General features: G+C 41.1%; 86 protein-coding genes and 1 pseudogene (2 of these 87 only partly in view). 60 read left to right on the top strand and 27 right to left on the bottom strand.

Annotation, left to right across the window (positions count from 1 at the left end):
- The 3 genes from BV375_RS17275 to BV375_RS17265 form a co-directional block, all read left to right on the top strand.
- On the top strand, nt 1-353 hold the final stretch of the coding sequence (locus BV375_RS17275; RefSeq protein ID WP_086762565.1) for an FAD-binding domain-containing protein. It extends 487 nt beyond the left edge of the window; the window shows 353 of its 840 coding nt (coding positions 488-840); its start codon lies off the left edge, out of view; its stop codon occupies nt 351-353.
- Between the two features lie 181 nt (nt 354-534).
- The gene (locus tag BV375_RS17270) at nt 535-2,046 is read left to right on the top strand and encodes an ABC transporter permease subunit (RefSeq protein ID WP_086762591.1); all 1,512 of its coding nucleotides are present in this window, start codon (nt 535-537) and stop codon (nt 2,044-2,046) included.
- A gap of 336 nt (nt 2,047-2,382) precedes the next feature.
- Nucleotides 2,383-8,511, top strand: coding sequence for an ATP-binding sensor histidine kinase (locus tag BV375_RS17265; protein ID WP_086762564.1), 6,129 nt, complete (start codon nt 2,383-2,385; stop codon nt 8,509-8,511).
- A gap of 312 nt (nt 8,512-8,823) precedes the next feature.
- Here the strand turns inward: BV375_RS17265 and BV375_RS17260 are convergent, their stop codons facing one another.
- A complete protein-coding gene (locus BV375_RS17260) occupies nt 8,824-12,387 on the bottom strand; it encodes an NB-ARC domain-containing protein (RefSeq protein ID WP_243713967.1) in 3,564 nt (1,187 codons plus the stop codon).
- A gap of 1,311 nt (nt 12,388-13,698) precedes the next feature.
- Here BV375_RS17260 and BV375_RS17250 point away from each other — a divergent pair.
- The 4 genes from BV375_RS17250 (at nt 13,699) to BV375_RS17235 (ending at nt 23,840) form a co-directional block, all read left to right on the top strand.
- A complete protein-coding gene (locus BV375_RS17250) occupies nt 13,699-20,082 on the top strand; it encodes an AAA family ATPase (RefSeq protein ID WP_086762560.1) in 6,384 nt (2,127 codons plus the stop codon).
- Nucleotides 20,083-20,278: 196 nt separating this feature from the next.
- A complete protein-coding gene (locus BV375_RS17245; RefSeq protein WP_243713966.1) occupies nt 20,279-21,205 on the top strand; it encodes a M48 family metallopeptidase in 927 nt (308 codons plus the stop codon).
- 173 nt (nt 21,206-21,378) lie between these two features.
- The gene (locus tag BV375_RS17240) at nt 21,379-22,533 is read left to right on the top strand and encodes a CapA family protein (protein ID WP_086762557.1); all 1,155 of its coding nucleotides are present in this window, start codon (nt 21,379-21,381) and stop codon (nt 22,531-22,533) included.
- 161 nt (nt 22,534-22,694) lie between these two features.
- Nucleotides 22,695-23,840 carry an STM4014 family protein gene (locus BV375_RS17235; RefSeq protein ID WP_086762555.1) on the top strand — a complete coding sequence of 382 codons (1,146 nt, stop codon included), beginning with the start codon at nt 22,695-22,697 and terminating at the stop codon, nt 23,838-23,840.
- Nucleotides 23,841-24,004: 164 nt separating this feature from the next.
- Here the strand turns inward: BV375_RS17235 and galT are convergent, their stop codons facing one another.
- Nucleotides 24,005-25,105 (bottom strand): galactose-1-phosphate uridylyltransferase, encoded by a 1,101-nt coding sequence (gene galT, locus BV375_RS17230; protein ID WP_086762553.1) that lies wholly within the window; start codon nt 25,103-25,105, stop codon nt 24,005-24,007.
- Nucleotides 25,084-26,967 carry a glycoside hydrolase family 2 TIM barrel-domain containing protein gene (locus tag BV375_RS17225; protein WP_086762588.1) on the bottom strand — a complete coding sequence of 628 codons (1,884 nt, stop codon included), beginning with the start codon at nt 26,965-26,967 and terminating at the stop codon, nt 25,084-25,086. The genes galT and BV375_RS17225 overlap by 22 nt, the downstream gene beginning before the upstream one ends.
- An 822-nt stretch (nt 26,968-27,789) precedes the next feature.
- Here BV375_RS17225 and BV375_RS36930 point away from each other — a divergent pair.
- The 12 genes from BV375_RS36930 to BV375_RS17175 all read left to right on the top strand — a co-directional run bounded on the left by BV375_RS36930 (nt 27,790) and on the right by BV375_RS17175 (nt 40,839).
- Nucleotides 27,790-27,960 (top strand): hypothetical protein, encoded by a 171-nt coding sequence (locus tag BV375_RS36930; RefSeq protein ID WP_166507465.1) that lies wholly within the window; start codon nt 27,790-27,792, stop codon nt 27,958-27,960.
- Nucleotides 27,961-28,357: 397 nt separating this feature from the next.
- Complete coding sequence (gene ligA, locus BV375_RS17220) at nt 28,358-30,394, top strand: NAD-dependent DNA ligase LigA (RefSeq protein ID WP_086762551.1); 2,037 nt, start codon at nt 28,358-28,360, stop codon at nt 30,392-30,394.
- Between the two features lie 310 nt (nt 30,395-30,704).
- Nucleotides 30,705-30,971, top strand: coding sequence for a type II toxin-antitoxin system ParD family antitoxin (locus BV375_RS17215; protein ID WP_086762549.1), 267 nt, complete (start codon nt 30,705-30,707; stop codon nt 30,969-30,971).
- Nucleotides 30,968-31,273 (top strand): type II toxin-antitoxin system RelE/ParE family toxin, encoded by a 306-nt coding sequence (locus BV375_RS17210; RefSeq protein WP_086762547.1) that lies wholly within the window; start codon nt 30,968-30,970, stop codon nt 31,271-31,273. The genes BV375_RS17215 and BV375_RS17210 overlap by 4 nt, the downstream gene beginning before the upstream one ends.
- A gap of 389 nt (nt 31,274-31,662) precedes the next feature.
- Entirely contained in the window at nt 31,663-32,799 is a 1,137-nt protein-coding gene (locus tag BV375_RS17205) for a HAMP domain-containing sensor histidine kinase (protein WP_086762546.1), read from the top strand.
- Complete coding sequence (locus BV375_RS17200) at nt 32,792-33,469, top strand: response regulator transcription factor (protein WP_086762544.1); 678 nt, start codon at nt 32,792-32,794, stop codon at nt 33,467-33,469. Before BV375_RS17205 ends, BV375_RS17200 begins: the two co-directional genes overlap by 8 nt.
- A gap of 144 nt (nt 33,470-33,613) precedes the next feature.
- On the top strand, nt 33,614-35,746 hold the full coding sequence (locus tag BV375_RS17195; RefSeq protein WP_086762542.1) for a substrate-binding domain-containing protein: 2,133 nt from the start codon (nt 33,614-33,616) through the stop codon (nt 35,744-35,746).
- Nucleotides 35,724-36,389: an FHA domain-containing protein gene (locus BV375_RS17190; RefSeq protein WP_086762541.1), complete on the top strand. Its 666-nt coding sequence runs from the start codon at nt 35,724-35,726 to the stop codon at nt 36,387-36,389. Before BV375_RS17195 ends, BV375_RS17190 begins: the two co-directional genes overlap by 23 nt.
- Nucleotides 36,390-37,056: 667 nt before the next feature.
- Nucleotides 37,057-37,179: a hypothetical protein gene (locus BV375_RS38725; RefSeq protein WP_279432932.1), complete on the top strand. Its 123-nt coding sequence runs from the start codon at nt 37,057-37,059 to the stop codon at nt 37,177-37,179.
- A gap of 402 nt (nt 37,180-37,581) precedes the next feature.
- Nucleotides 37,582-38,061, top strand: a complete 480-nt coding sequence (locus BV375_RS17185; RefSeq protein WP_086762540.1) for a hypothetical protein — start codon at nt 37,582-37,584, stop codon at nt 38,059-38,061.
- A 59-nt stretch (nt 38,062-38,120) separates the two neighbouring features.
- On the top strand, nt 38,121-39,674 hold the full coding sequence (locus BV375_RS17180; RefSeq protein WP_086762539.1) for a GMC family oxidoreductase N-terminal domain-containing protein: 1,554 nt from the start codon (nt 38,121-38,123) through the stop codon (nt 39,672-39,674).
- Nucleotides 39,675-40,083: 409 nt separating this feature from the next.
- Nucleotides 40,084-40,839, top strand: coding sequence for an alpha/beta hydrolase (locus BV375_RS17175; RefSeq protein WP_086762538.1), 756 nt, complete (start codon nt 40,084-40,086; stop codon nt 40,837-40,839).
- A gap of 170 nt (nt 40,840-41,009) precedes the next feature.
- On the opposite strand, the gene BV375_RS17170 is transcribed toward BV375_RS17175, so the two are convergent.
- Complete coding sequence (locus BV375_RS17170; protein WP_086762537.1) at nt 41,010-41,648, bottom strand: nucleotidyltransferase family protein; 639 nt, start codon at nt 41,646-41,648, stop codon at nt 41,010-41,012.
- Nucleotides 41,649-41,787: 139 nt separating this feature from the next.
- Nucleotides 41,788-42,501, bottom strand: coding sequence for an SDR family oxidoreductase (locus BV375_RS17165; protein ID WP_086762536.1), 714 nt, complete (start codon nt 42,499-42,501; stop codon nt 41,788-41,790).
- A 396-nt stretch (nt 42,502-42,897) separates the two neighbouring features.
- Between BV375_RS17165 and BV375_RS17160 the strand changes: the two genes are divergently transcribed.
- Both BV375_RS17160 and BV375_RS17155 read left to right on the top strand, forming a co-directional pair.
- Nucleotides 42,898-44,283 carry a cytochrome P450 gene (locus BV375_RS17160; RefSeq protein ID WP_086762535.1) on the top strand — a complete coding sequence of 462 codons (1,386 nt, stop codon included), beginning with the start codon at nt 42,898-42,900 and terminating at the stop codon, nt 44,281-44,283.
- A gap of 109 nt (nt 44,284-44,392) precedes the next feature.
- Entirely contained in the window at nt 44,393-45,403 is a 1,011-nt protein-coding gene (locus BV375_RS17155) for an NADP-dependent oxidoreductase (protein WP_086762534.1), read from the top strand.
- A gap of 59 nt (nt 45,404-45,462) precedes the next feature.
- Here the strand turns inward: BV375_RS17155 and BV375_RS17150 are convergent, their stop codons facing one another.
- From BV375_RS17150 to BV375_RS38170, 3 genes are all read right to left on the bottom strand, one after another.
- A complete protein-coding gene (locus tag BV375_RS17150; RefSeq protein ID WP_086762533.1) occupies nt 45,463-46,434 on the bottom strand; it encodes a D-glycerate dehydrogenase in 972 nt (323 codons plus the stop codon).
- 125 nt (nt 46,435-46,559) lie between these two features.
- Entirely contained in the window at nt 46,560-47,756 is a 1,197-nt protein-coding gene (locus tag BV375_RS17145; RefSeq protein WP_086762532.1) for a hypothetical protein, read from the bottom strand.
- The gene (locus BV375_RS38170; protein WP_243713964.1) at nt 47,669-53,518 is read right to left on the bottom strand and encodes a HEAT repeat domain-containing protein; all 5,850 of its coding nucleotides are present in this window, start codon (nt 53,516-53,518) and stop codon (nt 47,669-47,671) included. The genes BV375_RS17145 and BV375_RS38170 overlap by 88 nt, the downstream gene beginning before the upstream one ends.
- A gap of 44 nt (nt 53,519-53,562) precedes the next feature.
- On the opposite strand from BV375_RS38170, the gene BV375_RS38720 reads away from it, so the two are divergent.
- The 5 genes from BV375_RS38720 to BV375_RS17120 all read left to right on the top strand — a co-directional run bounded on the left by BV375_RS38720 (nt 53,563) and on the right by BV375_RS17120 (nt 58,379).
- Nucleotides 53,563-53,691 (top strand): hypothetical protein, encoded by a 129-nt coding sequence (locus BV375_RS38720; RefSeq protein ID WP_279432930.1) that lies wholly within the window; start codon nt 53,563-53,565, stop codon nt 53,689-53,691.
- A 112-nt stretch (nt 53,692-53,803) separates the two neighbouring features.
- Nucleotides 53,804-55,624 (top strand): ABC transporter ATP-binding protein, encoded by a 1,821-nt coding sequence (locus BV375_RS17135; RefSeq protein ID WP_086762528.1) that lies wholly within the window; start codon nt 53,804-53,806, stop codon nt 55,622-55,624.
- Between the two features lie 39 nt (nt 55,625-55,663).
- Nucleotides 55,664-55,864, top strand: a complete 201-nt coding sequence (locus BV375_RS36025; RefSeq protein WP_143842108.1) for a hypothetical protein — start codon at nt 55,664-55,666, stop codon at nt 55,862-55,864.
- Nucleotides 55,865-55,930: 66 nt separating this feature from the next.
- The gene (locus BV375_RS17125; RefSeq protein WP_086762524.1) at nt 55,931-57,502 is read left to right on the top strand and encodes a metallophosphoesterase; all 1,572 of its coding nucleotides are present in this window, start codon (nt 55,931-55,933) and stop codon (nt 57,500-57,502) included.
- 184 nt (nt 57,503-57,686) lie between these two features.
- A complete protein-coding gene (locus BV375_RS17120; protein WP_086762522.1) occupies nt 57,687-58,379 on the top strand; it encodes a hypothetical protein in 693 nt (230 codons plus the stop codon).
- A 242-nt stretch (nt 58,380-58,621) separates the two neighbouring features.
- Here the strand turns inward: BV375_RS17120 and BV375_RS17115 are convergent, their stop codons facing one another.
- Nucleotides 58,622-58,918, bottom strand: a complete 297-nt coding sequence (locus BV375_RS17115; protein ID WP_086762520.1) for a hypothetical protein — start codon at nt 58,916-58,918, stop codon at nt 58,622-58,624.
- Nucleotides 58,919-59,531: 613 nt separating this feature from the next.
- On the opposite strand from BV375_RS17115, the gene BV375_RS17110 reads away from it, so the two are divergent.
- Together BV375_RS17110 and BV375_RS17105 are read left to right on the top strand one after the other, a co-directional pair.
- Entirely contained in the window at nt 59,532-61,313 is a 1,782-nt protein-coding gene (locus BV375_RS17110) for a M61 family metallopeptidase (protein ID WP_086762518.1), read from the top strand.
- 381 nt (nt 61,314-61,694) lie between these two features.
- Nucleotides 61,695-62,828, top strand: coding sequence for an ATP-binding protein (locus BV375_RS17105; protein WP_086762516.1), 1,134 nt, complete (start codon nt 61,695-61,697; stop codon nt 62,826-62,828).
- Nucleotides 62,829-62,983: 155 nt separating this feature from the next.
- Here BV375_RS17105 and BV375_RS17100 read toward each other — a convergent pair whose 3' ends face one another.
- The gene (locus BV375_RS17100) at nt 62,984-64,429 is read right to left on the bottom strand and encodes an ATP-binding protein (protein WP_086762514.1); all 1,446 of its coding nucleotides are present in this window, start codon (nt 64,427-64,429) and stop codon (nt 62,984-62,986) included.
- A gap of 446 nt (nt 64,430-64,875) precedes the next feature.
- Between BV375_RS17100 and BV375_RS17095 the strand changes: the two genes are divergently transcribed.
- From BV375_RS17095 to cls, 6 genes are all read left to right on the top strand, one after another.
- Nucleotides 64,876-65,406 (top strand): GNAT family N-acetyltransferase, encoded by a 531-nt coding sequence (locus BV375_RS17095; RefSeq protein ID WP_086762512.1) that lies wholly within the window; start codon nt 64,876-64,878, stop codon nt 65,404-65,406.
- 158 nt (nt 65,407-65,564) lie between these two features.
- On the top strand, nt 65,565-66,605 hold the full coding sequence (gene speB, locus BV375_RS17090; protein ID WP_086762510.1) for an agmatinase SpeB: 1,041 nt from the start codon (nt 65,565-65,567) through the stop codon (nt 66,603-66,605).
- Nucleotides 66,606-66,650: 45 nt separating this feature from the next.
- Nucleotides 66,651-66,821: a hypothetical protein gene (locus tag BV375_RS36925; protein WP_166507464.1), complete on the top strand. Its 171-nt coding sequence runs from the start codon at nt 66,651-66,653 to the stop codon at nt 66,819-66,821.
- Nucleotides 66,822-66,991: 170 nt separating this feature from the next.
- Complete coding sequence (locus BV375_RS17085) at nt 66,992-68,083, top strand: glycosyltransferase family 4 protein (protein ID WP_086762508.1); 1,092 nt, start codon at nt 66,992-66,994, stop codon at nt 68,081-68,083.
- A gap of 350 nt (nt 68,084-68,433) precedes the next feature.
- The gene (locus BV375_RS17080; RefSeq protein ID WP_086762506.1) at nt 68,434-69,261 is read left to right on the top strand and encodes an endonuclease/exonuclease/phosphatase family protein; all 828 of its coding nucleotides are present in this window, start codon (nt 68,434-68,436) and stop codon (nt 69,259-69,261) included.
- A 20-nt stretch (nt 69,262-69,281) separates the two neighbouring features.
- Nucleotides 69,282-70,724, top strand: a complete 1,443-nt coding sequence (gene cls, locus BV375_RS17075; protein ID WP_086762504.1) for a cardiolipin synthase — start codon at nt 69,282-69,284, stop codon at nt 70,722-70,724.
- A 193-nt stretch (nt 70,725-70,917) separates the two neighbouring features.
- On the opposite strand, the gene BV375_RS17070 is transcribed toward cls, so the two are convergent.
- Entirely contained in the window at nt 70,918-71,130 is a 213-nt protein-coding gene (locus BV375_RS17070; RefSeq protein WP_086762502.1) for a hypothetical protein, read from the bottom strand.
- Between the two features lie 16 nt (nt 71,131-71,146).
- Here BV375_RS17070 and BV375_RS17065 point away from each other — a divergent pair, with 16 nt between their 5' ends.
- The 5 genes from BV375_RS17065 (at nt 71,147) to BV375_RS17045 (ending at nt 78,994) form a co-directional block, all read left to right on the top strand.
- Nucleotides 71,147-73,252, top strand: coding sequence for a hypothetical protein (locus tag BV375_RS17065; protein WP_086762500.1), 2,106 nt, complete (start codon nt 71,147-71,149; stop codon nt 73,250-73,252).
- A 123-nt stretch (nt 73,253-73,375) separates the two neighbouring features.
- Complete coding sequence (locus BV375_RS17060; RefSeq protein WP_086762499.1) at nt 73,376-74,089, top strand: Crp/Fnr family transcriptional regulator; 714 nt, start codon at nt 73,376-73,378, stop codon at nt 74,087-74,089.
- Nucleotides 74,090-74,474: 385 nt separating this feature from the next.
- Complete coding sequence (locus BV375_RS17055; RefSeq protein ID WP_086762497.1) at nt 74,475-74,951, top strand: orange carotenoid protein N-terminal domain-containing protein; 477 nt, start codon at nt 74,475-74,477, stop codon at nt 74,949-74,951.
- A gap of 673 nt (nt 74,952-75,624) precedes the next feature.
- Nucleotides 75,625-77,274 (top strand): heme peroxidase family protein, encoded by a 1,650-nt coding sequence (locus tag BV375_RS17050; protein WP_208095869.1) that lies wholly within the window; start codon nt 75,625-75,627, stop codon nt 77,272-77,274.
- Nucleotides 77,275-77,956: 682 nt separating this feature from the next.
- Nucleotides 77,957-78,994, top strand: a complete 1,038-nt coding sequence (locus BV375_RS17045; protein ID WP_086762495.1) for an aldo/keto reductase — start codon at nt 77,957-77,959, stop codon at nt 78,992-78,994.
- Nucleotides 78,995-79,231: 237 nt separating this feature from the next.
- Here BV375_RS17045 and BV375_RS17040 read toward each other — a convergent pair whose 3' ends face one another.
- Nucleotides 79,232-79,627 (bottom strand): hypothetical protein, encoded by a 396-nt coding sequence (locus BV375_RS17040; protein ID WP_086762584.1) that lies wholly within the window; start codon nt 79,625-79,627, stop codon nt 79,232-79,234.
- A 597-nt stretch (nt 79,628-80,224) separates the two neighbouring features.
- Here BV375_RS17040 and BV375_RS17035 point away from each other — a divergent pair.
- The 3 genes from BV375_RS17035 (at nt 80,225) to BV375_RS17025 (ending at nt 83,134) form a co-directional block, all read left to right on the top strand.
- The gene (locus tag BV375_RS17035; protein ID WP_086762493.1) at nt 80,225-80,929 is read left to right on the top strand and encodes a nuclease-related domain-containing protein; all 705 of its coding nucleotides are present in this window, start codon (nt 80,225-80,227) and stop codon (nt 80,927-80,929) included.
- A 270-nt stretch (nt 80,930-81,199) separates the two neighbouring features.
- Nucleotides 81,200-81,937: a DUF4886 domain-containing protein gene (locus BV375_RS17030; RefSeq protein ID WP_143842106.1), complete on the top strand. Its 738-nt coding sequence runs from the start codon at nt 81,200-81,202 to the stop codon at nt 81,935-81,937.
- 339 nt (nt 81,938-82,276) lie between these two features.
- Nucleotides 82,277-83,134 carry a neutral zinc metallopeptidase gene (locus BV375_RS17025; protein ID WP_086762489.1) on the top strand — a complete coding sequence of 286 codons (858 nt, stop codon included), beginning with the start codon at nt 82,277-82,279 and terminating at the stop codon, nt 83,132-83,134.
- Nucleotides 83,135-83,623: 489 nt separating this feature from the next.
- Here BV375_RS17025 and BV375_RS17020 read toward each other — a convergent pair whose 3' ends face one another.
- The 4 genes from BV375_RS17020 to ndhL form a co-directional block, all read right to left on the bottom strand.
- Nucleotides 83,624-84,256, bottom strand: coding sequence for a heterocyst differentiation related protein (locus BV375_RS17020; protein WP_086762487.1), 633 nt, complete (start codon nt 84,254-84,256; stop codon nt 83,624-83,626).
- Between the two features lie 265 nt (nt 84,257-84,521).
- On the bottom strand, nt 84,522-85,322 hold the full coding sequence (gene trpA / locus BV375_RS17015) for a tryptophan synthase subunit alpha (RefSeq protein WP_086762485.1): 801 nt from the start codon (nt 85,320-85,322) through the stop codon (nt 84,522-84,524).
- Between the two features lie 72 nt (nt 85,323-85,394).
- On the bottom strand, nt 85,395-85,706 hold the full coding sequence (locus BV375_RS17010; protein ID WP_086762483.1) for a DUF3007 family protein: 312 nt from the start codon (nt 85,704-85,706) through the stop codon (nt 85,395-85,397).
- Nucleotides 85,707-85,730: 24 nt separating this feature from the next.
- A complete protein-coding gene (gene ndhL / locus BV375_RS17005) occupies nt 85,731-85,943 on the bottom strand; it encodes an NAD(P)H-quinone oxidoreductase subunit L (RefSeq protein ID WP_086762481.1) in 213 nt (70 codons plus the stop codon).
- A gap of 1,219 nt (nt 85,944-87,162) precedes the next feature.
- Between ndhL and BV375_RS16995 the strand changes: the two genes are divergently transcribed.
- Entirely contained in the window at nt 87,163-88,500 is a 1,338-nt protein-coding gene (locus tag BV375_RS16995; RefSeq protein WP_086762477.1) for a hypothetical protein, read from the top strand.
- Nucleotides 88,501-88,533: 33 nt separating this feature from the next.
- On the opposite strand, the gene BV375_RS16990 is transcribed toward BV375_RS16995, so the two are convergent.
- Nucleotides 88,534-89,448, bottom strand: a complete 915-nt coding sequence (locus BV375_RS16990; RefSeq protein WP_086762475.1) for a lysylphosphatidylglycerol synthase domain-containing protein — start codon at nt 89,446-89,448, stop codon at nt 88,534-88,536.
- 586 nt (nt 89,449-90,034) lie between these two features.
- On the opposite strand from BV375_RS16990, the gene BV375_RS16985 reads away from it, so the two are divergent.
- Together BV375_RS16985 and BV375_RS16980 are read left to right on the top strand one after the other, a co-directional pair.
- A complete protein-coding gene (locus BV375_RS16985) occupies nt 90,035-90,613 on the top strand; it encodes a DUF6658 family protein (RefSeq protein WP_086762473.1) in 579 nt (192 codons plus the stop codon).
- A 98-nt stretch (nt 90,614-90,711) separates the two neighbouring features.
- Entirely contained in the window at nt 90,712-91,305 is a 594-nt protein-coding gene (locus BV375_RS16980; protein WP_086762470.1) for a hypothetical protein, read from the top strand.
- Nucleotides 91,306-91,432: 127 nt separating this feature from the next.
- Here the strand turns inward: BV375_RS16980 and larC are convergent, their stop codons facing one another.
- Nucleotides 91,433-92,710: a nickel pincer cofactor biosynthesis protein LarC gene (larC, locus tag BV375_RS16975; protein ID WP_086762468.1), complete on the bottom strand. Its 1,278-nt coding sequence runs from the start codon at nt 92,708-92,710 to the stop codon at nt 91,433-91,435.
- 200 nt (nt 92,711-92,910) lie between these two features.
- On the opposite strand from larC, the gene BV375_RS16970 reads away from it, so the two are divergent.
- From BV375_RS16970 to BV375_RS16955, 4 genes are all read left to right on the top strand, one after another.
- Nucleotides 92,911-93,570 (top strand): L-threonylcarbamoyladenylate synthase, encoded by a 660-nt coding sequence (locus tag BV375_RS16970; RefSeq protein ID WP_086762466.1) that lies wholly within the window; start codon nt 92,911-92,913, stop codon nt 93,568-93,570.
- A gap of 367 nt (nt 93,571-93,937) precedes the next feature.
- Nucleotides 93,938-95,158, top strand: a complete 1,221-nt coding sequence (locus BV375_RS16965) for a HetZ-related protein (protein WP_086762464.1) — start codon at nt 93,938-93,940, stop codon at nt 95,156-95,158.
- Nucleotides 95,159-95,594: 436 nt separating this feature from the next.
- Nucleotides 95,595-96,236, top strand: a complete 642-nt coding sequence (locus BV375_RS16960; RefSeq protein WP_166507463.1) for a DUF4241 domain-containing protein — start codon at nt 95,595-95,597, stop codon at nt 96,234-96,236.
- Nucleotides 96,237-96,567: 331 nt separating this feature from the next.
- Nucleotides 96,568-97,044 carry a PD-(D/E)XK nuclease superfamily protein gene (locus BV375_RS16955; protein WP_208095866.1) on the top strand — a complete coding sequence of 159 codons (477 nt, stop codon included), beginning with the start codon at nt 96,568-96,570 and terminating at the stop codon, nt 97,042-97,044.
- Here the strand turns inward: BV375_RS16955 and BV375_RS16950 are convergent.
- Nucleotides 97,041-97,874, bottom strand: a complete 834-nt coding sequence (locus BV375_RS16950; RefSeq protein WP_086762460.1) for a DNA adenine methylase — start codon at nt 97,872-97,874, stop codon at nt 97,041-97,043. The two genes, BV375_RS16955 and BV375_RS16950, sit on opposite strands and share 4 nt — an antisense overlap.
- A 152-nt stretch (nt 97,875-98,026) precedes the next feature.
- Between BV375_RS16950 and BV375_RS16945 the strand changes: the two genes are divergently transcribed.
- The 3 genes from BV375_RS16945 (at nt 98,027) to BV375_RS16935 (ending at nt 99,955) form a co-directional block, all read left to right on the top strand.
- Entirely contained in the window at nt 98,027-98,233 is a 207-nt protein-coding gene (locus tag BV375_RS16945) for a DUF751 family protein (protein ID WP_086762458.1), read from the top strand.
- Nucleotides 98,234-98,340: 107 nt separating this feature from the next.
- Nucleotides 98,341-98,763, top strand: coding sequence for a 30S ribosome-binding factor RbfA (gene rbfA, locus BV375_RS16940; protein WP_086762456.1), 423 nt, complete (start codon nt 98,341-98,343; stop codon nt 98,761-98,763).
- Nucleotides 98,764-99,718: 955 nt separating this feature from the next.
- Nucleotides 99,719-99,955 (top strand): DUF4327 family protein, encoded by a 237-nt coding sequence (locus BV375_RS16935; protein ID WP_086762454.1) that lies wholly within the window; start codon nt 99,719-99,721, stop codon nt 99,953-99,955.
- Between the two features lie 554 nt (nt 99,956-100,509).
- Here the strand turns inward: BV375_RS16935 and BV375_RS16930 are convergent.
- Nucleotides 100,510-100,863: a hypothetical protein gene (locus BV375_RS16930; protein ID WP_086762452.1), complete on the bottom strand. Its 354-nt coding sequence runs from the start codon at nt 100,861-100,863 to the stop codon at nt 100,510-100,512.
- Nucleotides 100,864-101,330: 467 nt separating this feature from the next.
- On the opposite strand from BV375_RS16930, the gene BV375_RS16925 reads away from it, so the two are divergent.
- Nucleotides 101,331-102,530 carry an MFS transporter gene (locus BV375_RS16925; RefSeq protein ID WP_086762450.1) on the top strand — a complete coding sequence of 400 codons (1,200 nt, stop codon included), beginning with the start codon at nt 101,331-101,333 and terminating at the stop codon, nt 102,528-102,530.
- A 61-nt stretch (nt 102,531-102,591) separates the two neighbouring features.
- Nucleotides 102,592-103,410 carry a DUF4253 domain-containing protein gene (locus BV375_RS16920; protein ID WP_086762449.1) on the top strand — a complete coding sequence of 273 codons (819 nt, stop codon included), beginning with the start codon at nt 102,592-102,594 and terminating at the stop codon, nt 103,408-103,410.
- Between the two features lie 120 nt (nt 103,411-103,530).
- On the opposite strand, the gene BV375_RS16915 is transcribed toward BV375_RS16920, so the two are convergent.
- Nucleotides 103,531-104,154, bottom strand: coding sequence for a hypothetical protein (locus tag BV375_RS16915; protein ID WP_208099141.1), 624 nt, complete (start codon nt 104,152-104,154; stop codon nt 103,531-103,533).
- On the bottom strand, nt 104,154-104,786 hold the full coding sequence (locus tag BV375_RS16910; protein ID WP_086691718.1) for a ParA family protein: 633 nt from the start codon (nt 104,784-104,786) through the stop codon (nt 104,154-104,156). The genes BV375_RS16915 and BV375_RS16910 overlap by 1 nt, the downstream gene beginning before the upstream one ends.
- A 241-nt stretch (nt 104,787-105,027) precedes the next feature.
- Between BV375_RS16910 and BV375_RS16905 the strand changes: the two genes are divergently transcribed.
- Nucleotides 105,028-106,407 carry a cytochrome P450 gene (locus BV375_RS16905; protein ID WP_086762445.1) on the top strand — a complete coding sequence of 460 codons (1,380 nt, stop codon included), beginning with the start codon at nt 105,028-105,030 and terminating at the stop codon, nt 106,405-106,407.
- A gap of 68 nt (nt 106,408-106,475) precedes the next feature.
- On the opposite strand, the gene BV375_RS16900 is transcribed toward BV375_RS16905, so the two are convergent.
- From BV375_RS16900 to BV375_RS16890, 3 genes are all read right to left on the bottom strand, one after another.
- Entirely contained in the window at nt 106,476-107,093 is a 618-nt protein-coding gene (locus BV375_RS16900; RefSeq protein WP_086762443.1) for an acyltransferase, read from the bottom strand.
- A 175-nt stretch (nt 107,094-107,268) separates the two neighbouring features.
- Entirely contained in the window at nt 107,269-107,697 is a 429-nt protein-coding gene (locus BV375_RS16895) for a hypothetical protein (RefSeq protein WP_086762441.1), read from the bottom strand.
- 50 nt (nt 107,698-107,747) lie between these two features.
- The gene (locus BV375_RS16890) at nt 107,748-109,556 is read right to left on the bottom strand and encodes an ABC transporter ATP-binding protein (protein WP_086762440.1); all 1,809 of its coding nucleotides are present in this window, start codon (nt 109,554-109,556) and stop codon (nt 107,748-107,750) included.
- A 274-nt stretch (nt 109,557-109,830) separates the two neighbouring features.
- Here BV375_RS16890 and BV375_RS16885 point away from each other — a divergent pair, with 274 nt between their 5' ends.
- From BV375_RS16885 to BV375_RS16875, 3 genes are all read left to right on the top strand, one after another.
- On the top strand, nt 109,831-110,679 hold the full coding sequence (locus BV375_RS16885; protein WP_208099140.1) for a prohibitin family protein: 849 nt from the start codon (nt 109,831-109,833) through the stop codon (nt 110,677-110,679).
- 82 nt (nt 110,680-110,761) lie between these two features.
- A complete protein-coding gene (locus tag BV375_RS16880) occupies nt 110,762-111,178 on the top strand; it encodes a DUF1824 family protein (protein WP_086691706.1) in 417 nt (138 codons plus the stop codon).
- A gap of 71 nt (nt 111,179-111,249) precedes the next feature.
- Nucleotides 111,250-113,178: an ABC-F family ATP-binding cassette domain-containing protein gene (locus BV375_RS16875; protein WP_086762437.1), complete on the top strand. Its 1,929-nt coding sequence runs from the start codon at nt 111,250-111,252 to the stop codon at nt 113,176-113,178.
- 27 nt (nt 113,179-113,205) lie between these two features.
- Here the strand turns inward: BV375_RS16875 and BV375_RS16870 are convergent, their stop codons facing one another.
- Nucleotides 113,206-113,688: a GNAT family N-acetyltransferase gene (locus tag BV375_RS16870; protein ID WP_086762435.1), complete on the bottom strand. Its 483-nt coding sequence runs from the start codon at nt 113,686-113,688 to the stop codon at nt 113,206-113,208.
- Between the two features lie 75 nt (nt 113,689-113,763).
- Nucleotides 113,764-113,961, bottom strand: a pseudogene (locus BV375_RS16865) (DUF1778 domain-containing protein); the annotation flags it as partial.
- A gap of 179 nt (nt 113,962-114,140) precedes the next feature.
- On the opposite strand from BV375_RS16865, the gene BV375_RS16860 reads away from it, so the two are divergent.
- Together BV375_RS16860 and purT are read left to right on the top strand one after the other, a co-directional pair.
- Entirely contained in the window at nt 114,141-114,638 is a 498-nt protein-coding gene (locus BV375_RS16860; RefSeq protein ID WP_086762433.1) for a pentapeptide repeat-containing protein, read from the top strand.
- Nucleotides 114,639-114,660: 22 nt separating this feature from the next.
- A protein-coding gene (gene purT / locus BV375_RS16855) for a formate-dependent phosphoribosylglycinamide formyltransferase (RefSeq protein WP_086762431.1) crosses the window boundary here: on the top strand, nt 114,661-115,343 show its 5' portion. It continues 487 nt past the right edge of the window; 683 of the gene's 1,170 nt are visible here — the first part of the coding sequence; it begins with the start codon at nt 114,661-114,663; its stop codon lies beyond the right edge, outside the window.

Here is a 115,343-nt window from a genome sequence, read left to right as displayed (position 1 = left end):
ATCTACACAACCATGCGCGGATGTGGTTAGCAGCTTATATTGTTCATTGGCGGCGGATTCGCTGGCAAGCTGGAGCTAAGTGGTTTTTGCAACATCTTTTAGATGGCGATCCAGCTAGTAATAATATGTCATGGCAGTGGGTCGCTAGCACTTTTAGTCATAAACCCTATTATTTCAACCGCGAGAACTTAGAACGCTACACCAAAGGCGTTTATTGTCAGAAATGTCCCCTTTACGGTCATTGTGATTTTGAAGGTAGCTATGAAGAAATAGAACAACGATTGTTTCCCCAAGGTGAATTTACCAAACAAGTAAACAGTCAAAGTTGGCAACGTGGGAAAAAGCGGCGGTAGGTCATTGGTCATTTGTGATGAGTTATTCTCTTGTTTTTCTCCCCTCCCCTCTTTTTCTTTGTTTCCTCATCGCCAGTCCCTATTTCCACCCATCTGTGCCAAGTTAAGGTAAATTCTTTTGAATAATGCGATCGTGAATCCTCTTAATTACCAATCAGTCTCTCGAAAACCTACCCCTGTTTTGTCTGTTGGTAAAACGTATCCTCCCTATAAAGGTTGGCTACGCTTGTGTATAATTGTTTGCTTAAGCTTTCTATTATTGGCTGGCTGTAGCGTGAATCCTAGTGTGGGAAAAACTTTGCGGATTGCTAATGAACCAGCATTTCCACCTTTTGAGTTTCTGGGAACTGACGGTAAGTCACAAGGTTTTTCCCTGGATTTGATGAATGCGATCGCGGCAGCAGCTAACTTTAAAGTAGATTTTATTAGTGTGCCTTTTGATGGCATTATCCCTGCCTTGCAAGCCAAAACGATAGATGCAGCGATTAGTTCGATTACGATTACTGAGGAGAGATCAAAAACCGTTTCCTTTTCTCGCCCTTATTTTAAAGCAGGGTTGGCGATCGCAATTCGCACCGATAACCAAGATATTACTAATTTTGATAGTCTCAAAAATAAAAGAATTGCGGTACAAATTGGCACAACTGGAGCAAAAAAAGCTCAGGATATTCCCGGTGCAAAAATCCGCAGTTTTGATTCTGCACCTCTGGCTTTGCAAGAATTAGCTAATAGGAATGTGGATGCAGTAATTAACGATGCCCCAGTTACTATATACGCGATTAATACAGGTAATCTCAAGGGGCTGAAAGTAGTAGAGCAATTGCTGACAGAGGAGTATTACGGTATAGCTACACCGAAAAACTCGGAAAATCTAGCACTAATTAACAATGGGCTTGATAAAGTCTTACAAAATGGCACGTATGCCCAAATTTACCGCAAATGGTTTAAAGCAGACCCACCAAGCTTACCTACAAAATCACCGTTTGAGAAAGAAGCTGGCAGTGCAACTAGCATATTTAGCTCATTTGGCGTGATTTGGCGGTCTTTCCCCACACTCTTACAAGGTGCATTGGTAACATTGCAACTCACAGTATTTTCTGTAGTGCTAGGTTTAGTTGGTGGTTCCTTAATTGGTATTGTTCGCCTTTCCCGGATTCCATCTGTGCGTTGGGTAGCGCGGGCCTATGTAGATTTTTTCCGAGGCACACCTTTACTCGTGCAGATTTTTATGATTTACTTTGGCATACCTGCGATCGCGCAAGAACTGGGTTTTACTTTCTCCTTTGATCGCCTAGTTGCTGGAGTAGTTGCTTTAAGTTTGAATAGCGCCGCCTACATTGCCGAAATCGTCCGTGCGGGAATCCAATCAATTGAACCAGGACAAGCAGAAGCTTCACAGTCCCTCGGATTAAGTGCTGTACAAACCATGCGTTATGTAATTTTTCCCCAAGCCTTTCGGCGGATGATTCCACCTTTGGGCAATGAATTTATCAGTTTGTTAAAAGATACAAGTTTAGTTGCAGTAATTGGGTTTGAAGAATTATTCCGCAAAGGACAATTGATTGTTGCTGATAACTATCGTGCTTTTGAAATTTACGCGGCTGTAGCTGTGGTTTACTTATGCTTAACATTGCTTTCTTCCCAAGCATTTAGTCGCTTAGAAGCTTGGATGAATCCCGTTAAGCGTTCTTAATACTCACAATAAACCATTCACAGGTACATTGCGATCGCTGCATCTGCTGCTCTCGCCACAAACAATGTTGGTTGGAGCATCTTATTTGAAACAAAAAATATTTTTAATCAAAAATTGATTGAGAAATTATACCAAATCAAATAATGTTTGCGACACATCAATAAATATTCTAGAGGTCACGGCAGTGCCGTGCCCCTACAATCTGTCGCATTCTTTTTTCAAATTGGTATTAATTTTGAATTAAAAAATAAATTTTAATGTTAAAGAAAATTTACTGACGGGAATCATTAATTATTGGGGTCTGTGAGAAGAATTGTTGAGATGAGGTCAGTATAAATGAGAAGGGGGATAGATTTGGCGCTTGTAATGCAAGGATACCAAATTATTGAACAACTGTACTCTACAGTTTATCGGGGCATTCGTGATGTAGATAGGCAGCCTGTAATCATCAAATATCTGAACCGCGATTACCCAACCTTTAGCGAACTGTTACAGTTCCGTAACCAATATGAGATCGCCAAAAATCTTAATTTACCTGGAGTCGTTCAACCCTACAGTTTAGAACGGCATTGCAATAGTTATGCACTAGTGATGGAAGATTTTGGAGGCGTTTCACTTAGCAAATATACTCAAGGACAGCTAATAAAAGTAGATGAATTTTTGGCGATCGCCCTTCAGCTAGCTAACATTCTCAATGGACTTTATCAGCATCGAGTGATCCACAAAGATATTAAGCCAGCAAATATAATCATTCATCCATATACAAAACAAGTTAAACTAATTGACTTCAGTATTGCTTCTTTGTTGCCGAGAGAAACCCAAGAAATTAAAAATCCACAAGTTTTGGAAGGTACTCTCGCTTACCTTTCTCCAGAACAAACTGGACGCATGAACCGAGGTATTGATTATCGCAGTGATTTCTATTCGTTAGGGGTGACTTTTTTTGAATTACTCACAGGTCAACTTCCCTTCAAAACCAACGATCCAATGGAACTGATTCACTGTCATATTGCTAAACAACCATTACCACCATTATTAGAAGGCATGAGGCACAGAGAAGTCCGAACCGAGGCTTCCTCCGATCGGAACTTCAAAGAGGCAGGAGGCAGGTGGGAAGAAATTCCGCAGGTGATTTCAAATATAGTAATGAAGTTGATGGCGAAAAATGCGGAAGACCGCTATCAAAGTGCTTTAGGACTGAAGCACGATCTAGAAGTTTGCTTAGTTCAATACCAACAAAAGGGAAAAATAGAATTTTTTGAATTAGGACAGCGTGATGTGTGCGATCGCTTCCTTATCCCCGAAAAACTTTATGGTCGTGCAACTGAAGTTGCAAATATTCTACAAACCTTTGACCGCATCAGTAATGGTAGTACAGAAATCATGCTGGTGGCGGGTTTCTCCGGCATCGGCAAAACCGCAGTTGTTAACGAAATCCACAAGCCAATTGTGCGGCAACGAGGTTACTTCATCAAAGGTAAATTCGACCAGTATCAGTGCAACATTCCTTTTTCTGCGTTTGTTTTGGCATTACGAGACTTGATGGGGCAACTGCTGACTCAAACAGATGCTGAACTTAAGCAATGGCAGACAAAAATTCTCTCTGCTTTGGGTGAAAACGGGCAGGTGATTATTGAAGTAATTCCTGAACTCGAACAGATTATTGGCAAACAGCCTCCTGCTGTAGAATTTTCTGGGAGTGCAGCGCAAAATCGCTTCAATTTGCTGTTCCAAAAGTTTATTCAGGTACTCGCTACCCCAGAACATCCCCTGGTGATTTTTCTGGATGATTTGCAATGGGCAGACTCTGCATCACTACAGCTGATACAAACTCTGATGAGTGAGACAGAAACTGGCTATCTGTTGCTGATTGGTGCCTACCGAGATAATGAAGTCTCCCCTGCTCATCCACTGATGCTGGCACTAAACGACATTGGCAACACTGGAGCCATAATTAACACTATTACCCTAACTCCCCTCAAATTATCCGACCTCAACCATTTAATTGCCGATACCTTCAGTTGTCCACTAGCACTAGCAGCGCCCTTGGCTGAATTGGTATATCGAAAAACTAAAGGCAATCCCTTTTTCGCTACGCAATTTCTCAAGGCATTGTATGAAGAGGGATACATTACCTTTAATATCGAGCGGGGTTATTGGCAAGGGGATATTGTTCAAATTCAAGCACTGACACTCACCGATGATGTTGTCGAGTTTATGGCGCGTCAGCTGCAAAAGTTACCCAGCGCCGCCCAATCGGTTTTGCAACTAGCTGCCTGCATTGGTAACTCTTTTGACCTGGCAACTCTTGCCATTGTTTATGAAAAATCTTTAGCTGAGACTGCTGTAGATTTGTGGAAAGCGCTGCAAGAGGGATTGATTTTACCAACCAGTGAGGTTTATAAGTTTTTCCAGGAGGAGTCAGGAGCTAGGAACCAAGATTCAGAAGAATTTTTTGGCTTAAATTCTAACTCCTGTTCTTACAAATTTTTGCATGATCGCGTCCAACAGGCTGCCTATACTTTAATCCCAGACGAGCAAAAACAAGCGACTCACTTGAAAATTGGGCAATTACTACTGAATAATACAACCGTTGCCCAACAAGACGAGAAACTGTTTGAGATTGTCAGCCAATTAAATATTGGTAAAAATCTCATCAGTGAGGAAACACAGCAGATTGAACTCGCCCAACTCAATCTCAAAGCCGGACGCAAAGCAAGAGCTTCTACTGCCTACACAGCCGCATCTGAGCATTTCCTTACTGGCATCGACTTGTTACCACAACAGCGCTGGCAAACACACTACGCGCTCACCTTGGCACTTTACGAAGCCGCTACCGAAGTTGCTTATTTAAGCGGCAATCTGGAGCAAATGACACAATTGGCGGCAGTCATTTTAGAACAGGCTAGCTCTTTGTTGGATAAGGTGAAAGTCTATGAAATCAAAATTCAAGCGGCTCAAGCCCAACATCAATTTCTCGAAGCAGTGCAGATTGCCCTAGAAATTTTGGAATATTTAGGAATTAGTTTTCCCAAGCAACCTAGGGAATTAGATATTGGCCAAGCATGTGCTACGACAAACTCTATCTTGGCAGGCAGACAACCATTAGATTTAATTACTCTACCCCAAATGCAGGAGCCGGAAAAGTTAGCTGCTATTAGAATTCTTACTGGTGTTTCTTCTTCTGCTTATGTTGCTGCGCCAACTCTTTTACCATTTATTATCCTTGAACAGGTAAATTTATCAGTTCAGTATGGCAATATTTCATACTCAGCTAATGGTTATGCCTACTATGGATTAATGCTATGTGGGGTGATGGGAGAAATTGATCGTGGCTATCAGTTTGGACAGTTGGCACATTTGTTGCTCGAACAACTCAATGCCAAAGAAATGGTCGCTAGAGCTTATGTGGGAGTTCAATGTAGTGTCTGGCATTGGAAAGAACCACTTAGGGACACTTTACCGTTTCTCAGAGAAGGCTATCAAAGTGGGCTGGAAACAGGAGATTTAGAATCGGCAGCTATTTGTGCATTTGTTTATGTTATGCATTCATGGTTTGTCGGCAAAGAATTGGGCGATTTAAGCCGTGAGAGTGCTGCCTTTCGCGTGCAACTAACTCAACTCAAACAAGAAGGACTTCTCAGCCATTTAACTATTTTTCAGCAAGCGATTTTGAATTTGCTCGGCGATTCACCGCAAGCATGGCAACTAATTGGGGATGCCTTCGATCAAGAACAAATGCTGCCCAAGATTGAGCAAGCAGGTGATCAGACGGCGCTGTGCTATTTCTATGTCAGCAAACTTTTACTCTGCTATTGGTTTGGTCAGTTTCAATTAGCACTGGAAGCGGCGATCGCGATCGAAAAATACTTGGGTGGTGCTACAGGATTATTTCTAGTGCCAGTTTTTCACACTTATGATTCTCTCGGACATTTAGCTATCTATTCTCAAGTTTCTGAGGCAGAACAACAAAACATTCACCAACGAGTAATCGCCAACCAAGAAAAGATGAAAAACTGGGCTGGCCATGTCCCAGTAAATCACTTGCACAAATATTATTTAGTGGAAGCAGAACGGCAACGGATTCTCGGCAACAAAGCTGAGGCGATTGAGTATTATGACCTTGCCATTACCTTAGCTGAGGAAAATCAGTATCATAACGAAGAAGCTTTAGCTAACGAACTCGCAGCTCGATTTTACTTGGCATGGGGCAAAGAAAAACTAGCTCAGGATTATTTGCTTAATGCCTATTATGCCTATGCTCGTTGGGGAGCAAAAGCCAAGGTTAAGGATTTAGAACGAAATTATCCGCGTTTGTTAGCTCCCGTGCTGCAACAAGACCGGATCAAGTTGATGCCTAATCTCACAATTAGTGCAGTTGATAAAGTCACTTTATCTCAGGTAATTCCTAATAATTCCACGACTTCTGCCACCACTAGTGTGTCAGCTATACTCGATTTGGCAACACTTTTTAAAGCTTCCCAGACCCTTTCTAGTGAAATTCATCTCGATCAGTTGCTGGTTACATTGCTGAATGTATTGATTGAAAATGCTGGCGCAGATAAATGTGCATTGCTACTACTCGAAGAAGAAAAGTTGCTAATTGAGGCAATTACTACAGTTGGGCAGTCATCAACAATTATGCGATCGCTGCCTCTGGAAGATTCGCAGGATTTGCCTATATCATTGATCAACAGCGTTAAACGCAGCCTACAACCCTCGATTGTAATTAATGCAACTATCTCTCCTTCATTGATGGCTGATGCTTACATCATTCGCCAACAACCCAAGAGTTTGTTTTGTACGCCGATTAATTATCAAGGCAAACTGTTGGGAATTTTGTATTTGGAGAATAGCTTGACGGCTGGGGTATTTACAAGCGATCGCGTCGAAATCATCAATTTGCTCTGTACCCAAGCAGCGATCGCCTTAGAAAATGCCCGTCTCTATCAGCAAGCTCAGACTTATGCTCAACAATTGGAGCGATCGCTTGCCCAACAGAAAACTTTGTTTAATGCTGTTACTCAAATCCGAGAGTCTTTAGATTTAGATGCTATTTTTAGTGCTGTCACCCAAAATATTCGTCGCATTCTGAATGCAGATCGAGTCGGTATCTATCAGTTTCATCTCGACTCGGGGTACGAATACGGTGAATTTATTGCCGAAGATGTATTATCTGCATTTCCTTCTGCCTTAGCTGTTAAAATTCAGGATCATTGCTTTGGTGAAAATTACGCAACCCTTTATAAGCAGGGACGCTTCTGTGCAATAGCTGATATCCAAATAGCTGATGTGCTGGAATGCCATCGGGCAATTTTGGCGCAATTTCAGATCAGAGCATCACTAGTTGTGCCAATTATGCAAGATGACGAACTTTGGGGTTTACTTTGTATTCACCAATGCGACCAACCCCGTAATTGGCAAACTTCTGAGATTCAATTTGCTCGGCAAATTGCGGTACAAATAGGGGTTGCACTCAAGCAGACAGAGTTGCTAATTAAAACTCGCCAGCAAGCAACCCAACTAGAACAAACCCTTCAGCATCTGCAAGAAACCCAACTTCAATTAGTACAAAATGAGAAGATGTCAGCACTGGGGAATCTGGTTGCAGGGATTGCTCATGAAATTAACAATCCCGTCAGCTTTATTGCTGGTAACCTTGATCCTGCTCAAAATTATGTCCAAGACTTGTTTGGGCTAATTGACATATATCAAGAAAAATTACCAAATCCAGATACGGTTCTTAAGGTTAAAATCAAAGAAATTGATCTGGAGTATTTACGGGAAGATTTACCTAAATTAATCAACTCGATGAAATTAGGAGTCGATCGCATCCGTGAAATTAGTACTAGTCTCCGCACTTTTTCCAGAGCCGATCGCGATTGCAAAGTTGCTTTCAATCTCCACGAAGGCATTGATAGCACCATCTTAATTCTCAAACACCGCTTAAAACCTAATCAAAATCGTCCAGCGATTGAGGTAGTGAAGGACTACGGCAATTTACCCCCAATTGAATGTTTTCCAGGACAGCTAAATCAGGTATTTATGAACCTACTGGCAAATGCGATCGATGCATTAGAGGAGTCGAACACCGGACGCAGTTTTGCAAACATCCAAGTAAATCCCAATCAAATTACAATTCAAACTCGTCTAGCTGAAGATGAACAGCATGTTTTGATTCAGATTACAGACAATGGTCTAGGTATGACAGAGGAAGTCAAGCAAAAAATCTTTGATTATCTGTTCACCACTAAGCCAGTAGGCAAAGGAACAGGATTAGGATTGGCGATCGCTCGCCAAATTGTCGTTGAGCGACATGGGGGAACCCTCAAGGTGGACTCTGTTCTAGGACAAGGAACAAAATTTACGATAGTACTTCCTATTATGGTTAAATTGACTGCTGTTTTACCACAAATAGAACATGGAACTTCAAACAATCCCATCCCTGAATCCCCTCCCCGCTAGGGATTCAGGAGTGATACCATTTCACAAAAAATATGATGTGGATGTAGGTTGGGTTTCGTTCCGAATGTCACGAAGATAAGCTGGGGGAGCTGAGGAGGCTGGGGAAGTAAAGAGTAATTTTTAGTAACTCTTAATACTATAAAACCCAAGAATACACTTGTTTTTTTGTCTCCCCCCGCTCCCCCAGCTTGCCTCAACAAGTAACTAAACTTAGTGCCATTCGGTTTCGTTCCTCAACCCAACACTTCAAAGTCTTGTAATTGTTGGGTTTCACTGAGTTCAAACGCCACTTCACTCAAGTCGGTACGCGATTTATTCAACTGCTCCGAGAATTTTCAAAATCTCTTTCTGGACTGTACCTAAACCTGTAACGCCTTGAATTTTCATACCTTCATAAGGACGGGGCGATCGCAAAATCTGCAAACATTCTCCTGTGGCAATATCCCAAAGCCGAATTGTCTCATCTTGAGAGCCACTGGCAAGAATTTTTCCGTTAGGATGAAAGGCGATCGCCCAGATCCAATTACTGTGCCCTGCCAGTGTTTTCAAACATTCTCCTGTCTGGCTATCCCAGAGCTTAATAGTTTGATCGCGGCTAGCACTAGCAAGAAGATCGCCGTTAGGACTAAACTTGACATCGGTGACAGTGGATGTGTGTCCCTGCAATGTTTGCCAACAATTTCCTGTGGTAATATCCCAAAATTGAATCCTGTATTCTAGATCTCCAGTAACTACGACTTGACTGTTGGGACTGAAGGCAATTGGCCCAACAAACGAGTAGCGTCCTGCCAATACCTGAAGGATTTGCCCTGTTGTAACATCCCATAAATTAATACTATCTTCACTAATACTGGCTAAAAATTTGCCATTAGCGCTCCAATCAACTGAAAATACCCAGCCTGTATGACCTTCTAAAGTTTTGAGACATTTTCCAGTTGCCCCATCCCAGATTTTGATACTTTTGTCTGCACTACCACTAGCTAGAGTTTGACCATCGGGACTATAGGTTAGAGAAAAAATCATCCCAGTATGTTCTTCTAAGATTTTTAGACACTGCCTGTTACTGAGATTCCAAAACCGAATTGTACCATCTAGGCTACCACTTACTAAGGTTTGCGCATCAATGCTGTAAGCTAAGCCCATAACGTCGCGAGTATGGCCATAAAAGCTTGTTAGAGAATTATCATTAGCAAGATCCCAGACTCTAACAGTGTAGCCTGTGTTACCAGCTAAGTATTGACCATCTGGACTAAAAGCAACTGAGCCAATAAAACTTGGGTATCCTTGTAAAGTCTGGATACATCGTCCTGTAGAAACTTGCCATAACTTAATACTTTGGTCGTCACCACCACTGGCGAGAGTTTTTCCATTAGGGCTGAAGCTAATTGACCATATACGAGCGTTATGTCCTGAGAGAGTTTTAATGCACTTTCCTGTATTCACATCCCATAAACTAATCACAGAGGCTTCACCTGCGATCGCTAAAGTTTGACTATCAGGACTAAACGCAATTGACCAAGCTAATTCGATGTGCAGTCCTTGTAAAGTCTTCCAGCATTTACCCGTGCTGACATCCCAAAGTTTTACGGTTTTGTCTTCACTTCCACTGGCAAGAATTTTGCCATTAGGACTAAAGCTAACTGACCAAATTGCTTGATTGTGTCCATCCATACTATACAGACATTCACCTGTATTCACATCCCAGAGTTTTACTGTTGTATCTTCACCACCACTGGCGAGAATTTGCCCATCAGGACTAAAGGCCACTGGACCAATCATTTTTACCTGTCTTTGCAGTGTTCTTACGCACTGACCACTGCAAATATCCCAAAGTTTGATTGTTTGGTCTGTTCTACCACAAGCTAATAGGGTGTTATCTGGACTAAAACTCGATAACCAACTGTGTATTGTATGGTTTTGTATAGTATGCAGACATTGCCCTGTTTTGAGATCCCAAAGTTTAATCATGCCATTTTCACAGCAACTTGCTAGAGTTTTGCCATCTTTGCTGAATTTAGCTTGCCAAACCCAGCCAGTATGCCCCTCAAAACTTCCCAGTTGTTGACTATCTTCTAGATTCCACAAGTTGACTCTGCCATTGACATCACCAGTAGCCAGCAACTTACCATCAGGGCTGAATTCTACCGCAACGATTTTGACTAGAGCCTCATTAAAAGCTGATTTTTTTAAATCGGTGTTGCTCAAGTTGACTCTATGCAAACTCACATCTTTGAGGTAAGCCTGCCAGATAGTTAAACCAGAAAAATCCCATCCTGTAAAATCAACTTTTAGTTGTCGTAGTAAGTTAATTGTATTACCACCAGCGTATCCTGGTTTTGTGGAAAATTTTTCCCGTAGTATAGCAATAATTTCTATTAGCCGCCTCTCAGTTGCTGCTGGGTTTTTCAAGCTAGTTTTTAACCGACTCAATATCGGTTCCAAAATCACCCGTTTCTGACTTTCACTGACATAATCTTTAGCCGTAGCTTCTATCAAAGCGTAGGCATTGAATAATTCAATTTTCCCAGTGACGATTTCACTGCAAACTTGTTGAATCAGTTTGTCAGTCATGTATTCCATGACTACAGGTTGTTGGGTATAGCTGCCTGATTGCTGTTCAATGAGCGATCGCCCTTGCAAAGATAACAGCACTTCTAGTAATTCTCGTCTAGAGATGGGTGGTACAATATCTTCTTCTAATTCTGTAAGCTTTACCCATTGTCGTTTGATTGCTAGCCAATACATCACTTGCTTTTCGTTGGCAGATAGACGATTAAACTGTTGCTCTAATATCTGCCCAATATCACCAAAAACCACAGGAGCCTGCTGGAGAAATTGTCCAACATTTCCATCAAATAAGCGCTGAATTGTGGTTGCAACAATTTTTAAAGCTAGGGGATTACCTGTATAGCATTGAATTAATTTTTTACATTCAGCCGCTGAAGTCACTAGTCCTTTGGTTGCCAAAATTTGCTGTGCTTCTGTTTGTAACAAACCAGTCAGTTGTAGCGATCGCACTGGTAAGCTTTCCCCTTCTCTTGCTGCGAAACCAATTGGTTTTTCCCGGCTAGTAAATACTAAACAACTTTGATGGCGTTCATCTCCTACCCGTCGAAAAATTTGCCCGTATCCTTCATATCCAGAACGATAGCAACCGGATCTTTTGCCACTTTCTAAAATCGATTCAACATTATCTAGCACTATCAAACAACGTTGGGAGGACAGATAGTTCATCAAGCAAGAAATTTGACTATCTATAGCATCTGGTAAATTTACTTCCTGCTGATCAGAAACAAATAAAATTATTCCCTTTAGTAGCTCAACTATAGGTGGCGCATTTCGCAGACTGCGCCAAATTACGTAATCAAAATTGTCCTGTAGTTGTTCTGCTAATTTCACAGACAAAGCTGTTTTACCAATTCCTCCCATACCTAGCAGCGCTACCAAACGACATTTTTCCTTAACAATCCATTCTTGTAGCTTTGCTTGTTCTGCCGTGCGACCATAAAAGATAGATACATCTATTGCTTCTCCCCAATCTTGGTGTGGTTGTGTCTTCGGAGTTTCGCTTATTACTGGAGTCAGTATTTGTGACTCTGCTTGGGGGAGACTAGAATAACGCCGTCTCAACACAGATTTAATATTACTTTTATTGATATTTTCTCCTAAGGCCTTTGAGAGAGTCTGCCATAATCGATACCCCACATCTCGGATATAATCATCGTCATAGCCAGAGCTTTCAGCAATCTGTGCATAAGTATATCCTTCCCAAGACTGACGCAGCACTAGCTCTTGAATGTTACTTAAATGCTTTTGCTGTAACACTTGATCTAAAACCAGCATTGCTTGCTCAAACGTCAAATCTATTGCTCCCACAGGCTGTAAGAAAAAGTTTATTGCCGTATTAAATTTGAAATTTGGTTTATAAAGCTGATTTTAAGCTTTATTTTTCAAAATCAACCATTTTTAAACTTTATCCGATTTTTTATGATTTTTTCTCACTTTCTTAGATTAGAATTGAAAATATTCGTATAATTTGTGTTTTTCATAACAAAATATAAATCTTTACTCAACAGTTTTTTAAATTTGAATTGCTGTCTATTGATTTCTAAAAATACTGGTTTATCTTTATAAAAGTAAATTATTAACAACTTATCGATAATTTTAAGATATCTTTTATTGAAATTGATTGTAAATTACAAATATTTTTCCTAATATTTACACGAAAAAATAAATAGCTTTTACATAACAATTGTTCTAATAATTTTAAATATAATTTGCTACCATTATTTCTATCTTTTGAATTTGGTAATTACTCATTTTGCTTAATTATTACTGAATCACCTTTCTTTTTAGCTCTTGTTAACACTTGAGTTTGCTTTTCTAGTAAGGGGATGGGTAGAAACATATTTTGTAATTTTCGGACAATAAATGTAATAACTATTAAGCATTGAAGCAAAGGTTCTAAAAGATTAACTGTTTTTATAGTCAGCAGTCCTCTACTAAAAGAAATAAAGAAATTTACCATAAAATGTGATAAATATACATAATAATTGTTAATTATTGTCAAGGAGTTGTTTATGTGTATTAAGCCCAAGTTTTGGCTATAGCCATTTGGGATGCATGAGTTCACCTTTGTTAAAACCTTTATGTTCAGAATATCTAGAAAAAGTGAGGAAATTATGAGGATTGTTTAAATTTTTATTCACAAAAACCGCTAAAGTTGCAGTTTAGTCAATGCACATAATTCTCAATTTGTACAGTACGTAAGTCCGATAATTAGGTTCAACTCAAATTCTGCAAACCAGTTGATAATTATGTTCCAGAAAGCTGGCAAGCGGATCGATGATGCGATCGCCATATTGTATAGTGGAATTTAAGCGGGTGAAATCCAGTAACAGCTGTATGCAAATTAATTGCAAATATCTTTCATTGTCACAATATTTATTGCCGACGAAGGGAGAGCGGTATCGACTAGCTCGCGTGAACGTGCAGCAACAGAAAGTAAATACTCTTTAATTTTTGCTCAAGAGTTTTCAATAAAGTTGAAATTTGGAGAATTATTTACGCTCATCTATTTATTAGTCTAATCATATTCCAGTTAGAAAAAACTAACTAATGGGAATACTTATATTGTATTGTTAAAGCCATTAAGAAAAAGCCATTGTGCAGATGAGGTAACTAGGTATGATCGCAGGGCTGGACTTAGGATGGGAAATTTTAGGATACCAAATTGTTGAACAACTGCACGTTAGTACTAAAACTATTGTTTACCGAGGCATCCGAGAGATTGACCAGCAACCTGTAATCATCAAATATCTAAAATCTAATTACCCAACCTTTAATGAATTGTTGCAGTTTCGTAATCAGTACGCGATCGCCAAAAATCTTGACTTCCCTGGTGTAGTTCGACATTACAGCCTAGAACCTTATGGCAATAGCTATGTGCTGGTGATGGAAGACTTTGGTGGGATTTCGTTGCGGGATTACATCAAAACCCAGCCCCTAGAACTAACTGAATTTCTGGCGATCGCGCTGCAAATAATCGATATTCTCCACGAACTACATCAGCGCCAGGTGATTCACAAAGATATCAAACCAGATAATATCGTCATCAATCCCCAAACAAAAGAAGTTAAACTGATTGACTTTAGCATAGCTTCTCTGCTGCCCAGAGAAACCCAAGAGATTAAAAGTCCCAATGTTCTAGAAGGCACCCTCACTTATATTTCTCCAGAGCAAACTGGACGGATGAACCGAGGAATTGACTATCGCAGTGATTTCTATTCCTTGGGGATCGCTTTTTTTGAACTGCTTACAGGTCAGCCTCCCTTTCAATCCCATGACCCAATGGAGCTGATCCACTGTCATATTGCCAAACAACCAGCGCCTTTAGAGCAATTCAAAATTCGTTTTGAACAGTTGACCACAGCGGTAAATCCCGCAAGCGACTGGCTCAACTTGTCACAAAATTTAAATTTCAAAATAGAGGCAATTCCCAAACCAGTTTCAGACATCATAATGAAATTGATGGCGAAAAATGCGGAAGACCGCTATCAGAGTGCATTAGGACTGAAGCATGATTTAGAACTTTGTTGGACTCAATGGCAAAAAACAGGAAAGATTGAACCTTTTGAGATCGGACAGCGGGATGTGTGCGATCGCTTCTTGATCCCAGAAAAACTCTATGGTCGCCAAGCAGAAGTACAAACTTTGCTAAATGCATTTGAGCGAGTAGCCAGCAATACTAATTCTCGCAGCGAAGTGATGCTAGTTGCAGGCTTCTCTGGTATCGGCAAAACTGCTGTAGTTAATGAAGTCCACAAGCCGATTGTCCGGCAACGAGGTTACTTCATCAAAGGCAAGTTTGACCAGTTTCAGCGCAACATTCCTTTTTCGGCATTTGTGCAAGCATTACGCGACTTGATGGGACAACTGCTAACAGAAACAGACATTCAACTAGAGCAATGGCGGACTCAAATTCTTTCTACTCTAGGTGATAACGCTCAGGTAATTGTTGAGGTAATTCCAGAACTCGAACTAATTATTGGTAAACAACCTCCTGCTATTGAACTTTTTGGAATTGCTGCGCAAAATCGCTTCAATTTGCTGTTCAGAAAATTCATTCAGGTTTTTACCACACCAAAACATCCCCTAGTAATTTTCTTGGATGATTTGCAATGGGCAGACTCGGCTTCACTCAGACTGATGCAATTATTAATGAGTGAAGCGGAAACAGATTATCTCTTACTCATTGGTGCTTACCGAGATCACGAAGTCTCTTCTGTCCATCCACTCATGCTGGCAGTTGATAAAATTAACAAAGCCAAAGCGATCGTTAACACCATCACCTTGGCTCCGCTGAAGCTATGCGACTTGAACAACTTGATTGCTGATACTCTCAGTTGTCCCCCAGAACTAGCAGTACCTTTAGCCGAATTAGTCTATCAAAAAACCAATGGCAATCCTTTTTTTGCCACGCAATTTCTCAAGGCGTTGTATGCAGAGGAATGTATAACTTTTAATATCAATACTGGTTACTGGCAAGGGAATATTGCCCAAATTCGAGCGCTAGCGCTGACTGACGATGTTGTAGAATTTATGGCGCATCAAATTCAGAAGTTGCCCACCGCTACACAAACAGTATTGAAACTAGCTGCTAGCATTGGTAACACTTTTGATCTAGCAACTCTGGCTATTGTTTACGAAAAATCTCAGGCAGAGACAGCCGTAGACTTGTGGAAAGCACTGCAAGAGGGATTAATTCTACCTACAAGTGAAGTTTATAAATTTTTTCAAGACTCTGGTAATGACAACGGCGCGTGTCAATTATCTATCATCGCTAACCGCTTACCTCATTACAAATTTTTGCACGATCGCGTTCAGCAGGCGGCTTATTCCTTGATTCCAGAGGAGCAGAAACCAGCGACTCACCTAAAAATTGGGCAATTACTGCTAAGTAATACGCCAGTTGCAGAACAAGAAAAAAAACTGTTTGAGATTGTCAATCAATTTAATATCGGTAAAAATCTGATTGCTGAACAAACCCAGCAAATTCAACTTGCCGAACTTAATCTTCAAGCCGGACATAAAGCCAGAACTGCCACTGCTCATGCACCAGCTTTAGAATATTTCATCACGGGTATTAATTTACTAACAGAGGATAGTTGGCAAACTCAGTATGAGCTAACCCGAGCACTTTACACAGCTGCAACCGAGGCTGCTTATTTAAACGGCAATTTAGAGCAGATGGCTAATTTGGCAGATGTGATTCAGGAAAACGTCACCAGCCTCTTAGATATAGTAAAAATTTATGAAATTCAAATCCAATCTGCTCAAGCACAGCACCAACCCTTAGAAGCATTGCAAATTGCACTCAAGATTCTTCGTTCCTTAGGAGTGACTTTTCCAAAACAACCCAATGAATTAGATATTGCACAAGCGATGGAGAGAACTACATCCATATTAGCTGGCAGGCAACCACTGGATTTAGTAACTCTACCTCAGATGACCGACCCAGAAAAATTAGCTGCGATGCGGATTCTGCCTGCTGTCTCTTCTTGTGCTTATATTGCAGTGCCGACATTATTTCCTTTAATTATTTTGGCGCAAGTCAACTTATCTATTGAATATGGTAATACTTCTTCTTCTACCTATGGCTATGGCTGCTATGGACAGTTGTTATGTGGCGTACAAGGAGAACTCAACTTTGGTTACCAATTTGGCCAGTTGGCGCTAAAGTTACTCGAACAGTTCAATGAGCAAGAACAGAAAGCCAAAACCTATGGGGAAGTTAGCCTTGGGACTTTGCATTGGCAAGAACCTGTGAGAAATACCTTGCCTTTATTAACAGAAGGCTACCAAAGTGGATTGGAAACTGGAGACTTACTTTGGGCTAGTATTTGCGCGATCGCTTACATCATGCATTCTTGGTTTGCAGGACAAGATTTAATTGATGTAAATCGCGAAGCTGCTGCTTTTTGCACCCAATTAACTCAACTTAAACAAGATGCACTAGTGAATCAGATTCTAATTTTTCAGCAAGCAGTTTTAAATTTATTGGGGGATAGCATTGAACCTTGGCAGTTTGTCGGGGATGCTTTTAATGAAGAGCAAATGCTGCCGATGCTTCAGCAAGGAGGAGATCAAACAGCATTGTGCTATTTCCATTGCAATAAACTAGTTATTGATTATTTATTTGGGGAGTTTGAGTCAGCCGTTGCAGATGCGATCGCCACAGAAAATTATCTGGGTGCGGCGACAGGATTATTTATCATCCCTAGTTTCTACACCTATGATTCTCTGGCACATCTGGCAATTTATCCTCAAGTTTCCCTTGAGGAACAACAACGCATCCAGCAGCGAGTCACCATCAACCAAGAAAAAATCAAAAAGTGGGCTGATTCTGCGCCAGCAAATCACCTGCACAGATTTTATTTAGTGGAAGCGGAACGCCATCGCGTTTTCAACCACAAAGCTGAAGCACTTGATTTTTATGACCTGGCAATTACCACAGCCAAAGCCAACGATTATCCTCACGAAGAAGCTCTAGCCAACGAACTTGCAGCTAAATTCTATTTAGAATGGGGCAAAAACAGCATTGTTCAAGAGTATTTAATTAATGCTTACTATTGTTATGCTCGTTGGGGTGCAACTGCCAAAGTTAAGCAACTTGAGCAACGCTATCCACAGTTTCTTATTCCCATCCTGCAACCAGATAGCATTCTGTTTTCCTGTGATTTGACTATCCCAGTGGTGGAGAGCGTTACTACTTACAATGAAAACACTAGCGAAACTACAAAATATAGTAGCAATGGCATCTCTGCGGTATTAGATTTAGCTACTGTTCTGAAATCTTTTCAGATGCTCTCTAGCGAAATTCATCTAGAAAAATTACTTTCTACTCTGCTTCAGGTAGTGTTAGAAAATGCCGGCGCAGATAAATGTGCGTTGTTGTTGAACAAAGAAGATAGGTTAGTAATTGAGGCTACGATCGCAACTGAAAAACCGATAGTGCTGCAATCTGTTCCCCTAGAAAAGAGTCAGGAACTTCCAAGCTTATTAATTAACTCTGTCAAAAGAACACTGCAATCATCAGTGTTAATTGACGCCGCCACCGATCCTTTACTGCTAGCTGATCCCTACATTCTGCGCCAACAACCCAAGAGTATTTTATGTACTCCAATTATGCATCAGGGTAAACTGTTGGGGATTCTGTATCTAGAAAATAATTTGACGACGGGAGCATTTACAAGCGATCGCGTCGAAATCTTAAATTTACTCTGTACCCAAGCTGCTATTTCTTTAGAAAATGCCCACCTCTACCAGCGTTCTCAGATTTACAGTAAGCAATTAGAGCTATCTTTAGAAGAATTGCGAGCCAGTGATACCCGCTTTCAGAACTTGGCTGATAACATTCCTGGGATGATTTATCAGTTTCGTTTAGCTGCTGACGGTTCGACATCAACACCCTACGTCAGTTGTGGTTGCTACGAACTGTATGAGGTGACACCAGAGTCAGTTATGGCGGGGATGTATAATCTTTATTCTATGAATCATCCCGACGAGGTTTCACAGCTTGAGCAGTTAATTAGCTACTCGGCCCAAACCTTAACACCCTTTAAACACGAATGGCGGATGATTACACCTTCAGGAAAAATTAAATGGATTCAATCTGCGGCTCAACCGCAGCAGCAAAAAGATGGCTCGATCGTATGGGATGGCATAGTTATAGATATTAGCGATCGCAAGCTGGCTGAAGAAAAAATTCGCGAACAAGAACAATTTCTGCGCAGTATCTACGATGGTGTCGATCATCCAATATTTGTGATTAACGTGACAACAGACCAAGAATTGCTTTATGCAGACTGGAACCCAGCAGCAGCTAAGATTACAGGCGTACCTGCACGTGAAGTCATCGGCAAAACTCCAGAACAGATACATGGTGAGATAGAAGGTGCTGTAGTTAAGCAGCAATATCTCAGTTGCATCGTTGCTGGAACTAGCATTGCTGTTGAGCAGTGTCTTACCTTTGATTGTGAGCCAACTTGGTGGCTCACAACCTTTCACCCCCTACGCGATCGCACTGGTAGAATTCATCAATTAATTGGGACAGCAATTAATATTAGCGATCGCAAACGTGCAGAAGCTCAAGTACAGCAAAAAGCTCAAGAACTAGAAACAGCTTTGCAAGACTTGCAACAAACTCAATTACAGCTGGTGCAGAATGAAAAAATGTCTGCCTTGGGTAATCTCGTTGCAGGCGTTGCTCATGAAATCAATAATCCGGTGGGATTTTTAGCAGGTAACTTGCAACCCGCTAAAAATTACATTCAAGACCTCTTGGGAATACTCGACCTTTATCAGCAACAGTTTCCCGATCCTGGCCAGGTAATTGTAGATGAAGCTGAAGCGATCGACTTGGAATATCTGCGTGAGGACTTACCTAAGCTCATCGACTCAATGAAACTTGGCATTGATCGGATTCGCGGTATTAGTACTAGTCTTCGCACTTTTTCGCGAGCCGATCAAGATTACAAAATTCCCTTTAATATTCACGAAGGCATTAACAGTACAATTCTGATTCTTAAACATCGACTTAAAGCTAACGGAGAACGTCCTGCGATTGAAGTAATTACAAACTATGGTAATTTACCTGCGGTTGAATGCTTTCCCGGACAGATTAATCAAGTGTTTATGAACATCCTGGCAAATGCCATTGATAGTTTAGAGGAATTTAATCAGCAACGTAGGCAAGGTAAGTTTCGCCCTCATTCTCATCAGATCGCAATTCAAACTGAACTTATTCAAGATAATATAACTTTCTCGACTCCCCATGTCCTAATTCGGATCAAAGATAACGGTATTGGTATGAGCGAAGAAGTCAAGGCTAGAATCTTTGAACACCTATTTACTACCAAAGCAGTTGGCAAAGGGACAGGTTTGGGATTAGCGATCGCTCGTCAAATTATCATCGAGCGCCATCAGGGAACGATACTCGTTGATTCTGTTCTGGGAGAAGGGTCAGAGTTTACCATAGCGCTGCCTGTGAAAGCCAAAAGTAGCTGCTGATACAGGGTTACTAGAGTAATTTCGTACTAGTTTAGATTAAAAAAAGCGATCGCTCTAGAATTCAGTGCGTAATTGCTTTATTGTATAAAAATAAATTACGAATAAGACAATACTGACAATAATGCTCAACTGCAAAAGAACAATCCTGACTACCAGTTCTTTGTGCTTATTTCTGTGCTCTGCAACCCTGCCAGTCTTGGCTAAACCAACCCCACAGAGAAAACCAGCCGCATCCACATCTTCAACAATCTACGAGCAAGCTAAAAAGCAGCTACCTGAAGATTTTTATGCTCTGTATCGAGTCGTAGATCGGATTGCACGTGCCAATGAATTTGATACTCGACCTTGGCGGATTGTGGCTATTCCTAAGTATGATGTTAATGCCTTTGCCACAGATGTCAATCTTATTGCTGTGTATGATGGCATACTTGACCAATTAGCAGGCGATTCTTCGGCATTGGCTTGTGTAGTCGCTCATGAAATGGGTCACCATGTGAAGCGACATCTCGCTGTTGGTGCAGCTCAAAAAACTGAGTTGATTGCCAAAATTGAGGAAGAAGCGAAGAGAGACGTTTTAGGAGAACAACAAGCAGCAAATAACGAGTCAACCGCTGCTGTTGTTGGTGGTGCAGTGGTCAATCGTGCCATCGGGGGAACTATCGGTGGTCTGTTGGGATCGGTACTTGGCAATCAAGGTGTGCAACGCCAAGCAGATTCACAAAAGCGTATCAATCAAATTATTGAAACCAAGAAAAAAGAGCTAGAAGAACGTCTAGCGGCACAGGAACGCCAACATGAGTCTGAAGCAGATGAAATTGGCTATATAGCTTCTGTAAAAGCTGGGTTTGAGCCAGAAGGCTGTCTAAGAGTCATGCAGGTTTTATCTCAAATTCCCGGTTCCGAAGCTGATACAGATCATCCAGCTGTACCCAAACGAATTGAGGCGATTAAAGCTTTAATGATTAAATATCCACCTCAAACTTTGACGAAAGAAGGTGAAGCAAGAATCTCTAAAACAAAGCCTCTAACGTATAACCTTTCTAAAGATCAAACCTCGTTAAGAATTAACTCTACTCGTGGTGGTTCACAAGCAGATGATATAGACCGGAGATTTGGTAAGTAGAACTACTATATTTAGCGCAGATTTATTTAAATCAATTGCAGGAATAAATCCAACACAAGAAACCATGTGTTGGATTTCTATTTTGTGTTAAATTTTACCAAAACAACCGAATAAAATATACAAAGATTTTTAATTTGTGGGATAAACTGATGCCATTGTGTGAGGAGTGAACGATGGTTAATCAAAAGCTGGGACGTTTATTCTCAGTGGGGTTTATCAGTTTTTGTTTTTGTTTGGGTATTAGTATAGGAATTATTATCCGTTTTGGACAGATACAGCGTTCAAATGCTGCAACGAAACCTACTGATAATCTGCCATTTCCCTTTGTTATCCCTGAAAATCAGCAAATACCTTCAGACACTATAACTATTAAAGCTGTTGGAGATGTGATTCCGGGAACCAATTTTCCTAACTATAGACTGCCGCGGTTTCGTGATGAACTGGTGCCAAAATCTGTAAGAGGTTATCTGCAAGGGGCTGATATTTTGTTTGGAAATTTTGAAAGTAGTTTAACTACCTATCCCTACAGTTCTAAGGATATGAGTAAAGGACAAATTTTTGCCTTTCGCTCTCCGCCTGATTATGCCAAGCTGTTTGCTGATGTTGGGTTTGATGTACTCAATTTAGCGAACAATCATGCAATGGACTTTGGCCCTGTAGGCTTTCAAGATACAGTAAAGAATCTTGCCTTTGTTGGTATAGAAACATTAGGCCATAAAAATCAAATTCTCTATTTGGAAGCTAATAATATTCCGGTAGCAATGATCGGATTTACTACCTATGATTTTTACAATTCAGTTAATGATTTAGCAGCAGCAAAAGCTCTGGTATTAGAGGCTAAAAATAATGCAAACATTGTAGTTATATCTATGCAGGTAGGGGCTGAAGGTACAGGAGCATTACACGTTAAAAATGAAACAGAGTTTTTCTATGGAGAAAACCGAGGCAATTCTATGAAGTTTGCTCGGACAATGATTGATCTGGGCGCAGACTTAGTTATAGGACACGGCCCTCATGTTCCCAGAGCACTAGAAATCTATAAAGGCAAACTGATTGCTTATTCTTTAGGCAACTTTTTGGGATATCGGACTTTATCTACCGCTGCTGAGACAGGCTACTCAATGATTTTAGAAGCTAAACTTAACTCCAAAGGAGATTTGGTGTCTGGTAAAGTTATTCCTATTCATCTAGATCGTCAGGGAATTCCCAGAGTCGATCAGCGTTTCCGCACTGTGGGACTTCTGCGTTATTTAAACAATCAAGATTTTCCCAAGAATCCAGTAAAGTTTAATCGAAAAGGCGAAATTGTTGTGATGAATAGCCAGTAGTGAATTCTATAATTTACGAAGAAAAGTAGAAGAGAGACTTACTCCATTTGGGTAAATTTCAAGTGGAGCAAGTTGCGCAACCACAGGGTAAAAACGAAAACGAAGAATTAGAATTTGGCGATCGCTACAGCTTGTTTGTATGAATAAAACAAATATCAAAAATGCTTAACTTCATCCTCATCGCCAACCCCGAAAATCGCCGTGTCAGTTTCCTCCAACAAGTGATCGCTCATTTCAATTTACCACCAGCCACCGTAGTAGATTACGCAGACTTGATAGCAGGTAAACAAACCCTCGAACAATTTAACGCACCCAACACTATTATCCGCTTCGACTCTCCAGAAAAGAACTTTGATATTGACAAAGCCATCATCGCCTTAGGTTTTAACGTATCGGATAACGGACAACACCAACGCATCAGTTCTAGGGAAGCTACCGAATTAGAATTTGACAAAGGACGCATCCTCTACCCGCGACAGTGGTATTTAGGCTGGCGGTATCTCTTGGGAACATGGGAAACATTATTTTCTCCCCTTCTCAGTTGCAGGGAGGGGTACTTCATGAACCATCCCCAAGACATCGCAGTGATGTTTGACAAACCAGCTTGTCATGAAATATTTAGCCGCCACAGCATTCCCGTTCCACGTTCGCTAGGTAAAATTTACAACTACGACCATTTGCGCGAACAAATGCAAACGCAGAGAATAGAACGGGTATTCGTCAAACTTTCCCACGGTTCCGCTGCTTCTGGAGTCGTTGCTTACCGAGCAAATTCGCGTTTTGAATCAGCCATTACTACCGTTGAACGAGTGCGGGAAAACGGGCAAACCTTGCTTTATAACTCCCGTAAAATTAGGCACTACACACACTATGAAGAAATCGCTGATATCATCAACATCTTGACAGCAGAAGGCGTACAAGTAGAAGAATGGCTACCCAAAGCACATTTGCAAGGATGCGGCTTTGATTTGCGGGTGGTGGTTATTAATGGCGAAGCACAGCACATTGTTGTTCGCCTTGGCAAAAGTCCAATGACAAATTTGCATCTAGGGAATGAACGAGGTGATTCTGAGGAATTTTTAACAAAACTTGGTGCAGAAAATTGGGAGATTATGAAGCAAACTTGTGAACAAGTAGCAGCTTTATTTCCTAATAGTTTATATTGCGGAGTCGATTTATTAATTTTACCCGATTGGAAAACTCATGTCATTTTAGAGATTAATGCATTTGGAGATTTATTACCAGGTATTTTGTGGAATGGTATGGATACATATACAAGTGAAATAAAAGCGATTTTGCAACTATAACAGGACTTACGCAAGGACTATGATTTTACGTCATTACGAGCGAAGCGAAGTAATCGCAAAGGCTTAGTTTTTCGTCACGAGTGCGTAAGTCCTAAAATTGTCTAAAAATCGGAAAAAGCGCATCTCGTAAGGGATGCGCTTGCTTTAGTTTCTCTATTTTTCCTTTATGCGGAAATTGGCATTTCAATATTTACAGCGATCGCTTGTAACTCCTTCGCCTTCTCCTCTGGTAAGGCATCATTGGCAAACATTCCAGCTGCGAGTTCGGTTCCTGCTAAGTACTTTAGCCTGTCGCTGGTGCGATAGGGTGGATAAAACTGGGCGTGTAAATGCGCTTCTGGATGAGGTTTGCCATCTGTGGGCGCACCAAACCAAGCCATCAGGTAAGGAAATGGACGATGCCACAAACCGTCATACTTAAGAGTGACGGTTTTTAAGGCCCTGGCAAGTCCCTGACGTTGCTTTGCACTCAGGTCATAAAAGTTAGGAACTGGTTGTTTGGGAGCAATCCAAACTTCGTAAGGGTAACGCGCACATACGGGGACAAATGCGATCACTTCCTCATCTTGATAAATAATTCGTTTGTTGTCGGCTATCTCTTTTTGAATTAAATCCGCTAACAAACCCCGCTGATTTTCTTGATAAAATTGCCGCTGCATCTCCAACATCCTTGCTGGCACAGGCGGTATAAAAGGATAAGCATAGATTTGTCCGTGGGGATGGTGTAAAGTCACCCCTACCTCGACACCTTTATTTTCAAAGGGCAGCACATACTGAATTTGGGGATTTGCGGCGAGTTCGCGGGTGCGATCGCCCCACACCTGTAACAGTAAATCTAGGTGATCTAATTCTAAGGAACTGAGGGAAGCATGAGGGTCTTGAGTAAAAACTACTACCTCACACGCACCATTAGCAGGTAAAGTTTCCACAATGCTCGCTGGTGGATCGTGTGCCGTTACCTTCATAGAAGGAAAGCGGTTATCGAACACAGCTATGTCATACTTCCCTTGAGGTAGTTCTGTGGGAAACTCTTGGTTGCTGGTGGGTGCGAGGGGGTTATATTCTGGGGGCGGCATGAAAGTCCGCCCTTGACGATGGCTGGCATAAGCTACCCATTCTCCGCGTAAGGGATGCCAGCGCAGGTGGGGATTTGCTTGCACTGGCTCATTACTGGGACTAGGAGCCGTTATGTCATCAGCAATCGGGTAGCGACTATATAAAGTCAGTTGGCGGCCATCTGGCTTTAACAACTTGTGGGAGTACATAATCCTCCAGAAAGGGTGGCGGCGCGTATCGTCTCTAGTGGAATCTTCGGTGTGCGATCGGCGTACAACAATCCGTTAGCTTCTTGGAAAGTATCGGTGAGTTGTGTGTAACAAAAACCGCTGAATATATCGATATTATTCACACTTTCCAGCAGAGCAGTATATTTGATTTCTAGCTCAGAGAGATTCCAGCAGCGCTCATATCCCCAGGCTTTGTTAGCATCAGGCTGATCTTCTGGCGCATAGGCAATTCCACCAAATTCGGTCAGCATGACTGGCTGTCCCTGATGGGGATAGTTGTCCAGTGTGAGGATTCGTCCTCCGGGACGCTGACGATTAAATAAATCTGATAGCTTTACTTCTGGGCCATAGCGATGAGCCAAATGCTCGGGATTGGTGTCGTAGTCATGAATGGCGAGAATGTCAGTATCTGTACTTTCCCAGCCATCGTTACCAATCACTGGGCGAGTCGGGTCAAGGGTCTTGGTTAAGTGATACATGGCCAAAACATAGTTCCGGTGAGCCTTTGTCTCAACCAGATTGGGCACTCCCCAAGACTCATTAAATGGCACCCAAGCCACAATACACGGGTGATTGACATCACGCTTGATGACTTCCGTCCACTCGCGCGTCATGCGTTCCACTGCTTTCGGCGAAAAGCGATAAGCGCTGGGCATCTCTTCCCATACTAACAATCCCAGCACGTCTGCCCAATATAAAAAGCGGGGGTCTTCAATTTTTTGGTGCTTGCGGACTCCGTTGAAACCCATTGCTTTTGCCAGTTCCACATCTCGCCGCAACGCCTGCTCATCGGGCGCAGTCATCAGGCTATCAGTCCAGTAGCCTTGGTCTAGAACCAAGCGTAAGTAGTAGGGACGACCGTTGAGCATAAAGCGATCGCGCTGTATGCTCACAGTCCGCAAAGCTGTATAAGATATTACTTGATCTAGCAGCTGACCCTCATACCATAACTGAATAACAGCATTGATTAATGTGGGTTTTTCTGGACTCCATAGCAATTCGTTACGGTAGTCGTCGATACCTGGGTCTGAAAGGGAAATGCGGCGGTTAATCTCGCCATTAAATACTTCATAGGTATCATTAGCCAGCACGCGATCGCCCACAGTCAATTTCATCTTCATTTGGATGCCCGTAGCCGGAGCATCACCTGCGATCGCAGCATAACAACCAATTTCCCACCGCTCAAAGTCGGGAGTCCAGCGGATGTGATCTATGTAACTCACTCCCACACGTTCCACCCAGACTGTCTGCCAAATTCCAGTGGTGCGAGGATACCAAATACTGTGCGGTTCCAGTTGCCAATCCTGCTTACCACGAGGCTTGGCGAGGTCATGAGGATCGTCTTGCGCCCAAACTGTCACTTTTGTCATGCCACTGTCATCTAAGACAGCAGTAATGTCCATTGTGAAATTGGTGTGTCCGCCTTCATGTTCACCTATATATTGATCGTTAACCCAGACACGAGCGCGGTAGTCCACAGCGCCAAAGTGCAGTAATAACCTGCCCTCACCTGGTGGCGTTACAAATTCCCGTTCATACCAGCAATTGGGATGAAATCCAGTATCAGCAATCCCACTTTTGATAGATTCGGGAGCATAGGGAACTTGTATATCATGTGTCCAGTGGCTCAGGTCTCTGGGGTGAGCGCATTTGCCTTCGTCATCAAATGCGAATTTCCACAGACCATTGAGACTTTGCCAATGCGATCGCGTGGAATCTGTGCTAGAAATTCGCCGCAACTGTGGACGTGGATAAGCCGCGTCAATTAAGTCTAAACTTGGCTTATGATCGGCATGAGATTTTAAATCAACCGCGCTATTAGCTAACTCCAACAAATTCATCGCCATATATTCCTAATTTGCTATAGAAAGAATTTTAAAAAACTTGCCTCTTGCTCAAACTTCCAAGAGTTCGATATGTACAAATACCTAAAACTCTTTGCTAACTGCCAATCAAACTCTGCCCTAGTAGTAAATAACTAAATGTAGAGCTTGCTTGTTAGCAAATGAGTAATTTACCCCTATGGTAGTTAGAGGCATTCAATTAGGTATTACCTTTCGGCTCGTGACATTATGGCATACTTGAGACAAAAGTTAATGATAAATTTTGACTAAAATTTAAAATACATTTTTTACTGCTTAACATCAAAATCAGAGCCTCATATTAATTATTTTAATGCTAGATATATATAGATGATTTGGCTGCAATTTGAGATAAAGTCACCTAGCATGGCTTTTAATGAAGTAATTGACTGCAAATATATTTTTATTAGCTTAAAATGCCTTAAATCGAGAATTAATTCAGCAATCCTAGATTGTTTGTAAACAATCATAATTTCTCTTAAAATCTCCTTTCAAAGCCTCTGCGCGAGGGACATTTTCAAGCAAGTTGCTAGCCTCTGGCAACAGCGAACGCGTCTACAGGGGAAGGGGAGATACAAGAATCATACGTGTCAACTTAAGCGAAAACGCTTATCCCACGAGCGTTTTACCCCTCCCCTTTATTCTCCTAGTTTTGGCTTTAGACAAAACTGGGGTGGGGTAACGCAGATCTTGATGGAACGTGAGAAAACGCAAAATCACACTTTGATCAGGGTTACGCGTTAAGTTTACACCAATTCTAGGAAAAAATGAGACAGATGCGTAGGTTGGGGAGCCACTCACGTGGGCGGGTTTCCCGACTTGAGTGAAGTGGCGTTTGAACTGAGTGAAACCCAAAAATTACAAGACTTTGAAGTGTTGGGTTTCGTTCCTCAACCCAACCTACATCCACATCATATTTTTTGTGAAATGGTATTACACCAATGCGCGGGGATGCAATTTGAAGATTATTAGCTTACCTTCTTTGCGGGAACCTCTTTGAGGAACGGTGAGCTTCTCTTCTCCCAAGGGGAGACGCTGTGCGAACGAGACGCTAGGCGAACGCTAACGCAGAACTTTTCGATCTACTGAAAGTACTCTACTCGTCGCCAATTGATTGGCAAAGCCCGTTTTTATCGAAGGAGTGGTGTAAAAATAAGTTGAACAATTTAATATTTGTAGTGCGGGCCGGAAAGCCCGCGCGAGCTTTTCGGCTCGCACTACTTATTTTTACTTGATGCCTAAAGTTGCAGATGTAAGATAGCTCACCAATTTTTTGCCCAAGTCTGAAAGCCAGTAGCTATACTAACAAAACGTGCCTCAACAGGCTTCGTCGTTAATTTCTATTCGCTCAGTATTTTGCAAAAAGTCAATGACACAGAGTCAGCCTGAAATCAAGCGCGTAGAAGAACTACGCCAGTTGTTGCAGCAAGCTAGCTATGCTTATTATGTCCTAGATGCACCCATCATGGAAGATGCAGTTTATGACCAGCTGTATCGAGAGTTGCAACAACTAGAAATCCAGTATCCAGAACTAGTGACAGCCGATAGTCCCACTCAGCGCGTGGGTGAGAGACCAGCAACACAGTTTACATCGGTGCGGCATAATATCCCCTTATATAGTCTGGAGAATGCCTTTAATACTGATGAGTTGCAAGCATGGGATCAGCGTTGGCGGCGACAAGCCCCAAAACTCGACTCAGTAGAGTATGTCACGGAACTGAAAATTGATGGTTCTGCGATCGCACTTACCTATCAAAATGGTGTTCTCACTAGGGGTGCAACTAGGGGTGATGGAGTGATGGGTGAAGATATCACTCAAAATGTGCGGACAATTCGCTCAATTCCCTTACGCTTAAATTTTGCAGGGTTAGAAATTTTAGAAAAGGTAGAAGTTAGAGGTGAGGCATTTTTGCCGTTGGATGTGTTTAAACAAATCAACGAAGAAAGGCAAAAAGCAGGCGAGCAATTATTCGCCAATCCCCGCAATGCCGCAGCTGGTACACTCAGACAATTAGACTCCCGCATTGTAGCTCGCAGGCGCTTAGATTTCTTTGGCTATACGTTGCACATTCCTGGCAGAGATGATGCCAGTATTGCCAATACGCAATGGGAAGCTTTGGAGTTGTTACAAAGGATGGGTTTTCGCGTCAATCCCAACCATAAGCTTTGTCCTTCCTTGGCAGATGTGGGCAACTACTACAACTATTGGGATACAGAACGGCTAAATTTAGCCTACATGACTGATGGGGTGGTAGTGAAGCTAAATTCCTTTAAGCTGCAAGAACAGCTGGGATTTACTCAGAAATTTCCGCGCTGGGCGATCGCGTTGAAATATCCCGCCGAAGAAGCACCTACCCGCGTAGAAAATATTGCGGTGAACGTTGGCAGAACTGGGGCGTTAACACCGTTAGCAGAGATGCGCCCAGTGCAACTAGCCGGGACGACAGTTTCCCGCGCTACTTTACACAATAGCGATCGCATCGCTCAATTAGATATCCGCATTGGCGATACTGTAATCGTCCGCAAAGCTGGGGAAATTATTCCAGAGGTAGTAAGGGTACTTAAAGAACTCCGTCCCCCTGAAACTCAACCTTTTGTCATGCCTAGCCATTGCCCAGTCTGCGGACAGCCAGTGGTGCGTGAATTGGGTGAAGCCGTTACTAGGTGCGTTAATGCTTCCTGTGCTGCCATCCTCAAAGGCGCAATTGAACATTGGATATGCCGTGATGCCTTAGATATTAAAGGTATGGGAGAAAAGTGTGTACATCAACTCGTTGATAAGGGTTTGGTACATTCTGTAGCTGATTTATATGACTTGACAGAACAGCAGTTATATGAATTAGAAAGGATGGGGCAAAAGTCAGCGCAGAAATTAATTGATGCGATCGCCCAATCGAAAAACCAACCTTGGTCACGGGTGTTGTATGGTTTAGGCATCCGTCATGTTGGCAGTGTGAATGCCCAATTGATCACTGAAAAGTTTTTCTCCGCAGAAAAATTAGCTCAAGCCGAGCAGTCGGATATTGAAAGTATTTATGGTATTGGTGCCGAAATTGCCGAGTCTGTACATCAGTGGTTTCAGATTACTGCCAATCAAACTTTGATTTCTCGCCTAGAAGCCGCAGGGTTGCAATTAGCAACTACCGAAGAAACAACAATTGCTGATGGTAATCAAAAGTTAGCTGGGAAAACTTTTGTTGTCACAGGTACTTTACCTACCTTAAAGCGAGATGAAGCGAAAGCTTTAATTCAAAAAGCTGGCGGTAAGGTGACAGATTCAGTGAGTAAAAAAACTGATTATTTACTTTTAGGTGAAGATGCAGGTTCTAAGTTAGCCAAGGCTGAGGCTTTAGGAATTACTCAATTGACTGAGGCTGAGTTTTTGGAGATGCTGGAGGATAGATAGTCTGAAATATCAATTGAGTAATCTGCAAATGAAAAAATAGACAACAAAGATACAGGGGAATTATTACAGAGGTTTCTCCCTCATCTTCCTTGTTTTATCGTACTCAGGAAATTCCAATTCAAAAAATATCCATACGTAAAATACCCCGAATGTAGTGAAGTTGTTAAGTAGATGGACATAATTAAACGTAAAATACAAAAGTTTAAAACCCTGATAGCAACTGGCTTTTCCCTTCTGCCTTCTGCCTTCTGCCTTCTAATTAGAACAAGAATAGAAAATATAATGTGCTGTCAACAGAGGTATTGAACCCATGAGTATCAATCTTAAACCCGAACACGAGCAATTTATAAGAGCGCAAATTGCTAGCGGTAGATTTACAAATCCAGATGAAGTAATTGATACAGCATTAAGATTACTGGAAAAATCAAATCATGAGTATATTCAGTGGGTAGAAGAAACTCGCCAAAAAGTAGAAGTCGCCATTACAGAACTTGACCGAGGTGAAGGATTAGATGGTGAGACAGTTGTTATGCAAATCCTTGAAAGATTCCAAAAAGCGCGTGAGACTTCAGAATGAGTCAATATATTATCTCACCGTCTGCAAGCCGAGATTTAAATGAGATTGCGGATTATTTTTTGACGAGAAACTTGGAAACAGGCGAAGCACTTTTTCGAGAATTCAATAAAAAGTGTCAAAATTTGGCAAACTTTCCTAACATAGGACGTACTTATACTCACATAAATTCTCAGTTGCGTGGTATTCCACTTGATGGTTATATCATTTTTTATCGAGTGCTTGATAATGGAGTAGAAATTTTGCGTGTAGTGAGTGCGCGTCGGGATTTAGAATCATTGTTTTCTAATTCAGATGATTCTTAAAGAGTTATTAAGCTGAAGATAAATTATAGTCAGAAGTCAACACCGTATTAACCTTGGTAAACGCGCGACACTCAACCTTAGGCAAATGATAATATTTGATTATAGTTAACTTTCCTCCCGCTTAAGTTTTTAGCCAGGAGGTAGTTTGCATTAGCGATCGCCTCCTCAATGATGTCTTCAAGAAAATTAAATATTTTTTGCCCTGTATAGTTTTATGCTGTTCTGCAATACAGCGGCAGTTTTTACCGAAGGCTGGAGGTGTTTAACTTACATTCGCGATCGCAGCCTATATACCCAATTCTTTCGTCAAGTATTAGTCAGTACTAAATTTTCTGGGTGTATTTATTAACTTAAGTATAAATCTTTATTTGCAAAAAGTGAGTCAAGCTATGACAATAAGCTTTTCTCTACAGCAGGCAGAACAGGATTTGAATGATTTAAGTTCATTCAATATTCAAAGTTTTTGCCAGCTACAATCTGAGCAGTTAACTAGTCATTATCCCATTTTATTTGCTCGTATTGTCTACCATGATTGCCTCTTGAAAGCTCATCAAGAAGTAATTAGTTATGCTCAAACACAAACTTCTTTTTCTCAGAAAAAGTTAGCTTATTTGCGTTCGGAACAGTGGCTTACTCAATATCCTCTTGCATTTGAATTACAGGAATTTAAGCTGAATGATTTTTCTGGATTTTCTTACATTTGTCCTCTAGGCTATAGAAATCAAAAGCCTGAATATATTCAAATAATTGCCGATCAACCACTTTCAGTGGAATTGCACCAATACATACAACAATCGGCCCTGCTACTTGGTAAGTATGCAAGTATATATTTAGTATATGGTAGACAAAAATTTGAAATTCAACTACTGGAAGAAGTTCTGCATAAAGTAGGGCATCAATTGCGTAACTCCTTAGCTATGATCGGTCTTTATGCCCATAATTTATATTTGGGTTTAACAGGTAATCACTGGCAAGAACAAGCAACAATCATACGTGAAAGTATCCAAGATTTAGATACTAATTTAAATGAGCTACTAGATTGTGGGCAAGGAGCAAAATTAAGAAAATCTTCCCAAGACCTGAGAAGTTTAATACTGGAAAGTATCAAAGGATTACTACCTCTTATTAATCAAAAGCACCTGACTATTTCTATTCCTGATACATCTACAAATTTAATAATAGACCGCTTGCAAATGAAGCAAGTATTCGATAATTTGCTGAGTAATGCAGTTTATTTTAGTCCTAATTTCACAACTATTACTTGTAGTTGGCAAATTTTTCAAGATGAAGTGCTAATTAAAATTATTGACCAAGGGCGAGGAATATCTCAGGAAGATATCAAAAAAATATTTACTCCTTTTTATTCCCGTCGCCCAGGAGGTACAGGACTGGGTTTAACTATTGCCAGAAAAATTGTTTTAGACCATCACGGAAACTTATGGGCACAAAGTGTATCAGAAGGTGGAGCGCAATTTTGTGTAATTTTGCCTCGACCGAAAATTTCTAGGAGTGTCAAAGATGGTTAATAGTCAAAAACTTTCAGTTTTACTTGTAGATGATGAAGAACGTTTTCGCCAAGGGATACGTACTCTACTAAATTTTTATAATATTAATGCTGCATTACCTATAGAGGTAGTAGGTGAAGCAGACTCTGTAGAACAAGTTTTAAAACTTACACAGCAGAAGTCTCCAGATTTAATCTTACTGGATTTACAATTAAGCGGTAGTGATGGCATTACAGTATTAGTTCGGCTGAAGGAAACGGCTTATACTGGCAAAGTTTTGGTATTATCAGCCCACCAAGAAGATGATTGGATTTTCCGCGCTATGCAAGCAGGCGCAGCAGGTTATGTGTTTAAAAGTCGTTTGGCGACTCAACTGGGTGAAGCTATTAATACTGTGATTAAATCAGAGATTTATCTACCTTCCGAAGTTGCTAGCCGATTTTTCCGTTTCTTTCAAGCTTATTCTGATTCTTCATTGAGAGCTTGCCATAAGTTACACTTAACAGAAAGAGAACAAGAAGTTTTATACTGGTTAGCTCAAGGTGCTTCTAATGAAGAAATTGCCAAGCATTTATATGTAACAGTTGCTACGGTAAAAGCTCATCTCACTAGCATTTTCGAGAAGTTGAAAGTTACTAGCCGGACTCAAGCTATTGTAGCTGCTCTCAAGTTAGGACTTGTGAAAGCTTAAGAGTTATTAGTCATTGGTCATTGGTCATTTGTCATTTGTCATTTATTATTTCTCCCCACACTCCCTTGTCCCCCTTCTCTTCCTGGGTAGTGTACAAAGTCAATAAAACTATCTTCTGCTTTGTGCTTTCTGCTTTCAATACTTATGCATTCATCTGAATACTTCTATCAAGAATACCCTTGCTCTTACAACGCTCCTTTAAATTGCGATCGCCCTTTCCAAACAGCACAGGAAATCAAAGGAGCTAGGTTTTGTTTGGAATGTGGTTTTCCCGCAACTTTACCACAGGAGGCAGAAATTAAAGGCAATTGGGGCACATATCAGGTGAATACTTTTTTAGGAGTGCGGGGTAATGGTCGGTTATACGCAGGTATTCAAGTTAAGGATCAACAGCCTGTAATCATTAAAGAATATCTGCTACCCAGCCATTGTTTTAATGAAAAAGAGACTCTTGAGCGTAAAGAAACTTTTAAGCGGGTGGGAGGGGTAAGTTTAGCGGATAGTAGAACCCCAAATTTTCGGCTTGTCAATACTTGGGAAGCGATCGCAGATGAAAAAGGAGAGCGCTGTTATTTAATTACTAAAGGGACAGAAGCATCCCAGACTTTAGCCCAATATCTTACCCAACATGGAGCAATGACAGCGCCTCAGGTGCGTGAGGTACTAAATCAGGCTCTGCAAACTCTAGAATTTCTTCATAGTCAAAAGCTGCGGTTCCCCTCAAATCAAGTACAGCAAGGACTAGCCCACGGAAACCTCAGTTTGGATAGCATTTTAATTCAAGTTGAAAATAATCAACAATATATATATTTTGACGATTTAGCTATCTGGGAAAATGTATTTATCCCTCCTTCTATTCCCCAACCTGCACCATCTAAGCGGGAGCAAGATTTAGAAGCATTAGGATTAGTGGCTTTTTATTTATGGGTAGGAAGAACAACTAATTATTCTAATCAGCCTCTCGACCCCAGAGAAAATGAACATTGGCCCAATATTGATCATGATTTAAAGAAGTTTATTTACCGCTTACTACGGTTAGAAAATCCTTTTTTTAGTGCTGAAGCTGCTCGCCAAGCGCTATTGCAACTACCTCAAGAGAATCTACTAGCAACTAGTTTAAGTCCATTACCTACATCACAAGAACAAGACAAAGGTTTACGAACAAAATTAGTTTGGCTAGGAATTCTAGCTTTCCTATTACTGGGAGGCGGAATTCTGTTTTATCTTTGGCAGCGTCATCAACCAGAAGATAATAGCAAATATATAACTTGGTTTGGGCTGGTACGCAATTTTTCTGAAGTCAACAACGTTCCTTCAGGCAAATTCACCTACACAGGCGAAAAGGATGGAACATGGAGTTTTATTTTGAAACAACAGGTTGACAATAATAGTTTAGAAGAATTATTAACAAATCCCAAGCCTGAAGTAAAAGCAGAATTCACCTACGAACCTGTTTCTTCAGTAGATATAGACAATCTTACTCAACCTATAGAAGAAGTCACGATTGGTAAGAAAGATTTTGCAATTACTAGTTTAGTAGATAAAATAACAGATAAATTAGAGCAAACAGCAGTTGTTAATGATGGGTTACTTGTATATGTAGCATTTAATAAAAAAGATTCAAATTTAGCGAATGCTCTAGGCGGAAAAATTACCTTGGAGCAATTACGCCAAATTTATACAGGTAAAATTACTAATTGGCAACAAATTAATTCTAATCTTCCTAATTTAGATGTTAAAGCCTTTGCGCCAACCGAACCAGAAGCAATACAAAAATTTCAAGAAATAGTATTGAAAAACGACGCTCAAGACAAAGCTTTATTTGCAGCCAAGATTGAGAAATTGGATACAACAAAAACCCAAAACCAGATACGCAAAGAAATTCTTGAAGGGCGAAATACTGGCATTATTGGTTTTGGTATTATCGGTAAAACTTGGGCCCAATGTACGGGCTATCCCCTAGCTATAGTTGATAATAACAAACCAGCCAGTCAACCGCTATTTCAACGGCGTGAACATCGCCCAATCAATACCTCAGATGACCTGTGCCAGCACGATAACTATTTTTTTGATGTAAATGCTTTTCAAAGCTATCCTTTAAGATACCCTATATTTGTGGTGTACCCTAAAGACAAAAGTCGCCAGTCATCTGGGTCTACATTTGCTGAGATACTAACTACTCGTCAGGGACAGTGTTTACTTAGTAAAGTAGGTCTTATCCCTTTACAACCTATACCTGATGATATAAATTCCTATGCCTGCAAATCGGTGCCCTAATCCTAATTGCGAATATTTCAACCGCGCTTTGCCTAACAATGCTAAGGTTTGCCCTTGGTGCTCAACTCCTTTGGGTAATGTAATTACACCTACGCCAACTAGACCTGTTTCACCACAACCAACTCCACCACAACCGACTCCACCACAACCAACTCCACCACAAGCAAATCCTCCACAACCTGTCCAACCTCCACGACCAGTAGTAAATCCACCCACCTATCAACCCCCCGTCGATTATTCCACAGAGTATCAGCAACGAGTTCCTCCCTATGTTCCACCTGTACAGCCTGCTTATACTCCGCCACCGCCAAGGTTGCCACTTTTAAAGCTAATTCACACTACAGGTAGAGAATTCCAGTGGTCTGGAGAAGTAGGTTATATTGGCCGCCGCAGTCAAAGTATGACTGTTCCGCCAGAAATTGACTTAACTGGTCTTCCTAACGAGGGAATAATTTCTCGTCGCCATGCGCGAGTCTATTGGGACTGGTCGCAAAATGCTTACATGATTGTTGATATGAGTACAAATGGTATTTATTTAAATAACACTCCTTTAAATCCTGGCGTGCAATATCGTTTGCTCAATGGAGATTCATTGCAGTTCGGTCAGGATAATCTTGTGCGGTTTACAGCTTATGTTATGTAATATAGCAATCCGAATTGAAATGTTAAGAATATATGTAACCTGAGTTCGGGTTAAGCCAGAAGCTAAAAAGCTTATTGTGTATAGATTGAGCAAAATTCTAAGTGGTAAAAGAAGTGATTAAAGTGGAATCGTTTCGTCAATAAGGTTCACAAATGAGATTAATATCAACAACATGCCTTATTGAAAATATATGAAAACAAAGTTTCAGACCAGACAACGAAAAATCAAGGGGTTTGAGGATTTCTTATCCCGAACTCAGGTTATGTAGGATTATTCTCAAGTCAAAAAGTAAAATTTTACTAAGCCTTGGTGACATATTAAGGGTAATTAGCCGGACATCATATAATCTATAGCGATCGCTCCTTGGAGTTCCTCAACTTGTAGCAGCGCAATTTCTCATCACTTAGTGCAGCCTCTCCGCACAAAAAATTAACTTGTTGGTGACAAATTAGATGAGGTTCTTGATGAATGAGATCTCATTGATAGACAACTCGATCTGGTTGGTCACAAATGCGATCGCCTTCTCTATGGATGAGTACTCGTTGATAAACAACCCGATCTCGTTGGTCACAAATGAGATGAGGTTCTCTATGGATGAGGTGATTCTGGTAAAGAAAGCTAATTTTGCGTAGACACTACCTGCGTAGGCCATCGCACTTTGCGTTTTATGAAAGATAAATTTGAGCGATCGCATTTTGTAGAAGTTGGAGCGATCACACTGTCTATATTGGCAAACCTCGAATTAGCAGCGCTTATACCAATTCCAGCAAAAAATGAGACAGATGCGTAGGTTGGGGAGCCACTCACGTGGGCGGGTTTCCCGACTTGAGTGAAGTGGCGTTTGAACTGAGTGAAACCCAACACTTCAAAGTCTTGTAATTGTTGGGTTTCGTTCCTCAACCCAACCTACATCCACATCATATTTTTTGTGAAATGGTATGACAACATTACCTAGTTGCAATTAACTAATACCAAATCAAATAATGTTTGCGACACATCAATAATATTCTAGAGGTCACAGCACTGCCGTGACCCTACAATCTGTCGCATTCTTTTTTCAAATTGGTATAACTTATCCCAACACATATTAGTCTGGTATTCAAGAGATTAGCTTTTTGTAAAGTTTTAGCAACTAATGCCAGAAGTGACCACTTAAGTTTCTAAATTAAAATTAATTAATGGAGTGATTCTGATGATTCATCACATTTCCATTGCCGCTCAAAATCCGCTTCGCGTTGCAAGCGTACTGGCAGAAATTTGTCACGGTAAGCTCTTTGATTTCCCAAATCCTGGCGGTAGTTATGCCGTGGTTGTATTTGATGATTATGGCACTGGAATTGAAGTGTTTCCTTTAGGATCTGTGTGTGTTCCCGCTTCGGACACAGAACCAAGCAAAGTTATCCAAACATCCAGTTCGCCAAGCTTTGTGGCAACTCATGTCGCAATTTCTGTACCTGCTAGCCAAGAGCAAATTGAGCAAATCGGTATGCGTGAAGGTTGGCAAGTTGCGCTTTGTGACCGCGGGGTGTTCAAAGTAATTGAGTTTTGGGTGGAGAACTGGCTATTGTTGGAGTTTTTGCCTCCTGAATTTGCAACTCAATATTTGCAATCAGTCCAACCTCAGATCGTGGAACAAGTGTTTGGTCAACCAATCCCAATAACGCAAGTTTAAAGCAGGTTTACTATTAGCGATCGCTGAAATACAAATTTTGCAATTAACAAAGATAATCTATGACTGAATACGATTATATTGTGATTGGTGCAGGCTCGGCGGGCTGTGTTGTTGCCAACCGCCTCACAGAAGACGGTAAAACAACCGTTTTATTACTAGAAGCAGGCAATCCGCCTACCCTACCAGAACACCAAATTCCTCTAGACTGGATAAAACTGTGGGGCACAGAGGTAGACTGGGCATATTTTACGGAAGAAGAACCGTACATCAATAACCGCAAAATTTATTGTCCGCGTGGGAAAGTTTTGGGTGGCACCAGTTCGATCAACGCCATGATTTATATTCGAGGCAATCGTCATGATTACACTCGCTGGCAGGAGTTAGGTAATCCTGGTTGGAGTTACCAAGATGTGTTGCCCTACTTCAAGAAATCCGAAAACCATCAGCATGGTGCATCTCAATTTCACGGGGTTGATGGATTGCTGAGTGTTACAGATCCCTTAGCACCTGCTGTCACATCACATCGATTTGTCGAAGCAGCAGTTGCACTTGGTTATGATCGCAATCCTGATTTTAATGGCGCACAACAGCAGGGAGCCGGACTTTACCAGTTAACTATTAAAGATGGTAAGCGGCACAGTACAGCAGCAGCATTTCTATTACCCATTTTAGATCGTCCCAATTTAACAGTTACCACTGCTGCGTTAGTCACTCGGTTATTGTTTGAGGGAACGCGCACAATTGGAGTGGAATATCTGCACGAAGGAACGATACACCAAACCTTTGTAAATCAGGAAGTAATTCTTTCTGCTGGCGCGTTTGATTCGCCCAAACTGTTGATGCTCTCTGGCATTGGCAATGCAGAACATCTGCGATCGCTAAATATTCCCGTAGTTGTTGATTTACCTGGTGTCGGTCAAAACCTCCAAGATCATCTTTCTGTCATAGTTGCATACCAAGCAACTCAGGATCTACAACCAGCTGCAACTAGTAATATTGGGGAAGCTGGATTGTTCCTGCATACTGAAGGTCGTTTAGATACTGCGCCAGATTTACAGTTTCACTGTGGCCCTGTTTTGTGGACACCTCCTGGCTATGCCCGTCAAGGTGCAGGATTCGCAGCTTCAGTCTGTGTGACTAATCCCCAAAGCCGTGGTCATCTCACTCTGCGTTCTGCTTCGCCTCAAGATCCACCTGTAATTCAGATGAACTATCTCCAAAGTGAATCTGATTTGCAAAAGCTAGTTGCAGGAATCAAAATTATCCGCCAGATATTCCACTCGTATGCATTTGATGACTTCCGAGGTGAGGAAGCTGCTCCCGGTGCTGATGTAACTAGTGATGAAGCACTTCAAGCTTACATCCGGGAAACCTGCGAAACTGTATACCATCCTGTCGGCACTTGCAAAATGGGAACTGACACCGATTCTGTAGTAGACCCTGAACTGCGGGTAAATGGAGTTGAGAGGTTACGTGTAGTGGATGCCTCAATTATGCCAACCCTTATCACGGGAAACACTAATGCCACCACAATGATGATTGGCGAAAAAGCAGCCGATTTAATTAAAGCCGCAGGTGGTGTTTCACAACAAGCGCTTTTAACAAGTGCGTAGACGCTTCCTCGGTTTATAGCCCAATACCGTTCAGTTAACACGAATTCTAGGGGCACGGCACCGATAAAATTATGTGATGCACCGAAAGATTATGGATGCCATGCCCCTACGACATATCGCATCTCAGCTTAGCAAATTACTTGTGATATGTCCGCAGCGAGTGTATGGTTATCAGTTATCTCGATTATCTAAAGAAGGTTTTTCTGTTAGTAGGTGTAAGCAACTAGTCCAGCTAAAAAGTTAACCATAAAGTTGAGTACAATCAAATAGTAATGTTAAGTTTTTTATATAACTAATAAATTAAAGTTTGGCACGATCTTAATTTGACTAAGATTCTCTAAAAGCTTTACAAAAAATTTTAAAAGCTAATTATTAATTTTTCTATTTTTTATCTTAATAGGATGTTCAAATGCCAGAAACTCAAGTTGGAGATATTAGCATTTACTACGAGGTTAAAGGCAGTGGTTATCCGCTACTCATGATTATGGGTTTAAGCTTCAGCCTTTTGGACTGGGGGGATGCGTTCCTTGATGAAATGGCAAAACATTACCAAGTCATTGTGTTTGATAACCGCGATTCTGGACGTACAAAAAGTCAGTCAATAGAAAACTACACAACTGCTGATATGGCAAATGATGCAGCAGGATTGCTAAATGCTTTAGGAATAGCACAAACTCATGTTCTTGGAGGCAGCATGGGTGGTATGATTGCTCAACAGTTTGCCTTAAGACATGCTAGCAAGCTAAATAAATTGATATTAGCCTGCACAATGGCAGGTGGAGATTGTAGCGATTTCGACCCCAATAATCGAGGAGATTTATTGGATATTCTTTTTCCAGAATCATACTTAGCTATTTCTCATAACCGGGAAAAAGCAGAAGATTTTTTCAAAAAGACCTCACCTTATCACAGTCAGCAAGATGGTTTGATAAGACTACTACAGGCGCACAATACTCACGATACCTGTAATTTATTGCAAGGCATTAAAGCACCTACCTTAATCATTACTGGAGATAGCGATTCCGTAATTCCTCCTGGCAATAGTAATATTTTAAATAACAGAATTTTGGGTTCAGAACTCAAAATTATTAAACAAGCCGGACATGGCCTTCTTTATAGCCATACTGCTGAGTTTGCAAAAATTTTGATTGATTTTTTATCTTAATTAACGTGAATTCGACGAATTTAAAATCCGTTTGCAATGACAAGTGTTCAATCGGACATAATATAATCAGCGGTAAACTCAAATCCAAATTTTACAGCGGCTGTAGAAACTATTCGTGACCTTGCATTTTGGATACAGCAACTTTGTTGATGTGTAGAAAATCTTTTAACTTAAATCAAATCAATGTTACTTGAGAGCAATTTTTGATAATCTTTTGGAGTATCAATATCAATATTGCCTTGGTTGAAAGGAATAGAAAATACTTGAGAAAGGTTATTATGAATAACTTTTTTTGCTCCTGAAGTTCCTTGTAACTCAGCAAGTTCTGAAAAAAATATTTTACTAAACAGAGCAGGTACACCTAATGTTCCTGCATATTCGCAAGCAACAATAGGTTTTTTTGTTGAATAATATGCGTCAACAAGTTGATTAATAATTTGGGGTGAAAGAAATGGTTGGTCGCAAAGTACAATAACTACTGCTTCAATATTCTGCGAAAGATTATGCAAAAATTGAATCCCGCTGTTGATGGAAGCACTCATTCCCCAAGCCCAATCTAAGTTTTCAACGATGCTTACGGGAAGGTGATTGATTTGGGGACGAATCTGTTCTGAATATGCTCCAAGTACGACTATCACAGGGTTACAAACTGAAGCGATCGCCATTTCTGTGATGTATTGTACTAAACTCCGTCCTTGATAAAACAACAACTGTTTTGGTGTACCCATGCGAGTAGATGCACCGGCAGCCAGAATCATAATGGCTATGGTTGATTTTTCAGTTTCTATTTGGTCAGTGGTAGATTCCATAACAGCTGATTGCGGTTACTTTCATAGTATTGGTAAATGAATTGCAATTTCCTAAAAACCACCATTGTGATTGTTGAGTACTGCTTATATTTCTACTGGTGTATCTGCACTGATGGCAATTTTGATTGAATGCCTAGACTTACCAAGCTAGAGGCTTTTGATCGCGGAAGAATCCGCCTGTTGGGCCATTTTCAGGAAGTGTTGCTGCCCAGACAATCCCTGCGGCACCTTGTTCAATAGGTCGTCCTCCTGCGCCACCCATCTCGGTTGCAACCCAGCCTGGGCAAACTGCGTTAACGAGAATGCCAGTTCCTTTCAACTCATCAGCCAGTTTACGAGTTAGTGCATTGAGTGCTGCTTTCGACACGCCGTAAGCGGGTATGCCACCACTCATGCTTGTCAACGCCCCAGCGCCACTAGAAACATTGACAATTCGTCCGCGTTGGCTTTGGCGTAGTAATGGAATAAATGCCTGACACATGCGCCAAGGGCCAAAGACGTTAGTTTCCAGTGCTGTGCGTACCGTATCCAAGTTGGCATCGATCGCCTGCTGCCAAGTATCGTAGAGAATACCAGCATTATTAACAAGGATATCCAATCGCCCAAACTTTTGTTTGACCTCGGTCGCTAGGCGATCGATACTCTGTTGATTAGTCACATCGAGCCAACGGGGTAAAACCTCAAACCCTTCTGTTGCCAATGTCTCGGCGGCAGCTTTTCCCTTTTCTAGGTCACGCGCTCCTAAAATCACAGTAATATTTTGATGAGCTAGTTGGCGTGTAACTTCCAGCCCGATGCCTCGATTTGCACCAGTAACGATCGCTAAACTTGGTAGTTGCTTTTCTAAGTTCATTTGTATTCCTAAGTTATTGTCATTGGATAGAGCAATCAAAGTTGTGCTTGGACAATATGGGTTTAGATGCCGATCAAGCCCAAGCACTTGACTGAAGAAAAAATCAGAGCGCAAGCGTACTAGCTACAAAAAACACTTGCAGTTGTAAATTAGTCTACTTCACTAGTAAAAAGCGATCGCTAATGAAATTATTGAGCAATCTTCTTTGCTAATACCAAATCAAATAATGTTTGCGACACATCAATAATATTCTAGAGGTCACGGCAGTGCCGTGCCCCTACAATCTGTTGCATTCTTTTTTCAAATTGGTATAACAAATCTCTCTTTTTGATGAGGAATTCAATTGCATAGGAAATTACTCTTCTGAAAGACAGACCAGCGTGGAGCATTTCTGCTATGCCTCAAGATATATTTGAGTTACCAGCACCGCCAATTAACTCGATTGTTGGGCATTTAGTTGACCTCGGAGAAGATCCATTAGGCTTTCTTACCCGTTGTCGCGATTATGGTGATATTGTTCCTTTACGCTTAGGTTTAACACCCTCTTGTTTGCTGACTAATCCTGAATATATTGAAGAAGTCTTAAAAAATCGCGAGATTTTTATTAAAAGCCGAGGCTTTCGTGTTTTGAAAACTCTACTGGGTGAAGGGTTATTAACAGCAGAAGGAGAATCCTGGTTATGGCAACGTCGCCTAGCTCAACCTGTGTTTCACCAAAGGCGGATTAATGAATACGGTGAAACAATGGTAGAGTACACCAACCAAATGTTGCAAACCTGGCATGATGGCGAAATCCATGATATTCACGCAGATATGATGCGCTTAACTCTGGCGATTGTGATGAAGTGCATTTTTAACGCCGATGTGAACGCAGGTGAGGCGAAAGTGGTTGCTAATGCCTTAGATGTGACAATGCACTGGTTTGAAAGTAAGCGGCGGCAGAATTTTTTGGTGTGGGAATGGTTCCCCAGACCGGAAAATGTCCGGTATCGTCATGCTGTGGCGGAAATGGATGCAGCTATTTATAAATTAATTAGCGATCGCCGTAATAGTAACGAGAAAACCAACGATTTGCTTTCGATGCTGATGGAGGCGCGGGACGAAGAAACTCAGCAACAAATGGACGATAAGCTACTGCGAGATGAAGTAGCAACCTTGATGCTGGCAGGTCATGAAACCACCGCTAATACTTTATCTTGGACATGGATGCTTTTATCACAACATCCGCAAGTTCAAGAGAAACTCTCTGCCGAGTTAAACCAAGTTTTGCAAGGAAAGTTGCCTGCAATACAAGACCTTCCCCGCTTACCATACACCCAGCAAGTAATTAAAGAGTCAATGCGGTTGTATCCTCCAGTATCACTCTTGGGGCGAGAAGCAGCGCAAGATACGACAATTGGCGACTACGAAATTTCCCAAGGCACGACGATTATGCTCAGTCAGTGGGTAATGCATCGCCATCCCAAATATTTCTCCGCTCCCGAAGCCTTCCAACCCGAACGCTGGACAGAGGAATTTGAGAAGCAACTACCGAAAGGTGTATATTTTCCTTTTGGAGATGGTCCGCGAATTTGTATTGGTAAAGGCTTTGCTCAGATGGAAGCAGCTTTATTATTGGCTACGATCGCCCAACGCTTCCAGATAGAATTAGTACCAGGGTTCCCCATTGTACCGCAACCTTCAATCACACTCCGCCCTGAATACGGTATTAAGGTACAGATTAAGCAAATTGCTAATCAGGGTTCTGCACCTGAGCAACAACAAGTACCTGTAACGCGCTGAAAAGGAGACGCGGAAGAGAGGGTGGGGAGTGTGGGGAGTGTGGGAAGAGTGAGGAGGCAAGAGAGACAGGGGAGTATGAGAAAGACAAATGACAAATGACAAATGACAAATGACAAATAAACAAATCTTACTAAAAAGCCGCCCAGTAGGGGAGCCAAAAGAGAGTGATTTTGCTCTTGTTGAAACCCCAATTCCAGAACCGGGAGAAGGCGAAGTTTGCAACCGTACTATCTACCTGTCACTCGACCCTTATATGCGTGGTCGCATGAGCGATCGCGAGTCCTATGCTGCGCCTGCGGAGTTAGGATCTGTAATGGTTGGTCACACTGTTAGCCAAGTGATTAAATCTCACCATCCTAATTTCTCAGTTGGTGATTTTGTGCTTGGTTATGACGGTTGGCAAAGCTACGGTGTAGCCAAAGGCGAGACTTTGCGTAAACTTGACCCGAATCAAGCACCTATTTCTTATGCTTTGGGTGTCCTGGGTATGCCGGGAATGACTGCATATTGTGCTTTGCTGGATATTGGTCAACCTCAAGCAGGCGAAACAGTAGTTGTCTCTGCTGCTTCGGGTGCAGTCGGTTCTGTAGCTGGTCAAATTGCCAAAATCAAGGGCTGTCGAGTAGTGGGAGTTGCCGGAAGTGATGCCAAATGCGATTACGTAGTCAAAGAGTTGGGTTTTGATGCTTGTATCAACCGCAAAGTTCAAGATTTTCATGCTGAACTAAAAGCAGCTTGCCCCAATGGTATCGATGTTTACTATGACAATACTGCTGGCGCAATTTTAGAAGCAGTGTTACAGCAAATCAATCTGGGAGCCAGAATTCCATTGGTCGGTTTAATTTCGCAGTATAACGCCGAAAGTGCGCCTCCTGGCCCTAATTTAATGCCAATTTTGGTTAAACGTGCGCTGATCAAAGGTTTTCTTGTTGGTGATTATCAACATCGTCAGCCAGATTTCTTAAGTGATGTTTCTCAGTGGTTGCGCGCTGGGAAGTTGAAGTATAAAGAAGACATTGTAGAAGGTCTGGAAAATGCTCCCAAAGCTTTTATTGGTTTGCTGCAAGGAGAAAACTTTGGCAAGCTGATTGTTAAAGTCAGCAATGACCCGACAATATGACGCGGAGAGAAGGGAGTATGGGGAGCAGGGGAATAAAATAGACTATTTTCTACTTTGTGTTAACCATAAACCTCTGGGTTGACGCAATGAGGAAGACGATCGCCTTTTAATCCTGCGATCAGGTTTGCGATCGCAATATCTGCCATTTTTGCCCGTGTTTGGCGGCTGGCGCTACCGATGTGCGGTGTAATAATTAAATTTTCTAATGCCAGTAAGGGGCTATCCATTGGGATCGGTTCCGGTTCTGTGACATCCAAAGCAGCGGCGGCGATTTGCTTTTGGTCAAGTGCCCGATACAATGCATCCTGGTCGATGATGCTTCCCCGTGCGGTATTAATTAAAATAGCTGATGGCTTCATTAACGCAAACTGGCGATCGCTCAATAGATGATGAGTGTCATCAGCGCCAGGTGTATGAATGGTGATGAAGTCAGATTCTTGCAGTAAAGTTTCTAACGGTACAAACTCCGTACTGAAAGCTTTTTCTACTTCTGGCTCTAAGCGATGTCTGCTTGTATACAGAATTCTCATGTCAAAACCTTGAGCACGACGGGCAACAGCTTGTCCAATGCGCCCGAAGCCGATAATGCCCAAAGTAGCGCCTGCAACATTCGGCCCTAGTAATAAATCTGGTTCCCAGGTTTGCCACAAACCAGCGCGGGTAAATCTATCTGCTTCCACAACTCGGCGTGCGGCTGCCATGAGTAACGCCCAGGTTAAATCTGCGGTAGCATCTGTTAATACACCGGGAGTATTACCCACGGGAATCTTCTGCGCTGTAGCCGCTGCGACATCAATGTTATCGTAACCTACAGCCATTTGACTAATAACTTTCAGCTTAGAATTTGCGATTAATTGCTGGTCAATTCTGTCAGTTAGCAGACACAACAACCCATCTACCTCCTTTACCTTAGCCAGCAAAACCTCGTAAGGCGGCGGTTGACGTTCCGGCCAAACTTCCACAGAAGCGACAGCATTTAGTTGTGCTAAATCAGTAGGTAGACGGCGAGTGATGAAAATTTTGTTTGTCATTGGTCATTGGTCATTGGTCATTGGTCATTAGGCATGGGGTATTGTGCATTGTGCATTTCTTCCCCTGCTCCCTTGTTCCATGTCTCCCCACACTTCCCACACTCCCCACCCTCCCCACACTCTCCTCACTGCTGCTTCACCCATTCTGCAAACAGGCGAGAGCCTACGGTATAAAAGTCATCATCTAAGGAGCGGATTACACCAGTACCAGCGATGACTTCTAAGGCTTCGGAAACTTTGGCTCGGCTGAAGCCTGTATAATTTGCTAAATCTTGGAGGGTGGCTTTGGGGTTTTGAGTTAAGGCAAAATAAACTGTGCGTTCGTCTTCGCTAAAGCAACCAGAGAATTTTTCGGCGTTCCACCAGGCGGAGAAATCGTTATCGTGATGCTGTAGCAGTTCGTCGATGAGATTAGCGCGGGAGTCTTGCTGGTTGGAGTCAAAAATCATGTTGAGTGATTGTTGGATTAGGTAGGGATGACATCCTGACCATTCGATAATTGAGGTAATTTGATCGTCATTTAAAAGAATGTTTTCTTGTTCAGCGCGATCGCTTATCAGTTTTTTGGTATCTTCTTCACTTAAGGGGGCTAACCATTCGATTTCGGCGATGTTTAATAACGGCGAACCGACACGCTGCTGATATTCTTTTAAGTCTCGATAACCAGAGAGTAATAGACCCAAGCAAGATTTAATGGCGATATCGGTATCTTTTAAGCCGCGTAGGTAAGCCCAAGCGTCATTTGCCCAAGTTTGTTTGACAATAAACTCAGCACCATCCATGAGGAAGCAAACGCCTTGAAAATTTAGCTTTCGCAGTTCTTCTGTAGTTTTTAAGAAAGCTAACCGAAAGCTATCATTATTTAACCGCTTTTCGGTGTCGGGATTAGTGAAATTTAATTTAATATCTGCTTGGCTGAGGAACTTCAGGGTAACTTCACCACCTGTAATTTTGCCAAGAAACTCACGGTACATTTGGCGAATTTCGGCTAAAGGGACTTCTCGCCAGCGTTCTATGGCTTCCCGGAGTCTAGCGATAAGGAGGTAACGCAGGTTGTCTAAGTCTTTGGGTTGTTCTAACTGGAGGTTAACTAATACCGGGAAAGCGCGGCGGGGATAATTGCTTTGGGGATTAAGTAAGTTCCACTCCACAGCACGTAAAGCGCTGGTTTTACCTAAACGCCTTCCGCCTAAAAGTATCCGCACCTGAAAGGGGGATTTGAGGATGGTATTAATTAAGTCGCTGCGTCCGAAGAAGTGGGAGGGGTCTGTAATGGCGACGCGGTAGTTATCAAAGGGACGTTCTCCATCAAATTCCGGCATTGTTCGATTTCCTCTGCTGTCATCTGCATTTGAATCCACCGTGATAAAAGAGGAATTCGGATCTGGTAGAAATCCTGATGCTCCACTTCCTCCTGATACAACAATCCAACATTTGTGAGCCAATTACAAGCATCTAAGCATTGGTTGGTTGGGAACTGGCTTTTCAGATGGTTGAGTAAGGTTGGTTGTGGTATTTTGTCGTGAAATTGTTCGTTACAGGCTATGACTCGCAAAATAGAGATTGCAACCTGAAAGTCGCGTTTTTCTAAGTCTTCCCAAATGCTTCTTTCTAAATAATTTTTTAACTCACCACTTTGAGTTAAGGTTCTGGCTAAATATGGCTCTACCATTGACCATTCAATCAGCATATTGCCATGATTATCTTTAATCTTCTCTGTTAAAAAGCGAGCTAATTGGCGAGAAATAAACGGATGTCCACCGCTTTGGTAATGAATTTGTTGCGGTGTGGCTACATCAAACTCTAACCCCATTAATTTACCCAGATTCACCAGCATTTCTTGAGTTTCTTCCTCCGAGAAAGGTGGTAAAAAGATTTCTTTGAAGAAGCTAAACACCGGATTTGTGGCTACTCCTGGTTGTGTCCAAGAATTAATGCGATTGCAATCGGGATGCACATCAGCAATTAGCAATGACATTTGCCGTTGTTGTTGACATAATACCCGCAACGCTCCAAAACAAGCATTAAATTCTTCGGCTTTTTCGCGGCTGTCTTCTGGTGTGGGAATAATCCTTTCTACTTCATCTAAAAAGCACAGGATGGGCAACTTATATTTATTAGTTTTTTGAATAGCACGGGCAAGTTCATTCACTCGTTGAATAAATTCACCAGTTAACTCGGCGGCTGGTTTATCTAAAGCCAAAGGTGCAAACTGGGGGAGGGTAACTTCACTTTCTAAATTAGATAAATGCTGAATAATATCATTAAATAAATTCGCACCGTAGCGAGAGCCGCCATAGCGTTGTAAATCAATGTGGACTATGGGATGTTCGCGCAGCATAAACCCTAACTGAAGCAGTACTGAGGTTTTACCTGACTTGCGTAATCCAAATAATCCCACTCCTTGATATCTTAGTAATTCTTCTCCTAAGCGTTGTAAGAGTTCTGTACGACCGAAAAATGATAAGGTGTCAGTGATGGCGTTCTTGTCATCAAAGAAATCAGCGCGTTGCAGGTATCTATCAATATATTCATTCAGTAAGCCGATACATTCAAATTTATCGGGTAAGGCTTTTTCCACTGATGTTAAAGGAATGGGAATTAGCAGAAAAGAGTCGCGTAACCGCACCTTCGCTATTTCCATTCTGGCTGTGGTATCTGGCTGAAGTTTGTAGATTAATAAACCAGCTTTTTGTGTTTGCTGTGTGGGCAATTGTTGGGCAATTTGCAGCAGGCGGATGATATCTTGATCAGTTGGTGTGTCAACAGTGATGCAGATAGTCAACGGCACATAAATACTCAGACTACCTTCAATAGATTCAATAGTCAGGTGCATTTCTATATCACGTTTTATCTTCGCACCAACTTGTTCTAAAAACTTCTTGACTAAATCTAAATATAGAGTTTTTTGTTCGTGTTGTTGTAATACTGGCTTTACGTTTTGCGTCCAGTTTTGCGGTAAGCGTAACTGTAATAACTGGACAAATTTATCGCTTAATGTATGGTCTTTGCTGTTAGCAGCGTATTCTATGATGGTTTCTCGCAATATTAAAGCCGCATCTAAAGGCAGTAAATTAGCTAATAAGAGATAGACACCACGAAATCTAGGGTCATTAATGTGTAGATTAACTCGTTCTTGAACTGTTTCACCTTCACCGAGAAAGTTTTGTACTAAGAAGAATTCCATAATTTTATCGTGGCGGAAGTACCAGCTTTTCTGGGCTTCGCCTTTGTCATTCTCCCATTGGCGGCTGATGACCATCTTATATTTTTCATCTTCCAAACTAGTTAATTCTGGTTTGAAATCCTCAGCGGGTATGGTGCTTTCATCATTCAGCCGCATTTGGTAAACTGCCTGAGAGAATCTCTTTAAAGGAAATTCGTGATGCCATTCTCGCAGGTATTCCGCCGCCATTAGCTGATATTGCTGTTCTTGCAGGCGAAACAAATTTGGTTGCTGTCCTTGTGATAGCATCAGCGCAACCAGCGTTAAATCCATTGGGTTGGAAAGAATGCGCTTGGCTGCGGCTAAATCTTCCGGCGATTGTTGTTCGTTGAAGGCTTCGGCGAGGTAGTTGGTACAGGCTTGGGCGTATTCAGTCTGCGTAGGGTGCGTTATGGACTTTAGTCCTAACGCACCGAAAGCCTCGGATTGTGCCGTACCCTCAGCTGCTTCCTGCTCCCCATGTGTAGCACCGGCAATCTCGGATGATGCGTTAGCCTCCGGCATAACACACCCTACTTCTGGGCTTCGACTTCGCTCAGCCCCCAATTTTTGATGACGAGACAGCAAAAACTGCTGGATTTGTTCGCGCTGCAACGGTTGTAATTCATATTTCTTCGCTGTAGAAGGCGGTATCCACTCTAGGGGCTGGGTTGTCATAATCATATTGCCCCGGAAATAGCTTTCTGCAAACTGGGAGACTTTCGCCCGCGTGTCGGCGGTGACTTCGTTGAGTCCGTCGATGCAGATATCTAAGGCTCCATTGTAAATCAGGTTTTTCAGGAATTTGGCATCGTCTACTTGTCCCCGTAGCTTGGCATAAATTGCTTCCAGTACGCCTTTGTCACACTTTTGGGCGGGGAGGTAAACAAATATGCGCTGGGAATTGTTTACCAAATGGCGGAGAAACATTGATTTACCTAAACCAGAGTCGCCTTCTAAGACGATTTGCCCTTGCAAAGTCGGGATTGCTTGGGTAATCGGTTGAATCTCTGGTGTTATGTTGTCTAGGGAATTTGTCTTTGGCTGTATCCCCCTTCGCAAAAGTCTGTTTGTCATTGCGAACGGAGCGCCAGCGTAGTGAAGCAATCGCAAGATCCGGGGATTGCGTCGCTCCACTGCGTTACGTACCCTGCGGGAAGGCGAAACGCCTACGCAATGACGATTTATGACGTTGGCTTGCTTCTTTTGCCATATCCCCAGCACCCCCCTCAATCCCCCCGCAAGCAGGGGGAAGCCTTGTCCCCCTCCTCGCTTGTGGGGAGGGGCTAGGGGTGGGGTACTCCCCCGTGGCACCTTGACAAAAGACTCACCAAAATAAGCTTGCTCAACAAAATTATCTAACCCTGCATCTGCTAGCAGCAAAGGAGTAAATGGTTGCAATAATCTTTGACGCAGCCAAGGAACCCAAGTTAAGAGTAAGCCGATATAACCAAAACCGAGAATTCGCCTTGCCCAAGGATGCCAGAATAAAGGTGCGAGAACTTGGGTAAATTTAGGGTAGGCAAGGATAAGGCTAAGCCAAATGGCAAAGTGAATAAGGATGATGTTTTTGGCGAGGAAAAACCACTTCCAAATTTCCAGATTATCGATTTTTGACTTTAATGTATCTGCTTCTGTAAATCCGGCAGCTTTAAGATTTTGGTAGTGAGATTGAAGTAGATTAATATCTTGCCATTTCCAAGAACATTTTTGAGTAATTGCAGCAATTCGCCTTGCCAAATCTGCTTGTAATCGCCCTAGCCCTTGACTATCTTTCCATGTTGGCAGAAATAATTGCAGTGTTTTTTTGTATTGAGAGTATGTCAAATGCTCGTGCGATCCTTTAGGTTCGCCCAGCCATTTGAGCAGAGTTTTTACATTATCAGTGCCGCCTCCAAGGAAATAAGTTAAAAAGCGCCATTGTTCAATGTAGGACTGACCATCGTAATAAACATTATCTAGAATGACAACTATCTCATTTAACTCTAGTTTTCTGATTTTCCCCAAAGCTGATGCCGCACTGAAACGAACATTAACGTCAACGCTTTTATCTTTGAGGAAGTTGAGGATGTCTTTTATGTAGGGAGTGGCGGCGGTTCCCAAATTCCCCAAGGCTTGTGCCACATTGGAACGAACTGAAGCTTCAACGCTGTTATCTTTGAGGATGTCAGCGATGTCTTTGACATAAGGAGTGGCGGCGGTTCCTAAATTTCCCAATGCTTGTGCCACATTGGAACGAACATTAACGTCAACGCTTTTATCTGTGAGGAAGTTAAGGATGTCTTTGATGTAGGGAGTGGCAACGGTTCCCAAATTTCCCAATGCTTGTGCCGCATCAGAACGAACTTCAGGCTTAACACTGTTATCTTTGAGGATGTCAGCAATGTCTTTGATGTAGGGAGTGGCTACGGTTCCCAATTTCCCCAATGCTTGTGCCGCATCAGAACGAACTTCAGGCTTAACGCTGTTATCTTTGAGGATGTCAACAATGTCTTTGATGTACGGAGTAGCGGCGGTTCCCAAATTCCCCAAGGCATCAGCCGTACTGGAACGAACTAAAGCATCAATACTGTTATCTTTGAGGATGTCAACGATGTCTTTGATGTAGGGAGTAGCGGCGGTTCCCAAATTTCCCAATGCTTGTGCCGCAGTGTAACGAGCATTAAAGTCAACGCTGTTATCTTTGAGGAAGTTAAGGATATCTTTGATATGGGGAGTGGCAGTGGCTCCCAAATTCCCCAATGCTTGTGCCGCACTGGAACGAACATTAACATCAACGCTGTTATCTTTGAGGATGTCAGCGATGTCTTTGATATGGGGAGTGGCAGTGGCTCCCAAATTCCCCAATGCTTGTGCCGCACTGGAACGAACATTAACATCAACGCTGTTATCTTTGAGGATGTCAGCGATGTCTTTGATATAGGGAGTAACGGCGGTTCCCAAATTCCCCAATGCTTGTGCCGCACTGGAACGAACATTAGCATCAACGCTGTTATCTTTGAGGATGTCAGCGATGTCTTTGATATAGGGAGTAACGGCGGTTCCCAAATTCCCCAATGCTTGTGCCGCACTGGAACGAACATTAGCATCAACGCTGTTATCTTTGAGGATGTCAGCGATGTCTTTGATATAGGGAGTAACGGTGGTTCCCAATTTCCCCAATAAATCAGCCGCACGAGAACGAACATTAGCATCAACGCTGTTATTTTTGAGGATGCTAGCAATGTCTTTGATATAAGGAGTAACGGCGGTTCCCAATTTCCCCAATGCATCAGCCGCACTGGAACGAACATTAGGATCAACGCTGTTATTTTTGAGGATGCTAGCAATGTCTTTGATATAAGGAGTGGCAGCAGTTCCCAATTTCCCCAAGGCTTGTGCCGCACTGGAACGAACATTAGGGTCAACGCTGTTATCTTTGAGGATGCTAGCAATGTCTTTGATATAAGGAGTGGCAGCAGTTCCCAATTTCCCCAAGGCTTGTGCCGCACGGGAACGAACTTCAGCTTCAACCCTGTTATCTTTGAGAAAGTTGGCAGCAATCTTGGCAATATCTGCCAGTTCCTTATCTAAAGATTTCAAGTTTTCCTGTTCATAACTTAATTGATACAAAGCCAACTGCTTCACCTTGGGATAGCCATCATCAAGGGCTGCCATAATGCCCTGAATTTGCCAAAGTTCTGGCTTTGGTTTGGTTTCTTCTGCGGCGTTTACCCAAGTAAGCGAAAAAATAACTGTCAGTAAACAAGTAAAAAGAAACAGGAAAATACGCGAGAATCTGCGCCGATGACTGGCATTTTTAGGCATGATGGGGAGACAAAACAAAAGGCTTTGAGGTGACAGTGAGGCAAGTCGTTGTCTCCAGTGAAGTGCAGCCATACCCAGTAATACCGCAATATTGTTTATTAGTGTAGCAGTGCGATTTGCCAGGCGAAAGTCAAGATTTAGATCCCCGACTTCTTGAAGAAGTCGGGGATCTCGCAGCCCATCAGCTTGTTTTAGATATCGCTGTTGTGGAAAGATGGCGATGCGATCTGAATCGCTTGGTTTAAATGCAGTGCGTTAGCCAAAGGCATAACACACCCTTCTGGGGTGTCGGCGTGATTATTGTGTCGATATTGGCAGGCGATCGCAGGGCGGTGTTTCCACGCTATAAAAAGAATAATGAAGACTAAAAAGAAACGCAACACTCTGCGACAATCACTCTCTATTTTCCGTTACAGTGGACGCGCTATTGGCTTGGTGTGGACTACTAGCCGTAGTTTAACTATTATTCTTGCTACTTTAACTTTAGTGGCTGGTCTGTTACCAGCAGCGATCGCCTACATTGGTAAGTTAATTGTGGATGCGGTGGTATTGGCATCGCAAGCTGGTGCAGATAATAACATTACGCGCCCTTTATTGTATGTAGGATTAGAAGCGATCGCTGTCATGTTATTGGCAGGTAGTCAGCGAGGTCTAACTGTCTGTCAGTCTTTGTTACGGGTGCTACTAGGTCAGCGAGTGAATGTACTTATCTTAGAAAAAGCGCTGACACTGGATCTGACGCATTTTGAAGACTCGGAATTTTATGACAAACTTCTGAATGCGCGACGTGAAGCATCAGTGCGTCCGCTTTCTTTGGTAACCCGCACTTTTGGGTTAGTGCAAAGTGCCCTTTCACTTGTAACTTACGGCATTTTGCTAGTGAAGTTCTCTGTGTGGGCGTTGATTGTGCTAATTGTAGCAGCTATGCCTGCATTCATTGCCGAAACGAAATTTGCTGGTCAAGCCTTTCGCCTGTTTAGTTGGCGTGCGCCAGAAACTCGCCAACAGCATTATTTAGAAAATCTCTTGGCAAGAGAAGACTTTGTCACAGAAGTCAAACTCTATCAACTCGGAGGAATGCTGCTGAGGCGTTATCGCGATATTTTCGATCAACTTTACGGCGAAGACCGTGACTTAACTTTGCGGCGGGGACTTTGGGGATATCTCCTGAGTTTGGTAAGTACCGCAGCATTTTACTTAGCATACGCTTGGATTGTTATAGAAGCGGTGTTGGGTAGGATTTCCTTGGGGGATATGACGATGTATCTCACTGTATTTCGCCAGGGACAGTCTACCTTTTCCGGTGCCCTAACTTCCATTGGGGGGATGTACGAGGATAACCTTTATCTTTCCAATCTTTACGACTTCCTCGAAGAAGAAGCACCACAGCCTTGGGGTACAGCTACCAAAGGTGTAAATCCCCGAGATGGGATTCGGTTTGAAAATGTCTCGTTTACTTACCCAGGAAGCTCAAAACCTGCATTGAACAATATTTCTCTACATTTAAAACCAGGAGAAAAACTGGCGATTGTGGGTGAAAATGGTTCCGGTAAGACGACTTTAATCAAATTACTCACCCGACTTTACACCCCCAACTCCGGGAGGATTTTCCTTGATGGTGTGGATTTGCAAGAATGGGATATAGAAGTACTGCGCCAGCGCATTGGTGTGATTTTTCAGAACTTTGTTCGCTACCAATTCACTGTCGGGGAAAATATTGGCGTTGGTGATGTCCAGTATTTAGAAGATACAAATCGCTGGCAAAATGCTGCCCAAAAAGGCATGGCGGAACCTTTTATTAACGAATTACCTGATAACTTTCAGACTCAACTTGGCCGTTGGTTCAAGGGAGGACAGGAACTTTCTGGGGGACAATGGCAGAAAATCGCCCTCTCTCGTGCTTTTATGCGAACTAGGGCAGATATTTTAGTATTAGACGAACCAACATCAGCAATGGATGCTCAAGCTGAGTTTGACATCTTCAATCATTTTCGCGCCGTTACCCAAAATCAGATGGTATTCTTAATTTCCCACCGCTTTTCGACAGTACGCATGGCAGATAAAATCATGGTGATCGAAGCCGGGAAAGTTATAGAACAGGGAACTCACGAAGAATTATTGGAAGCTGGAGGACAATATGCCAGGTTGTTCCTGTTGCAAGCGGCGGGTTATCAGTAGGACATGGGGCATTGGGCTTTTGATTGTGGAGGTTGTGTTTTGAACGGGTCAATTGTGCCTTTAAACCTGAACGTTGCAGCTTTGATGTCGGAAGTTGTGCCTTTGAAGCTGAACGTTACGGCTTTGATGTCGGAAATTGCACCTTTGAAGCTGAACGTTGCACCTTTGATGTCGGAAATTGCCTCCTTGAACATAAACATTGCATCTTTGATGTCGAAAGTTGCACCTTTAAGCCTATAACTTTTGACCAATGCCCAATGCCCCATGCCCAATGACAAATGACAAATGACAAAGGACAAATGACAAATGAGATTGATATCCGAACCGCCAATTCCTGTAAAAATCCACAAGATGCAGGAAAGAGTGCGGTGGCTGCATCCCAATATTGTGCAAGGGGGAATCGACCAAACGAGTATGGTCATAGACGATCGCAAAAATGATCGTTCAGAATTCTCTTTTATGGTCATCGGTGATAGTGGTACAAAGTCCCATTACGGACACCATCCGCAACGCCAAGTTGCTGAACTCATGCTTGCCCACAAAGATGAATGCAGTTTGGTGTTACACACGGGGGATGTCATTTATGTGGTGGGTTCCCATGAGTATTACCCGACAAACTTTATCGAACCTTACCGAGAATTTATGGTAGGTGGGGAAAATCCGCAAAATATTGCCTATGATCGCATGGTGTTTAATCTACCCTTCCTACCAGTGTTAGGCAATCATGATTATTACGATGTTCCTTTGATGTATCGTCTGCTGACAGGAAGTACGCTGCGGCTGCGGCGGATGCTACGCTACAAAGATTTTGAAATTGGCTGGCATGGTTCCAATCAAGGCGATGCCTACTCAAGGGCGTTTCTCGATTATCTCGCAGAAATCGCTTCTCCAGAGGAGTTAAAGGAGCATTTAGACAGTCACTATACCGCAAAAACTAATACAGGGCGATGTTTGCGCTACGAACCAGGAATTTTTACTCGTTTACCCAACCGCTATTACACTTTTAGGTACGGTGGTATAGATTTTTTCGCTCTCGATTCCAATACCTTTAACGAACCTTCGCCTTTACCGACAACACAAGCAGGAGGAATTTACCGCCGAGAATTGGAAAAGCGCCGCCATGAGATAGATCGCGAAGAAGTGCAGATTTTAGCAATAAGCGATCGCCTCAATCCAGATAACCCTGATGATGCGGAACAACTCGATGACCTCAGTGCCAAATTAGACCAAATTAATGAAGTCAAAATCGACATCGAAAAACAACTAGCATCCCATACACCAGCGACTATTGACTTTGAACAACTAGAATGGCTGCGTAACAGGCTGATTGAATCTTGGCATAACTCCGAGGTGCGCGGAAGGATTATCTATCTCCACCATCCCCCCTACGTTACAGAAGCAACCAAGTGGCAGCAAGCACAAACCTTAGCAGTACGTCACCGTTTGCGGTGGGTTTTTGAACAAGTAGCGAAAAACCTTGGTTCTCAAATTCAAGACCGTCCCATAGTAGATTTAGTTCTTAGCGGCCACGCCCACTGTCTAGAATATCTCCGCACCGTTGATACTGGTTATGCTGATTCTCACATCAACTATATTATCTCTGGTGGCAGTGGTCGTCGTCCTCGCCGTCAGCGGACAGAGGGAACTGAATTACTGGAAACGTTTACTGAGATTCCTGGTAGTCCAACTCGCAAAGTTGCAGATTCACTACTCTATGTGGGTCGCAAAGATTATGCTTTTCAAAAGCAACTTTCTTATTCATGCGTGCGGATTGATGTGCATGAGGGCCGTCCACCTAAGTTTACCGTCAGACCACTGGTAGCAGAGCGGGTGGGTGAATATTGGTTCAGTAGCCAACTTGACCCTTTTGTAATTTAACTTGATATCTTTCTTTGTGTCTCTGTGTTGAAAAATTTCCTACGCCGGGAAACCCGGCTTCGAGGAATTTTTCGCTGCGCCTCTGCGTGAGAAAAACCCTTGATTACAGGTATAATTTGAAGCGTGTCTTTTCAGGGATAGCACTACCGTAACTTCAAAATAATACCTTTGTAATTAAGAATCAATGAAAACATCTCTAGCTGCTGTGACTGCTGGCTTTGTCTTGCTGATGGGAACCAACGCTGCCAGTGCGGCTTTACTGTATAACGGCTTATCAATTCCCAGCCAAACACTAGCTCAACAAGGATGGATGTATCTTTGGAGTGCAGCATCTCCTGCGCCTTCTGCGATCGCCACAACTAATGGTACGATTCTCGATACCAGCGGTACTAACACCAATTATGCAGGTTATTTTCGTCAATCTCCGCTGACTTTAGATCGCAGCAGAGGTTACACCATCAGTTTTAGAGTGCAACTTAATTCTGAAAGCCACAGTTCCGATAATCGTGCTGGCTTCAGTATGATGGCGATGAGCAACAAGTTGGCTAATGAACAGCAACCCTACGGTATAGAATTAGGTTTCTGGGAAAATAGCATTTGGGCACAGAATGCTGGCTTTACCCGTGGCGAAAATGCGGTTTATAACACAAAAGCTTCACTGCAAATATATAAGCTAGCCGTCAAGGATGGTAACTATCAGCTGTTCGTCAATGGAATTGTCGTCCCCATTCTTCAAGGTAAGCTGCGACAATATACAGGCTTTACCCCACCACCGGGATATAAAAATCCTTACACTACACCTAATTTGCTTTTTTTAGGTGACAATACCACATCTGCCAAAGCAAAAGTCACTATAGTGAGTGTGGAAGTCAACTAAGTCAGATTTTTCAAAATTATCTGGGCTAGCAACTAACAACTGACGCGCCAAGCACGAAGAAGTTTTATGATAAAGTTGCTAGTTACGCTTCAGTGCGATCGCTCATGATTAATATATTGATTTTTGAGACCCCACAACTAAGCCTATTTAGTAACTGGCAAGAATGGCTAACTGTATCTGCATATTTAGGATTTACGGTCTTTGTCATCTGGTGTGTGTTTACCGCGCAGAAAAGATGAATTCTACTTCTTGAATAAACCGCATATCAATTCACCGGGGTCTTTGTATTGAAATGGCACAACAGTCCCATTTTGTTGAATCTGCACTTGAGAACGGCAGTTATAGACTTTGATAGGTTCTTTTATACCATCTACACTCATGGCAACTCTGTATTCCCAATAATTTTTAGCGCTACGTTGGATACTGAGAATGCATATATGATGACCATTGTAGTTTCTGCATACAGATGCAGCCGCCGGAAGCGCTACAGAGAATGAGAGTATCAATAGTAGTAAAGTCACATATCTAATCGCGCTCATGTGATGTGAAATGTAGTTTGCGGGAAATAATATCACTTAACCTAGGGCGCATAGCGGTTCTCATAGCATTTCTCTGGAATCTACCTACGAACATTGGTTGTTGGCGAAATTTTGCCATAAGCGAAAAGTATTTAGGACTTACTCCTTCAAAATCTGTATTGAACTCAACCAATTTACTTTAAGATTGCAATTACCACATACATTCAATGCAATAATCGCATATCTGGGTGTTGATCAAAGCCTGATAAATGCGATCCTCATGAGTGGGAATAAAGATGAACGCCCCTGGCAACTAACCAGGGGCTTTTTGTTTACTAGTGAGAAATTTCTCAGAACAGAATAGGTACTTCTGACTCCTGACTCCTGGCTTCTGTTTCGATAAAACTGATACCAGAACGGAGAATAGTGAGGAACGAACTATTCCCCGTTCTGGTATCAGTTCCCTTTTTTGGTGAGTTCTCGGTTTATTGCTATTGTGTTAGGCGTACTCACCAGTGAGCTTTTTGTCTATTTCATAAATTTTCGCTTCATAACGCACGCTTATAAATGGTGCGTTACACTGCATTAACACACCCTTGTATCTTAGAAGAAGTGGTAGAACTTAGGATTCAAGATGACTGAAGTAACAGCGCCTCGTCCAGATAGCCGCGTCCAAGAACGTTTGCCAACTATACATTACCAGGTGGCAATGCCTCAACCAGAAACACATCTGTTTGAAGTAACTTTGCAGCTTGTCAACTACCCAGAACCGATTGTTGATTTAAAATTGCCTGTATGGACGCCTGGTTCCTACTTGGTGCGAGAATACGCTAAAAATTTACAAGATTTTGCTGCTTTTGCTGCTGATGAACCTTTACGCTGGTGGAAAAAAAGTAAAAATCATTGGCAGGTAGATAAAAGCAATTTTTCAGAATTAACTATACGTTACCGTGTGTTTGCAAATGAGCTATCGGTACGGACAAACCACTTGGATGTCACTCACGGCTATTTTAATGGTGCGGCACTATTTTTTAGAATACCAGGTTGGGAAAAGCAACCAATTCGCGTGACCATTGTACCCCCATATCCTGAATGGCAGGTAACTACTGCTCTACCAGTAGATGCTGACGCAAGCAATACTTTTTATGCTGCTGATTTTGACACCCTTGTTGATAGTCCTTTTGAAATTGGTAGCCACCAATTATATCACTTTGAGGTTTTGGGAAAACCCCATGAACTAGCAATCTGGGGACAGGGAAATATTCAACCACAAAAACTAATTTCTGATATCGAAAAAGTAATTCAAGTAGAAGCACAAATCTTTGAGGGTTTACCTTATGAACGATATCTGTTTCTGTTACATTTATTTCATCAAGCTTATGGTGGTTTAGAGCACAAAAATAGCTGTTCTTTAATTTACCAACGATTTGGATTTCGCGCTCAAGACAAGTACGAGCGCTTTATGCAATTGGTGGCTCATGAGTTTTTTCACTTGTGGAACGTCAAGCGCATTCGTCCTAAAGCTCTGGAAGTTTTTGATTACGACCAAGAGAACTATACACCTTCTTTGTGGTTCTGTGAGGGAACTACGAGTTACTATGACTTACTAATTCCTTTGCGAGCAGGTATTTATGATGCCAAGACTTATTTAAATAATTTGAGTAAAGAAATTACCAGATTTCTCACCACACCAGGGCGAAAAGTACAACCACTTTCTGAGTCAAGTTTTGATGCTTGGATTAAACTCTATCGTCCAGATGCTAACAGTGGAAATACCCAAATCTCTTATTATTTGAAAGGAGCAATGGTCTCTTTGCTACTAGATTTGTTGATTCGCGCAAAGCATGGTAATAAACGCTCTCTAGATGATGTTATGCGGCAAATGTGGGCGCAATTCGGACAAGAAGAAATTGGCTTTACTCCAGACGAGTTACAAGCAGTAATTGAATCGGTCGCGGAAGTAGATTTAAAGGATTTCTTTAAACGTTATCTTGAGAGCACAGAAGAGTTACCTTTTAATGAATATTTCGCACCTTTTGGCTTGCAATTAGCAGCAGAGCAAGAAGAAGAACCTTATTTAGGTGTAAAAGTAAATACTGAGAATGGACGGGAAATAATTAAGCTTGTTGAGGCGGGTTCACCTGCACAACAAGCAGGAATCGATCCTGGCGATGAGTTGCTAGCCATTAATGGCATTAAGGTATCAGCAAATAATTTAAGCGATCGCCTAAAAGATTTTCAGCCCAACGATACTATTCAAGTGGCTGTTTTTCACCAAGATTTACTCCGTTCTGTAACTGTAACTTTAGCAGAGCCACATGCTATACGGTATCAAGTAATTTCATTACATAATTCTGATTCCGTTCAGCAGGAAAACTTAGCTGGGTGGTTAGGCGTGCAGAAACTTCTTGCTTAAACATTTCAATTCTCTTCAGTTCATCCCGGTGACTCCGCAGTACAAATTCAATAGTCTCTTAAGGATGGGGATTCTCGCTCCATCCCATTTTTTTGCGTAACAGCTTATAACCTCTACACTAACTGACTTTTCCCGTTAAGTCTGGAAACATGGATATAGTAAGGGTTTCAGCCCATAAATTTATTTTCAATAAAAGATGTTTAATGAGAATATGACAACGGGAAAATAGGACTTTTAGGATAGCACTCCTGATCGCGATCGCTGTGATAGAAAGATAAGGGGAAAAGTCAGATTTCCGATGATCTAGTAAAAGTTATTGATGCTTCTGATGAAGAGTTAAAAACAGCAACAAGTGAGTTAAAGACAGCAGAGCAACTAAGGATGCAAATAATAGCCAGTAGCATCTTATTATCAGCAGCGATCGCTATTTTGTTAGCCCTGTTTACCAGCCGTACAATTACCCGCCCTGTCCAAGAATTGACGCAGATGGCACAACGAGTGATCAAAGAATCTAACTTTGGCTTGCAAACGCCTGTCACGACAACAGATGAAATCGGAATACTTGGAACTGCTTTTAACCAAGTTTTGCAACGAGTCAAAAGCCTACTAGAAGAACAAAAGGCCGCTGCCATTCGTCAGCAACAATCGCAAGAAGCTCAATTAGTTCAAAGTGAGAAAATGTCTAGCTTAGGACGAATGGTAGCTGGCGTTGCTCACGAAATTAATAATCCAGTAAATTTTATTTATGGTAATTTAGAGCCTGCCATTCAGCACGTAGACGATTTATTAGAATTGCTGCGAATTTATCACCTAGAGGTGTCTAATCCACCTCTAGCAGTGCAAGAATATGCTTCCGAAATTGATGTGGAATTCGTAGAAGAAGATTTACCCAAAGTTTTGCAGTCTATGAAATTTGGTGCCGATCGCGTGCGGCAAATTGTCTTAAGTTTGAAAAACTTTTCGCGTCTGGATGAAGCTGAAGCTCATGCAGTTAATCTGCACGAATGTATTGATAGTACGCTACTCATTCTTAATAACCGCCTTAAAAAAGGTATTACGGTTGAGCGTACCTATGGCGATATTCCCAATATTGAAGGTTTTGCTGGTTCACTCTATCAGGTGTTTATGAATATTATCAATAATGCGCTTGATGCCTTGGAAGCAAAGCAAAATCCTCAAGATTCACTAAAAATTGCGATCGCCACTAAACGTCAAGACAACAACTGGGTAGTTATCAGAATTGCAGATAACGGTTCTGGTATTGCGCCTGAAGATCAAGCAAAAATTTTTGAAACTTTCTTTACTACTAAGCCTAGGGGTGTTGGTACTGGCATGGGTCTTTCAATCAGTCATCAGATTGTAGTCGAGAAGCATGGAGGACAACTGTCCTGTAAATCTGAGGTGGGTAGCGGTACAGAATTTATTATTTCTCTCCCCATTCGCTTACAACCTGTTGAAACATCATCCGCTTTAGCCGATTGCGAACTATCCAATGAAAAAATTAGTGTTGGATAGATGAATTTAAATTATATTACTTACCCAACAACCTTCTATGCGATCACACGAATATCAAGAGCATTAATCACAAACTCTTAAGGAATTCTACCATTATATTTGATAACCCTAAAATGGTTTTCCAGATACCTGCAATCACACATTTTGAATCAAAATTACTGTTTGGGCTGTGCAACTGGAATTGTAATAATAAATTCTGCTCCCCCTTCAGGAGAAGAAACACACTCTAACGAACCACCATGCCGCTCGGTAATAATCTGATAGCTAATCGATAAACCTAAACCAGTACCTTTCCCCACATCTTTGGTAGTAAAAAAAGGATCAAATAACTTTTGTCTAACTTGTTCGGGAATACCAGGACCATTATCTACGATCCGAATAAGTATTTGTTGAGCATTCAGTTGTTGAGTACAAATGCGAATTTCTGGCTGGTTATGCGAGAGTTTCCCTTGAATTAATGACTCTTCTAAAGCATCGATTGCATTGGACAAAATATTCATAAATACTTGATTTAGCTGGCTAGCATAGCACTCAACTAAAGGTAAATTGTCATAATCTTTAAGAACCTGAATGTCGACATGATTGCCTCTAGTTTTCAAACGATACTCTAAAATACTCAGTGTACTGTCAATACCCTGATGAATATCCACTGCTTTTAACTCGGCTTCATCTAGCCGCGAAAAGGTACGAAGAGAAACCACAATTTGCTGTATGCGTTCAGCACCGACTTCCATTGAAGAGAGTAATTTTGGCAAATCTTCGACTAAAAAATCGAATTCCATCGCTTGAATTGTCGTTTGAATTTCCAGAGCAGGATTGGGATAGTTTATGCGGTAAAGATGAAGTAGATTTAGTAGTTCTTGGATATATTTGTTAGCGTAAGTTAAATTGCCGTAGATAAAATTAACTGGATTATTGATTTCATGGGCAACTCCAGCAACTAATTGACCCAGAGAAGACATTTTCTCACTTTGGATAAGTTGAGCTTGAGTACTTTGTAATTCTTTGAGAGTTTGCTCTAGTTCTATTGCTTGCTGTTTGAGTTGAGCTTCTGCTTGTTTATGTTCTGTAATGTCGTCTCTAACTACTAGTAAATATTTAGGTTGACCTTGAGAATCAAGAATCGGAGCTTTTTTAATCTGTAAAATGCGGGTTTCGCCGCTTTTTGTCCGAATTATTTCTTCAGGAATCTCTAATAATGTTTTGCTATTAAGTGCTTCGTGATCTCGCTGGGTAAAAAAATCGGCCTCTTCTTTGGGAAATAGGTCGTAGTCGTTCTTCCCTAAAATTTCATCGGCACTGGTACCAGTTAACTTTTCCGCGGCTCGATTACATAAGACAATTCGTAGATCAGCCGCATCTTTGACAAAAACTGCTACAGGCATGGTTTGAATCACAGAATGCAGAAACTGTTGAGCAGTTTGCAGTTGTTCTTCTATCTGTTGGCGCTCATGCAGTGCAGCTTGCCGTTCGCTCTTGTGTTGCTTTAATTGAGTGGTATATTCTAGAACCGCCTGGCGTAGTTCAGCATTATCTGTTTTTAGTTGCTGAAGGCATTGACGTAAGCTGGTTAACTCTTGATTTAACTCTTCAATAGACATACTGATTCACTATTTCTTAGTTTTAGACATTGAGAAAGCTATCTATATCTCGATACAGTGAATTGATTTGTCTATTACCAGAGTAAAGTAACTTGAAAATGCAATAGCCATGCAGAGATTTTGTGTTATTATAGTTGCTCATATCTATAAATTTGCTGGCGAAGAAGTTATCGTTAGAGAATTTAGCCAAATTTACTGTCCTGAAAAGAGTCTGAGATCATTTTGCCCAAATAAATATCAAATATTAACTAGTAGTTATATCATTTCACCTTAGATTTGGCGGAACGTGGATGTTGCTGTTGCTACCGATCGCCTGGGTGGTGGGGCTGTTTATGGGTGCGATCGCCACCATATCCTTGTATGACTGCACTATTGTGACCAGCGTACTCACCCCGCGTTAATTTAATTTAATATGCAGTCAATAAAAAAGTTGCAGGGAAAGTCATATGAAAGTTGCTGCCTACATGGCAAAAAAACTAGACCCTAGTGATGCAAAAATTCTTCAGCAACTTTTTGAGCAATGTACTGACTACGCTATGATGACAGATGGGCATCCGCCTCTATCTTCTGCGGCTGCTGATGAATTTTTAGCCTTACCTGAAGGTAAAACTATAGAAGATAAATTTATATTTGGTTTGTTTACTCCAGATAACAGCCTTGTGGGAATGCTCGAAAGCATTCGGGATTATCCTGATACGAAAAGTTGGTGGATAGGGTTAATGATGTTGGCTCCAGAACACCGAGGCAAAGGATTAGGTTCTCAATTTTACCAAGCTTACGAAAGTTGGGTGGCACAGCAGGAAGCGCAATCTGTATTTTTGGCTGTTTTGGAAGAAAATCAGCCAGGATTCGCTTTCTGGAAGAAGTTGGGTTTTGAAGTGATACGTTTAGCACCACCTCAGCAATTTGGCAACAAAGTTCATCAGCGCTATGTGCTGCGGCGACAGGTAATCTCAATTCACCAACATCAGGCATGATCCTCTGTTAGTATGTCTGCGAAATAGGTAGGATGAGTGCAGTTGCTCATGTAGTTGCTATTCTCATTGCCGCGTTGAAAACCCATCTACGGAGCGTTAAGCTATTAAAGCTCAATCCGTAACATAGTTATTACTGTTGTTTTGCATAATCAGGTGTTATGACTAATCCTCTTTTAGACTACAACCCCAGCGGCGTAGGTGAAATCAATGGCAATCTCTTGGGTTTACCGTTTGATTACGAGTCTGCAAACCTGATTGTGTTTGGCGTACCTTGGGAAGTCACGGTTTCCTATGGTGCAGGAACCGCCAAAGGCCCCCAGCGGATTTTGGATGCATCCACTCAACTAGATTTGTTTGATTTCGATCATCCTGAAGGATGGAAACAGGGAATTTTTATGATGGAAATTCCCCAAGATATTTTAGAAAAAAGTGAATACTATCGCGCCTTAGCTGGCAAAATTATTGAGCGACTCGCCCAAGGTAAAGCACTAACAGATACACCAGATTTAACACCTGTACTCACAGAAATTAATCGAGCTTCGCAACAGGTGAATCAATGGCTGTTTGAGAATTGTCAGAAAGCAATCAATGATGGTAAGCGGGTTGCAGTTATAGGTGGCGATCACAGTTCACCCTTAGGTTACTTTCAAGCCTTAGCAGCTAAGTACCCCAATTACGGCATTTTACACATAGATGCCCACGCAGATTTACGGGATGCATACGAGGAATTTGAGTTTTCCCATGCGTCAATCATGTTTAATGCGATGAAAATACCGCAAATTTCCAAGTTAGTGCAGGTGGGTTTGCGTGATATTAGTCATGATGAAGTGCAAATTATTGACGAATCTCATGGTCGAATAGTCGCTTATTACGACCCAGCGATTAAACAAAAGCTCTACTCTGGCATAACTTGGATTCAATTGTGTAGAGAAATTATCAGCCAATTACCTGAATTCGTTCACATTAGCTTTGATGTCGATGGTTTAGATCCCAAACTCTGTCCGAGTACAGGTACTCCTGTTCCCGGTGGCTTGGAATTAGAACAAGCTTATTGTCTATTCCGGGAATTGGTGAACAGTGGCAGGAAAATTATTGGCTTTGATGTCTGCGAAGTTGGTGATACTGAGTGGGATGGTAATGTTGGAGCGCGAATTGTATATAAATTGGCGAATTTGATGGATTTATCTCAGCAAAAATAATGCAGGCGATCGCCTTCCTCTGGGTTAGCCACAAATTCCAAAAGGATGCGATCGCTCAAAACTACCACAGTTATGGGCGATCGCGCTCTCAAGTGGATCAATATTCATTTTGAGGTGCTTTTCTCGCTAATTCCACATAACTGTTTAGCCAGAGAAAAAAAACTGCCTTTAGATAGATGCGGTAATATTACTGAGTCTGCCACATTGGAAATGTGAAATCAACTTAACACTCACTGGAGATGAGTTTTTGGTTCGGTTCACCTAATTGGGCGCAGTTTGCGGCAAGCAAGGTGAAAGTCGATTGCAGATATGAAGGAAAAATCTTTTTCCTGTATCTGAAATTAAGTCCAAGTGACAGGACTTTTGACCGCTGAACCCTACACATTATGAAAATCGCACAAATCGCACCCCTGTGGGAACAAGTTCCGCCTGTTACCTATGGAGGAACTGAGCTAGTTGTGAGTCGTTTGACCGATGAATTGGTACGTAGAGGTCACGATGTCACGCTATTTGCTTCGGGTGATTCCCAAACTCTAGCTCGTTTAGAAGCTGGGAGTCCACGTGCATTGCGTTTGGATAAAGATATCCAAGAACCAGTAATGTACGAACTCATGCACGTTGGTAAAGTTTATCAACATGCTGGCGAATTTGATATTATTCACTCCCACGTAGGGGTTTGGTCATTGCCTTTAGCTAGTGTAGTCTCAACACCAACAGTGCATACACTGCATGGTATCTTTACTCGTGATAACAACAAAGTATTTAGGCAATACAACACGCAACCATATATCAGTATTAGTGATGCGCAACGTCTGTTAAACATTAATTACGTTGCTACAGTTTACAACGGCATCAGCGTTGAGAAGTTTCCCTTTTTTGTTGAACCTCAAGATCCACCCTATCTGGCATTTTTAGGACGTTTCTCACCAGAAAAAGGGCCACAACACGCTATTGCCATTGCCAAGCAGACAGGATGGCGCTTGAAGATGGCGGGTAAAGTAGATGTTGTAGACAAACAGTTTTTTGAACAAGAGATTGCTCCTCATATCGATGGTAAACAAATAGAGTTTTTAGGCGAAGTTAACCACGAGCAAAAAGCTGAACTTTTGGGGAATGCGGCGGTTACACTCTTTCCTATCACCTGGTGCGAACCATTTGGGTTGGTGATGGCTGAATCTATGGCGACTGGTACACCTGTCATCGCTATGAATATGGGTTCTGTATCAGAGGTAATTGCTAATGGTGAGACTGGTTATGTCTGCCAAAGTTACGAGGAAATGGCGACGATGATACCGAAAGCGTTGAAACTCGATCGCCAAAAATGCCGCGAACATGTAGAGAATAAATTTAGCGTTACCCAAATGGTTAACGGCTATGAAGCAGTCTACGAAAAAATCGTTGGCGATCGCAACTGGCGGCATTGGTTCAATTCTGCAATCAGAAATTCCTTGGAATCAATTACCTCTTTGACACGCTAGCCAGTAACTTTGCTTTAGTAAATATTGCTTGGCGTTACTTTAATTAACATCCTTACACAAAGTAAACAGTAAATAGTTTGCAATCTGCTCCCTTTACATGGGAGCTTTTTTTATGGGAAAAGAAATACGTGGCTTAATTGTTCACCAGTCCTTAGGCTGGGCAATGCTAGTCTTCTTTATATCTTGGTGGTTCAAAAATATTTTAACTATATAGGCGCGCAGCAACTTCCCCCAAGGTAGACACAAAGTTAAAGAGAATCAGCGCTAGGGTTGGGTGCCTATAGAGCGTTTTCACACCCACATCAGTAAGATTAGAGTTAAGCTAGGTAAAGTTCAGGTTGCTGTTAATAATGCTTGATATCAAAGAGCACGTAGACATTCTTGCTAGAAAATTTGTTCCATCCTATCGATTTCTTCGCACCCAAGAATCCACAATTGATCGCAACCACATACTGCAAACAGAACTGAATGGTTTATCAATCAAAGTCCTGAATTGGAACATTGCCAAGAAAAATTATGATAAAAACTGGGTAAGAGATTTTTTAACTATTCTTGAGCAATACCAACCAGACCTAATTTTTTTGCAAGAATTCCGTCTAGATGTAGAGGCAGAGAACCTAGTGGAATTGATAGATATGAGTTGGAACTTTGCACCAAACTTTATTGACGCTCATCATCAGACTTATTCGGGAATTTTAACAGCAGCTAAGATCAGCCCGCTTAATAAAAGAGCAATCATTACCAAACATTATGAACCGATTATTAAAACTCCTAAAGTTTCTCTAATGGCTGAATATCCCTTATTTAACAAGAAAGATAGTCTTTTAACTATCAATAGTCATCTAATAAATTTTGTCAATATACATAAATTTAAAACCCAATTGCAGGAGTTAGAACTAGCACTATCTACACATCAAGGCCCGATTATATTTTCAGGAGATTTTAATACTTGGAGTCGAAAAAGAGCATTTTTATTGTATAAAGCAGCTACTCGATTGAGATTAATGCCAGTAGCTTTTGCACCTCATCAGCATAATAAAATTAAGCGCTTTTTGTTATCACCACCTCTAGACTATATTTTTTACCGAGGACTTAGGGAACACAAAGCTAGTGCTAGAGTACTAGAACACATTTGCTCATCCGATCACAAGCCATTATTGGCGGAATTTTTTATATAAATACTTAATAACAAATTGAGATGTTTGTAGATAGTGGTGCCATAACTATTGTTAGTGCGGCTACGGTCGTTGTTCATACCTTGGGAATTGCTCATGCTGCCCATGCAGTGATGAATGTGCGTTCTTCTCAAGGGGCGATCGCCTGGGGAATTTCTTTAGTTACCTTTCCTTGGTTAGCTATTCCATTGTATTGGATTCTCGGCAGAACTAAATTTCATGGATATGCTGAAGCCTTGCGCTTAGTTTACTCACAACACTATCAGCTAGCTCACCAAACATACAATGAAATTGCCCAATTTCAAGTTGCACCACCAGATAAGTTAGCACGGTTACAATCACTAGCTAAAGCTTTTACAGGAATTCCCTTCACATCAGGTAATGCAGCCGAATTGCTGATTGATGGTCAAAAAACTTATGAGGCAATGTTGAAAGCGATCGCATTCGCTACAAATTACATTTTGCTGCAATCATACATCGTTAATGATGACCAAGCTGGTCAAGAATTTAAAGAAGCGTTGATTGATAAAGCAAACCAAGGAGTTAACATCTACTTTCTCTACGATGAAATCGGTTCTAACAAACTATCTCGCTCCTATATCCAGTCTTTAAGCCAACATAACATTCAAGTGAGCGCATTCCATACCACCAGAGGTAAAGGTAATCGCTTCCAACTCAACTTCCGCAACCATCGCAAAATCCTCGTAGTAGATGGTGAAATAGGATTTTTGGGAGGTCTGAATATCGGTGACGAATACTTGGGAAAAAATCCCCACCTAACTCCTTGGCGTGACACTCACATGAAGTTGCAAGGCCCGGCTGTTCAAAGTTTACAAGCTTCCTTTGTACAAGATTGGTACTGGGCAACGCGAAAAATTATTAATGTAAATTGGCAAATTAAAACTAATCGAGAAGCTAATCAAACTGCATTTGTGCTTCCTACAGGCCCCGCAGATCAGTTCAAAGCCTGTAATCTTTTCTTTGTGAATGCAATCAATGAAGCTCAAACTCGCCTGTGGATTGCTACTCCTTACTTTGTACCGGATGAAGCAACTTTAACAGCTTTGAAACTAGCAGCGATCCGCGGTGTAGACGTGCGAATTATTTTACCCAATCGCCCCGATCACTTATTTGTTTATCTCTGTTCTTTTTCCTACTATGGCGAAATGGAAGCGATCGGTATCAAGTTATATCGCTATAAACATGGATTCATGCACCAGAAAATCATTCTGATCGATGAAGATATGGCAGGGGTAGGAACAGTCAATTTAGATAATCGCTCGTTTTTTCTCAACTTTGAAGTTATGGGTTTTGTAGCTGCACCGCAATTTGTTGAAAGTGTAGAGAAAATGTTAGAGGATGATTTAGCGGTTTCTGTTGCTGTTGATTTTTCTGAATACTATAGAAAACCTCTGTGGTTCAAGTTATCTGTGAGAATTTCTCGATTACTGATGCCATTGCTGTAAAAACATATATAGTATTGCCTATAGCGTTTCTCAGTGAGGTGCAGTACGCTTTTACCCCACCCCGCAAGTCTACGGTGTACACACAAGTACTATCTGCAAGGGTTTCAGGCGTTATAGACCCCTGAAATTGTCATTACAAGCGTAGCGATAGCCTAGCGAAGTAATCGATTGCTAAAGAGCGGGAGGGCTTCGCCTACGTCGTTCCTCCTCGCTGCGGACAGGCTCCCAGAGCGATTACACAACCTAAAGCTAGGCGACGAAACAAAACCTTAGGTAGGATTTCAAGACTTGTGTGTACACCGTAGGCTTGCGGGGAGGGGAGCGTTTGCGTTAGCAAATGTGGGGTGGGGTTCCGACTGTATTGCAACCAAGCGAGAAGCGCTATATACGCAAGGCAGCTTGCCATTAGTCATTGCAACCCTATGTTAATTAATGAATTAAGAGATATTAATTTTATTATTTTTCCTGACTGGTCTAATTTAGAAACAGCGATCGCAGAAGACTTAATAAATGTTCTACGAACGCTTTTCACGCATCCAGCTAGACAAGACATAACCCTGCTAATTGACAGCCAAAGTTTATCGGATGAACTACAGGATAATGCTAATTCATTGCTTTTTGAGACAGTTCTGAAACTTAGCTTAGAGGAGGCTGTCTCTGAAGACCTGAATGTAGGGCTTACAAGCCAGTTAACCACACAAGAGTGGTCTGTGATTAAATCATTAATTAACTTTCGCATCCCAATTAACAATGAAGATAGCTACATTATCCAGCAACAAGAAATAGCACAAATTCCCATATGTGATTTGTCAGAAATTTGCCAACAAACTGTTTATGAAACTGCTCGTTTAGAATCTTGGCAAAGATGGGGTGATTATTTCGCAGATAGGGAATCACCTGAAAACGCTATCCAATATTACAGCAAGTATTTATCAATTTGTCCGCATCAGATTGACTATTATTTGAAGCTCAGCGACGTTTTGTGTAAAACTGGTCAGTTGCAAGCGGCTATTCAAACATTACAAAATGGTATTAGCAATTGCTCTCAAGCACAAGAACTTTACTTCTGGCTAATTATTCGCCTCAAGCAAAGCCACAAATATCTCGAAGCTCGTAACTTCGCGCAGCAAGCTACAGATCAGTTTCCTGAAAACTACATATTTAAGATGTTAAGCCATCTGATGCTGCCAGAAATTTATCATACTCCTCAGGAAATTGATACCTACCGGGCATGGTATCAGCATGGGTTAGAAAAACTTACTCAAGAAATTACTCTCAATAGCCCCGATGAGCAGAAAAAAGCTTTAATAGGAATCAGCCATCATACAAACTTTTTTCTTGCATATCAGGGCAAGAATGATGTGCTTCTACAGCAGCAATATGGACAACTCGTTCACCAAATTATGGCTGCAAATTATCCGCAGTGGGTTCAAGTACGTCCAATTCCTTCTATTAGCAATAATCGGCGAATTAAAATTGGCTATCTTTCCTATTTTTTGTGTGGTTGGAGTGGAACAGTTTTGTTCTTAAACTGGCTTAAATATGCAGATAATCAAAAATTTGAAATTTATTCATATCACATAGGGCATCAGTTTGATGCTGCTACCCAATTATTTCAATCTTATAGTACAAAGTTTTATCATTTGCCACATAATTTAGAACAGGTTTGTCAACAAGTTATTGATGATCGCCTTGATGTATTAATTTTTCCAGAATTAGGAATGGATGCCACAACACTGTGTATTGCTGCACTTCGGTTAGCACCGATCCAATGTATGGCTTGGGGACAACCTGTAACTTCTGGACTTCCTACCATTGACTATTTCTTATCCAGCGAACTGATGGAGCCTATAAATGGGCAAGATCACTACACCGAAAGCCTTGTACGTTTGCCTGGCGTGGGAATTTCCTATCCTGCCATTAAAGTTGACGTAGTCCGCCGCAAGCGATTATTTTTTGGATTACGAGAAGATGCTATTGTCTACATCTCCAGTCAAGCTGCCTATAAATATCTACCACAGCACGATTACATCTATGCAGAAATCGCCCGTCAAGTTCCCAATGCTCAATTTATGTTTCTGCGTTCTGGGATTTCTCAAGAACGTCTGAAACAGACATTTGCGGCTGTAGGCTTAGATAGTCTTGACTATTGTGTATTTTCTCCTGTTTTACCCCGTGAGGAATACTTTGACTTGCTTTCTTTGGCAGACATTTATTTAGATACATTAGACTGGGCGGGTGGGAATACAACACTGGATGCGATCGCCACTCACTTACCAATTGTCACTTGTCCTGGTGAGTTCATGCGAGGGCGTCACTCCTATGGTTTCTTGCAAGCTATCGGTGTTACAGAGACAATTGCAGATGATGCTTGGCAATACATTAAGATTGCAGTTCGATTAGCGGTAGATCTTGATTGGCGATACTCAATTCGTGAAGCTCTAAAACTTTCAATCAACGTTCTGTTTGATAATCCCACTGCTACCCAAAACTTAGAAGCATTTCTCAAGCAGGCGATCGCTGAATGACTTTGTAATATTTATTGCGATCTATCCCTCTGGCGATGAGCGCGGATGTGAAATCTCTTATCTTATAAGCTCATAGTCTATGTTTGTCATCCTCTATACTCTTCAGAGCCAAGGTAAGGTCTCATGCCTGCTCATCAATATGCACACCCGTTAATGCAAAATCGGTTGCTTGCCAAAGTCTCGCATGAAGAGCTAAACGCTTTGAGTCCTCACTTGAAGAAGGTTTCGCTCTCACATGGTCAAGCCATCATCTTACCTAACGAACCTATCACAGATATCTATTTTCCCCTCAACGCATTGCTCTCGCTAGTAACGGTGATGGAGGACGGCTCAATGGTCGAATCTGGTTCTGTCGGGCGTGAAGGAATGGCGGGTGTACCTGTGCTTTTAGATGCTAACGTAACTCCGATGCAAACGCTGGTGCAGATTCCTGGCGAGGCGATACAGGTCAAAGCGCAAGTCATCAAAGATGCATTTGACCAAGAAGGTAGTTTGCATTACATTCTCAACCGTTACATACATACCTTGATAGTTACAGGCTCACAATCAGCAGCTTGCAACTGTCTGCATCGATTGGAAGAAAGGCTCTGCCGTTGGTTACTGATGAGTAGTGATGGCGTTGCTTCAGATGAACTTAATCTCACGCAAGAATTTCTTGCCACGATGCTGGGTGTAAGGCGTGCCGGTGTGAGTAACGCTGCTATGAAGCTTCAGAATGAGGGACTGATCCAGTATAAGCGTGGAAATATCCAGATTCTTGACCGGAAGAGAATGGAGGCGTGTGCCTGTGAGTGCTATCGCGCGATCAAAGATGAGTGGGATCGTCTGTTATGCTGAAATTTAGGGTAATACAGTTGCTAACAACTAATTATTAAAACTTTAGCCCTAATCATAATTATTCAAGCGATCGCGATATGCAGTGTATTTGTAAAGTGATCTACAAAACGCGATCGCAAGTAACTATGATGACTAGGTTATAAATTATTCTTCGGATGAGATCAAGGCGGGGTCAGCAATATTGATAGGCCCTAGCGAAGAATATCCACAAACATAACCATTCCAGCGATACTTACTGAATTGTTATCCAAGCTGCAACATGCTCTAGGTATGAATCCTATATCTATCAAAGGCAGGGTTAACTTCCTGAAAGCATTTATTAACTTATTTGAAGGAGAGGAGATTACTTCCTTCATTGAATGCAATTCTACTTTGGAACATTTTTATGACTTACACAACGAACAATACCACCCGAGAAGCTTTGAATGAGTTTAGCCGCTTTGATGCAGACACTAAACTTGCTATTCTTTGGTATGGCTATCTGGATTTGAAAGACCAACTAAAACCAGATCCTGGTTTCTCTGTGACTGAACCAGCGACTGCCTTATATGACCAAATTGCTGCTCAGCCTCAAGAGCAACAACTACAAGCACAAAGAGATATTGTCAGTGGTAAGAATTCCGCCTTTACCCAGGCCTACAATGCTCTAGCGTCCAGCGCCAGGATAGAAGTGTGGCTACTACTAGCACAGGGTATGGAGCAAGGCACTGTCATTCAAGTTCCCTCCAACTACAAACTGCCTGAAGCTACCAATAGCTTTGTGAACCGGATCAAGCAACTCGATTTTGAAGAGCGAATTAACTTTACACGCAGTGCTGTAGTTGATATGGGAACAGCCAAGCAAGAAGGTCAGAGAGTGTAACTTCCACGGTACTTTCAGGGGTTGTTTTTTCTAGCTATTAACGCAAGAATTGTGTGATGTAATTGCTTTGGCGCTACTTAAGAGCTTCACAACAGCTTTTGAGTAGCGCCACAATTTTGCAATAATTAGCAAACGAGTTTATTTTAATTAAATAGTTTGCGCTATAAAAATACAAAATACGCGCTCTCAATTGCTATACGCAGCTTGACTTATTAAGTAATAAAAATACTTCAAAGTTACTAAGAAGATGTTTGTTTTCAACGTAGATGCAATTTATATTTAAAAATTTATTTTTAACTTTTAGTTCACATTTGCCTTATTGGGGTGAGTTTATATTGAGAAAATATACAGATTTTTTCTGATTATTTCTTACAGCAAAATTTATCAATAGGATATAGAGTCTTTAACGGATTTTTAAAAGAGAATTCTAAAAAATTCTGAGTGAAGACCAAAATAGTATGGAGAAATCTTCATATTAAACCTCTTGCAAAAATATATTTTTGCAAGAGGGGGAAAGGGAAAAGGTTAAAGGGAAAGGGTTTTGAATTCCTTTCCCTTTTTCCCCTTTCCCTTTTACCGATTTCTGCAAGAAGTCTATTGAACTGATTTATCCTGCATGTATTGCAGTGCCGTATTTCAATTATTTAAAGTTTGAAATGGGAAGAAGCATTTTATGAATATGAATGAGCCAACAACACCAATACATACATTGCGCAGTCAAAATTCAGCCTATCGTCCCCACGGGAGCACGTTACGGGGAGCAGAGTTTCCGCCCAAATCCTCCCTATTTGAAGGAAAGTTTGGGCGCATGTTTCGTACCCTACCTGCGGCTACTTTTTCAGAAGCTGCGCTTGAGGCGCTTGGCAAAGCTATGACTGCTGAGTTTGAAGAAGATGGCCCAACCCCAGAGACCGAGGTAGATGATGAAGAAAACACAGGAATAGCTGCTGGATACACCTATCTAGGGCAGTTCATCGATCACGATCTCACTTTCGATCCTGCCAGTAGTCTTCAGAAAAATAACGACCCTGAAGCCCTAGAGGATTTCCGTACTCCTCGCTTTGATCTTGACAGTATTTATGGTCGCGGTCCAGACGATCAGCCATATCTGTATAGAGATGATGCAGTCCACATGCTTTTGGGACGTAAAGTTACTGGAAGTGCATTTGACCAAAATACGAGAGATGTTCTTCGTAATATACCTGAATCAGGAGAACCTGCGCGAGCGCTCATTGGCGATCCGCGTAATGATGAAAATACGATTGTCTCCCAACTTCAGTCCACAGTGTTGCGTTTTCACAATCGGGTGGTCGATTTTCTCACCAAACGGGATGGCAGTATACCGAAGTTTGAGAAAGTTCAGCAGGAGGTACGATGGCATTATCAGTGGTTAATCTTGCACGACTTCCTGCCTACTATCATTGGTAAAGAAACTTTGTACTCCGTATTGCCACAGCTTAAAGAGGAGGCAGATGGTCTGTGTTTTCACTCCTTCACTCCGAATTTAAAGTTTTTTAAGTGGAAAGAAGAACCCTTCATCCCAGTTGAGTTTGCGGTTGCTGCTTACCGATTTGGTCACTCTATGGTTCGCCCAATCTATCGGCTAAACACGAGTAATTCAGATCGCTTTTTCATTTTTCCAGTCAAGGATAAGGATGGTAAGTTCACAGATGGATTAACAGGCTTTAAATCTTTTCCAGAGGATAGAGCGGTTGACTGGACATTGTTTTTTTATATTGAAGATCGACCAAAACTAGGGTCGAACCGTATTCAGCCTGCCTACAAAATTGATACATCCTTAGTTAATCCCCTCGGTTTTCTTCCCCCCAGCGTAGCGAAGGATATCCCCTCCCTAGCAGAACGTAACTTGAAGCGCGGTCTACGTATGGGCTTACCCTCTGGGCAGGCTGTAGCGCGTTTAATGGGGATACCCATCATTCCTGATGAACAACTACTCGTTGGCAAGGCAAATGCAGCCGATGGCGCTAATAATCAAGCTATTACCAAGATATCATCAGAATTCTCCAATAACGCGCCGTTATGGTATTACATACTAGCCGAGGCTCAGCAAGAGGTACAGAAGGCTGCTCAACATTTACCACAGAATCCTACCAATGAACAAAAAGACAAGGTCAATAATATTCCTGTTCGGCTTGGTCCAGTCGGCGGTCGAATTGTTGGCGAGGTGTTTGTTGGGCTGCTTTATGGAGATAGCCATTCCTATTTGCGGCAATATCCAGGCTGGAAACCTATTCCAGAGTTTTGTAGAAATGGTCATTTCGGTATAGCAGAACTGATCTTGCAGGCTAAGGAAAGTAAATAGCGCTCTTTAATCACTCTCTCCAAAAAATATTTTGGAACCTTTACGGCAAAAGGCTTTACGCAATAATCAATAGACTTCTTGCAAAAATCCGAAGAAGAATAAAAAAACCACAGATGTAGACACGAAGTGGCTTCCCGTAGGGTACACAGATAAACACCGATATTTATCGGTGTTCATCTGCGTTTATCTGTGGTTCGATATTCAAAAAATCGACTTATGCAAGAGACTTCATGAGCTGCGTTCACAAGGAACAATGAAAATCTTAACCCTTCCTTTTCTTCTGCCTCCTGCCCTATTTTCATAGGAGGTCTAATGTCTTAGGCGTTGTATGAGAATTTAAAGCCCAAACCTCTAACGGTATTTTGGTTTCAGATTTTGCGTTTGATTTTTTCTCACCAAAGTGATAGAAGAGCGATAGGAAGTCGCTTAACTTACCCTGGTTTTATCAGTATTAGGCGGTTTTAATCCTTCGCCAAAAATGTGTTAGATTTTGGGCTATTTTTATGAGCTTATTTTTAACATTCAACACTTCTGCTTCTTAACATATTTTGACAGTTCACCCTGCCTTAGCATACATACCCCTCTCTCACTGCTGTTTTCTCTCAACAGTTAGATGTACCCGGTTTTGCATCATGTAACGCTATGAGAGCGAGTTCTAACCATTTTTTGGAAAGATAAATTTGTGGATATCAGCAGACGGGATTTATTGAAAGTAGTTTCCACTTCCGGTTTAGTTGCAGCCGGGTTGGCTGGTGCGGAAGGTTTATTCTCACAAGTCTCAGCCCAAAATAGACCCGCTCCTACTCAAACTAGAAGCGGCGAAATGATTTATAGAACTTTAGGACGCACGGGAGAAAAAGTATCCGTAATCGGTTTAGGCGGTCACCATATTGGACGACCAAAAGACGAGCAAGAGGGTATCCGCCTGATCCACACTGCCATTGATCGTGGCATCAATTTCATGGATAACAGCTGGGACTACCATAACGGAGGTAGCGAAATTCGCATGGGAAAAGCCCTTCAAGGCGGTTATCGTCAAAAGGTCTTCCTCATGACTAAGATAGACGGACGAACTAAAGAGGCAGCTACTAAGCAAATTAACGATTCTTTAAAACGGTTGCAGACAGATCGTATCGATTTGCTACAGCATCATGAAATCCTTCGTATGGAAGACCCAGACCGCGTCTTCGCTCCTGGTGGGGCAATGGAGGCGGTGGTAGAAGCACAAAAAGCAGGTAAGATTCGCTATATCGGATTTACTGGGCACAAAGATCCTCTAGTTCACCTGAGGATGCTGGAAGTTGCTGCTCAAAATAACTTTCATTTTGACACAGTGCAGATGCCGCTGAACGTGATGGATGCACATTTTAGAAGTTTTGAGCAACAAGTTCTACCCAGATTAGTCAAAGATGGAATCGGTGTGCTGGGTATGAAATCAATGGGCGACCAAAATATTCTCAAGAGCAATACGGTTAAACCCATCGAATGTCTCCACTACGCCATGAATCTGCCAACTTCAACCGTGATTACAGGCATTGAAAGTATGGCAATCCTCAACCAAGCATTTGAGGCAGTACGTACATTTCAGCCAATGAGCCAGGAACAAGTTAGGGCACTTCTCAATCGCACTCGCCAGGTTGCAGCAAAAGGTCAGTACGAGCCATTTAAGACTACTAGTCAATTTGATAGTACAGCTAAAAATCCAGAGTGGTTAGGATAACTACTATTGATACTAAGTTGCAATTTATTGTAGTAGTTTGACATTGTTGAGATTGCTTCCCTCCACTGCGTTCCGGTCGTAATGATAGATATTACTTTTAATTGGAATTTGGGATGAGGTTAGGGAGCATCTCAAACATGCAAAATCTGCACTGTGTAGGTTCAGCGCAGATTCTGGAATTTTAGCAAGTACTAAGAAAATTGTGCGATCGCAAATCGCAACTACAGCATCAGGAACTTACCGTTTTACTGTGTTAGAGATATCTCTGCCTGCTTGTGCTGCACTATCTTTGACACCCTCAGTGGTTTCCTTAGCACCTTCTACGTAACCTGAACCAAATTCTTTAAAAGCTTCTGCTGATTGCTGACCAATTCGCTGAAGTCGTTCACCAGGAGCGTCTTTCGTTTCGCGAGCTTCCCTATTCCATTGCCCTGTTGTTTTGGGTCTTTGAGCATCATTTTGTTCTACTCGTTCGCGAGCTTGATCGCGCAACTCTTTGTTACTGCGCCCAGTATCTACATTTGTAGTTAGTACTATCAAACCAACTAGGGCAACAGCCAAAAAGCGTTTTACTTGAAATCCCTTAAGCAAAGAACTGATGTGAGCGATCGCGCTAGAAATCAAATTTGTCATGCCAATACTCCGTTGGTACATTCTCGATGTTTTTCAAATTTTCGAGATATCATTGGCTCACTCCAAATTTGGTTAATACCATGTGAAACCAAAATTAGTTTCTATCTTGTAATTAACCTAACCAATGGAGTTATAGATTTAGTAATGAAATAGGGTGTAATACAGCCTATTTGCAGCCAATTGTCTCTTTTGATTACAAATCCAGCGTAACTGGAATCAATAAATAATCCCTCTAACAAAAGTCATAGCTTGGTGAGAAATAAGCAAATTTTATTTAAGCCGATGGTATAGCAAAGAATCATGAGCTACTACCAATAACACTGATTTTGATGGCATTTAAAGCCTGTATAAGGCTTGTTTTCAGGCATCAAGTTATTTGGTTCATACTTGCGTCAACTCAAAAGAGTCAATCAGCAGATATCGTCCTGCATTTTCATGTTTGCGATTGATTCTAGATGATGTATTTGAACAGAGATTTCAGTAATATTTAAAATTTTTAGTATTAAAAATAACCTTGTCATTTTAAATTGACAGTGCCAGACTAGAAAAAATTTAACTTTATTTAAGTATTTGAGCATCTCTCGATTAAAATATCACATGTCAAAATTACATCGTCAGGCTGGAAAAAACATTCGTGACCTTGCTGTTAAGAGACGACTTAAGGCAATTTGTTCCTTTCTCTGTGCTGGTTTAGTTGTCCTTTTTCCATTCTTTTTGGTAGCAATCTTTCAGAATTTTTTAAACCAGGTATCATCGCTTAACTCATCTAAGGCTCAGGCTCCAACATTGCAATTGCCCATCCTCTTATATGTTCTTTTTATCTTCCTAGCCTTAGGGTTGGTTCTCAATGGCATTTATTTCTGGCGGAAGGCAAACCTTGCCGATCAAGGTGCTAAAGGAGAAGAAGATACAGCTCAAGCCTTGATTCAGTTAGAGGTAGAAGGCTGGCAAATCGAATATGGCATGTTGTTGAAAGATGGTTTAGGAGATGCTGATATTGTTTGTGTTTCCCCACAAAGTCAAGCTTATGTTGTCGATGTCAAATCTCATCGAGGTGAAGTTGTTACCGATGGAAAGTATCTATTTCGTCGTATGGGAAATACGACTCATAATTTTGAGAAAGACTTTCTTGAACGGGCTATGAAACAAGCTTTGCAAGTTAAAAAGCAAAGTAAGTTTAATTTTGTTACGCCAATTATTGCTTTCTCTCAAGCTAAAGTTTCAGTACCATCAAGAAAAATAAGAGGAGTATATGTGGTTGAAAAATCTAGTTTGCTCTCATTTTTAAAGTCTCTAGGTTAAAGCCTTGCGACTGCTACCCTGTGGGAAGCCCTTCGGGTTCGCCAGTTCCTTTATGCCGGGGAACCCGTCCACTGGACTGGCTCACCACTTCGTGTCTACGTTCCTCGCAATGACATATTAAATTTATTATTTAATCGAAAAATAAAAACTGAGATGCACCCATCAACGATAGAATTCCAGATGACGCTTAGTGCTAAATTGGTAAAGAGAAAGATGAAGTATTTATTAGTAATAATTATATTATTAATCATTGCTGGCATAAGAGCAAAAGTGAAAATAGAGTTTGAGACAAAAGCTTATAAGGAAACTTCTAACCAACCGCTAAAGGTGTTATTCATTGGTAATAGCTATACCTATTTCAACAATCTTCCCAAATTGACGCGACAGTTAACTTTATCAGCCAAAGAAACCAGAAAACTAGAAACTGAAATGGTTACGGTTGGTGGAGCTACATTAGAGAATCTTTGGAAGCAGGGTAAAGCATTAAGTAGAATTAGGGATGGACGATGGGACTACGTTGTACTGCAAGAACAGAGTACTTTACCTATTACAAATCCTAAATTGATGTATGAATATGCTCGATTGTTTAACGCTGAAATTAAGCGAGTTAATGCCCAAACAGTGTTCTACTTGACTTGGGCAAGACAGAATCGACCAGAAACGCAACAAGCACTAACCGATTCATACATAACAATTGCCAAAGAACTCAATGCAATTGTGGCTCCTGTGGGCATAGTTTGGCAACAAATTCAACAACAAAACTCAAACTTGAGTCTTTACAATGCAGATAAAAGCCACCCCAGTTCAATTGGCTCTTATGTCGCAGCATGTGTGTTTTATGCAACATTTTATGGTAAAAGCCCAGAAGGATTAAGCTATAAAAACGACAGCAATCAATTGAACGCTCCTCAAGAAAATAGCAGTTTGGAATTAGGGAGCTTAAAAGTAGCGGATGTTGAAATGATTCAACGTTTGTCCTGGAATCTTGTCAGTAAAAAATTATTTTAAATCCCCCTATCTACTTGCTGTTATCAATGAGTGTACAATCTCGTCATGTCAAGCATTAATCATAAAACTAACCTCGATAAGCAGTGCAAAGCTAGAGGCTATCCACCTTGAGAATGTTTTTAGACATTGTCATGTGACGCTCAATTAGCCTTCCCTAAGTAGGACAGCATATCAAGTTATTGCTGTCCTTTGGGCAGAAGATTTTGATGTATAGAACCACTAATATTTGTGCTTAATTATGGCAAGTCTAGCCTAAGCGCGATGTTTTTTGATTTGTCGCTGTGGGTCTATGCACTTTATTGACTTGTGTCAGGTTAAATAGTTGGGAGACTTTTGGTTATGCGTTGGGAATTTGGTCGTAGAAGCACCAATGTTGAAGATAGGCGCGGAACTGGGCTTTCGGCCCCTGTTGTGGGAGGTGGCGTTGGGGCAGTAATTCTGTCACTGATAGTTGCCTTCTTGGGTGGCGATCCCAGTGTAATCTGGGAGCAAACACAAAGACCGAGCGATCGCCCTTACTCGCAATCTCCCCAAACACAACGTTCAGCGGCAGAAGATCGCATGGCGGATTTTGTTTCGGTTGTCTTGGCTGATACGGAAGATACATGGCACAGTCTGTTTCAGCAACAAGGAAAAACATATCGAGAACCAACCTTAGTTCTCTTTTCTGATGCGGTGGAGTCAGCTTGTGGCTTTACGCGATCAGCCGTTGGTCCATTCTATTGCCCTAGCGATCAAAAGCTCTATATAGACTTAAACTTTTATCAGGATTTGAAGAATCGCTACAAAGCACCAGGAGACTTTGCTCAAGCTTACGTAATTGCTCATGAGGTTGGGCACCATGTCCAGAATCTTATGGGCATTTCCGATCGCGTGCGAGGATTGCAGCGTCAAGCCGATCAAGTAGAAGCAAATCAACTTTCAGTCCGACAAGAGTTACAGGCGGATTGTTTCGCTGGCGTATGGGCATATCATGCCGATCGCTCGCGACAAATCGTGGAAGCAGGCGATATTGACGAGGCGCTGAATGCTGCTAGCAGTATTGGGGATGATCGCTTGCAAAGTCAAGCAAGAGGCTATGTCAGACCTGAGTCTTTTACGCATGGTAGTTCAGCTCAAAGAGTCCGCTGGTTCCAACGGGGCATTCAAACGGGTAATCCTGCACAATGTAATACTTTTGCAGTGGCAAATCCTTAAAATTTCACCATCAAGCTTTTCATCAGAATGTGTAGAGATCATTTAGGAAATTGGCATCATCTTTCCTGCTGGCAAGTTAGTGTTAATGACAGCAAATTCCACAAATACAGAGATGTGATGGAAGAGCAGCTTCTTGGGCTAGTTAGCGTTAGCTCTTCTTTGGGCTGTATAGGAGCAAGTCATCGGCTTTGCCAATTGCCATCACCAGTAATAGTTCCTAATAATAGAAAACACCGCCCTCTCTAAACAAGGGACGGCTGCTGAATAATTGATAAATTCTGTATGCCCTAGGCATATAAGTGATTTTACACTTTTGCTTGGCGAATTATTTCCTTAAATAGTCATTGGAATATACTCACCTTTGTTTTCTTTATCAGAAACATCTGTGAGTTGCTTTAAATTTTATTGTAGTATTTGCTGTTATTTCATATTTGATATCAACAAATATAGAGGTAGTTGCCAACCCTGCTAACCACTATAGTTTTGCTTTTAATGCATTTCGTCGTATTCTGGTGCTTCCACTCGTCTTGCTTCCATCCGAGGAGGCAAAAACTCTGTACGACGTATAGGAACTAAAGGCTGTGTAGGGCCTTGGTAGGGATGAATTACTTGTACAGTACGGGTAGGACGCTGTTTTGGTGAAAATAAAGCCAACACTCCAGCTACTACAACACCACCACCAATGGTTAAAGTCATACCTCCGACTGCCCAAACTATCGGTGAAGACCACCAAGGGGTTTGAGGTTGTAAAGGCGTTTTTTGATTATTTTGTTGAGCATACAGCTGCTGTTGCTGCTGGTTGTAACTTTGAAATTGCCACTGAAGCTGTTGATTTTGCGTTCTCAACTGCTCGTTATCGCTTTTTAAACGCGCCAACTCCGACTTTACAGATTCAATATCCGCTAGTCTCTCGGAATTAGGAGCCGTCGGAGGCTGATTATTGGGATACAGCGGTTGCGGATAGGGATATTGGGGCGGCATCACCTGGGGCACTACAGCAGCAGGCATCTGCGGGGTGACAGCAAAGTTAGGTTGTAGGGAATTACCTGCCCCTTTGAGCAATACGAGAGCCGCCAGCCCAGCTACAGCGACCCCGCCGATAAACGCCATACTTTCACTCATCGCCTAAGCCCCTCAACTGCGACGGAATTATCATCATTTGTAACTGACTCACACTCACACTCATATTTTTTCGCCTATTTCACTTCATATAATACCCAAACTATAAGCGATGCTCTCAGCTAGTTTTTTTACAGCATCATATTTGCTGTTATTATTCAAGATTATATCTGTTAATTTGTCTACCAACCTTAGGCAGAAAAACTACACTGTTATATATTTTTAATCTACTTTTCCTATCTCATCAAGACTAGTATTTATACTAGTGTCACTCAGTCTTGATAGCTGTTTTCAGATTTTGACAAAATTCAGCGATCGCACTCAATCCATCTGTTGGTGTACCTTCTGCTAAACGTTTCACAAACGCGCTGCCCACGATCGCCGCATCAGCACCCCAATCTTTGACCTGACGCGCTTGTGCGACTTGCGAAATCCCAAAGCCTACACCAATGGGTTTCTCCGTAACACTACGAATTTGCTTCAGTAAATCTGACACTCGCGTTTCTATTTGCGATCTAATACCAGTAACCCCAGTAACACTTACGAGATAAATAAATCCTTGAGAGGAGTGGGCGATCGCTTCTATCCGTTGGGCGGAACTGGTTGGCGCGACTAACAAGGTTAAGTCAATTCCGATCTCACTAGCTGGTTGGAGTAAGCCAGAAGCTTCTTCCAGAGGTAAATCGGGTACTACCAAACCTGCTACTCCAGCAGCCGAAATCTGCTGGAGAAACTTATCAATTCCCCGGTGCAAAATTGGGTTGTAGTAAGTAAACAGGCTGATAGGCGATTTTAAATCCGGAGTAGTAGCTTGCAACATTTCCAGCACACTATCTAATGTAGTTCCCCGTTGCAAAGCGCGGGTAGCAGCAGCTTGAATCACTGGCCCATCCGCTAAAGGATCGGAGTAGGGAACCCCTAATTCAATAATGTCTGCCCCACTGCGATCAAGAGTTCGCAAAGCTGCTGCTGTTGTTTCTAAATCAGGATCGCCAGCTGTGATAAACGGAATTAAAGCACACTCTTTATTGCGTCCAAGAGTTTCAAAGCAGTGGGAAATGGCAGTCATTGGTCAAGATTCAAAAGTCAGTTGTCATATAGTATCAAACAACGGACAATCAACAAATGACCAATGAGCACTCTAAACCTGAGTTTGTTTTTCTTGTTCAATCTCAGCTTGAATTTTTGCTAGTTCTTCGGGCGTCAATTCGTCCAGCCGCTTTTGGAAAAAGGCTTGTTCATAATCTTCCCGCTGTTGATGGTAGGTCATTTTTTGCCCCACCGCACGGAAAACATAGGTGGCTAACCAGCCAAGCAATCCACTGATTAGTAAGACTTGGCTCCATATACCAGCTTTTTGACTATCTAAACCTACTTGCTGCAAACCTAGATATGCTATGCCTCCAGCAACAAAAACGCCAAAGCCAATTCCTATAGCATCAATGCGTCGCATGAGAGTTATGACCTACCAATCTTGTTAAACTTCAATTTGTCGCCGCTGGGGTCGAAAATTTAGAAATGGCGATAGAACCAACAAACCTGGAAAGAAGAAGAACACCAGAAAGTACATAAAGGTGCGTTCTATGGAACTAGCCACATACCAGCGCTGCTTCAGGTAAAACAGCACAGCCACTGGGATGACTAACAAGTAAGCTCCAGCCAAAATCAGATACAGCAGGGCAACAATCATAATTCTTTCTCTAAGATAGACAAGAACATTCAGTACATCTATTTCCCATCATAGGCTGAATGCCTAGTCTCAGGGAAGTAGGCCCACAGGGGAAGCATTTTCTTACTTGTTACTCATCCTTAATTATTATTTTTGCTTGCGATTAATTATTTGATTGTGTTATCCTTGGAAAGGCTTTTGCGAAAAAGGTCAGGTACACCCAAAATTAAATGGGTATAACCTTTAAGGCGGCGATAAAAAAAGGAAACTTTCAAAGCTGCAATGAGATCGCACAATACTGTTGATATTTCAACAAGTATTCGGCCTAGTCACCAAACCAGTACAATTGCTTTTTGTGAACAAAATTTTTTAAATCTAGTTGCACAAAAGACGCAATTGATGCTGGAATGTATGAGGAGGTATTTGCTACTTTCAACTGACAATTAGCTCCTAATTAATATTAGGGGGTGTGGCGGAATGGTAGACGCTACGGACTTAGTTAACTGAGCCTTGATGGAGAAATCCTTCAAGTGGAAGCTCTCAAACTCAGGGAAACCTAAATCTGGTAACAGATATGGCAATCCTGAGCCAAGCCCAAAAATTATAGATTATGACTTTTGTTTTGCGATTGCGCTTCAATCCAAAATTCAAAATCTAAAATTGAGGGAAGGTGCAGAGGCCCGACGGGAGCTACCCTAACGTTAAGTCGAGGGTAAAGGGAGGGTCCAATTCTCAAAGCCGAAAGCTGTAAAAGCTATTAGGCAGTAGTGAAAGCTACGGGAGAATGAAAATCCGTTGACCGTAAAAGGTCGTGAGGGTTCAAGTCCCTCCACCCCCATTAAAAATCTAGAATCTGGATTCAGTTTACTGTGTTTACAGTGACAAGTTATCTGTTGTCGTGACAAATAATTAGTCACTGTACATCAGATTTAGACATGAAGAATTTGTGAGGCGAAGATTAAAAAAAAATTAAAGTTCACTGTGTCCTCAACTCAACCCAATAGTTGCTGTAGTGGGATACTAGTTTACGCAGGCTACAATGCCTATTGAAGCAGCCTTAAGTCAATTTTTAAATTTATGTTTCAGTAATTTCTAGGAAAATTTATCAAATTTTTACTATTTTAAAACAAATTTTGCGAAAAAAATTACTTAATTTTTGAACAATAGATTGATGCTCTTGTTCACCAAGGTTAAGCTGATAACAATAAAATCAGCAAGCTTTTGGGTCTTTAAAACTGGCATGACAACTAATAGTCTACAAAGTAGTCAGGGACATCAAGATCAAGATATTGTTAACTCTAAGCCCAAACAGAACAATCTCCAAGTTGCCCAGGAAAGGCTCTACAGCTTTTTGGTAGAAATTGTCCAAAAATGGCCGTCAGAGGAGGTTTTACGTGAGTTTAAACGTTTATTTATAGATTTTCTTGATTCAGTAAATTTGGGTAAAGCTACTGGAATCTATGGAATTTCTTTTTTGGAAAACGAGCAGGATTTTTATCATACAGTAAAGCGTTGTTTTTACATAATAGTTAATAATTGGGAAGCACAAAGAAAATATAAGCAAATTCAAGAATTAATTAAATTATTTGACAACTATAAACCTTCGATAGAGATAACTCATCCGCATACCAAAGTTTTTCAAGGCTGGCTGAAAAATTTTGTTGGAAGTCATGATTACAAAGAACTAAAATTTTTGGCTTCTAAATACAAAAAACAAGCACTCAAGCAAGAAGGCAAAAATAATTGGGCTAATCGCTACACTTCTTATTTATTAGTAGCTCAATCTTATGATGGTAAAAGGCCTAGAGAGCAGCAAGAAGTAGCTAGAAAGCTCTCCAAGCAGATGAAAGACAAGTATAAGTTTGAACTAGCAATGTATATTGCTCGTTCTCAGTCTGCTGCTTCAAGTGTGACGCGCTATAAAAATCCTAGCATTTTGGGAGATAATGTTTTACGTATTATCAAAATGATAGTAGTTAAAAAAGGTGTATTTAGTTATGAAAATATTGCCAATATATTTCTCAAGCAAACCAAGAATCAAACATTAAAAAAATTTAAAGATAGTATCCAAAAATATTTGTTCTTTACAGTAGAAAATCAAGAATTAGTAATTACTGTAATGCAGCATTTATCAGAAAAGCTATCTACTTGGAAGCAAGAATCTAATGAAGATATTATAAATAATAACTTAATACTCAGAACTTGTAACCGAGTAATTGATTGTTTGACAATAGAAACTGGCAAGGAGCCTTCACCATTATTTATTTTATTGCTGGCTGGAGGTAACCCATTAACATTAGTGATTATACTGCTAAAAATTATTTTAATTTGTAAAAATGCCCGCAGCCATTTAGAAATTCGCATTGCTCATTTAATTAATTATTACGAAAACTATCCAGAAGATGAATGTACATGGTTTATTAATTTCCTAGAATTTTTTAATATTACATTTGCAATTTATGCTGAGAATGTAGAATACAATTTGATTAATATGAACGCTGATGAGCAAAGTTGTAATTCTCAGAATCTTGATGATTATCGTGTATTTTCACAATTAAAAGTAGATACTCAAACATAAGAATTGCTTTATTCTAGCTAAATCAAGACTCAGCTATAGACGTTCATCAAGCCAAGCTAGGGCAGCACCAGCAGTTTCAGCGATAATACTAATGAGACGATATAATGCGATCGCACTAATAACTAGAGCCGCAGGAAAATAATGTTGCAAAAGTGCGATCGCAGTTGCTTCAAACACACCTAACCCACCAGGCGCGCCGGGAACTACAAACCCTAACAACCAAGAGAAACTAAAAGCCCCCAACAACAAAGGAATCTGGCTCGCATTTAAAGGTCCTAAAGCAAATAGAGTTAAGATAAAGCCTATACCCCGCAGTCCTAAAAAGCCCAATTCTCCTAACAAAGGTCGTAAGGGATAACGTTCAATATTGAAATTAACGCTTGAGTTGGTATTCTTATCAACCTTTTTTGCTTTGAATCTGTGTACGAAGTGAATAACTGGGTTCAAAAACCAGGGATGAAGGGCGCAAAGTATCAAAACCAAACAGAAAAATTGTAATATTTGCCACCAAGTATTAGCATTAGTAGCCGTAAATTGAGTGCCCAATAGCACAATAATGATTAATGCAGCCGCTGTCATCAGTAGTGCTTCTAGGACTACGCTTAAAGTCGCTGCACCTAAAGAGCCTGTAGCATTTTTGACTTCTACAATTCGCCCATAATGATGCCAGACATTACCAGGTAAATACTTGGCTATATTTGTTTTTAGGTAAACCTGGATAAAGTGTAAAGATTCTACAGGTTGATTTAACTCTTGCAGAACCCAAGTCCAGATCCAGCCTGCCCACGTATGTGCCAGTAAAGTTACACCAGTAGCGATCGCCAGAATGGCCCATCCTATTTGATCAATTTGGATACTTGTTACTTCTAGCCAGTGATCTTTTAAGGCTTTCCCCAAAAAAAACAGGGTTCCGCCTAAAATCATCCAACGTAAAATTTTCTTCCACATTCCAGTAATTTAACGGTTAATTCTTCTAAGGCTGAACATGTCAATTTTTATCGTACATCAGCTACATAAAGAAATTTTTTATAAAACATGTGATGGGTTTAAAAATTCTTATGTATTTCTTTTAACCATTATTTTGAATTTAGTACTAGTTAATATTTTTTTATTAAATAAAAACCTTTGATGATTAGCGTTGCAGTTTTGACATGGTCAATTAGCAACAGTCAATTAATTATTAGGATTTATCATTTCAGCTATATTTGATATTATATAAATTTGTTACATTAGTAAACATAAATTGAAAGTTCAAGTCAAAAGTAAAAGTAGATACTACTGAAAATAGCTTAAATAGCTGCAATCAGGATTGGTAGCTATTTATCTTAGATAATATCTCTCTTGAGTTAGATAAAAATAGTGTATTGAGCGTAACAAAAATGTGGCCTACGCTAGAGGAAAAGATTTTTTAAAAGTCATATTGTTAATAATTGTTGAACAAAATTAGTCAACTAAAAAATCAAGGCCGAAACTCACTGCTTTAGAAGTAAACTTCGGCAGTAATTGGCTTGCTTATAGTTGCAAGGAGGACTGAGTGAATCGTTTGACCACTTTATTGAAAAAACTGCGGCTGCGCCAGATTTTAACTGTATTTTTGGCAAGTCTATTGTTGATAGTTAGCACTGCTTGTAGTGGGGCAAACGCCCAAGGTGCAAATCCTCAAAATCCAGCCGTACAAGCTGGTGGTGCAAACAATCCATATAAAAACGGTGGAGATAAATATACTAAATATCAAATGTCCACCGATCCAAAAGTTACTAACTCTAGCAACCAGAGTCAGCGCGATCAAGCTAGCTTACTACAGCCTAGTTCACAACTATTGATTGCCACAGCTGCAAGCAATAGAGAATCCGAAATACTTTACCCTGGTGCTGAAACACCAGCAGGTAGAGCACAAAAAGAAGCAGAATTACCACTGATTACGGAAAAGAATTTCCAACAACCCGAACCAGGTGGTTTAATTCAGCGAGAACCAAATGTAGGCACTCGTATTCAAGAGCGGCTTGAGACTGTGAAAGAAACTGTCCAAGATGCCTCCAGCTTTTTGAAAGATAAAGCAGATGAAGCAGGTGCTAGACCTGAATTACAAAAAAATCCAGCAGTAGGCAGATAGAAATTTCGTTTTCCGACTGGATTTCAACAGGGTGAACATACCCTAAAACCATCTTGGTTAACGTTTAAATTGCTCAAAATAACGTAAGGAGTAGCACAATGAAAAGAGTTATTGCTTGGCTAAAAAACATTCGTCCTGCAAAAGTTTTAACGGCTTTTGTAGCTAGTATGTTCCTATTTCTGACACAAGCTTGTAATAATCCAGGAATAGCTGCACAGCCACCACAACCCGGTTCTCAACCCCCTAATGCTGAAAGATACGATCCCACAAAAAGTTACGATCTCAATTCTCCTAAAGGTGGGATGAACAACTTTAATGATGTAGATTCCAGAGCAGATGGAGATCAACGCGGAGCAGAATTGAGGGGTAAAGCTCTGCGGGACAATTCTCAAAGAAACATTGATGAAAAAGGCATTGATAGTGTAGACCAATATAAGGAAAATTACCGCCAAGGTACACCCTTTGGTCAAAGAGTGAAAAACCTAGGTGAAGATATTGGTAGCTCTGCCTCAGAAGTAGGGGAAGGCGTTGCTAAGGGAACCAAGCGTGGAATTGAAAATATCAAAGGAAACACCCAGAATGCTGCTGAAGGTGTAGGCAAAAATGTCCAACGTGCAGGCGAAGATGCTAAGAACAATGTTCAACGCTCAGCGGAAGATGCAGCCGACGCAGTAAAAGGGACATTTAGATAAGCTAATTTAAATTACTCATCGGTTACAAACAGGGGTAAGCAAAATGCTTGCCCTATTTTTTATTTGTAGAGTTAAGCGCTCGCACTTCTCATTTGAGTCTTTCACTGCAAACGATATCAATCTTTTGTCATTTGTTATTCGGTCTTTGTAAATACCAAATCTGTAGCGCTAGCCGCTGAATTTCGCGCCAGGGAATATTGTATTTACTTGCTAATTCTGCACAATCTTCGTATTCTGGCTGCACGTTAGCAAGAACATCTTTTCCCTGCCAAGCTACCTTGATGCGCACTTTACCATATTCAGTTTCTACTTGTTGAATCTCTCGTTGTAGGATGGCGCGTTGCTGAGTTGTGCGGCGAATTCCTAAAGTTGTAGTTTCACGAAATAAAACTGCTTCACAGTTAGGTAAATTATGTGGATGACAGATTGTAGTCAGCAATATCCCCGGACGGGATTTTTTCATGCCTATAGGCACAGTAAACACATCTACTGCACCCGCAGCAAACAATGCTTCAAATACATAGCCAATTGCTTGTGGGTTTAAATCATCAATTTGAGTTTCAAGCACCGATATAGTTTCTAAAGTTGGGCTAGTATCGCCATAATTGGTAAAATCTGACTGTAAACTGCTGCTTTCACCCAGCCATAGCCGTAGTATATTGGGGATGGGCAAATTTATCGAACCTGCTCCCAATCCTACTTGCTGGATGGTGATTGGTGGTGGCGAACCGAATTCTCTGGCTAGAGTAGTAGCGATCGCGGCTCCTGTAGGTGTTACTAATTCTCGTTCAATACCGTTGCTATAAACTGGACAACCCCGCATTTCCCACAACTTCAAGACTGCGGGTACAGGTACTGCCATTTGTCCATGTGCAGCGCGGACTGTTCCCCCACCTGTGGGAAATGCTGAGCAGTAGAGTAAGGGCCATCCTTCGTGATTACTGCCAATACCCAACCAATCTAACCCCAGACAAGTGCCAACGATATCCACAATTGCATCCACGGCACCCACCTCATGAAAGTGAACTTTTTCTGGGGCAATGCCGTGTACAGCACCTTCTGCTACTGCCAGTTGCCGAAATACTGCTAAACTCCAGGTTTGGGCCCTTGGTGGCAAATCTGCTTGGAGAATCATACGCTCGATTTCTGGCAAGTGGCGTCCATGATGGTGGCTGTGTTCGCGATCGTGGTGTTCATGAGCGTGTACTAAATCCACATGGACTTTACTCGCTTGCTGACCATGACGCTGGACAAGTTCTGCCCTTAACTGATACTCCTGTTGAATTCCCAATCCGTTGAGTTTTTCAATCAAATACTCCAGAGGAACACCCAGACTTACCAAGGCTCCCAGAAACATATCACCGGCAATCCCCGATGGACATTGAAGATAAGCAACTTTGGTCATATATGAATTACTCATCAGTACATAGTAATCAGTTAACAGTACACAGTACACAAGCTGATAACTTACAACTGACAACTGAATCACTGACTATTCCTGATTACCAGCCTTAATATAGTCGTATTCACTGCCGTCTTATTTAGTATTTAATTTTATATTTTCCTGACAATGCAAAACCCCCAATTTTCCTTCCCAAATTTTTTATGGCAAAAATTTTCACAGTCCATCCTGATAATCCTCAAATCCGCCGTATAGAGGAAATAAAATCGGCACTCTCTAGCGGCGCAGTAATGCTCTACCCTACTGATACGGTCTATGCAATTGGTTGTGATTTGAATGCCAGGTCGGCGGTGGAACGAGTACGGCAAATTAAGCAGCTAGCGAATGACAAACCACTGACATTTTTATGTCCTTCACTATCAAATGTGGCGACTTATGCCTTCGTAAGTGATGTAGCCTATCGAATTATGAAGCGCCTGATACCAGGACCATACACATTTTTGTTACCTGCTACTAAATTGGTACCAAGACTAGCGCAAAACCCCAAGCGAAAAACTACAGGTATTCGAGTTCCAAATCATACTGTATGTTTGGCATTGCTGACAGCCCTGGGAAATCCAATTATTTCTACTTCGGCCCATCTGCCGCCAGATGAGCTAGATAATGGCATAGTTGGAGCCAATCCAGAATCTAGTCTGTCTCTGGTGGAACTGTTTGACCGTTTAGATAACTTAGTAGATGTAATTGTAGACACTGGCGAGGAACCCACATATGATGTGTCTACAATTTTGGATTTGACGGGAGATCAACCAATGATTACACGACAAGGTTTAGGTTGGGAAGCAGCAGCAACATGGGTTTAGCAACGATACATCACAGGCTCATTCGTCAATTTCGGAAAATTTAAGTAAAAACGCTCCAGTTTAACAATTGTCCTAATTACAGGGGCTAGCAACTTATAAAAGCGGATGAGAACAAAGTTCGGCACAGTAATCGTTTTGGTCCAATTTTAGAACATGATAAATACCCCTGTGCCATCTTGATGAGGTTGCTTGTTAAAAAACCGACACAATGCTAGCCTGTAACTTTTTCAGATTTCTTACAGTCATATATGTGAGTACTACTCACAGCGAGTCTTGATGGATGAATACCAAATTCATTAACCAAGACTAGACTCAGGTGCTGAATGGACATTGTTATAAAGGTGCAATACCACTCCTAGTAAAAGTTATGAAAGCTAACCTTGCTAATCTGCCAATCTCTACATCTGCTTTTGACTTCCACGCTTCGACCAAAGAAGTAACAGCCAGCAACATCGATACTCTGATGCAACTGCTATTTGATGAAATCCAAGCTCAAGTAAAAGCCGCACCTGGGTGTGTGCAAGCGGTAGCAAAACGTATAGCTAGAGAAGTGGAGCGCATTTGTGATAAAAGTGCCCGCATCCAAACATCTGGAGAAATCCAATCTTGGCAGCTTACCCTTGCAAGACATCGTCTGCAAAAGTGTCTGCGTTACTACCAACTGGGTTCACGCAGAGGACGTGTGGAATTACATAGCAATTTGGGTGCTATGGTTTATCGCCACGTTACTGTTTCTGGCTCAGATATGGGATTTCAGGGACGTTACAACCTGATTGAAGATTTTTTACAAGCATTTTATATCGAAGCTATCAAAGCTTTCCGCCGGGAAAATGAACTAGCTGAAGATTACACACCGCGGACTCAGCTGCAATTAGCAGAATACATGGCATTTACAGAACAATATGCCAAGCGCCGCATCAATTTACCTGGGAGTGCTAGTCAGCAGTTAATTATCTTACGTGCTCAAGGCTTTGCCCGTCGCCAGCCTCAGGAAACTACCGTAGACATCGAAATGGCGGTAGAGTCTGCCAAGAGTGAAGAAGGAGAAGCTTACCAACGCAACTCGGCAGTGCAACAGCTAAGATCGCAGATGATCGCGCAAAATAACTTCGACCCATCAGAAGAGTCAGAACGCGATCGCGTGATTGCTGAATTAATCAGTTATTTAGAGTCTCAAGGTCAGTCTGACTGCGTAGATTACCTCACCCTGAAACTGCAAGACCTTTCAGCACCAGAAATTGACCAAATTCTTGGTCTGAGTAGCCGTCAACGGGACTATCTGCAACAGCGTTTTAAATACCATGTCGAAAAGTTTGCCAAGCAACATCACTGGCAATTGGTACATCAATGGTTAGGTGCAGGTTTAGAGCATAGATTGGGTCTTTCTGCGCAACAGTGGCAAACATTTTTAAGCTTGTTGTCCGAACAACAACAGCAAATTTTACAATTAAAAACTGCACGCCACAGCGACCAAGCGATCGCTAAAACCCTTAAATGCACCCCCAAGCAACTGCAAAAGCGCTGGACTCAACTGTTAGACCTCGCATGGGCTATTCGCAACGGTAATACTCAAGTTCAGACAGGCTGAAACATTTCTAGTCAAGAGTCAAGAAGGTAATAATTATTTATCTCCCTTGTCTTCCTTGTCCCCTCATCTCACTTTACCTTTTCAAATGTTGCAGTAAAAGTGAATTGCGATCGGGCTTTCAGCCATCTCGTCTGTCTTCTCTGATTTAATCTCCTATCTACTTCATCTTGTGGAAAAAATCAAATATGTTACTTAATCTCCATCCCTTCTGATTACAACAGACAGGAATGGGGGTAAAGTCATTGCCTAGCATTCATATTAATAAGAAATTAAGAGAGAATAAATAATATGATGTCCGGTAAATTACCCTAAATATGTCATTGCGAGTGGAACGCAGTGAAACGATGCAATCACAGAGTTTTTGAGATTGCTTCCTACGGTCGCAATGACGGTTATTTGAACGGACATGATATACCTTAAAGCAGAAGAAGAAAAAATGAATAATTTTGATTTTTTAAGTTATTTTCAAAACGAACAAAATTTATCAAATGAAAAATTAAATGACATCATTTTTACACCATATAAAGTAGGAGAATTAGTTTTAACTTCAGGAAAATTAGTTGCTTGCGATCCCCTAACATTAGCAGATAGCGAACCTTTCACATTTAATTTCGTGCCAGATCGTTACCCAGTGATTTTGAGCATTGCCCACATTCAATGGAACAACTCTCGAAGAGTTGCTTATGCAATGCTTTGTCTTAGCGAACAAACCCCAGTAAGGTGGGAAATGGCGACTCACCCTGCTGAAGACTTAAGTTCTCTACAAGAAGATGAATTTTTTGGTTATGGCGTTGACTCTGGAACTGGTTGCTTCATGGATGCAGATACTGCTGAAATTATTAATGACTCAATTTATTCTAAAAACACATACCAAGAAACCTTAATTTACAAGCTTAACTACGAGTTAGAAAAAAATTACATTCCTACATATGATTGGGCAGATATGTGTGTAGATCACTCAACTCAAGCAAATGTCATTGCCTTTTCGTCTGGATGGGGCGATGGTACTTATCCTACTTATTTCGGATTTAATACAGAAAATAAAATTGTTAAAGTCATAACAGATTTTCATCTGTAAACTCATTACTATACTGACTTCCTGATAAAGTCATCAAACTAGAAAAAGAGTAGCTGGTTTTACAAGATAATTCTCAATAATTGTAATTAATAAAATTGATTAACAGAAAAATTAGGGCTTGTAGAAACCCTTGATATCAACTTTTCCATATGTGGTGAAAAGTCAGAGCAATAATATTTCTATTTACAATATTTGGTACAAAAGTACTAACAAACTGGGATTTTCTCTCTCTTAATTCAGCCTTGTTGATGCAAAATTAAAAATTCATATCTTGTGTGGCTGCTTTCGTGGAATCCTAGAATCAAGAGCGATTTTGGCAGAGGGATTCAGGATGACTATGACTCAAGGCGCACGGGCAAATAAGTCAGGAAATATTTTAGAAGGAAATATCGAAGCCGTCTTGAATGGACATGATTATTTCCAAATCGGAAGCCATGTCACCAAGGAATTCCTCTTAACTGCGACCTTATTACCAAAACGCTATGCAAAACAGGTTTACATTGGTGCTGGAATTTATCAAACTACCCTAAAAGTAGATTTTTATGTTGTAGGTTTATCAGCAAACCCGTCAGGATTAATTATTGAGTGTAAATGGCAAGAAAGTGGCGGTTCTGTTGATGAAAAATTCCCTTATTTAAATTTGAATATTCAGCAATCTTACCCAGCACAAACTATTGTTGTGATCGGTGGTGAAGGAATGAGAGAAGGAGCAATTAATTGGCTGCGGCAACAGGTTAAGTATAATCGAAATTTATTAGGAGTTTACAGCTTAGATAGATTTATAGCTTGGGCAAATAAATATTGTTAATAGGAAGTAATTAATAATTCGTAAATCGTGCCGCGTTTTTTAGTATTAGAATTAATTGACCTGGCTGCCGCGATCGGATAAATATTAAAATTAATTTCTTGATATAGTTTTCTAATAAATTCACAATCAGAATTACATATCATCACTTTAACACCTCGATTCGCTAATGTGCTACAAATATCTCGCAAGCGTTCTTGGTCTGCTTTACCAAAAGAATCACGATTATAACCTGTAAAATAGCTAGTACTACTTATCGGATGATAAGGCGGATCGCAGAAGACAAAATCATCACTGTTAGTTGCATGATTTAACACCTCAACAAAATCAGCCTGTTTGATTTCCGTATGCAAAAGTGCTGCTGAGGTTGCTCGCAGCAAATCTTCATCACAAATATTAGGATTTTTGTATCTGCCTATAGGCACATTAAATTGGCCCTTAGAGTTGACTCGATAAAGACCGTTGAAACAGGTTTTATTGAGATAGATTAAACGAGCAGCTTTTTCTAAATCAGTATTTTCTTGATTGGATCTTACAGTATAATAGTAGTCTCTATTATGTCTAATTTTATGTTCTTTTAATAGGCAAATTAATTCCTCAACTCGGTCTCGAACACAGCGATAGGTTGTAATCAATTCTGCGTTAATATCAGTTAGAATTGCCGCTTGTGGTTGCAAATAGAAAAAAACAGCACCACCACCGATAAATGGCTCATAGTAAGTCTTATATTTTTTGGGTAAATAAGGAATATATTGTTGAATTAACCGACTTTTACCACCTGCCCACTTCAAAAATGGACGTGGGCAAATTTCTTTAGGAATTTGACTTACCATTTGATTGCAACTAAGTTACTAAATCTAACAACTATAAACTAACGAATCATATTTTATCGGAATTTATTAATTTTCTGGCGGTATAGATTACAATTAATTTAAACAAGCATATCAAAACAAACTTATAGTCTATAACAAGGCAGTCTAAATAAATGTTTGACGGATTCTGGGATAACGTCTTTCGCTACCCCCGCTATTTCATTACCATCCTCTTGGGGCTTTTTTTAAATACATTTGAGCCATTACTACCACTATTGAAACGCCCAGTCACCTTGATTGCCCTAGTAGGTTTATTTTTTGGCGGACTAGCCTTCATTGCTTTCACCCTCCGTGCAATGCTGGGCTTAAATACAATCTAGACTGGAGCTATACAGGAGTTTACCCTACAGAAAGTTGGACAAGCACTGTCCTCCCTGATTTCTATCTATTGTATGTTGTACAACCTCTGTGAGGAGGCAAATTTTTTATGGCTACAAATCGCCGTGTTTCCCGCGTTGCTGAATTGATCAAACGGGAAGTTAGCCAAATGCTACTTAATGGCATTAAGGATGACCGTGTGGGTTCAGGAATGGTAAGCGTTACTGATGTTGATGTCTCTGGCGATTTACAACACGCCAAAATCTACGTCAGTATCTATGGTACAGAAGAAGCTAAAGCTGAAACAATGGCGGGCTTAAAGTCAGCAACAGGTTACGTCCGCAGCGAACTTGGTGCGCGGGTTAGGCTACGTCGCACCCCAGAAGTGACATTTATCGAAGACCGTTCTCTAGAACGCGGTACTAGGGTGCTGACCCTATTGAACCAACTTAAGTATGAACGTCCATCCGCAAATTTGTCAGACGAGGATGACAACAATGCAGACGAATATGATGATGAATTCTCGGAATAAGTAACTTAAACAACAAAGTAACTTCTAAAACAATTAATCCCGGAAAATTCGCCAAACAGTTTACAGACGTTACTAGATAACGTCTGTTTTAATATGACTATAGATGCTTCAGGGAATAGTTATTACATCAATAGGCTTGCTGTTTATTTTGGTTATTCAAATCGACTGCGAACACCGCACTCTAGGGAATTAACTTGCCTATATGTATAATGCTTAATTTATTAGTTCTATCTCATGGGCTAATTTCGCAATTGTAATTTTTCATTTTCTATCAGGATGGGAGGGAATTGTTTTGTTGTACTGCGGGGATCGCTAATGTAGATACTTTGATCGCAATCTCTTGGGTTGTACCACTCGAACAAGCGATCGCCTCACCCAAACTATTGCTACCCTAAAAGAAAATTATTCCACAAGACTTTCTGCTTTTGTTTAGTACCAAAGTTAACACAGCAAATCAGCATTTCTTTAAGAAATAATTAACAGATGCCAAGCTGCAAAGTTTCCTGATGTACGTTAGCCCTTATATTTTGCAACAGTTTATACCCTAATTTCTGCTAGAGATTACTGCTTAATTTTCATTCTGGACAAATAATCACAAAGCTAGACCAGCTTTTACAGCACCAAGCTGTTTTCTATGGACAATTCCCATTCATTCAATTATGTTTCAAGTCTTTCGCTGCCTGCTTTTGAACTATTTTGCATAAAAAACAAATAATCTACATAGCAGGTTATGTTGACTACCCTGATATTCTTATATGAAGCGGTTTTACCGATAATGTCAGAATTTGTTGACTTTATTAACATTTCTTTAGATAATTTGAGGATATGTAGCGTCAAAATGAAATTAGTTCCGTATAGCAAACTACAAAACCTTAGCTAGAAGTCTAATCGTTGTAATGTTTGTTCCAAGTAAATATCGGGAACACTATCTACGTGTAATTTGTGAGTAAAAATCATGAGTGTGAATACGGTGCCCTCTATCAGTTACTACTCTCTAGATATAATTCAAGACGAAGCACGCCGACTGGTGCAGAAGGGAATGGTCAGCCGGCAACAGCCAATATATACACTCTGCCAATACATCCCTGCGAGAGAGTGGGTTTGCGTTGAATGTGAATTAGAAAAATGTGACTTTTTGTTACGCGATCGCATCGGCGATCTGATAGGTCGTGAAGAATGGGACAACGACTAATCAATATACTCAACTTCAGATTCTGGAGCCACTGCGTTGGTGTTAGAGTTAGCGATTCTTCTGCCAAGAGCAGACGCTAAAGGCGATAGCGCAACTTTAGCGAGTCATCGAGCGTCACGAGCGTCAGCAGTAGCGACGTAGGAGCGTCGATAACGAGGGATTGGGGTTTTCTCCCATGAACGAGTGCCGAAGAGGATTCCTAGCTTTTAGACGCCTTAAGGATAGCTTAAGGTAGGGCAGCAAGTGGACTGATTGTGAGTTAATTTTGGATGTCTAAATTTGACAACAAATAATTCAATAGCCGAATTTGAGGGATAATCTCTGGTTTCTAGTTAGTATTACTCCGATCCAGAATCTTTAATTCCCCATTAAGACAGAAGCATTAGAGTTTCATTTTATACAACTTTTTCAGTAGCGATCGCATCGACATTTAGTTGTGCTTTACATCCGATGCCGCCATCTGAGTATAGTATGTACATTCCCTAACCGGGGCAGTTTCCAATCGTAGACTGCTCCGGTAATTTTTTACAGAAATTTACCCACGCTGAACAAACTTAGCCAATTTGCTCTAAATACTGATTAACGTCTTCAATAACGTGAGTCAGTTCCGCCTCTGTGGTTAAACGAATATTCACATCACGGATAGTAAGCAGGACTTTAGCTGCAAAGGGAGTAGGCCAGATATTAGGATTACAGAAAATTTCTAAAAATACCTCACCAGTGTAGCGATATTCTACAGGAGCCTGAGGAGCAACTTTTCCACCTCCTGGAGTAGTTTTAGCAGCAACAGTTTTGAGGCGAGTCATCAATTCATCTAAGGCTACTTTTAATTCCTGTGCTCCTTGAGGTGAAAAATTGAAAGAGACAGAACCTTCACCTAGGTTCAATTTTAGGGGAGTAGAAGACATAAGCTATTAATTAAGACTTATTGATAATTACTCATGTTACCGGAATAGGTCATCATGCCTGTTAAGCTCATACGATCCCTGCCTGAAAAATTAAAGCTTAGACACAAACTAAACTCGTAGAGGCTTGAGGTGAAAGTGTTAGGGAAGAATTTAGCTTCAAATATCAAGGATTATTGCACCATTCTATGGTATTGGCGGTCTTTCGGATAAATGAAAAATCTCCTACCTAATTTGCTAACAACATCATTCGTGGATAGGGTTCCTCTACACCCTTATTCCCTGACTAATCGATAGCCGTAGGGAAGGGAAGTTTTGCCACCAGACAATACAGGCGTGGGGTTCTGAGGAATTACTTGGTAATTTTGGAGATTAAATATAACCTTATTACAAGGGTTTAACCTGAATTTAATACAGGTAATGATTGTTTTGCCCCTACGATTTAAATATTAATAAACAGGGTGATTTTGATGAATTTCCCAGAAGGAAACAGTCAATTAGAGCATCACAAACCAGTCTATCAAGAGCTTAATTTTCAGATTATCTGTGCAATTTGTCTAGTTGCGGTGCTGGGAGTTTCTAGCGTAACTCCAGTTTTCCCTACTTTAGCAAAAGCATTAAATATTAATCCTAAAAGCCTGGGTTTATTAGTGACAGTATTCACATTACCGTCTCTGATTTTCGGACCTATTGTGGGTATACTTGCCGATAGATTTGGTAGAAAAAGAATTATTGTCCCTGCCCTATTTTTATTTGGTATTGCAGGTACAGCTTGTGGCTTCGTTCGAGACTTTAATTTATTGCTATGGTTGCGTTTGCTGCAAGGAATTGGTGCGGCTCCTTTGCTATCTTTAAGTATCACATTAATTGGCGATATATATAAAGGAGACAGGCGTACTACAGCAATGGGTTACAATGCTAGCGTCAGTAGTGTGGGCACAGCAAGTTATCCGACACTGGGAGGTGCATTAGCCACACTCGGTTGGTACTATCCGTTTATTTTGCCCGTAATAGCGATTCCTCTGGGCTTTGTTGTATTTTTTGCTCTCAAAAATCCTGAACCAAAAGGTGATCGCAATCTGAAAGAGTATTTACAAAATGCCGCAAAAGTGCTGAAAAATCGTAAATTGTTTGGATTATTTATTGCTAGCGCGGCAAACTTTATATTGCTTTACGGTGCTTACGTGACTTATTTTCCTCAGTTAATTAACGATAAATTTAAAGCTGCACCTGCTGTAATTGGTATCCTGCTTTCTAGTGTTTCTATCGCAGTGACTATTACATCTTCCCAGTTAGGTAGATTAGCTAGAAGATTTCCAGCGACAAACTTAATTCAAGCATCCTTTGTTTTATATGCTTTAGCTCTTGTGATTGTTCCCTTGATGCCAAGTATTTGGTTTTTATTAATTCCTACCACAATTTTTGGTATTGGTTTAGGGCTTGGTTTTCCTAGCATTCAATCACTTTTAGCAGATTTGTCACCAAGAGAATATCTTGCAACAATTTTATCAGTGAATGGCACATTTTTTGGCTTAGGGCAAACTTTAGGGCCGCTGTTGATGAGTATTGTCTTTGGTTTTGGCAGTATTAATAGCGTATTTTATGCAGGTGTAGGATTTGCAATATTGATATTTTTCGTCTTTAGATATTTTACTTGTTCTGAGATTTGAAGTTAAAGCGATGCTAACCTTTGAGATATCCTCAGGTAGGTAAATTGTTTTTTGCTCAATTATGGTTCTCAATCAAAGCCAATTAAAAGCCACATTAACTAACAATAGTGTTAACTCAGATGCGCTAGAATTACTTTGGGAAGTTGACTCATACAAGATTTACGGATTGAGAGTTTCTGGATCTGAAGCTATTCAGTTTTGGCAACGACTTCGCCAGCTTGTTGATGAGACAGGACACTATCCTTTGTTGTTAGGTAATGAAAATGAAGTTGAATCTCACTTGGAAAGCATTCAATTCTATAGTCACGATTCCTCAACAAATCAATATTTAACTATTGCGGAAATCATCAATCAGGGAACTTGTTTAAATGCTAACGAGTGGCTGAAAAATACAGCGCAAGAACGGCGAGAAGAATGGGGAAATCATGAGAACATAATTTTAAAGCCAGTAAAATTAGCAGAAATAGGAGATTGGAATGAGCCGATTTCTGCTGCTGATGAAGAATACACTATTCCCTATGATATTTTGACTCGATTACCACATCCAAGTATAGTTGTGGCATTAGTGCCAACTACATTTAGCTGGCAAGTTCCGGCTTTTCTCAATTTTGGTAATTGGAATGACTGTCCTGCATCAGCAATACACATTTGTCTGATGAAGTATTGGCATCAGAAGTATGGTGCAGAGGTAGTTGGGATTACCAATGATGTAGTGGAAATGTGCGTTAAGCATCCTCCTAAAAATCATGAGGCTGCATTTCACCTGGCTCAAGAACAGTATATTTACTGCTACGACATTGTAGACCAAGGAGTACAAACGCTAAATAAATTAGCAAATCTCTTACTATACAGAAAAGTCTGGTACTTTTGGTGGGATTAAGTTAATAAAGATGGTGCGTTAATGAAGTAACACACCATAAGAATATTGGATAATTTATTTTTTGGTATTACCTTAGTTAATCTACTTACAATCTTTTTGCAGTATTAACTTGCTGAAACTCTAGTCAAGTAACCACATTTGAGAAGAACTATCTTCAGACTCATCTGGTTGTGTGGTGGCTAGCTTTTCCGAAGTTCGGTAAGATTTTCTGTAGTTATCTTGGTGATAGCTTTGTTTTACTGGTTGATAGGTTGGCTTTTGTGGCTTCAAGGAACTACTTTCTTTACTTTGTTCTACAAGCTTGGCATTAGCTTCTGCAAATTTTTCCTTTTCTTGTTTTAAAGAGTTAATTTCTTCTATAAGCTTGGAATTAGATTCTGCAAGATGCAATGCGGCTTTTTTCGCTTCATCAAGCTCTTTCGTCAGTCGTTTTGCTAATGTTTTTTGTTCAGACACAGCTGATTGTAAATCTACAACTTGTTTTTGGAGAGTGGCTTCCTGCTGATGAGATTGTTCAAGAGATTCTTTTAACTCTTTGATAGTTACTTCTAAATCAGCCTTAGTAGGGTTTGCACGTCTAGCTGAAGTTGATTGTTCCGGTGTATGTGTTGGTGATTCCTCTACTTCCGAAGCATTTTGTTCGACAATTTCCTCAGCATTAACTTCGATAGCTGATTCATCTTCGGAAGGAGTAAATTTTTGTGCTTCTTCTTGTAATAAGTCAGAGAGACGTTTCTTAACCATTATTTCCTCCAGTCAAGCTGTAATTCATTGGCCACACGGCGATAGTCAGATTCCGCTTCCCGTGCATGTTTTCCTCGCCATTGAGTAATCGGTACACCCTCAAGTGCTGCTCGTTCGTGCGCTTTATAGGCACGAATAAAGGTTTTAAAAGCAGGAATTCCTAATCGCATGAGAGTGTTTTGTGCCTCAACTGCTTCCCCCAAACTCCGCGTATCAACTTTAGTAAGCAGCACCCGGTGAGTAACTCCCACAGGAGTGACAGCTTTTCTGACTGTCTCAACTAGAACAGCTAGATCCATTGCTGCTGGGGGTGTAGGTAAAACCAGATAATCTGCGATCGCTACTACCGTCGCCAATGCTTCAGAGCGCAGCGCCGGAGGCGTATCCACTACTACTAAATCGTAACCTGTTAGCTTTGTTAAATCACTTAAAAGTTTTGGATTGGTTTCTTGAGACAGATCAAATCCCATACCATTCTGATTACGCCCAAACCACCAACTGGCAGATCCTTGAATATCTGCGTCAATCAGAATCACCTTTTGTTCTTGGGCAAAGTTTGCAGCCAGATTGACTGCGGTAGTCGTTTTACCGACGCCTCCTTTACCGTTGAGTATAGCGATGATCTTTGGCACTGCTTACTTCCGACGCTGCCATACAAGAATATACTGCTTTGTGCCTCCAAGACTTATTTTGCTAACACTTGCTTACAATCGGGAAATAGGAGATGGGGGAGTGTGGGGAGGGTGGGAAGTGTGGGGAGAAATAAATAATAACCATTGATCCTTGACTGATGACAAATGACAAATGCCCATTGACTGTCAATCATCGAAAAACTTGTCACAATAAAATCCGGAACTCATCATCTGTGTTGATATGACAGTCACTAACAGCCTACCGGATGGCCCTCGAATGTCGCGCTTTTTGCGGTTGGTAAAGTTTATTACTCAGCCAGTGAAATACGTCGAAGATTTTGCCAAAATTTATGGCGATCGCTTTACTATTTGGGGTAGCAAAGATACTCATATTATCTACTTTAGCCAACCTGAAGCACTAGAACAGATTTTTACTGCCGATCCTAAGCATTTTGCTTCTGGGACAGGTAATGGGGGTTTAGGATTTTTACTGGGTGACAACTCTTTAATTTTACTGGATGGCGATCGCCATCAGCGCCAGCGTCAATTACTAACTCCTCCCTTTCATGGGGAAAGAATGCGCGCCTACGGTGAAGACATTCGTCAAATAACTGAGCAGGTAAGCAATGAATGGAATATAGACAGACCTTTCAATATCCGTAGTTCGATGCAAGAAATCACTTTGCGCGTCATTTTACGGGTGGTGTTTGGCTTAGATGAAGGACAGCGTTTTCAAGAACTTCAGCATTTGCTATCTTCTCTATTAGATTTCATGGGTACGCCCTTAATGTCCACCGCCTTAATTTTTAACTTCTTACGAAAAGATTTAGGTGCGTGGAGTCCGTGGGGTCGAGTAATTCGCTTAATACAGCAAATTGATCGACTTATTTATGCACTGATTAAAGAACGTCGCACTGAAACTCAGCAACATCGGCAAGATATCCTCAGTTTAATGATGGCTGCTCGTTATAACGATGGGCAACCAATGTCTGATATAGAATTGCGTGATGAATTAATGACATTGTTAGTTGCAGGACATGAAACTACTGCTTCTGCATTAACTTGGGCTTTTTACTGGATTGACCAGTTACCAGAAGTGCGTGAAAAGTTGCTGCGAGAACTGGATACTATTAGTATCAACTCAGACCCGAGTAGCATTGCCAAGTTACCTTATTTGACAGCAGTTTGTCAGGAAACCTTGCGGATTTATCCAATTGTGATGAATGGTGTACCACGGATTGTCAAATCCCCAATTGAAATTACGGGCTACAACATTCCTGAAGGAAATGTAATTATTCCCGGTATTTACTTAGCACATCATCGCCCAGAAGTTTATCCAAATCCAAAACAATTCAAACCAGAACGCTTTTTAGAAAGGCAGTTTTCTTCATACGAATATTTACCTTTTGGTGGTGGTAATCGTCGCTGTATCGGTTTAGCATTTGCTCAGTATGAAATGAAAATCGTCTTAGCAACAATTCTGTCGCATTTTCAAGTTTCATTGCTCAACAAGCGTCCTGTAAATCCTGTGCGTCGTGGTTTAACTGTCGCCCCACCCGCAGGAATGCGGATGATTGCAAGACCGCAAGTAAAGCGTGCAAGTACGCCAGTAGTGGTGTAAGTAAGAAACAAATTCCCCCAGAATTTCAATTTATTTTTGAAAGGGGGAAATTTTTCAATGCTCTATATTTAGAGTTGATTATCAAAATTATTAGTTAATACTTCAGTTTTGCTTTGCTCACGAGCTAGTCGTTCATAGTGTTCTCGATCGCGGTATTTGATTGTTCTCATAGGTTGATTTCCTACAATTGCTAAGGGTTCAACATTAGCCGTTACAACAGTACCAGCTGCTACAATTGCACCATCCCCAATCGTGACTCCTGGAATAATTAGGACATTTCCGCCAATCCAAACATTGCAACCGATAACTATAGGTTTATGAATATAGACGTTATGTTCATAGGGAAGGTCGTTACTTTGATAGTCATGGTTTGCAGAGAGGATAACAACGTTAAATCCTACTGTGGTATTATCCCCAATCGTGATTCCACCACGACCATCCAATAAAACATTTTGTCCAATATATACTTTATTTCCCAAAGATATATTTTGCGGGTAATTAACTATAATATCTCGCTTAAACCGAACACCTAAACCACAAAGCTGCAATTGATCCTTCAGTTTCTGATGTTTATAATGTCTGATCTTAGGTTCTAAGTATTCACTCCACCGTACCATGCGAGGTATTAAACTTTGTTCTAATAAACGCTCCAATTTATTAGTAACTTTATTTTTTATCTGTTTCATAACGGTTTACAGCATTGGGTAAATCAGACGGGTACTTTATCACCCGTCATATTAGTTAGCTTTCCCCAAAAAGCGTATTTTCTCCCGTGTAAACACTATTTATCTAAAATTAGGATTTTATAGCTACCCCTTAAATAGAGAGCTTTTTCTCTACACACCTCTGCGCAACTCTGCGTTAAACACCAATCTGCTCACTCATCCGCTGTTCTAACAATTCCAATAACCCATCGACATCTTTACCAACTTGCTCAAAACAAGTGGGTGGTGCTGGTTCTGGTGCAAACTGAATTAACTTAATTTCACCTTTACCAATACCAATCATCACAACTTCAACTTCTGGTTTGTGATTCTCGACAATTCCTAATATTTCTTGCAGCCGATTTTCAACTTTACTATTTAATTTCTCTATCTCATCTTTAGGACAATAAACAAAATGCGGCGCTGGTTGTAAATCAATGCCGATAGTACCCAGGCTATTACCATTTGCTAACCATAATCCCCAAAATAGCGCCGCTAATTCTTGTTGATTTGCTTTGACAAATCTATCCAATTGGCCACGCCACTTACTATCTGCTGATTCCGGCTGAGTACTACCAAAAAACATAAATAATTCGTAATTGATAATTCGTAATTAAAAGACAGAGAATCTCTGAGTTATCTCAAACCACTTTGGACACGCCAGAGACTAGCGTAAATACCATCTTCCTCTAGCAATTGTTCATGGGTTCCGGACTCTACTAGTTTTCCATGTTCCATGACATAAATGCAATTGGCATTGCGAATAGTAGAAAGACGATGAGCGATCGCAATTGTGGTTCTATTGACTGTAATTCGTTCCAGCGATCGCTGAATTGCGGCTTCTGTTTCATTATCTACCGCCGAGGTCGCTTCATCTAAGATCAAAATTGGCGGATTTTTCAATACTGCACGCGCGATCGCAATTCTTTGTCGTTGTCCACCAGACAACTTTTGCCCTCGCTCCCCGACGATTGTCTCATAACCTTGGGGCAGGTGAGTAATAAATTCGTGTGCCTCAGCTACCTTAGCTGCCATGATGATTTCTTGTTCTGTCGCATCAAAGCTGCCGTATGCAATATTCTCTGCGACAGTACCATGAAATAAAAATACATCTTGACTGACTAAACCAATACAGCGGCGTAAATCCCGCAAGTTTAAGTTTTGTAGCTCAATACCATCCAAAGTAATGCTGCCGGTGCGCAATTCGTAAAATCGCAACAAAAGTTTGACTAACGTGCTTTTACCGGAACCAGTGGAACCCACAATCGCAATGGTATTACCTGCCGGAATTTGCAAAGACAGATTTTTCACTACTGGTAATCTATCTTTATAAGCAAAAGTCACATTTTTAAATTCCACTTCTCCTCGTACTGTCTCAACAGGTAAGGCGATATTTCCTGGATGAATTGCAATAGGAGTATCCAACAAATCCATGATGCGATTAGTAGAAGCCATTGCCCGTTGATATAAATCGAAGGTATCGCCTAATCTAGTTAAGGGCCAGAGTAAAAGCTGAACTAAGAATACTAATGAACTGTAAGCACCAACAGAAATTCTCCCGGCGACTGCTTCCATACCGCCAAATAGCAGCAATACTGTAAAAGCTGCCAAAATCAGCATCCGAATTAAAGGGATAAAAGCCGCAGAAAGTGCGATCGCTTTGACGTTACTCTGGCGATAGGCGTTACTTTCCACCGCCACCCGCGCCGACTCATAATCTTCGGCTGTGAAACTTTTGATCGTAGTGATCCCGCTCAGATTATTAGATAACCGTCCATTGATTAAACCGACTTTTTCCCGCACATCGGCGTAACGCGGCGCTAGCAATTTCTGAAAAGCTACCGAACCCCAAAGAATAAAAGGTATAGGTATGATTGCCATCCAAGCTATATTGGGAGCCAAAATAAAGAAGCCACCGCCAACTACTACAATAGTTGTGACTACCTGGATGATGTCGTTTGCTCCCACATCCAAAAAGCGCTCTAATTGGTTAACATCATCACTGAGGATGGACATTAAACCGCCAGTGCTACGTTCTTCAAAATAAGCTAACTCCAACTCTTGAAGGTGTTTGTATGCATCCAGACGCAAGTTATGCTGAATATTTTGCGCCAAGTTGCGCCAAATCAACTTGTAGCGATACTCAAAAGTCGATTCTAGTATCCAAGTAATGACGGTGATTAAAGAAAGAATTAAAAATTGCCCAAAGATATCCTTGATTCCTAACTGAGCAATAATCGAATCTTGTTTCTTAACTACCACATCTACGGCAATCCCCACTAATGCCGGTGGTGCTAAGTCAAAAAGTTTATTTAAAATCGAAGCACCAGTTGCTAGCCAAATTTGTTGACGATACTGATGCCCATAATCAAACAGACGCTGGAGGGGATGCACAGAATGTCTACGTTTTCTTGATACCTGATGAGATTTAGATGCTGTAGCCACAGTTAGTCTCAGTCACGTGCAATTGATATTACCACGAGAGGGGATGAGGAAGTGTGGGGAGTGTGGGGAGTGTGGGAGATGAGGGAAGGGAGACAAACTGCATTATAAATTGATGATGCCTTTTGAGGCTTTTAGCTCGGTGAACGAGACTAGCCTGAAAGTTTGAGCTTGACCACTAACAAATGACAAATGACCAATGACAAATGACTCTTCAAGCTAACTACGTGTCACCATAATACAGAAGTTGCTTGCGGAGAACAAAGGAGATGAAAACTTGAAAAATCAGCAATTTGCGAATTGGCAAACCACAGTTTTAGGCGTGCTGTTGGCAATACTGGTGAGTATCGGACTGAATTCGTTTATCATTATTAACCCAGGACAAGCAGGAGTAATCAGTATCTTGGGTAAAGCGAGAGATGGTGCCTTACTGGAGGGTATCCACCTAAAACCACCCTTCATTTCGTTTATAGATGTATATGATTTAACTGTGCAAAAATTTGAAGTACCGGCGGAGAGTTCTACGAAAGATCTACAAAATTTATCTGCAAGATTTGCCATTAACTTTCGCCTCGATCCGACTCAGGTAGTGGAGGTGAGAAGAAAACAAGGTACTTTAGAAAATATTGTCTCGAAAATTATTGCACCGCAAACGCAAGAAGCATTTAAAATTGCAGCTGCCAGAAGAACTGTAGAAGAAGCAATTACCAAACGTAGCGAATTGAAGGAAGACTTTGATAATGCTTTAGGCGATCGCTTAGATAAATATGGGATAATTGTGTTGGATACTAGTGTAGTTGACTTGACTTTTTCCCCAGAATTTGCCAAAGCAGTGGAAGAAAAACAAATCGCTGAACAGCGAGCGCAAAGAGCCGTTTATGTAGCGCGAGAAGCAGAACAGGAAGCACAAGCAGAAATTAATCGTGCTAAAGGTAAGGCGGAGGCTCAAAGGCTCTTGGCAGAAACTCTCAAAGCCCAAGGTGGGCAATTAGTGCTGCAAAAGGAAGCGATCGAAGCTTGGAAAACTGGCGGTGCTCAAATGCCGAACGTTCTAGTTATGGGTAATGACGCAAAAAGCAGCGTACCCTTTATTTTCAATCTAGGTAATACTCAAAATCAGCCCTAATTTGAGTAAATCATCTTAGTATAGTAGGCAATCTCAACTTCAGATCCAAAATCATCACCAAGAACCTCAATAAACTAGATTCATGTCAACTCCTAATCATCCCAATCTCACGGCTGAAGACGCCAGAAAAATTCTCAATAAATTCAACTGTCTCGATATTGCTCCTGTTCTCAAGCCATCAGAAAAAGTTTCAGTTAGGCGGGCATTAATTTTGATCACCAGTCTTACTGATTATCAAATTTTGGGTATTTGTGCTGATACGGCAGAGGAAGGAAAGCTAGCCATGAAAACTTATTCACAGGCTTTGGGCTATGAAGTACCTAGCAATCTACCCGAAATTGATGGTCCGGTTTATATCAAATTAAATGGCAAAAACGGCTTGTGTTATATCGATTCCTATTCAGGACATCATCGTGGAGTATTAGTCTCTTGCCAATCTCACAATCCTGGGGGAATCAACGAAATGTATGGACATTTACCCCTCGATTTATTTATCTAGAATTTGGCGGTTCTAGGTAGGGCAAATACCTTACCTACGAACTAAATTTGCATGACCAATTACTAACTTTTATGAGTATTATTACCCTCCAATCAGTTAATAAAGACTTTGGCATCAAAGAAATTTTAAAAGATGCTAACTTTAGCTTAGATGCTACTGATAAAGTTGGCTTAATTGGTACTAACGGTTCTGGTAAATCAACTCTATTAAAAATGATCGCTGGGCTAGAACCAGTTGATAGCGGTCAAATTTTAGTTAACTCTAGTTCTAAAGTTATCTATTTGCCCCAACAGCCAGATTTAGACGAAAATCACACAGTCTTAGAGCAGATTTTTGCCGATAGTGGCGAACACATGGCTTTAGTGCGGGAGTATGAAGAACTTTCCGATAAATTAGCCCACTATCCTGAAGATAGTCAGCTGATGTCTCGTCTTTCAGCAGTAATGCAACGGATGGATGCAAATGGCGCTTGGGAATTAGAAACAAACGCCAAAATTATCCTTACCAAGTTAGGTATTTCTGACTTTAATGCCGTCATCGGTACTTTATCTGGAGGTTATCGCAAGCGGATTGCTCTAGCAACAGCTTTGCTATCAGAACCAGATGTTTTACTCATGGATGAGCCAACAAACCATCTTGATGCTCTTTCTGTGGAGTGGTTGCAAAGTTATTTGAATCGCTATCGTGGCGCATTGTTTTTAATTACCCACGATCGCTACTTTTTGGATCGTGTCACCAATCGGATTATCGAAATTGACCGAGGTGATATTTACAGCTATACAGGTAATTATTCATATTACCTTGAAAAGAAGGCTTTAGCTGAAGAATCTGCTGTCAGTACTCAACGTAAACACCAAGGCGTATTACGCCGAGAATTAGAATGGCTCAAACGCGGACCTAAAGCCCGGAGTACCAAACAAAAAGCTAGAATCGATCGCGTTCACGCGATGCGAGAAACTGAGTTTAAACAGGCTAACGGTAAAGTAGATATTTCTACAGTTAGTCGGCGGATTGGCAAAAAAGTTATTGCTATCAACAATATTTCTAAAGCATACAATGAGCGTACGTTAATTAAGGATTTTACCTACGAATTTAGTCCAGAAGACAGAGTTGGGATTATCGGTGCTAATGGTGCAGGTAAATCCACATTAATGGATATGATTACCGGGCGAGTTCAACCAGATGCGGGTAATGTAGAAATTGGTGCGACAATTCATATCGGTTATTTTGACCAACATTCTGAAGAATTGCTCACAGCTTTGAACGAAAATCAGCGCGTGATTGACTACATCAAAGAAGAAGGCGAATTTGTGCAAATAGCCGACGGTACTAAAATTACTGCTTCGCAAATGCTGGAGCGATTTTTATTTCCTGGTAACCAGCAGTATGCACCAATTCATAAACTATCTGGTGGGGAAAAACGGCGGTTATTTCTGTTACGCGTACTCATGAGTGCACCCAATGTCTTAATTTTAGATGAACCGACCAATGATTTAGATGTGCAGACATTAGCTGTCCTAGAAGATTATTTAGAAGATTTTTCAGGTTGTGTAATTGTAGTTTCCCACGATCGCTACTTCTTAGACAGAACTATAGACACAATTTTTGCCTTTGAAGAAGGCGGGATTCTCCGCCAATATCCTGGAAATTACTCAGTTTATCTTGACTATAAAAAAGCTGAGGAAGCAACACAGCAAGAAACTGCTATCAAAGAAAAGTCTAACAAGGTAGAGGTGGAAAAAATTGCATCTCAACCAAACGATTCAGAAAATAAAAAGCGACGCAGACTCTCAAATTGGGAAAAGCAAGAGTTTGAAAAGTTGGAAGGAAAAATTGCTCAGTTAGAAGTAGAGAAAGCAGAAGTAGAAAAAGCTTTATTAAATGTACCGCCAGGAAATTATAGCCAGGTACAAAAATTGTACGAGCAGGTAGAAGCACTCAAGCAAGCTATTGATACAGCGACTGAGAGGTGGTTGGAGTTAGCTGAGATTGAGTCTTAAATTACAGCTTTGAGATTAAAGGATTTGCTAAATTACTGACAATGGCAAAAATAGTTCCAAAGATGCATCTTCCAGACTTACGAAACCATAACGAGAGTAGTAAGTTTTTGCACTTTCATCTTTTGCATCAACAAATAAGCGAATACCTCCCGCATTCTCCGCAACAATTAGAGCACACTGCATTGCCTCAACCATCAAAACTTCGCCAATTCCTTGTCGCTGATAAGCTTGGTCAACTGCTAATCTTGCCAGTTTGACACCAGGAACTTTAGAAGGATATTTCTTGAAGAATTTCGCTGGAAATTTGTCTACACGTACTTCACATAATGTCAATGTGAAGAAACTAATTACGATCTCTGGCTGTTCTGTATCAACTAAAACAAAAGTACGGGAAATACCTTTTTGGATATGCTGTCTTGCTGTTTGTTTAAGAAATTGATTTAGTGCTTCATTACCACAATCAAAGCAATCTCGATCGTGCTGCTTACCCAGCAATTCAATGGCTCTCACTAAAAAATTCCTTGTGCTTTTCAAAGCTGCTTTTAACTTTGCATTTGCTACAGGAGGATTTTCAATCAGGCTAAAGACCGTATCAGCATCAGTTTGTGACAAAAGAATCACTCTTTCATCTTCTATAACTTTTTATGCTTCTTTCAATGCTGCCTGAATCATAAACTGATTCAAGGTAGCACCTGATAATTCTGCCGCTTTTTGTAGAGTTTCTTGAATCCTCACAGGAACTCTAGCGGTTATCCTAACTGTATTTTCGTGTCTGTTAGACATGGAGAATTAAGCCTTATGTTCTCTTAATTTTAGCTAAATGGTGCCAAAATGGCACCTGTGAATTCTCAGAAATTATTCTTGCTGACATATCAGCATAGGTTGATCTGACTCATCAGAATACTTCTCCATCCGATATAATTCAGATTTAGCCTCTTATCATAAATTAATGAATAAAAATTATGCTCAATCTCCCGACTCAAGAGTTACGCGATCGCGCTATTCATTTTTTAGAACAAACTCCTCTACAACGGCTGCAAATTCTCCAAGAATTAGGTATATCTCGATATAGTTTTTTAACTCAAATGCATCTGAATGAAGCGAATATTATCTGTATAATCAGGTTTTTAAATAATCCTAGTCAAGTCAAGTTTCCTAACTTAAGTGGCGCAGATTTATCTAGTTTAAAATTAGATGCAGTAAATTTTATTCGCGGTAATTTATCGGACGCAAACCTGCAAGGTAGCAGTTTAGTCAATGCAGACCTATTATTTGCGAATTTTACTAGAGCCAATTTGAGAAATGCAGATTTAACAGGTGCAACGTTAAATGAAACTATTTGGTTAGATGCACTAGTAGATAAATGTCAGTTAGGCGTGGGTATTGGTTTGTCTCATCAACAACGTAAAGATTTACAAATGCGTGGCGCTAGTTTTAACACTTCAGCAGATGATAATTAAATGCCTAATATTACTCAGATTTATGAATAATTCGATTAAATTACCTAAAAAACTGATGCTCTTAGGTGCAGGAGAATTAGGCAAGGAGTTTGTAATTGCTGCTCAACGCCTGGGTAATTATATAATTGCCGTCGATCGCTATGCTAATGCTCCAGCAATGCAAGTTGCTGATTGCTCGGAAGTAATTTCCATGCTGAGTGCTGATGATTTAGAAGCTATTGTGAGCAAGCATCAACCTGATTTAATCGTACCAGAAATTGAAGCGATCAGAACAGCAAAACTTGTGGAATTTGAGCAACGAGGAATTACAGTTATTCCTACTGCCGCTGCCACTAACTACACAATGAATCGTGACAGAATTAGGGACTTAGCAAATCAGGAATTAGCTATCAGAACTGCTAGATATGGTTATGCAACTAGCTTGGAAGAGTTGATAGTAGCTTCTGATTTAATTGGGTTTCCAAATGTGCTGAAACCTGTGATGTCATCCTCGGGAAAAGGTCAGTCTGTAGTGCATAATAAAGATGAGGTTGAGCAGGCTTGGAATTATGCGATCGCGAATTCTCGCGGAGATACCCAAAAGGTAATTGTCGAAGAATTTATTGATTTTGAAATTGAGATTACTTTATTAACAATTAAACAGTGGAATGCACCGACAATTTTCTGTGCTCCTATTGGTCATCGCCAAGAAAGGGGAGATTATCA

The organism is Nostoc sp. 106C (assembly GCF_002154725.1).
Classification (GTDB): Bacteria; Cyanobacteriota; Cyanobacteriia; order Cyanobacteriales; family Nostocaceae; genus Aulosira.
The sequence above is the reverse complement of the archived record's forward strand: the minus strand, read 5'-3'. Positions and strand labels throughout refer to the sequence as shown.

Bases quoted from the DNA above. Each gene is read 5' to 3' on its own strand.
- BV375_RS38725 (WP_279432932.1), top strand. From the start codon at position 37,057: ATGAAAGATAAATTTGAGCGATCGCATTTTGTAGAAGTTGGAGCGATC.
- cls (WP_086762504.1), top strand. From the start codon at position 69,282: ATGTTTGTAGATAGTGGTGCCATAACTATTGTTAGTGCGGCTACGGTC.
- BV375_RS16965 (WP_086762464.1), top strand. From the start codon at position 93,938: ATGAAAGCTAACCTTGCTAATCTGCCAATCTCTACATCTGCTTTTGAC.
- BV375_RS16995 (WP_086762477.1), top strand. From the start codon at position 87,163: ATGACAACTAATAGTCTACAAAGTAGTCAGGGACATCAAGATCAAGAT.
- BV375_RS17180 (WP_086762539.1), top strand. From the start codon at position 38,121: ATGACTGAATACGATTATATTGTGATTGGTGCAGGCTCGGCGGGCTGT.
- BV375_RS16960 (WP_166507463.1), top strand. From the start codon at position 95,595: ATGAATAATTTTGATTTTTTAAGTTATTTTCAAAACGAACAAAATTTA.
- BV375_RS17085 (WP_086762508.1), top strand. From the start codon at position 66,992: ATGAAAATCGCACAAATCGCACCCCTGTGGGAACAAGTTCCGCCTGTT.
- BV375_RS17235 (WP_086762555.1), top strand. From the start codon at position 22,695: ATGCTTAACTTCATCCTCATCGCCAACCCCGAAAATCGCCGTGTCAGT.
- BV375_RS17250 (WP_086762560.1), top strand. From the start codon at position 13,699: ATGATCGCAGGGCTGGACTTAGGATGGGAAATTTTAGGATACCAAATT.
- BV375_RS16935 (WP_086762454.1), top strand. From the start codon at position 99,719: ATGAGTGTGAATACGGTGCCCTCTATCAGTTACTACTCTCTAGATATA.
- BV375_RS17055 (WP_086762497.1), top strand. From the start codon at position 74,475: ATGACTTACACAACGAACAATACCACCCGAGAAGCTTTGAATGAGTTT.
- BV375_RS17110 (WP_086762518.1), top strand. From the start codon at position 59,532: ATGACTGAAGTAACAGCGCCTCGTCCAGATAGCCGCGTCCAAGAACGT.
- BV375_RS17050 (WP_208095869.1), top strand. From the start codon at position 75,625: ATGAATATGAATGAGCCAACAACACCAATACATACATTGCGCAGTCAA.
- BV375_RS17205 (WP_086762546.1), top strand. From the start codon at position 31,663: ATGACAATAAGCTTTTCTCTACAGCAGGCAGAACAGGATTTGAATGAT.
- BV375_RS17225 (WP_086762588.1), bottom strand. From the start codon at position 26,967: ATGAATTTGTTGGAGTTAGCTAATAGCGCGGTTGATTTAAAATCTCAT.
- BV375_RS16925 (WP_086762450.1), top strand. From the start codon at position 101,331: ATGAATTTCCCAGAAGGAAACAGTCAATTAGAGCATCACAAACCAGTC.
- BV375_RS17100 (WP_086762514.1), bottom strand. From the start codon at position 64,429: ATGTCTATTGAAGAGTTAAATCAAGAGTTAACCAGCTTACGTCAATGC.
- BV375_RS17080 (WP_086762506.1), top strand. From the start codon at position 68,434: ATGCTTGATATCAAAGAGCACGTAGACATTCTTGCTAGAAAATTTGTT.
- BV375_RS17010 (WP_086762483.1), bottom strand. From the start codon at position 85,706: ATGCGACGCATTGATGCTATAGGAATTGGCTTTGGCGTTTTTGTTGCT.
- BV375_RS17175 (WP_086762538.1), top strand. From the start codon at position 40,084: ATGCCAGAAACTCAAGTTGGAGATATTAGCATTTACTACGAGGTTAAA.
- BV375_RS17195 (WP_086762542.1), top strand. From the start codon at position 33,614: ATGCATTCATCTGAATACTTCTATCAAGAATACCCTTGCTCTTACAAC.
- BV375_RS17165 (WP_086762536.1), bottom strand. From the start codon at position 42,501: ATGAACTTAGAAAAGCAACTACCAAGTTTAGCGATCGTTACTGGTGCA.
- BV375_RS17095 (WP_086762512.1), top strand. From the start codon at position 64,876: ATGAAAGTTGCTGCCTACATGGCAAAAAAACTAGACCCTAGTGATGCA.
- BV375_RS17120 (WP_086762522.1), top strand. From the start codon at position 57,687: ATGAAAACATCTCTAGCTGCTGTGACTGCTGGCTTTGTCTTGCTGATG.
- ndhL (WP_086762481.1), bottom strand. From the start codon at position 85,943: ATGATTGTTGCCCTGCTGTATCTGATTTTGGCTGGAGCTTACTTGTTA.
- larC (WP_086762468.1), bottom strand. From the start codon at position 92,710: ATGACCAAAGTTGCTTATCTTCAATGTCCATCGGGGATTGCCGGTGAT.
- BV375_RS17060 (WP_086762499.1), top strand. From the start codon at position 73,376: ATGCCTGCTCATCAATATGCACACCCGTTAATGCAAAATCGGTTGCTT.
- BV375_RS16970 (WP_086762466.1), top strand. From the start codon at position 92,911: ATGGCAAAAATTTTCACAGTCCATCCTGATAATCCTCAAATCCGCCGT.
- BV375_RS17065 (WP_086762500.1), top strand. From the start codon at position 71,147: ATGTTAATTAATGAATTAAGAGATATTAATTTTATTATTTTTCCTGAC.
- BV375_RS16930 (WP_086762452.1), bottom strand. From the start codon at position 100,863: ATGTCTTCTACTCCCCTAAAATTGAACCTAGGTGAAGGTTCTGTCTCT.
- BV375_RS17200 (WP_086762544.1), top strand. From the start codon at position 32,792: ATGGTTAATAGTCAAAAACTTTCAGTTTTACTTGTAGATGATGAAGAA.
- BV375_RS17240 (WP_086762557.1), top strand. From the start codon at position 21,379: ATGGTTAATCAAAAGCTGGGACGTTTATTCTCAGTGGGGTTTATCAGT.
- BV375_RS17160 (WP_086762535.1), top strand. From the start codon at position 42,898: ATGCCTCAAGATATATTTGAGTTACCAGCACCGCCAATTAACTCGATT.
- BV375_RS16900 (WP_086762443.1), bottom strand. From the start codon at position 107,093: ATGAAACAGATAAAAAATAAAGTTACTAATAAATTGGAGCGTTTATTA.
- BV375_RS16990 (WP_086762475.1), bottom strand. From the start codon at position 89,448: ATGTGGAAGAAAATTTTACGTTGGATGATTTTAGGCGGAACCCTGTTT.
- BV375_RS17215 (WP_086762549.1), top strand. From the start codon at position 30,705: ATGAGTATCAATCTTAAACCCGAACACGAGCAATTTATAAGAGCGCAA.
- ligA (WP_086762551.1), top strand. From the start codon at position 28,358: ATGACACAGAGTCAGCCTGAAATCAAGCGCGTAGAAGAACTACGCCAG.
- BV375_RS17265 (WP_086762564.1), top strand. From the start codon at position 2,383: ATGAGAAGGGGGATAGATTTGGCGCTTGTAATGCAAGGATACCAAATT.
- BV375_RS38170 (WP_243713964.1), bottom strand. From the start codon at position 53,518: ATGGCTGCACTTCACTGGAGACAACGACTTGCCTCACTGTCACCTCAA.
- BV375_RS17105 (WP_086762516.1), top strand. From the start codon at position 61,695: ATGCAAATAATAGCCAGTAGCATCTTATTATCAGCAGCGATCGCTATT.
- BV375_RS17155 (WP_086762534.1), top strand. From the start codon at position 44,393: ATGACAAATAAACAAATCTTACTAAAAAGCCGCCCAGTAGGGGAGCCA.
- BV375_RS17125 (WP_086762524.1), top strand. From the start codon at position 55,931: ATGAGATTGATATCCGAACCGCCAATTCCTGTAAAAATCCACAAGATG.
- BV375_RS17020 (WP_086762487.1), bottom strand. From the start codon at position 84,256: ATGAGTGAAAGTATGGCGTTTATCGGCGGGGTCGCTGTAGCTGGGCTG.
- BV375_RS16880 (WP_086691706.1), top strand. From the start codon at position 110,762: ATGTCAACTCCTAATCATCCCAATCTCACGGCTGAAGACGCCAGAAAA.
- BV375_RS17035 (WP_086762493.1), top strand. From the start codon at position 80,225: ATGTCAAAATTACATCGTCAGGCTGGAAAAAACATTCGTGACCTTGCT.
- BV375_RS36925 (WP_166507464.1), top strand. From the start codon at position 66,651: ATGCGATCGCTCAAAACTACCACAGTTATGGGCGATCGCGCTCTCAAG.
- BV375_RS16895 (WP_086762441.1), bottom strand. From the start codon at position 107,697: ATGTTTTTTGGTAGTACTCAGCCGGAATCAGCAGATAGTAAGTGGCGT.
- BV375_RS16955 (WP_208095866.1), top strand. From the start codon at position 96,568: ATGACTATGACTCAAGGCGCACGGGCAAATAAGTCAGGAAATATTTTA.
- BV375_RS17025 (WP_086762489.1), top strand. From the start codon at position 82,277: ATGCGTTGGGAATTTGGTCGTAGAAGCACCAATGTTGAAGATAGGCGC.
- BV375_RS17210 (WP_086762547.1), top strand. From the start codon at position 30,968: ATGAGTCAATATATTATCTCACCGTCTGCAAGCCGAGATTTAAATGAG.
- BV375_RS17170 (WP_086762537.1), bottom strand. From the start codon at position 41,648: ATGGAATCTACCACTGACCAAATAGAAACTGAAAAATCAACCATAGCC.
- BV375_RS17150 (WP_086762533.1), bottom strand. From the start codon at position 46,434: ATGACAAACAAAATTTTCATCACTCGCCGTCTACCTACTGATTTAGCA.
- BV375_RS16950 (WP_086762460.1), bottom strand. From the start codon at position 97,874: ATGGTAAGTCAAATTCCTAAAGAAATTTGCCCACGTCCATTTTTGAAG.
- BV375_RS16875 (WP_086762437.1), top strand. From the start codon at position 111,250: ATGAGTATTATTACCCTCCAATCAGTTAATAAAGACTTTGGCATCAAA.
- trpA (WP_086762485.1), bottom strand. From the start codon at position 85,322: ATGACTGCCATTTCCCACTGCTTTGAAACTCTTGGACGCAATAAAGAG.
- BV375_RS16920 (WP_086762449.1), top strand. From the start codon at position 102,592: ATGGTTCTCAATCAAAGCCAATTAAAAGCCACATTAACTAACAATAGT.
- BV375_RS16915 (WP_208099141.1), bottom strand. From the start codon at position 104,154: ATGGTTAAGAAACGTCTCTCTGACTTATTACAAGAAGAAGCACAAAAA.
- BV375_RS17185 (WP_086762540.1), top strand. From the start codon at position 37,582: ATGATTCATCACATTTCCATTGCCGCTCAAAATCCGCTTCGCGTTGCA.
- BV375_RS17040 (WP_086762584.1), bottom strand. From the start codon at position 79,627: ATGACAAATTTGATTTCTAGCGCGATCGCTCACATCAGTTCTTTGCTT.
- speB (WP_086762510.1), top strand. From the start codon at position 65,565: ATGACTAATCCTCTTTTAGACTACAACCCCAGCGGCGTAGGTGAAATC.
- BV375_RS16905 (WP_086762445.1), top strand. From the start codon at position 105,028: ATGACAGTCACTAACAGCCTACCGGATGGCCCTCGAATGTCGCGCTTT.
- BV375_RS17115 (WP_086762520.1), bottom strand. From the start codon at position 58,918: ATGAGCGCGATTAGATATGTGACTTTACTACTATTGATACTCTCATTC.
- BV375_RS17135 (WP_086762528.1), top strand. From the start codon at position 53,804: ATGAAGACTAAAAAGAAACGCAACACTCTGCGACAATCACTCTCTATT.
- BV375_RS17070 (WP_086762502.1), bottom strand. From the start codon at position 71,130: ATGGCAAGCTGCCTTGCGTATATAGCGCTTCTCGCTTGGTTGCAATAC.
- BV375_RS16980 (WP_086762470.1), top strand. From the start codon at position 90,712: ATGAAAAGAGTTATTGCTTGGCTAAAAAACATTCGTCCTGCAAAAGTT.
- BV375_RS17190 (WP_086762541.1), top strand. From the start codon at position 35,724: ATGCCTGCAAATCGGTGCCCTAATCCTAATTGCGAATATTTCAACCGC.
- galT (WP_086762553.1), bottom strand. From the start codon at position 25,105: ATGTACTCCCACAAGTTGTTAAAGCCAGATGGCCGCCAACTGACTTTA.
- BV375_RS16860 (WP_086762433.1), top strand. From the start codon at position 114,141: ATGCTCAATCTCCCGACTCAAGAGTTACGCGATCGCGCTATTCATTTT.
- BV375_RS17145 (WP_086762532.1), bottom strand. From the start codon at position 47,756: ATGCCGGAATTTGATGGAGAACGTCCCTTTGATAACTACCGCGTCGCC.
- BV375_RS16945 (WP_086762458.1), top strand. From the start codon at position 98,027: ATGTTTGACGGATTCTGGGATAACGTCTTTCGCTACCCCCGCTATTTC.
- rbfA (WP_086762456.1), top strand. From the start codon at position 98,341: ATGGCTACAAATCGCCGTGTTTCCCGCGTTGCTGAATTGATCAAACGG.